The sequence below is a fragment of the Citrobacter telavivensis genome, assembly GCA_009363175.1.
GTDB classification, from domain to species: domain Bacteria; phylum Pseudomonadota; class Gammaproteobacteria; order Enterobacterales; family Enterobacteriaceae; genus Citrobacter_A; species Citrobacter_A telavivensis.
On the sequence record CP045205.1, the window covers coordinates 4891240 to 5005560 of the forward strand.

Here is a 114321-nt window from a genome sequence, read left to right on the forward strand (position 1 = left end):
CAGAGACAGCGGGGTAACGTCCAGCAGCAGTACGTCTTTCACATCACCGGTCAATACACCACCCTGGACAGCAGCACCAATTGCCACGGCTTCGTCCGGGTTCACGTCTTTACGCGGTTCTTTACCAAAGAATTCAGCCACTTTCTTCTGCACCATTGGCATACGCGTCTGACCACCAACGAGGATAACGTCGTTGATATCAGATACGGACAGGCCAGCGTCCTGCAGAGCGACTTTCAGCGGCTCGATGGAACGGTTCACCAGATCTTCGACCAGGCTTTCCAGTTTCGCGCGAGTCACTTTGATGTTCATGTGTTTCGGACCGGTGGCATCTGCAGTGATGTACGGCAGGTTCACGTCGGTCTGCTGTGCAGAAGAAAGCTCAATTTTCGCTTTTTCTGCCGCTTCTTTCAGGCGCTGCATTGCCAGCGGGTCGTTACGCAGGTCAATGCCCTGATCTTTCTTAAACTCTTCAACCAGATAGTTGATCATACGGCTGTCGAAGTCTTCACCACCCAGGTGGGTATCACCGTTGGTTGCCAGAACTTCGAAGGTTTTTTCGCCATCAACTTCGTCGATTTCGATAATAGAGATATCGAACGTACCACCACCGAGGTCATAAACCGCGATAGTACGGTTACCAACTTCTTTATCCAGACCATACGCCAGTGCAGCGGCAGTCGGTTCGTTGATGATACGTTTCACTTCCAGACCTGCGATACGGCCAGCGTCTTTGGTTGCCTGACGCTGAGCATCGTTAAAGTAAGCCGGTACGGTGATAACCGCTTCAGTTACCGGTTCACCCAGGTAATCTTCAGCCGTTTTCTTCATTTTCTTCAGCACTTCAGCCGAAATTTGCGGCGGTGCCATTTTCTGACCTTTCACATCCAGCCATGCGTCGCCGTTGTCAGCGCCGATGATTTTGTACGGCATGATGGAAACATCACGTTGAACTTCTTCGTCCTGGAAGCGGCGGCCAATCAGGCGTTTAATCGCAAACAGGGTGTTTTGCGGGTTTGTCACTGCCTGACGTTTAGCCGGCTGACCAACCAGAGTTTCACCATCCTGGGTATAAGCAATGATAGAAGGCGTGGTGCGATCGCCCTCGGCGTTCTCCAGCACGCGTGCAGTGGTGCCATCCATAATCGCTACACAAGAGTTGGTAGTACCCAGGTCGATACCAATAATTTTACCCATCTAAACGTCTCCACTAAAAATTCGGTCAACATGTGGTTGTGAGTCTGTAATAAGGGCGAAACGTGCGGTTTCAACTACCTTGATTCGTTTTTTTTCAGACTCACCACTGCGGTTGACTACTAAGTGGGGTCGCAACCCACTTCATCAAGGGGGGAATGAAAAAAAAATATTTATTCCCGCAGTCATAAAGGGTCATTAAAACCGGGACAGGTGGCCGACGACAGCATTTCTATGGGCTAAAACATTCACTGAAACCATAAAAATAAAGCAACAATTCACGAAAAAATTGTAATAAAAAGAAAAGATTACGTCCATGAATCAGCACAAGGAGAGGGGTAAGATAAAGAACATTTTGCTGACCTTCTAAAAGAGAAAGACCATGAAATCTGTTCTGACGATCTCCGCCAGCTTGCTTGTGGGCGTTTTGTTCACCACAAGCGCTCAGGCTAACGATCACAAAGTATTGGGGGTCATTGCAATGCCCCGTAATGAAACCAACGATCTGGCGCTGAAAATTCCCGTCTGCCGCCCGGTCAAACGGATTCAGTTAGCCACCGATCACGGCGACGTTCAGCTCAGCGGCGCCTCCGTCTATTTCAAAACATCACGCAGCGCCAACCAGAGCCTGAATGTTCCGCACTTGATTAAAGAAGGGCAGACCACTGCGTGGATAAACATCAATAGCGATAACGACAACAAACGCTGCGTATCAAAAATCACCTTCTCTGGCCACACGGTGAACTCTTCTGATATGGCAACGTTGAAAATTATCGGCGACGATTAAGCCGCTGCTTTTCAGGAATAATGATAAAAGTTGGACCTAAGATGAATGTCACTTATTTAAATGACGAGGATTTAGATTTTCTTCAACATTGTAGCGAAGAGCAACTGGCCGAATTTACCCGCCTGCTGACGCATAATGAAAAGGGGAAAACCCGTCTGTCGAGCGTGTTAAACCACAGCGAACGTTTTAAAGCGATGGAAGGACACCCGGAGCAGCACCGCCAGAACTGGCAACTGATCGCCGGCGAATTTCAGCATTTCGGCGGCGACAGCATCGTCAATAAGCTACGGGGGCACGGAAAACGGTATCGTACCATTTTGCTTGATGTCTCCGGTCGGTTGTCGCTCAAGGCGGATAAAGAGATGTCCACTTTCGACATCGAGCAACAGCTACTGGAGCATTTTCTACGCAACACCTGGAAAAAAATGGACGTGGAGCAGCGGCAAACGTTCCTGCAAGCCGTCAATGCAAAAGTCTCTGAGCTGGAGGAGTTACTGCCGCTCCTCCTGAAAGATCATCAATTAGCAAAAGGGGTTTCACACCTCCTTTCTGGTCAGCTCACCCGTATTCTGCGCACCCATGCCGCGATGAGCGTACTGGGTCACGGTTTGCTTCGCGGCGCAGGTCTCGGCGGCCCGGTGGGCGCAGCGCTAAACGGCGTGAAAGCGGTAAGCGGCAGCGCCTATCGCGTCACGATCCCGGCAGTACTGCAAATCGCCTGTTTGCGCCGGATGATCAACGCGACAAGAGCGTGATGTCGGTCACAGGGGAAAATAATTCATTTTCCCCTCCTCAGATCATAGACAGCCCCTTCTCTCCTGATTATTATGCCGCGCCCCGAACGGTGTCATGTTTTAACGGGGATAACTATTTCACCATTCAATTAATGATGATTTTGAGGATTTATGGGCAACACTAAGTTGGCTAACCCGGCACCGCTGGGCCTGATGGGCTTCGGCATGACCACCATTCTGCTTAACCTGCATAACGCGGGTTTCTTCGCCCTTGACGGTATTATTCTCGCGATGGGAATTTTCTACGGCGGTATTGCGCAAATTTTTGCCGGCCTGCTGGAATACAAAAAAGGGAATACCTTCGGTTTGACCGCATTCACCTCTTACGGCTCGTTCTGGCTGACGCTGGTTGCGATCCTGCTGATGCCGAAAATGGGTCTGACAGAAGCGCCTAATGCGCAGTTCCTCGGTGCCTACCTGGGCCTGTGGGGCGTATTCACTCTGTTTATGTTCTTCGGCACGCTGACTGGCGCACGCGCGCTTCAGTTCGTGTTCCTGAGCCTGACCGTTCTGTTCGCCCTGCTGGCCGTGGGTAACATTGCGGGTAATGAAGCGGTGATCCACTTTGCCGGCTGGGTTGGCTTAGTGTGTGGTGCCAGCGCGATTTATCTGGCGATGGGTGAAGTGCTGAACGAACAGTTCGGCCGTACCATTCTGCCGATTGGTGATGCGCACTAATCATCAGTATCCCCCCGTTAAGGGGGGATTATTATTACGGCTGTTGTAGCTCAGCCTGCATTTCCGTATCGCGATAATACATATCCTGTCGCAGCCAAACACCCAGTCCCAATCCCACCAGCGACAACGCCAGCACATACCAGGCCGGAGCCATCGGCGAAACGCTCATTAGCAGTGTCACGGCAATCGGCGTCAGTCCACCGAAAATGGCGTAAGAAACATTGTAGGAAAATGAAATGCCGGTAAAGCGGACTTCCGCAGGAAACGCGCGCACCATCACGTATGGCACCGCGCCCACCACACCCACGCACAATCCCACCAGCCCATAGAGCAGGAATAAGTACTGCGAATGTGTGCCCGACAGGTGATAGAACAACCCGCTCGAACAGGCTAACAATATGCTGCCAACAATAAAGGTTTTGCTGGCACCAACACGGTCGACGATAAAGCCCGCTAACAGACAACCCAGGCAAAGCATAATGGTCGCCACGCTGTTTGCCTGCAACGTCAGGGCCGGTGACAGGCCGTACTGCTTTTGCAGCCAGACCGGCGACATTAAAATCACCACCACAATCCCTGCAGAAAGCAGCCAGGTCAGAAGCATGGAGATCACCACCGCCTTCTGGTGATTCACCACCACCGACTTCACCGGCAGTTCCTGAGCCAACGTCTTGCGCTGTTGCATCTCCAGAAAGATAGGCGTTTCCTGTAACCAGCGGCGTAAATACATCGCCACCAGCCCAAAAACTCCCCCCAGCAGGAACGGAATTCGCCAGCCATAGTCATGTACAGCCTGCTGCGTCAGGTGTGTGTTAATCTGCGTCGCCACCACCGAGCCTAACAGGATCCCCACCGTCAAACCTGCCGTCAGCGTGCCGCAAGCCATCCCAATTCGACGTTCAGGGACGTGCTCGGCGACGAACACCCATGCGCCCGGCACTTCGCCGCCAATCGCAGCGCCCTGCAGAATGCGCATCAACAGCAACAACAAGGGCGCGGCAATCCCAACAGCGGCATAGGTCGGCAACAACCCCATCGCCAGCGTCGGCACGGCCATCAGCAGAATGCTCAAGGTGAACATCTTTTTGCGCCCGACCAAATCGCCAAAATGCGCCATGATAATGCCGCCTAACGGACGCGCCAGATACCCGGCTGCGAAGATGCCAAAGGTTTGTACCTGACGAAGCCATTCGGGAATATCAGCGGGGAAAAACAACGCCCCCACCACGGCTGCGAAAAAGACGAAGATAATGAAGTCGTAAAATTCAAGCGCACCGCCAAGAGCGGCCAACGTCAGCGTTTTGTAATCCTGGCGATTCAGGGGGCGTGTATGTTGTGACATAGTGAACCATAAGTCTGTGGAGCGTTGGATGTTATGAACGACACATGTAAAGTAAAACTTACTATACCGTAAACAAATCAACACTCCACTTTCACCATCACTTATCTTACGAAAAGACTAACTTCAGGCATTTGTATCGCGCCTGGCACTTTTCGGGCGAAAAGATGCTACGATTTCCGGTGCGGTCTCCACATACGGCCCGTCAAGGAGCTGTATACAATACGGTACACTTGCAAAGATACCCGCCACGACGACCTTACCTTCTGCATCCTTCACCCCTTCCAGGGTCTCTTTGATGGATTTCGGCTGACCCGGTAAGTTGAGGATTAACGCCTGCTTGCGAATCACCCCGACCTGACGTGACAAAATCGCCGTCGGCACAAAGTGCAGACTAATCTGCCGCATCTGTTCGCCAAAGCCAGGCATCTGGCGATCGGCAACCGCGAGGGTAGCATCCGGCGTTACATCACGACGTGCAGGACCGGTGCCCCCGGTGGTCAGCACCAGATGACAACTCATCTCGTCTACCAGTTCACACAGCGTTTGTTCGATGATGACCTGTTCGTCAGGAATCAAGCGCGTCAGCACCTCGAAAGGCGTGGTCAGCGCCGTCGATAGCCACTCTTCCAGTGCCGGAATGCCTTTATCCTGATAGACACCGCTGGAGGCGCGGTCAGAAATGGAAACTAAGCCAATACGTAAGGTGTTCATGATTATTCCGTTTAAACAGTCTCGTTAAACAGAATGATACACTGCGAAGGGAAGGACAGACAGGGTTCAGAAGAGGTAGCGTGACCGGTGTACCGACCACGCTACATAGGGCAAAAATGATTACAGCAGATCGCCGATCATTTTCTCCAGTTTTTCCTGATCGACAGCAAACTTACGGATACCGTCCGCCAGTTTATCTACCGCCATCGGATCCTGGTTGTGCTGCCACAGGAACTCAGACTCGGTGATACGTTCCGGACGCGCTTTCACTTCGCCAGAGAAGGACAGTTTACGCTCGATAGCCCCTTCGCTTTCCGCCAGCTCTTTCAGCAGTGCCGGTGCGATGGTCAGGCGGTCGCAGCCAGCCAGCTCAAGAATTTCGCCGATGTTACGGAAGCTTGCGCCCATCACAACCGTCTCGTAGCCGTGCTGTTTGTAGTATTCGTAGATCTCCGTAACGGAAACTACGCCCGGATCTTCAGCCGGGGCATACTCTTTCTTGTCGGTATTGGATTTATACCAGTCAAGAATACGACCCACGAACGGGGAGATCAGGAACACGCCAGCTTCGGCGCAGGCGCGCGCCTGCGCGAAGGAGAACAGCAGCGTCAGGTTACAGTTGATGCCTTCTTTTTCCAGCTGCTCTGCAGCGCGGATGCCCTGCCAGGTTGAAGCCAGTTTAATCAGAATGCGATCGTTGCTGATGCCTGCATCGTTGTACAGTTTGATGATGCGTTTCGCTTTGGCAATAGACGCGTCAGTGTCATAGGACAGGCGAGCATCCACTTCAGTGGAGATACGACCCGGGACCAGTTTCAGGATCTCCAGACCGATGTTCACTGCCAGTTTGTCGGTTGCGTCAACAATCTGCTGCGCGCGGTCGCTACTCTGCTGCTTAGCCCAGGCAACAGCGTCATCGATCAGCTTACGGTATTCCGGGATCTGCGCTGCGTTAAGAATGAGAGAAGGGTTGGTTGTGGCATCCTGCGGCTGATACAGCTTCATTGCCGCGATGTCTCCGGTGTCGGCCACCACGGTGGTGAACTGACGAAGGGAGGTCAATTTGTCCGTCATGATAGTGTTTCTCTTTAAACAGCTTGTTAGGGGGATGTAACCGGTCTGCCCTGATGATAACACGACGTTGTGACAGCGCAACCGCAGACAATGCGCTTATCCCCTTGAGGGCACCTGCGGACAATTTCTGATCCGGCATTGATGTAGCGCGCCATTCAGGCACTCAACCTCATGTACACTACGCGGTCGCTATCAATTGCCTGGCGGTGTCTACACAAAAGCGTTCGGGTTGCCTCGAGACGGCAAACGATAAAATCCCAGGACCAGGAACAGAGAAAACGATGTGACTGAGGTTTTAGCGTGCAGCCAACAAAGAGGCAGCCTGAAGGATGAAGTGTATATATACTATTCAACAATTGGTAACGCTTACACAGGGTTGTTACAGCGTACCGGCAGCAACAAGAGGGATGTTAATGCCTGATTTTTTCGCGTTTATTAATGATGTGCTCTGGGGGTCAGTGATGATCTACCTGCTCTTTGGGGCAGGGTGTTGGTTTACCTGGCGCACAGGCTTCGTACAATTTCGCTATATCCGCCAGGTTGGCAAAAGTCTGAGAAACAGCATTAACCCACAGCCGGGAGGGTTAACCTCGTTTCAGTCACTCTGTACCAGCCTTGCCGCCCGTATCGGTAGCGGCAACCTGGCGGGCGTGGCGCTAGCCATTACCGCAGGCGGGCCTGGCGCAGTGTTCTGGATGTGGGTCGCCGCCATCATTGGTATGGCAACCTCATTTGCCGAATGCGCCCTCGCACAGCTCTACAAAGAGCGCGATCGCCACGGTCAGTTTCGCGGTGGCCCCGCCTGGTATATGGCGCGTGGGTTAGGCATGCGCTGGATGGGCGTGTTATTCGCCATCTTTTTGCTGATCGCCTACGGACTGGTGTTCAACAGCGTACAGGCCAATTCCGTATCCCGCGCCCTCAAATTCGCGTTTGATTTCCCGCCGATCGCCACCGGTATTGTCATGGCGATTACCGCCCTGTTGGTCATCGTTCGGGGGATCAAGGGCGTGGCACGGATGATGCAGTGGTTCGTCCCTGTGATGGCGCTGATGTGGGTGGTCACCAGCCTGGTGGTTTGTCTGATCAATATCGGCCAGTTGCCTGACATCATCATTTCTATCATCAAAAGCGCGTTTGGCTGGCAAGAAGCCGCGGGCGGCGTGGCGGGATATACGCTGAGCCAGGCGATCACCAGCGGTTTTCAACGCAGTATGTTTTCCAATGAAGCCGGGATGGGCTCAACGCCTAACGCCGCTGCCGCCGCATCATCCTGGCCGCCGCACCCTGCAGCGCAGGGGATTGTGCAGATGATCGGTATTTTTATCGATACGCTGGTCGTCTGTAGTGCAACGGCAATGCTGGTTTTACTGGCTGGCAACGGCACGACCTATGCGTCGATGGAAGGGATCCAACTGGTGCAGAAAGCAATGAACGCGCTGGTCGGTGACTGGGGGGCTGCGTTCGTCGCGGTTATCGTGATTCTTTTTGCCTTCAGCTCCATTGTGGTCAACTACATCTATGCGGAAAACAACCTGTACTTTCTGAACCTGGACAACAAACGCACCATCTGGATTTTACGTATTGTCACCTGCCTGACGGTGGTGGCCGGAACGTTGCTCAGCTTCCCGCTGCTATGGCAGTTGGCAGATGTCATCATGGCCTGCATGGCGATCACTAACCTGACGGCAATATTGCTGCTCTCTCCGGTGGTGCATACTCTGGCCAGCGACTACTTACGTCAGCGAAAACTGGGGGTTCGTCCGGTCTTTGATCCGCTGCGCTACCCGGATATTGAACAGCAACTGGCGCCAGATGCCTGGGACGACATACCGCGAGACTAATCGCAACTATCGATCAACTCAGTCGTGTTTTTTGCTACAGTCGCAGTAAATTTCCTGCAAGGACTGGATATGCTGATTCTGATTTCACCTGCAAAAACGCTCGACTACCAGAGCCCGCTGGCGACAACGCGCCATACGTTGCCTGAGCTGCTGGACCACTCCCAGCAACTGATTCATGTGGCACGCAAGCTCTCGGCCCCGCAGATCGGTAAACTGATGCACATCAGCGATAAGCTTGCTGACCTGAATGCCACCCGCTTTCACGACTGGCAGCCGGACTTCACGCCGGAAAACGCACGCCAGGCTATTCTGGCCTTCAAAGGTGATGTCTATACCGGATTGCAGGCCGAAACCTTCAACGAAGCCGATTTCGATTTTGCTCAGCAGCATTTGCGTATGCTCTCAGGCCTGTACGGTGTACTGCGCCCGCTGGATCTGATGCAGCCTTATCGTCTGGAAATGGGCATTCGTCTGGAGAACGCCAAAGGAAAAGATCTGTATCAATTCTGGGGCGATATCATCACGGATAAGCTCAATGAAGCGCTCGCCGCACAGGGCGACCAGGTGGTGATTAACCTTGCATCGGATGAATACTTCCGTTCCGTGAAGCCGAAGAAACTGAACGCTGAGCTGATTAAACCCGTCTTCCTCGACGAGAAAAACGGTAAGTTCAAAGTCATCAGTTTCTACGCCAAAAAGGCACGCGGCCTGATGAGCCGCTACATCATTGAAAACCGTCTGACGAAGCCTGAACAACTCACCGACTTCAACAGCGAAGGTTACTTCTTTGATGAAGCCGCCTCCGGGAATGGCGAACTGGTGTTTAAGCGTCACGAACCGTAATGCGCTGCCGGGGGACGCGCGTCTGCCCGGCATAAGCATTAATGGTGTTTCCCGCCAGGACCTTGACGATGATCGCCATGACGACGGTCATAGTGCGGTTGCGGACGCGGTCCGTGCGACTGCCAGCGATTTCCGCGCCACTCATAGTGTTTATTCCACCAGCCATGGTCGCGCCAGTTTCCGCCATCCCAGTAGTTACCGTGATTATCGCGATCGCCAATCTGTAATTTAACGGCAGGAACCAGAGTGATTTCAGCCGCCTGTACTGCGAGTGGAGTCACCAGCATCATGGAGAGTGCCAGAAGCACAGGTTTCAGTTTGTTCATGAGGTACTCCTTTCTGTCATTGCCCGTTTCGGGTCGATGAAAGGAGATTACGTGATGGGAACGTGAGTTGTTATTCTCCGCAATCCTAATCTCTAAGTGTCCGCATTTATTGAGAATTTCTGCTTTTTCTCTGCGTAATTTCTCCTTATTTTCTCCATAAAAAAGCCGGGTATCCCCGGCGTTTTCAACACGGCGACAAACTTAACCGCGCGTCATCATCAGCTTACGCAGAGCAGCGAAATCTGCCGGCAGATGTTGCGAAAGCAGCGGCAGATCCGCACGATCCGCCAGTTCTTTCGGCAGCTCCAGCGTTTCATTCAGGACAGCTTCCACGCTCTCTTTAAACTTCGCCGGGTGTGCGGTACCAAGGAACAGGCCGTATTCGCCCGGATTAAGCTGGTCACGCAGAGCACGGTACGCCACTGCCGCGTGCGGCTCAGAGGTGTAGCCCTTCGCTTTTAGCTCACGCATCGTTTCCTGCGTTGTCTCATCATCCACGGCAGCATAACCAAGCTCATTCAGACGCCAGATTTTACGGCGGAACAGCTCCTCTACGCGCGGCCAGTTGTTCGGCTGACTCACGTCCATCGCGTTAGACAACGTCGCCTGGGTCGCTTTTGGCGCCCACTGCCCGTCCTGCAGGAAGCGGGGTACCGTGTCGTTAACGTTGGTGGCGGCGATAAAACGCTTCACCGGCAGGCCGAGGGATTTCGCCAGCAGGCCCGCTGTCAGGTCGCCAAAGTTGCCGCTTGGAACAGAAACAACCAGTTGATTCCGCGCTTCCTGCGGCAATTGTGCAACGGCTTCAAAGTAGTAACAAATCTGCGCCAGCAGGCGGCTGATATTAATAGAGTTAGCCGAGTTCAGCCCCAGCGCCACTTTCAGCTCTTCATCATCAAAGGCCTGTTTGACCAGCGCCTGGCAGGCATCAAAATCACCGTCGATGGCGACAGTTTCAATGTTGCCGCCCAGCGTGCAGAACAGTTTTTCCTGCAACGGACTGATTTTGCCGTTCGGGTAGAGGATCACCACGCGCACGTTCGGCAGGTCATAAAACGCATGTGCCACAGCCGCGCCGGTATCACCGGAGGTTGCCGTCAGAATGGTCACCGGCTTGTCGCCGCTGATGTGGGTCAGCATCTGCGCCATAAAACGGCCGCCGAAATCTTTAAACGCCAGCGTCGGGCCGTGGAACAGTTCCAGACAACCGACGTCGCCCTCCACCTGGACAACCGGTGCCGGAAAAGCAAAGGCGGCGCGCACGCGCGCTTCGAGGATCTCTTGCGGGATTTCATCGCCGATAAACGCGGACAGGATCTTCGCGCTGCGGCTGACGAAGTCCTGGTTCAGCATCTCATCCACTTCTGTCAGGTTGAATTCCGGCAGATCGTGCGGGAAAAACAGCCCCTGATTTTTGCCCAGCCCCTGCGTGACGGCCTGCGCAAAACTAACCTGTTCGTTGTGATCTTTTAGATTGTAGAGTTTCATCAATTATCCCAGTACTCGTGCGCCCGCCGTGTCCAGCCGGCAAATATGAACAAAGCCTTCCTGATTTTGCAGGTAGTGACTACCCAGCCAGTCCGCCACGCGCTGCGCCGTATCCGGTTTATCGCAGAGCGCAAACAGCGTCGGCCCTGAACCGGAAATACCGCTCGCCAGCGCGCCAATTTCTGCGACGGCCTGACGCGCCTGGGCAAAACCTGGCAACAGACGTTCGCGATACGGTTCGGCAATCACATCCTTCATCAGTTTCGCCGCAAGCCCTGGCTGGCGGGAATAGCAGGCGTGAATAAACCCGGCCAGGTGTCGCCCGTGGGCAATGCAATCCTGGCGACGATATTGCGCAGGTAAAATGGCCCGCGCTTCCGCGGTGGAAACCTTAATGCCTGGATAGGCCAGCACCCACAGCCACTCATCAAAGCCTGGCACCTGCTGACTGATAATGCCGTTTTCTTCAATCATCAACTGCATACCGCCGAGGAAGCACGGCGCGACGTTATCGTAATGAATGCTGCCGGAGATACGCCCTTCCAGCTCCCCCATAATCGCCAGCAGACGCGTGTCATTCAGCGGCTTGCCGCAGTGCTCATTCATCGCCACCAGTGCCGCCACCACCGAGCAGGCGCTGGAGCCTAATCCGGAGCCGATTGGCATATTTTTTTCCAGCGTCATCGTCACCGGGATTTGCTTACCCAGCTCCTGACAAAAACGCTCCCAACACTGGTAGACAATATTTTCACGCGGTTTTGACGGCAGTTTGTCAGCAAAGCGGCCCAGATTGTTCAGACTGAAACTGTCTGCCGCCTCGACCGTTACCACGTCGCCCAGCAGTGAGCCATCAACGGGGGTCACCGCCGCCCCAAGCACATCAAATCCAACGCTCATATTGGCACTGGAAGCCGGGGCATAAACTTTAACCATGTTAAACTCCTAGCTTCCATGAGAGGGTGCGCAACAGGTCAGCAAACACCCCTGCCGCCGTGACGTCATTGCCCGCGCCATAACCGCGCAGAACCAATGGCAGAGGCTGATAGTAGTGACTGTAGAAAGCCAGCGCGTTTTCACCGTTTTTCACTTTGTACAACGGATCGTTACCGTCCACTTCAGAAATTTTCACCCGACACACGCCGTCTTCTTCGATGTTGCCAACATAGCGCAATACTTTGCCCTCATCACGGGCTTTTGCCACGCGAGCGGCGAACGCGTCATCAAGCTGCGACAGATTCGCCATGAACGCGTCAACGTCACCGGAGTCATCAAACGCTTTCGGCAGCACCGGTTCAATGACGATGTCAGACAGTTCCAGCTCGCGTCCGGTTTCACGGACAAGGATCAGCAGCTTACGCGCCACATCCATTCCGGAAAGATCGTCACGCGGGTCTGGCTCGGTATAGCCCATTTCACGCGCGATGCGGGTCGCTTCAGAGAGGCTCATGCCTTCGTCGAGCTTACCGAAAATAAACGACAACGAACCAGACAGAATGCCGGAGAATTTCAGTAACTCATCGCCCGCGTTCAACAGGTTTTGCAGGTTTTCGATCACCGGCAGACCGGCACCCACGTTGGTGTCATAGAGGAATTTACGCCGTGATTTCGCGGCAGCGAAACGCAACTGATGGTAGTAATCCATTGACGAGGTATTCGCCTTTTTGTTCGGCGTGACCACGTGGAAACCTTCGCGCAGGAAGTCAGCGTATTGATCGGCCACCGCCTGACTGGAGGTGCAGTCAACAATCACCGGGTTCAGCAGATGATATTCCTTCACCAGGCGAATTAAGCGACCGAGATTGAACGGCTCTTTCGCTTCAGCCAGCTCGGCCTGCCAGTTCTCCAGGTTCAGGCCATGCACATGAGTCAGCAGCGCTCTGGAGTTCGCCACGCCGCACACGCGCAGGTCGATATGTTTTTTCTTCAGCCAGGTCTGCTGACGCTTAAGCTGCTCCAGTAACGCGCCGCCTACCCCACCGACGCCAATGACAAACACTTCAATCACCTGGTCGGTGTTGAACAGCATCTGATGGGTGACGCGTACGCCTGTCGTGGCGTCGTCATTGTTGACCACCACCGAAATGGAACGCTCGGAGGAGCCCTGAGCGATGGCCACGATATTGATATTGGCGCGCGCCAGTGCGGCAAAGAATTTTGCTGAAATACCGCGCAGCGTCCGCATGCCATCCCCGACGACGGAGATAATAGCCAGCCGTTCAGTGACCGCCAGAGGTTCCAGTACGCCCTCTTTCAGCTCGAGATAGAACTCATCCTGTAAAGCGCGCTGAGCACGTGCGCAGTCCGCCTGCGGCACGCAAAAGCTGATGCTGTACTCAGAAGAAGACTGGGTAATCAATACGACGGAAATTCCCGCGCGGGACATCACCGCAAACACGCGCGCCGCCATCCCCACCATCCCTTTCATACCGGGACCAGAGACGTTGAACATCGCCATATTATTGAGGTTTGAAATCCCCTTCACCGGCAGTTCGTCTTCATCGCGACTGGCGCCGATCAGCGTGCCTGCCGCCTGCGGATTACCGGTATTTTTGATAAGGCAAGGGATCTGGAACTGCGCGATGGGGGTAATGGTACGAGGGTGAAGCACTTTCGCGCCGAAATAGGAGAGCTCCATCGCTTCCTGATAAGACATCGACTTCAGCAACCTGGCGTCGGGCACCTGGCGCGGATCGCAGGTATACACACCGTCGACGTCCGTCCAGATCTCGCAGCAGTCGGCACGTAAGCAGGCAGCCAGAACCGCAGCAGAGTAATCAGAGCCGTTACGTCCCAGTACCACCAGTTCGCCCTTCTCATTACCGGCGGTGAAACCGGCCATCAGCACCATGTGGTCAGCGGGAATTCGCCCGGCGGCGATGCGACGCGTTGATTCAGCAATATCGACAGTGGATTCAAGGTAGTGCCCCACCGCCAGCAGTTTTTCGACCGGATCAATAACGGTAACATGGTGACCACGCGCTTCCAGTAACCCCGCCATGATGGCGATCGACATCTTTTCGCCACGGCAGATGAGCGCGGCGTTAATGCTGTCCGGGCACTGTCCGAGCAGGCTAATCCCATGCAGCACATGCTTAATTTGGGCAAATTCTTGTTCAACAAACACTTTCAACTGCGCCAGCGGAAAGCCAGGCTGGGCGTCGGCGAGGCCTGTCAGAAGTTCGGCGAAAATACGTTCGGCATCGCTGATATTGGGCAATGCGTCCTGACCTCCGATGGTTTTTTCAATCATCGCCACCAGATGGTTGGTAATTTTAGCGGGGGCAGAAAGAACGGTCGCTACCTGCCCCTGCCTGGCATTGCTTTCCAGAATATCGGCAACCCGCAGAAAACGTTCTGCATTTGCCACTGATGTACCGCCGAACTTCAACACTCGCATGGTTGTTACCTCGTTACCTTTGGTCGAAAAAAAAGCCCGCACTGTTCGGTGCGGGCTTTTTTCTGTGTTTCCTGTACGCGTCAGCCCGCACCGTTACCTGTGGTAATGGTGATGGTTGTGGTAATGGTGATGCTGATGCGTTTCATGGATGTTGTGTACTCTGTAATTTTTATCTGTCTGTGCCGTATGTCTATATTGGTTAAAGTATCTGGTGACCTAAGTCAATAAATATTTGATTTACTCACCTGACGAAACTTGTTCATGTGCTGCTGGCGAAGGGTTTATTTTCAACCAATACAGCAGGAACACCCCTCTTGAAATTAGCACTTATCACCAAAAATAAGACTAAAGGCGAACTATTATTTCGTGATATTTTTTTCGATATCATGGACTAACCGGTGCAACATTACCGTGTCTCGCTGCCCTAATTGTCCCAGACGCTGTTGCAGCCAGTCGACCAGTTTGATGTCATCCGCAACCTCCAGAGAGGTCAGTAATGTCATTATGCGAGATCGTAATGCCTGTAACTGAAATTCATCAGATGAATCGACTTCTTTAGCAGGTTGTTGCATTAAATTTGCTAATTGATAGCAGTAGACCATTACCGCCTGGCCCAGATTTAATGAAGGATAATCTGCAACCATCGGTACGCCAGTCAGAATATCTGCCAGCGCCAGTTCATCGTTGGTCAGTCCGGAATCTTCACGACCAAAAACCAGCGCGGTATGATTCATCCAGGCCGATTTTTCTTCCAGGAGCGGTACCAGCTCCGCTGGCGTCGCGTAGTAATGAAATTTGGCCCGACTGCGCGCCGTGGTGGCGACGGTAAAATCAACATCGGTAAGCGCATCCGCGAGAGTTGGGAAAACGGCAATATTATCAATAAGATCGCCGGAGCCATGCGCCACCCAGCGCGTAGCGGGTTCAAGATGAACCTGACTGTCGACAATACGCAACTGTGTAAACCCCATGGTCTTCATGGCGCGCGCTGCCGCGCCGATATTTTCCGCTCTGGCAGGAGCGACGAGGATAATTGTTATGCGCATTTTTCTTCTCTATATGCCTGTCCGCAGACACTTGTGTGACCTGTGTCAAGATATTACGCGGAGCGAATTTACAAAATTTTAACGAAAATCACTGAAAAAGCGTTTCATCGTTGATAAAAGACGCTAAACTATTTCCTTACTTTACTAATGTTTTTTATGTTAACAGAAACAGTATATCCTTCTGTTTATCAGAGATAATTTGATTTAAAATGAATCTCATTCATAGGATTCGCCGTGTTAATTAGTTATCTTGTGCAACTAGTTGGATTATTGCAATTTTGTGATGAAAGCTAGCATTTGGATACGATGATTTCATCAAACTGTTAACGTGCTACAATTGAACTTGATATATGTCAACGAAGCGTAGTTTTATTGGGTGTCCGGTACGTCTTAGCCTGTTATGTTGCTGTTAAAATGGTTAGGATGACAGCCGTTTTTGACACTGTCGGGTCCAGAGGGAAACTACCCACGACCAAGCTAATGATGTTGTTGACGTTGATGGAAAGTGCATCAAGAACGCAATTACGTACTTTAGTCATGTTACGCCGATCATGTTAATTTGCGACATGCATCAGGCAGGTCAGGGACTTTTGTACTTCCTGTTTCGATTTAGTTGGCAATTTAGGTAGCAAACATGCAGACCCCGCACATTCTTATCGTTGAAGACGAGTTGGTAACACGCAACACGTTAAAAAGTATTTTCGAAGCGGAAGGCTATGATGTATTCGAAGCGACAGATGGCGCGGAAATGCATCAAATCCTCTCTGAATATGACATCAACCTGGTGATCATGGATATCAACCTGCCAGGCAAAAACGGTCTTTTGCTGGCGCGTGAACTGCGCGAGCAGGCTAACGTTGCGCTGATGTTCCTGACGGGTCGCGATAACGAAGTCGATAAAATCCTCGGCCTCGAAATCGGTGCAGATGATTACATCACCAAACCGTTTAACCCGCGCGAACTGACTATCCGTGCCCGCAACCTTCTGTCGCGTACCATGAACCTGGGCACCGTCAGTGAAGAACGTCGTAGCGTTGAAAGCTACAAGTTCAACGGTTGGGAACTGGACATCAACAGCCGTTCTCTGATCGGGCCTGATGGCGAACAGTACAAACTGCCGCGCAGCGAGTTCCGTGCCATGCTTCACTTCTGCGAGAACCCGGGTAAGATCCAGTCTCGTGCTGAACTGCTGAAGAAAATGACCGGTCGTGAGCTGAAGCCGCATGACCGCACCGTTGACGTGACCATCCGTCGTATTCGTAAGCATTTCGAATCGACGCCGGATACGCCGGAAATTATCGCGACAATTCACGGTGAAGGTTACCGTTTCTGTGGCGATCTGCAGGATTAATCAAGTTATTACCGTCAAAAAAACGGCGCTCAATGCGCCGTTTTTCTTGTCTGCCGTTAACTGAATTTACTTCCACACGCGTAGCGCATCGTCCACTGGCGCTGTCGGTTTCGGCGTTGTTGTCGGTTTCGTACGCGAGAACGCATACCAGTCCAGATGCCGTGTCAGGAACATCACGCTCCCCAGCGCCAGCAGCAGTACGCTCGTTCCCAGCAGAAGCGCGCTGTCTTCCGAGCGCAGCAGAACCCACATCACGCCATCCAGCGCCAGCAATGCCAGGGTGAAGACCACACTGCTACGCCAGCCCTGCAATACCGCCTGGAGATAAACCCCGTTCATCAGCGCGCCCACCAGACTGGCGACAACCCACGCCAGGGTGAAGCCAATGTGTTCTGAGAGCGCCAGCAGCAGCAGATAAAACATCACCAGCGACAGCCCCACCAGCAGATACTGCATCGGGTGTAACCTTTTGCCGGTTAAGGTTTCGAACACAAAGAAAGCCATAAAGGTCAACGTAATTAGCAGAATGGCATACTTAGTTGCCCGATCCGTCAGCTGGTACTGATCGGCAGGAGTGGCAACTGCGACGCTAAATGACGGCAGGTTATACCACCCGTCTTTTTGCGCATCCACAAACCGCTCGCCGAGGTTATTGGCAAACCAACTGCTTTGCCACTGCGCCTGAAACCCTGACTCACTGATTTCGCGCTTTTCGGGCAGAAAATCACCAAGGAAGTTGGGGTGCGGCCAGTTACTGGTGAGCGTCATTTGACTGCTGCGCCCCACCGGAACCACGGAGAAAGATCCGGTTCCGCTTAAGTTGAGTGACATCGCCAGGTTCACATCGCGCATCGCCCATTGTTCGTCGGGAAGCGGGATGTGAAGCCCCTCTCCACGTCCCGTTAATCCTGTCCCCGGCTCGACGGCAAGCGCCACGCCATTCGCCGTCGGCGCTTTCACTACGCCAATGCCCCGCGCATCGCCCACGCCAACCACAATAAACGGTTTTCCGAGGGTCACGTTGGGCCTGTTAAGTTCACTCAGCCGCGCGACATCAAACTCCGCCTTCAACGTGACATCGGTATGCCAGACCTGCCCCTCGTAGATGCCCACTTTTCGTGGCTCGACATTCTGGTTACCCTCAACCATGAGCGACTCCGGCAGCCAGAAGTGGATAAAGCTGCGCGTGTGCTGCACCTCTTTCTCGTTTTCCAGCACCGTGTATAACTCGGTCACGGGCACGGCAATCAACGGGCCGACCACTTTTTGCGGTCCGCTGGTACTCTGCCGAATGGCATCCTCTACCGCATCGCGATAATCAGCGCGTTCCACAATGATCTGCCGGACCATCATCAGTGGGATCAGCAGCAACACAATCGCGCCACCTAAAGTGACGATTTTCCAGAACAGGGGGGATTTCAACATAGCGTTCTCCTTATGCAATACCGGCAGAGTACGCACGCTGTGTGGGGGGAATTTGAAGCTATGTGAAGTGACGGTGAAGTATGAGCATGGCCTCGACGCCACCTTCCGGTCGGTTACGCAATTCCACACTTCCCTTCAGCAGTCGCGCGACTTCGCGCACGAACGCCAGGCCCAGACCGCTGCTTTTGAAGCCATTTTCACGCGGCAGTGAGTAAAAACGGTCAAATATCCGCGGTAAGGCAAAATCGGGAATACCGGTGCCGGTATCGGCCACCGTCAGCGTCACTTTCTCTGCATGCGCCTGCGCGCTGAGGGTGATCGTCCCACCAGCCGGGGTGAAATCAATGGCGTTGTCCAGCAGGTTGCCCAACGCCTGCTCCAGCAGCGCTGGCTCTGCACAGACGCTTAACGTTGAAGGAACCCTCTCCAGCGATATTGCATTCGACGCCAGTTGAATGGCGCGTGCGTCGCTGATTTGCGCAAACAGTTTATCGACGGCAACCGCAGAGAGCGCAATATCCTGACGATTCTCCAGCCGCGCCTGACGCAGCAGTGTTTCAACCAGCGCCTGCATTCGCGCGTTTTGGCTGAGAATATTGTCGGTAAAGCGCTTAACAATGTCCGGAGGCGGATTTTCCCGCAGGATTTCCGCCGCGCCGCGAATGGCCGCCAGCGGACTCTTCAGCTCGTGGGTAAGCGCGTACACGTACTGTTCAATGTAATTCTTACCTTCCAGCTTCAGGCGCATGCTCTCCAGCGCCTGCGCCAGCTTGCGCAACTCGCTGCTGCCCAGTTCTGGCAGCGGCATCGGCTGGTTTTCAGTCACTGAATCCGCATAGCGCGTCAGACGGGCGATCGAGCGGTTAATCCACCAGACCATCCCGGCACCAATCACCAGCGCGATGCCAAGCAGAACCGCGCTGGCCCAGAGGATCCGTCGCTCGCTGCGTTTAATCACCGGCGCCATAGCGGCATTAGGCTTCCCCACGCTGAGCACGCCGACGATCTTTCCATTATCGACAATCGGCGCGGCAACATACATGACCGAGCTTTCCGGGTCTGCGGGGTTCTGTGGCGTACTGCGTGCGCCATACTGTCCACGCAGCGTTAGCCAGACATCGTTCCAGCGGGAGTAATCCTGCCCGACCGCTTTGCTGACGGAATCAAACACCACTTTGCCCTGCGCGTCCGTCATGTAGACATGGTACTCGTTGCGGACTTTATTGATTCCGCTGATATTGGCGCGAAAGGGACGATTGTGCAGTTGCGTAAACGCCTGCGCCAGTTGGCCATGCTCCGGATTGCCGGACAGCAGATCGTCACGGGCCAGCGCCGCCAGCAGCGTGGCGGTATCGATCAGCGTCCCTTCCGTTGCACGCCGTACGCCAGGTTTAATCTCCTGCACAAAGATAGAGAGAACAAACCACGCGGCAACGGCGACAATCAGGAAATAGCCCAACAGCAAACGCATGCCAATGCGCATCAGAGGCTCCTCAGGCTGTAACCCATTCCACGATGCGTGTTGATAGGCGAGAGCGTCGGATTGACGGCACGCAGTTTGGCACGCAGCGTTTTGATGTGCGTATCGACCGTCCGGTCGAAAGTATCCTGCGCATCAGCCCAGACGATATCCATCAGTTGCTGGCGAGAATAGACGCGACCAGGAGATAACAGCAGCGTTTTCAGCAGCAAAAACTCATAGCGCGTGAGTGGCAGGGGCGTGCCGAACCAGGCCACTTCGGCAGCGGGCTCATTCAGCTCAAAATGACCGGTTTTGACAATGGGCGACGGCGTAGAAAACTTCTTCACACGGCGTAACAGCGTGCGTACCCTGGCGCACACTTCCCGGGGTGAAAACGGTTTAGCGACGTAATCGTCAGCGCCAATTTCCAGCCCCAGCAGGCGATCCACCTCGTCACTACGCGCCGTAAGAAAGAGGATCGGTAACGCCGGATGCTGCTCCAGCAATCGTCGGCACAGTTCAAAGCCGCTGATATCCGGCAACCCGACATCGAGAATCGCCACATCCGGGCACTGATGACGCGCTTTATCCAGCGCAGGCAGACCGCGCTCAAAGGCTTCCACACTAAACCCTTCCTGCTGGAGCATATAAATCAGGGTATCCGCGATACCCTGCTCATCTTCCACCAGCCAGACCGATACCTGCTGCATTATGCTTCCCTGTTATTCGCGCCACGGCATGATGGGTACCGCGCTAATGGCATTTTTCGGCGACCCGTCGACAACCTTGTCGGAATAGGCCAGATAGGCCAGCGCGTTGCGTTTAGCATCATAAAAACGCACGACCTGTAAAGATTTGAAGACCAGCGAAGTGCGTTTCTTAAAGACCACTTCCCCCTGAGCTTTGCCGTTCTTGATTCTGTCGCTCAGTTCTACCGGTCCCACCTGCTGACAGGAGATGGCGGCATCGGAGGTGTCTTCAGCCAGCCCCAGCCCGCCTTTAATGCCCCCGGTCTTGGCACGGCTGACGTAGCAGGTCACGTTTTTGACATCGGGATCGTCAAACGCCTCCACGACGATTTTATGATCCGGTCCAAAGATTTTGAACACCGTATCGACAGAGCCGATCTGTTCGGCGGACGCCAGCGGCGCCAGCATAAACAACAGAGTGGAAAGAACTAAACTCTTGTATTTCATATTGTTACCATTCTTTAAAATTACGCTGGGCAATTATTCGACATTGTAAAAGAAACTGTTTACAGATCACAGGATTACAATAATCACGTTTTATTTGATCCAAAAAAAGCATTAATGCGCAAAAAAAACACTGAATGCTAAAACAACAAAAAATGCTATTATCCAATAATCTGATGTCAGGTGTTTGTAGTTGAAAGGATGAGGATATTTTATGGATCAGGCCGGCATTATTCGCGACCTATTAATCTGGCTGGAAGGTCATCTGGATCAGCCCCTGTCGCTTGACAATGTGGCGGCAAAAGCGGGTTATTCCAAGTGGCATCTGCAGAGAATGTTTAAGGACGTGACGGGCCACGCGATTGGCGCGTATATTCGCGCACGCCGCTTATCGAAATCCGCTGTTGCGCTTCGCCTGACGGCTCGCCCGATTCTGGATATTGCCCTACAGTACCGCTTTGACTCTCAACAAACATTCACCCGCGCCTTTAAGAAACAGTTTTCCCAAACGCCTGCGCTGTATCGTCGTTCACCGGAATGGAGCGCGTTCGGTATCCGTCCGCCTCTGCGTCTGGGCGAATTTGCCATACCTGAGCATAAGTTTGTCACTCTGGAAGATACGCCACTGCTTGGCATCACCCAGAGCTACTCATGTTCGCTGGAGCAAATCTCCGATTTCCACCACGAAATGCGCGTGCAGTTCTGGCACAATTTCCTCGCGCATGCCCCCGCGATCCCGCCCGTACTGTATGGCCTGAACGAAACGCGTCCGAGTCTTGAGAAAGATGACGAACAGGAAGTGTTCTACACTACCGCGCTACCTCAGGAGCAAGCCAACGGCTACGTGCAGTCAGCTCAACCGGTGCTGTTGCAGGGCGGCGAATATGTCATGTTTACCTACGAGGGGCTGGGAACGGGCGTCCAGGAGTTCATCCTGACCGTCTACGGAACCTGCATGCCAATGCTGAACCTGACGCGCCGCAAAGGGCAGGATATCGAACGGTACTACCCGGCTGAAGATGCCAAAGCCGGTGACCGCCCGATTAACCTGCGCTGCGAATTCCTGATACCGATTCGCCGTTAACGCTGTAGCTCATCCAGCGCAGGGGCGTCCAGATGCGAGATGTCCCCTGCCGTTTCCACGACCCATCCCGGCGCCAGCCACAAACTTTCCTGATAATCCACCCGCGAAATCGAGCAGTTACGCAGACGTAAGCGGCGTTCCGCATACGCAGGAAGTCCCAGAATCGTACTGACCAGACAGCCCAGCGCGATGCCATGGCTGACCAACAGCGGACGACTCCCCTGCGGCAAATTCAGGCACGCGGCGAGCGCACCATGAACACGATCGTTCAGTTCCTGCATCGACTCCCCTTCGGGGATACGCCCGTCGACGGTGCCGTTGACTAACTGGCGACGCCAGTTTTCTTCTTCGGCGGTCAGGGTATCAATATGACGTTTTTCCAGCACTCCCATGTGCAGCTCGCGCAGGCGGGCGTCTAAGGTGATATCACAACCACAGGCCTGGGCGATGATGTCAGCAGTGCGGCGGGTACGTCCCAAATCACTACTGATGACGTGGGTGATGCCGAGGCTTTTCGCGCGTTCACCTACCTGCACTGCTTGTTGCTCACCTTTAGCGGTCAGCGGACTGTCGGACTGGCCTTGAATACGTCGCTCGGCGTTCCACTGCGTTTCACCGTGGCGAACAAGGTATACCTGTAACATGCTATTTTTCCGTATACTGCGATGAGTTTTTTAAAATCGAGCTTAATTATGCACCATGTTGTCTCAGCAACCACCAATCCCGCCAAAATTCAGGCAATTCTGCAGGCATTTAACGAGATCTTCGGTGAAGGATCCTGCCATATAGAGTCTGTTGACGTCGATAGTGGCGTACCGGAGCAACCCTTCGGAAGTTCTGAAACGCGTGCTGGCGCACGTAATCGGGTCGAAAATGCCCGTCGTGCGCGACCAGATGCCGACTTCTGGGTGGCTATCGAAGCGGGTATTGATGAAGACGCGACCTTCAGTTGGGTGGTTGTCGAGAATGCAACCCAACGCGGTGAAGCCCGTTCCGCGACGCTGCCGCTACCTGCAGTGATCCTTGAAAAAGTGCGTGAGGGTGAAGCGCTTGGCCCGGTGATGTCTCACTACACGGGCATTGATAAGATTGGTCGAAAAGAAGGCGCGATTGGCGTGTTTACCGCCGGGAAACTGACGCGTGCCAGCGTCTACCACCAGGCGGTGATTCTGGCGCTCAGCCCGTTTCATAACGCGATTTATCAGTGAGATTGTAGGCCGGATAAGACGAAGTCGTCATCCGGCGATGGTGCAGTTGCGAGCCTGATGGCGCTACGCTTATCAGGCCTACGAAAACGCTTTTCAGGCGTTTTTCAACAATACGACTTCAAGCCACTGACGCAGTTCGACAGGGGCAGATTTCAGGCTGTTAGAGCCGCGAGTGATGGTAGCAATCCCCGCGCCCAGTTCGTTTTTCAGCTCACGCTGACTCATTTCGCCGCGTAATAACTCTTCGATAATGCGTACACGCGTCCCTAACGCTTCGCGCTCGTCCGGGGTCAGCATCAACTGCAACAGCGGTAAGTGCAGATCCTCTGCGTAAGACTGGCGGAGCAACTCCACAAAACGAAGCCACTCCTGATTGCGTTGTTCGGCTATCGCCGATGAATAAGGGGAATGCTGGGTCATGTTATGTCGCCCTGTTGTACTCATACACGAGTACAAATCATAACATAACCCATCGGATTAATAACGTCTCTGCCACTCAGAATCGCTCATCAGGGTGTCTTTCTGTCCCATGAAATAGCGATAGTAAGCATCGTAGGCCAGCACGTTCTTCACGTAGCCGCGCGTTTCCGAGAAGGGAATACTCTCGACAAACGCCACGGCATCAATCCGTCCCGCACTGTTGCCAAGCCAGGTACGCACACGCCCCGGTCCGGCGTTGTAGGCTGCAGAGGAGAAGATCCGGTTATTGCCGAACTGCTGGTAGACGTACTGCAGGTAACTGGTACCGATGTTGATATTCATTTCTGGATCCAGTAACTGGTTCTGGCTGCTGTAACCCGGAATAGAGAACATCTTCACCGTGTGTGTCGCCGTGCCGGGCATAATCTGCATTAGCCCACTGGCACCGACCGGAGATTTCACCTTCGGATTCCAGGCGCTCTCCTGACGCGCTATCGCCATTGCATAGCTTTGCGGGATGTCTTTGCCGCGGGTATAGCGAGTAAAGATATCCTGATACGCCAGCGGGAAACGCTCCTCCAGATGATCCCAGAGTTTACCGGCGATCGTCGCCTGCACGCTCAGATCCCACCACTGATTGTTGAAGGCATAACGCGCCAGTTGCGCCTGTTCCGTCTTCGTGCGACTGGTGACCAGGTTCGCCCATTCGCTGCGGGCGGTGTTATCCAGATTCCAGTACATCAGTTCGCGAACACGAGCCATTTCCGGCCCCTGAGTCAGTGCGTTATCCACATTGCCCGGCGCTTTATCAATTTTCAGGACGTACTCTTCCCCCAGACGCTGCGCCGCCACCATCGGGTAGAAACCGCGCTGCTGCATCAGCGCATGCAGGATCTCTTTTGCTTCGTTTTCCCGTCCCCGCTCCAGCAGCAAATCGGCCTGCCAGTAGCGCCATTCGTCCTTCTCTTTCGCTTCCATCGGCAGACGCGCCAGCCAGGTGTTCAGGCCACGACGATCGCCGGTCCCGAGCGCCATCCGCACCCGACGCTCCACAAGCGTCGTGGATTGCGAGCGCATGATCGCATCATCGCGCCATTTCGCCTGCTCGTCGGTGACGTCGTTACCCATTAATCGCCAGGCGACGATATCGCGTAACTCCTGGGTTTGATCCTCATTCAGTTGCTGCGCCTGCACCAGTGACGGGATCATCAGACGCGCGTTTTCCGCATCCTGACGCGCGACGCTGGCAAAGGCCACGGCGGCCATCTGACGGGTAAAATCGGTAGCGCCGGTGGTGCGCGCAAAGTTCATGACGCTGTTCGGATCGTTCGCCAGTGAGATAATCGCTGACGCGATAGTCTGGTACTCCGCTGGCATCTGCCCGGCCAGTACCGTCACCAGTCCGGTATTTCCCGCTTTCATCGCCAGGCGGATGCGCTCCAGGTAAGAGAGCGGGTCCTGAGTACCGGAAGCGCGCCAGACGCTGAACAGTTTGTCACAGGCATTGGGCTGACTCTTACCGGTCAACCACAGCTCTTTCGCCCCCTGCCAGGCCTCTTCCGCTTGTCCGGTATTCCACTTCGCGTAGTAGTAATTGCACTGCGCCTCGGTGGTTCTCGGTTTCTCCGGACTAAACGCTAATAACCCGCGCCAGTCTTCACGCCGCGCCAGTTCATTCACAAAACGCGATTCCAGCGTGCGTGCTGGCGGCAGAGTCGGGTTGGCACGGACAAAGTTGGTCACCGTGACAGTCGGTTGATTCATCAGATCATCGGTGATCTGCCGATATTCCAGGTAGGGATACAGAGGGTAATTCTTCAGGCCCGGCATCATCTGTTCCACGACATCCATCTGTCGGTTATCCCAGGCCTGCTTAATTTGTGCGTAACGGTTACGCTGTTCATCCAGTGAATCGGCTCGCGCAGCCTGACTTAGCGTCAGCAGGCACACACCGGCGGCAATAAGACGCCAGGTAAATCGTTGGGCTTTGTCCACAAGCTCTTCCTCTAAAAATGATACGTCGTTGCAGCCTCATGCCGCCTAATGATTTCATGCTAACCAGTCATTGGCATTTACGCCACGTCGAGGACACTTTTTTACTTTTACGGCGAGTGAGATCTGCTGGCTGGGATTGAGAGGGGAAAAAGGCTACACTTCGCCTTTGAAAACATCTATACCCTAAATAATTCGAGTTGCAGGACAAAGCCCAAAGGGCTTTGAACAGCGCTAGCGCTGGCCCCGGAGGGGCGAAGCCGAAGGCTGAGTCACGCGGCAAGGGAGTGACAAATTCGTCGGGAACGAATTTGACCAGCCGCAGACTGGCCTTCGGTGAGAGACAGGATGTCTCTCATTAATCCCCCAGGAGCTTACATAAGTAAGTGACTGGGGTGAACGAGTGCAGCCAACGCGCATGCAACTTGAAGTATGACGGGTATATTCATCACGATAAATACAGAGGCGAGTCCAACGTGGCCCAATTCGTTTATACCATGCATCGTGTCGGCAAGGTCGTTCCGCCGAAACGTCATATTCTTAAAAACATCTCTCTGAGCTTCTTCCCTGGCGCAAAAATCGGCGTACTGGGCCTTAACGGTGCCGGTAAGTCCACCCTGCTGCGCATCATGGCGGGCATCGATACCGATATCGAAGGCGAAGCCCGCCCGCAGCCAGGCATCAAAATTGGTTACCTGCCGCAGGAACCCAAGCTCAATCCTGAGCACACCGTTCGCGAATCTGTTGAAGAAGCGGTGGCGGAAGTGGTTAATGCGCTGAAAGGTCTGGATGAAGTTTACGCGAAGTACGCCGAGCCGGATGCCGACTTCGATAAACTGGCCGCGCAACAGGGCAAGTTTGAAGAGATCATTCAGGCGCACGACGGTCATAACCTGAACGTGCAACTGGAGCGCGCTGCCGACGCCCTGCGTCTGCCGGACTGGGACGCCAAAATCGCGACCCTCTCCGGGGGTGAACGTCGCCGTGTCGCACTGTGCCGTCTGCTGTTAGAAAAACCAGACATGCTGCTGCTCGACGAACCCACCAACCACCTGGATGCGGAATCCGTGGCCTGGCTGGAACGCTTCCTGCACGACTTCGAAGGGACCGTGGTGGCGATTACCCACGACCGTTACTTCCTCGACAACGTCGCAGGCTGGATCCTCGAACTTGACCGCGGCGAAGGGATTCCGTGGGAAGGCAACTACTCCTCGTGGCTGGAGCAGAAAGATCAGCGTCTGGCGCAGGAAGCTTCTCAGGAAGCGGCGCGTCGTAAATCTATCGAGAAAGAGCTGGAGTGGGTACGTCAGGGCGCGAAAGGCCGTCAGTCTAAGGGTAAAGCCCGTCTGGCACGCTTTGAAGAACTGAACAGCACCGAATACCAGAAGCGTAACGAAACCAACGAACTGTTTATTCCACCTGGACCGCGTCTGGGCGATAAAGTCGTTGAAGTCAGCCATCTGCGTAAATCCTACGGTGACCGCCTGCTAATTGACGATCTGAGCTTCTCCGTACCGAAAGGCGCGATTGTCGGTATCATCGGTCCGAACGGCGCGGGTAAATCGACGCTGTTCCGCATGATGTCCGGTCAGGAACAGCCTGACAGCGGTACTATCACGCTGGGTGAAACCGTCAAGCTGGCCTCTGTTGACCAGTTCCGTGACGCCATGGATAACAGCAAAACCGTGTGGGAAGAAGTGTCCGGCGGGCTGGATATCATGAAGATCGGCAACACCGAGATGCCAAGCCGCGCCTACGTTGGCCGCTTTAACTTTAAGGGTGTTGATCAGGGGAAACGCGTGGGCGAACTGTCCGGCGGCGAGCGTGGTCGTCTGCACCTGGCAAAACTGTTACAGGTTGGCGGCAACATGCTGCTGCTCGATGAACCGACCAACGACCTGGATATCGAAACCCTGCGCGCGCTGGAAAACGCCCTGCTGGAGTTCCCGGGTTGCGCGATGGTTATCTCGCACGACCGCTGGTTCCTCGACCGTATCGCCACCCACATTCTGGACTACCAGGATGAAGGCAAAGTGGAGTTCTTCGAAGGTAACTTCACCGAATACGAAGAGTATAAGAAACGCACGCTGGGCGCAGACGCGCTGGAGCCAAAGCGTATCAAGTACAAACGTATTGCGAAGTAATTGTTAGTCATGCCGGATGGCGGCGAAAACGCCTTATCCGGCCTACAGGATGCATATCTGTAGGCCGGATAAGCGCAGCGCCATCCGGTATTTTCGATTATTGCGCTTTAGCCGTTGCCGGTTGCTGGCCCGCCGCAGGTTCCAGTTGGAACACCACATCGACCTGATCATCAAACTGAATCGCTGCCTGCTCGTAGGTTTCCTGAGCAGATACCGGTGCCGCATCCGCTTTCATCATCCGCACCACCGGGCTTGGCTGATAGTTCGAGACATGATAACGCACGCTGTAAACCGGCCCCAGCTTGCTGTTAAAGCCTGCCGCCAGTTCTTGCGCCTGATGTATCGCATCATCAATCGCCGCTTTACGCGCTTTGTCTTTGTAAGCATCCGGTTGTGCCACGCCTAACGACACGGAACGAATTTCGTTCAGCCCCGCCTTCAACGCGCCGTCCAGCAGCGGGTTGAGTTTATCGAGCTGACGCAGCGTCACTTCGACAGTGCGCACCGCCCGATAGCCTTTCAGAATGCTTTTCCCGTTCTGGTAGTCGTAATCCGGCTGCGTGCGCAGGTTCGCCGAGCTGATGTCTTTTTTCGCGACCTGATTTTGCTCAAGGAAGGAAAGATATTGCGCAACGCGCTCATCTGCCTGTTTCTTCGCCGTCGCCGCGTCTTTTGCCGCCACATTAACCTCAATTGCCAGAGTGGCAATATCAGGTGCAGCGTCCACGCTTGCCGTCCCGGAAGTCACGATGTGCGGTCCATCAGGCAATTCGCCTGCCTGTACCGACATTGCACTGAATCCCACTAATGCCGCCAGGGCCATCACTTTGAACTTCACTGTCGCTCCTCCATGTTACGTGAGTTGCCCAAATTTCAGGGCGCATGCAGGCAAGCTTAGCGTGAAATAGTGTGTTGTCCATCAGACAACGCTTAGTTGAACAAGGCGTGAACATGCGCAACGCCTTCTTTTGCCAGTTGAAAAGCAATAAACCACATCACCAGACCGACCAGCGAATTGATGATCCGCTGCGCTTTTGCGGTGCGCAGTCGCGGCGCGAGCCACGCCGCCAACAGCGCCAGACCGAAGAACCACAGGAAAGAGGCGCTGACGGTGCCAAGCGCGAACCAGCGTTTCGGCTCCACGTCCAGTTGTCCGCCCAGACTGCCCAGCACCACGAAGGTATCGAGATAGACGTGTGGATTCAGCCATGTCACTGCCAGCATCGTGGCGATAATCTTCCAGCGCCCCTGCTTCATCACTTCCGCGCTGGCCAGTTCCAGATTGCTGCTCATCGCCGTCTTTAACGCACCAAAGCCGTACCACAGCAAAAATGCCACACCGCCCCATGTGACCAGCGCCAGCAGCCAGGGAGATTGCATCAGTAATGCGCTGCCACCAAAAATTCCGGCGCAAATCAGCAACAGATCGCTGACGGCGCACAGCAGCGCAATCATGATGTGATACTGGCGGCGTATCCCCTGATTCATCACAAAAGCATTCTGTGGGCCGAGCGGAAGTATCATGGCTGCGCCGAGTGCAAGACCTTGAAAATAATACGATATCACGGTAATCATCCTGAGCGTTGTCTCTATAGCGCAGACTATAACGCGGGATGATTATTAGCGGAAATGGATAATATTAATCGCAGATTAGAGAAATTAATGCCGAAGGAATTTTGCCGGATGGCGCGATGCTCATCCGGCACACCATTACTCTGCCGCGCCTTCTTTCACGCGTTTAAAATTGATGTCCATCTGCGGATACGGGAAGCGAATACCTGCGGCATCAAACTCACGCTTAATCCGTTCCAGCACGTCCCAGTACACGTTTTGCAGATCGCCACTGTTGCTCCAGACACGCACCACGAAGTTGAGCGATGACGCGCCCAGTTCATTCAGACGTACCGTCATTTCGCGATCTTTGAGAATGCGGTCTTCCGACTCGATAATCCCGGTGAGGATCTGTTTCACCTTATCGATGTCAGAGTCGTAGGCGACGCTGATAGTGAATTCATTACGGCGTACCGGCTCGCGGGAAAAGTTGATGATATTGCCGGCAATGATTTTACCGTTTGGGATCACGACAATTTTACCGTCCACGGTACGCATGGTGGTGGAGAAAATCTGCACATTCAGCACCGTCCCGGCGACACCGCCCAGATCAACATACTCACCGGCACGGAACGGACGGAACATGACCAGCAGAACCCCTGCGGCCAGGTTAGACAACGACCCCTGCAACGCCAGACCGACCGCTAAACCGGCGGCACCGAGAACAGCGATGACAGATGCCGTTTGCACGCCCACCCGACCCAGCGCGGCGATCAGCGTGAAGGCAACAATCCCGTAGCGCACCAGCGCGGAGAGAAAGTCTGCCACGGTGGCATCAATATGACGCGCCACCATCAGACGGTTAACCGTATTCGACACCAGACGCGCCACAATCATCCCGACAATAACAATGGCAACTGCCGCCACGATGTTGACGGCATAGCTCAACAGCAATTCCTGGTTGCGGACCAGCCAGGTCCCCGCACCGTTGATGCTGTCGACAACATTCAAATCTTCCATTACATGTTCCTTGGTCATAACAAATCAGAGCAAATGAGATCAATCTCACGAAAACACCCCGTTAAAGGTAAACAATAATGGGTGAATAAGCCATTTTCGTTACGTTCCAGTTCCGGATGACGCTATTTTTTCTGTTCTGCGGGACGATCCACCATCCGCAAAAATCCTCCTACCAGCGCATTTTTTTGTTTAAAAATGTCGGCAATCTCGCTGACCACTTTTCCACTGCCGGCATTCTTCCAGGCGATAGAGAGCGGTGACGGCTGGCGAGGATTCACTACCGAACGAGCCACCAGTGCGCCCGACTCAACGTAAGGACGGCACAGACGTTCCGGTAAAAAACCCACGCCCAGGCCGCTTAAGTGACAGGCCAGCTTGGTGCTGAGATCCGGAACCTTAATCTCCTTTTGTCCACTCAGCAGCCAGGCCACGCGGCGGGTGAGCGTGCGCGAAGTATCTTCAATATTAATCGCGGGGTAGCGACGCAGCATGTCGTCCGATAACACCGTTGCCGGATGGCTGGCCAGCGGGTGATTCTGCGCCACCACAAACTGCCAGCTAATATCCCCCAGCGGCAGCAACGAAATGTTGTTCGACAGTGATTCGGAACCGGTCACGCCAATCGCCAGTTGATAGTCGTCATACAACAGCGAATCCCACACGCCCATATAAACCTGGCGGGAGATCTGAAAGCGGGTGAAGGGAAATTGTTGATGCAGCCACGTCAGTAAATCAGCGGTCGTCTGCGGCTGATACAGCAAATTATTGATGACGATATTGACCTGACGCTCAACGCCCGCATTGATCTGCTGTAACTCATCCGGCATGGCGTCCAGCCAGTTGAGCCACTGGCGGCAATGTTCGAGCAGATGCTGACCGGCCAGGGTCAGGCTGACGGAGCGCGTGGTACGTAAAAAAAGCTGCGTCCCCACCTGTTCTTCCAGCGTTTTAATCCGATAACTTATCGCCGCGGGCGTTTTATGCAGCGAGCTGGCGGCACGGGAAAAACTCTCGGTCTCAGCCACCCGAATAAATGTGCGTATTGTTTCCTGATCGAGCATGCATTCCCCTTGAATCAGCCATCTGTAACCAGTGTTGCGCCAACGCGATACCCAATACCGTGTCAGCGCCGGAAGTATGTCCTACCGCAAGCAGACGGCCAAGCGCACGGTCTGTATTACGTCCGGTTTGTAAACTGCGCATGACGCCCAACACGGGCGTCGAAAATTCGCCCAGCCTGGCGCTATTAAGATAGCTACAGCTTACCGACGTTGTCAGCAATGCCAGTAGATCAATCGAGGGTAAAAAAAGGTGAACCGGTATCCCTGCAGCAATAAAGACCGCCAGCATTCCTGTCAGCATATCATCACCGCTGGGCGTGAGTCCTGGGCCTCGCCCGATAAGCCAACGCCAGTCCGGTTCCCCTCCGTGATGCCAGCATGCAAGAGCAGCCATGATTTCTGAATAAAATGGTATGTCATTAAGGGGTTGATTCAATGCCCCACACAGGCCGCTTTGTTGCCCACAACGGGAGAGCCCGACAGGGGCGCTATCAGCAGGATTGAGTTGCAGTCTGAGCTGGCGCTGAGAGCGAAGGGTCACTCCCTGCCCGCTCAGCAGATTCCCGGTTTTGTACAGGTGCGAAACCGCAGTCAGGCGGGAAAACTGCTTATGACTCAACAGCATGCCGGTTGGTCCCATGCCTTTACCGTAGCGGTATAACGTCAGTAACTCACCGTTTGCATGACTGAAATTGATCGCCTGAGAGAAGCGACTGTGCAGCGTCCATTCACCATCAGGAAGTCGATAAAGCCCGGCGCAGGCCAGAGCATTGAGTATGAGCATAGGTTGCTCCGAAATGCCGGATCGCGGCTTCAGCGTATCCGGCCCACGATTGACACAGATTCGTAGGCCCGGTAAGCGTTAGCGCCACCGGGCATTGCTGTTACGCCGTGATGTGATGCTCTTCCGCCAGCGCTTCCAGCGCTTTTTCAAAGCAGAGCAGCGGAGCGCGAACAGTACCCGCGCCAACCTGCCCAATCCCTGCTTCGCGGTGAGCGATACCGGTGTTGATAAGCGGCGTAATCCCCGTTTCCACAACGCGGCGGATATCCAGCCCCAGACACGCGCCTTTGAAATCCCAGGACGGGATCTGGAACAGCGGGTTGTTAGCGAGGTAGATTTCCGCCATCTCTTCGGAGGTTTCCAGCGCGGCGCCCATACCGCCCGCGCCAACGAAACGCGTCACGCCGGGGGCGGCAATCATTGCCGCGCCGCCGATGCCCAGCGTTTCGGTAATGGCGCTGTCACCGATATCCGGGTTGGCGTCAGCCTGGCTGTAGCCGGTAAAAAACAGGCCCTGCGGCGTATTCACGGGTGCAGTAAACCATCGGTCGCCGGTGCCGCTGACACGAATCCCGAACTCACGGCCGTTGCGCGTCATTGCTGTCACCACCGAACCGGCTTTAATCACTGCCGCCGCATCCATCACCGCTTTGCTGTAGGCCATCGCCAGATTCAGGAAGAACTGATCGGTCACGCTCAGGAATTGCAGCACCTCAATGATTTCAGCTTTCGGCCGGTCCAGACCCGCAATCACAGGGGACAGTGCGCGCAGCAGCAGCGACGAGGCCGCGATATTACGCTGATGGAATTCGTCACCCATCGTAATCGCCTGGGCCATCATTGCCGTCAAATCAACGCCGTTCTCCATACGCGATAACGCCTCCTGCAACACCGGCGCCAACGTATCGCGCATCCAGCGCAGGCGTGTCTGCACATCTTCACCGTAGGCCCCGAAGCGCATGACCTTACCGATCCCTTCGTTCAGGTTGCAACAGGACTGATTGCCGTGCACTACGTCTCGCACCACCAGCACTGGCATGTTCGCAGAGGTGATTCCGCCCATCGGGCCGACGGCGCCAACGTGATGACAGGGAATAAATTCCACTTCACCCCGACTCAACAGCGCCACCGCTTCTTCCTCACTGGCGGCCCAGCCTTCGAACAGCGATGCGCCGATACACGCGCCGCGCATTGGCCCCGTCATCTCTTCCCAGGCAATCGGCGGACCGGCGTGCAGTAACTTACGTCCTGAGGACAATTCCACCACCGCCTCTTTCGCAGGACGGACGGCAACCCAGTGCGGGCGCGCGGTTTTAATGCGTTCAATAATGGCGTCGTTGGCCTGTGCAATTGATGAATACATATCGGTACCTCTGAATTAATGTAACTGCTTGAGTAAACTGGCGAGACGCGCATTGCCACCAGCAATCGGCGCCCACTGATAATGCACAACCGGCGTGCCGCTGCTTTGCAGATCCAGCGCGAAGCTGCGTAATCCGGCATTGATCACCTGTACGCCATCCAGCAAAGTGCCTGGTTCGGCTGATGGGCGGGCGTCCTGATGATGTGTCAGGCTGATGGCGAGCAACACGGCCTCCTCCAGGGTTTCCACCACGGCGATGCCCGCTTCGCGTAGGATGTCAATTTGTCCGCTGCGCCCCTGCGGGTCAGCATCGGTTCCGGTCATGGTGGCAATGGTTACCAGCGGCGCGCTCCGCGCCGCACGAACCTTTTCGACCGCCTCTACAACCGCGCCAGCCGGGTCGGCGCAGGCGCCATAGCCCAGCACCACATCCAGCAACAGCACGCCGACGTCCGGCATTGCGGCCAGCTTTTCGATTTCAATGCTGCGGGTGGTTGGGTCAATCATCGGGTGCGGTCGGCCCAGCGTGTAGCTGTCATCCCCCAGATCGACAATGCGGTGGCCCTGCGCGTCGAGCATGACGCCAGCATCGTGGCTTTCGCTAACCGGAACGCCAAGCCCGGATGAGAGCAGCATCGCCGCTTCTGCCGCGAGGGTGCCGCCGGCGTACAGACCGTAAATACCTTTTCCAGCCACCTCGGGTTGAATCAGGCGCTGCTGCGCCACGCGCATCAGTAAGACGGCCAGTTGGGCGGCATCCGAGAGCGAATCCGCCAGCCAGACGTTCCCCTCACGACGCTGTTCCGGTTTATTGCCGAGAAAGAGCGCTACCACCGGTTTACCGACGTTCTGCATCGCGTTGATAATGCGCGTTCTGACCTGCGGCGACGGCGGTTTGGAGACAAACGCAATCACTCGAGTCGCATCATCGGCAGCCAGCATCTCCAGCGCCGTTAGCGCACTGATCCCCCCCACTTCCGCGCTCAGATCGCGCCCACCCAAACCGATGGCATGGCTGATGCCCTGTTGGTGTAGCGCAATCTGCGAGGTGACCTCCTGAATACCGGTCCCGGACGCCCCTATCACGCCAATTCCACCTTCTGGTAACACGTTAGCGAATGCCAGTGGGCTACCGGCAATCATCGCCGTCCCGCAGTCCGGCCCCATCACGATAAGCCCCTTTTCGCGCGCCAGCGTTTTCAGCGCCACTTCCTGCGCCAGCGGTACGTTATCGGAGAACATCATCACGTTCTTACCCGCCAACAGCCCCTCTTTAGCCACGGAGGCTGCATACTCCCCGGCAACCGAAACCAGCAGCAAATTGGCCTGCGGTAGTTTCTGGCAGGCGCTCTCCCAGCGACGCGCCTTCAGCAGTTGCTGTGAACTGCCCGAGGCGCTGGCAATCGCACTCAACTCTTTTTCCAGCTGTTCGCGAATTAATTCGAGAATCTCGGGTTGCTCGTCATGCGTTCGTACCGCCACACAAATATCGTTCGGCGTGGCCTCGGCAAAATCGGCATGCCAGAAGCCTGTGGAATCCAGCATCGCTTTATTCGCAGGCGTTCCCATCATGACGGAAACCTGGTCGACTTCCGGTCGCTCACTTAATTTACGGGAAATGATCATCAGGCTGACGGAGTCCTGAAAGCTTCCCTTTTTAATAAAGGCGTAAATCATTACCGCTACCTCTTATGTACGTTTTTCTTTCAAAAACAGCATGGCAACCAATCCGACAACTAACAGAATGGCTGACACATAAAAACTGGATGCCAGGCTGCCCGTTATATCGCGCGCCGCACCGGCAATAATCGGAGCAAGAATGGAGGAACTCATGCCGATAAAATTAAATAAGCCAAACGCGGTGCTGTAATTATTTTCATCGACGCTATCGGCAACCAGTGCAACCAGCACGGGATCTAACGCCAGTTTGCCGACAAGGCCGTAAACACACAGGGCGACAATCACGCCGGTCATATTTGGCATCCAGACAATGGACAGCATGCTGAGGATCGCCACCGGCACGAGGAACATAATTAACGGTTTACGCTTACCTAATTTGTCAGACAGGCTGGAGAATAACAGCGCGCCGGGTATTGAAATCCAGGCCACCAGCGAAGAGATAAACCCGGTTTCGCTACCGGCAATACCGCGCTCATTTTGCAGATAATAGGGAAGCCAGGTCAGAATAACGAAGAAACCAAACAGGCTACAGAACACCATAATATAGGTCAGAACGAGGTTGCGGTTTTTCAAGAGATCGCTGAATTTCCCTTTTTTTAACGGCTGACCATCGGTATCTACGGTGCGTTTCTTTTCTTTCACAAACAGCCAGATCGCTACCCCCACCAGCACCGAAGGGATCGCCATCACGTAGAACGGCATCCGCCATGAATGCCCCTGATCGTACACCAGCCAGCTTGAGGTCATCAGCCCCAGCGCGATACCAAAAGCCATGCCGCTATTGATAATTGCACTGCCCAGCGAGCGATACTTTTTAGGGATTTGCTCAGAAGAAAGGCCGTACTGAGGACCGTAATAGGTCCCTTCTCCCGCACCGGTTACCACGCGGGCAAACAGCAACGTGTACCAGCTTTTTGCCCAGCCGGTCACCGCGGTGAAAACGCCAAAGAGAATAAACCCTGGCACCAGCACTTTTTTCTTACCGATTTTGTCACCCAGTATTCCGGCCGGAACCTGTAATAACGCATAAGAAAAATAAAATACAGAATTAAGAATGCCTAATTGTGTTCCACTTAAGCCAAACTCTTTCTCCAGTTCGCCCATCACCGGGTTCAATACCGTCCGGTCGGCATACATAAAAATCCATCCCAACCAGAACAGGAAAATGGTAACCCACCAGGCCGGTATTCCTTTTTTCTTCGTGACCTCAGTCACTTCACATGATTCAGACATAAGTAATCTCCCGGTAATATTTACCGTTGAACACCTCAGGTTATCTGACGATTGATGAGGCTTGATGTTTTAACTATACCCACCATATCGGGCCGTGAGGTCATTTCGTTTGAGCAAAGTCACACAAAATCCATTGTTATAAATTCCTGGGAACTGACCGCAGCATTATTAAAAAAAGTCTAACAATCATTTTTTAAATATTTTAAACAAAGTAATTAAAAACAATCCGAATTAACGCGTTATTTTTATCAGTCAATAAGCTGTCGAATAAGTCACATTATAAAAAGCCAGGAACGTTATTTTGACCACGAGATATTTTGCACATTGAGGTCATAATGAAAAAGAAACTGGTCATTGCGCTGGGCGGTAATGCGTTATTACAGCGCGGAGAAGTATTGAGCGCGGAAAACCAACAGCGCAGCATTCAGGTTTTTGCACAAATGGTGACAATGCTGGCCCGCGATTACCAACTGGTGATTGTGCATGGCAATGGGCCTCAGGTGGGATTGCTGGCGTTACAGAACGCGGCATACACGGAAGCGCCCGCCTGGCCGCTGGATATTCTGGTAGCCGAAAGCCAGGGAATGATTGGCGTCGCTATCGCCCAGGCGCTGACACAAAACGCAGGGGCCGCGCCGGTGACAACCCTGATGACACGTGTGGAAGTGGATCCACAGGATGAGGCATTTTGCGCACCGGGCAAATACATCGGGCCCGTGTATCAACCCGATCAGCAGGCTGAACTGGAACAACGTTATGGCTGGACAATGAAGGCTGACGGGCAGTACATCCGTCGGGTCGTTCCCTCACCGATACCGCAAGCTATCCTCGACAGCGATGCCATCCAGATGTTGATGGAAGCGGGACATACGGTGATTTGCTGTGGTGGCGGCGGTGTTCCGGTGGTGGCTCAGGGCGACGGCTACCAGGGAACCGAAGCGGTAATCGATAAAGATCTGACAGCGGCAGTGCTGGCCAATGCCATCAACGCCGATCACCTGCTGATCCTGACCGATGCCGATGCCGTTTATGAACACTGGGGAACGCCGCAGGCGCGCGCATTGCGACATGTCACGACAGAAGAGCTGGCGCCGTTTGCTGCACCAGACGGTGCGATGGGTCCAAAGGCGGCGGCAGTTATCCAGTTTGTTAAGCAAACCGGAAGCTCGGCGTTTATTGGCGCCCTGAGAGATGCGCCGCAGATATTAATGGGCGAGAAAGGCACCTGCGTGACACAGTAAACGCCCTGCCGTTTGTCATTGCCGGATGGCGACGCTCAAGCGTCTTATCCGGCCTACAACATCCTCCGGCAACAAAGCAAAAAAAAGGCTTCCCGAAGGAAGCCATTTTTACAATCAGCTGACTACATTACAGAACGTCGATCGCGTTCAGTTCTTTGAAAGCCTGTTCCAGACGGGTGATCATCGTTGCCTGACCAGCACGCAGCCATACGCGCGGATCGTAGTATTTCTTGTTCGGCTGATCTTCACCTTTCGGGTTGCCCAACTGACCCTGCAGATACGCTTCGTTCGCTTTGTAGTAGTTCAGAACACCTTCCCAGGTCGCCCATTGGGTATCGGTATCAATGTTCATTTTCACTACGCCGTAGCTTACGGAGTCTTTGATTTCCTGAGCGGTAGAACCGGAACCACCGTGGAAGACGAAGTTCAGGCTGTTGTGCGGCAGGTTGTGTTTCTTAGAAACATAGTCCTGAGAGTCGCGCAGGATGGTCGGGGTCAGAACCACGTTACCCGGCTTGTAAACGCCGTGTACGTTACCGAAGGAAGCCGCGATGGTAAAACGCGGGCTGATTTTGCTCAGCTCGGTGTACGCGTAATCAACGTCTTCCGGCTGGGTGTACAGAGCAGAAGCGTCCATGTGGCTGTTATCCACACCATCTTCTTCACCACCGGTGCAACCCAGTTCGATTTCCAGGGTCATGCCCATTTTGGACATGCGCGCCAGGTATTTGGAGCAGATTTCAATGTTCTCTTCCAGTGACTCTTCAGACAGGTCGATCATGTGAGAAGAGAACAGTGGTTTACCGGTTGCCGCGAAGTGTTTTTCACCCGCGTCCAGCAGACCGTCGATCCACGGCAGCAGTTTCTTCGCGCAGTGGTCAGTGTGCAGGATAACCGGAACACCATAGTGCTCAGCCATCTGATGTACGTGGTGCGCACCAGAGATAGCGCCCAGGATTGCCGCACCCTGAGGAACGTCAGTTTTCACGCCTTTACCCGCGATGAACGCAGCGCCACCGTTGGAGAACTGTACGATGACCGGTGCTTTAACTTTTGCAGCGGTTTCCAGAACGGCGTTGATAGAGTCGGTACCCACGCAGTTAACGGCTGGCAGAGCGAAGTTGTTTTCTTTTGCTACCTGGAAAACTTTCTGTACGTCATCACCGGTGATAACGCCAGGTTTTACGAAATCAAAAATTTTAGACATGTTACGAGTCCTGTATCTTCGGCCTTGGAAAGGGGTGCGTGCTACTAAAGCGCGCTGAAAATTGGGCAGGTTTCCCTGCCCATGAATGTCTTACTTCTTAGCGCGCTCTTCGAGCATCGCTACTGCAGGCAGAACTTTACCTTCCACGAATTCGAGGAATGCGCCGCCGCCAGTGGAGATGTAGGAAATTTTGTCAGCAATACCGAACAGGTCGATAGCAGCCAGAGTGTCGCCGCCGCCTGCGATAGAGAATGCGTCGCTGTCTGCAATCGCGTTAGCCACGATTTCAGTCCCTTTACGGAAGTTCGGGAATTCAAACACGCCAACCGGACCGTTCCACAGAATGGTTTTTGCATTCTTCAGAATTTCAGCAAGTTGGTGTGCAGAAGCGTCGCCGATATCCAGGATCTGCTCGTCTTCTTTTACGTCGTTGACGGATTTCAGCGTGGCTGCAGCGCTTTCAGAGAACTCGGTCGCGACGCGAACGTCAGTCGGAACCGGGATATCGCAAGTGGTCAGCAGACGTTTGGCTTCATCAACCAGATCGGCTTCGTACAGGGATTTGCCCACATTGTGGCCCTGAGCGGCAACGAAGGTGTTCGCAATGCCGCCGCCAACGATCAGCTGGTCAGCGATTTTAGACAGGGAGTCCAGAACGGTCAGCTTGGTAGATACTTTAGAACCACCTACGATAGCAACCATCGGACGAGCCGGTTCTTTCAGCGCTTTACCCAGCGCGTCAAGTTCGGCTGCCAGCAGCGGACCGGCACACGCGACGTCTGCAAATTTGCCGATACCGTGAGTAGAAGCCTGCGCACGGTGAGCCGTACCAAAGGCGTCCATCACGAACACGTCGCACAGTGCAGCGTATTTTTTGGACAGCGCTTCGTCGTCTTTCTTCTCGCCTTTGTTAAAGCGAACGTTTTCCAGAACCACCAGTTCACCGGCAGCCACTTCAACGCCGTCGAGGTAATCTTTTACCAGGCGAACCGGATTAGACAGTTTGTCTTTCAGGTAATTAACAACCGGCAGCAGAGAGAATTCTTCGTTGTACTCGCCTTCGGTAGGACGACCCAGGTGGGAAGTTACCATGACTTTAGCACCCTGTTTCAGGGCCAGTTCAATGGTCGGCAGAGAAGCACGGATACGCGCATCGCTGGTCACTTTCCCTTCTTTAACTGGTACGTTCAGATCCGCACGGATAAAAACACGTTTACCAGCAAGATCCAAATCGGTCATCTTGATTACAGACATGGTGAATCCTCTCGTTGATTCTTGATAAAGTTTTGCAGGCGCCTTCGCGCCCTACCTGAAACCTTTTGCAGCCATCGCTAACGTGGTGTCGAGCATTCTGTTAGCGAAGCCCCATTCATTGTCACACCAGACCAGTGTCTTAATAAGGTGCGCGCCACTGACCCGCGTTTGCGTACCATCAACAATGGCGCTATGCGGGTCATGATTAAAATCGACTGAGACCAACGGTAATTCCGTATAGTCAACTATATCATGAAATGCACCTTGTGCCGCTTTTTGCAGCAACTGGTTGACTTCATTAGCTTTTACTGGCTTCATCACCGTCACGCTTAAGTCGATTGCCGTGACGTTTATCGTCGGTACCCGCACCGCTATCGCTTCGAAACGATCGTTAAACTGCGGGAAAATACGCGTGATGCCAGCCGCCAGTTTGGTATCCACCGGAATGATCGACTGACTCGCCGCGCGCGTACGGCGCAGGTCAGGATGGTATGCATCAATAACCTGCTGATCGTGCATCGCGGAGTGAATAGTCGTCACCGTACCGGATTCGATGCCATAGGCATCATCCAATAATTTGATAATGGGAATAATACAATTCGTGGTGCAGGAAGCATTGGAGACGATGCGGTGTTCCGCACGGAGTTGATCCTGATTGACGCCAAATACCACGGTGGCGTCGAGATCGTTACTGCCAGGATGTGAAAAGAGCACTTTCTTCGCGCCTGCGGCGATATGCGCCTCACCGTGTTCACGGTTTCCGTAGACGCCCGTACAGTCCAGCACGATATCAACGCCCAGTTCGCGCCAGGGCAGCGCGTCAAGCGAGGGCTCATGCAGAATGCGAATCGCGTCGTCGCCCACCATGAGCTGCTCGCGCTCCTGGCGAACGTCCCATGCAAAACGCCCATGGCTGGTGTCATATTTCAACAAATGCGCCATGCCAGAGGCATCCGCCAGTTCATTGATTGCCACCACGGTGATTTCCGCCCGACGTCCGGATTCATATAAAGCACGAACCACATTACGTCCGATGCGACCGAAGCCATTAATCGCTACGCGTACGGTCATAGATCTCCTGCAAGGCTATCCCGAATCAGATGTGGCTGACAGAGTAATCCAGCGCATCGTTCAGGGAAACCTTACCTGTCGCAAACTGCGACTGATTGATTATTTGTCGAACATTTAATCGACTGAAACGCTTCAGCTAGAATAAGCGAAACGGGGAATAAAAGGAATGATTGTCCAGTCGAAGAAGACAGTTATCTGACCTACATCACATTTCAGGACTCACTGTCGCGGAATTTATTCCAGAATCGCGAATAAGCGTAGCAAGATCTTTTCGTTGCCGTGTCGAAAATCCTGATTTATATCAGAGAGCACATTCGTCAGCGTCTATATGATCGGCGTTACGTCCGAGTCTCGGAGACCCGCAAATGATGACCACACCGATTCCCCCTTCATCAGAAGCGCGTTTTTACGCCCTTCGCCTGCAACCCGGCCAGGAAATCTTTTCCCAACTTCATGAATTTATTCAGCAACACTCGCTGCGCGCCGGCTGGATCGCCGGGTGCACTGGCAGCCTGACGAATGTCGCTCTGCGCTATGCCGGACAAGAAGCAACAACATTGCTGACGGGAACATGGGAGGTCATTGCGCTGAATGGCACGCTGGAGTTGACCGGCGAGCATCTGCATCTGAGCGTCTCGGATCCGCAAGGCGCGATGCTTGGAGGGCATATGATGCCAGGTTGTACCGTGCGTACAACGCTTGAACTGGTGATTGGCGAACTCACAGGACTGGCGTTTAGCCGTCAGCCATGCCCCCTTTCCGGTTATGACGAACTGCATATCTCACCCCGTGTTTTAACGACTCAATAAGAGGTTACTTATGGCGCGTCGCCCGTTTTCCAGCCAGTCTTTAGTGCTCATTGTCATTGCCATCGCGATTAATATGGTTGGCGGTCAGCTTATTAGCATGCTTAAACTCCCCATTTTTCTCGACTCTATTGGCACGTTGATCAGCGCCGTTCTGCTTGGCCCGGTCATCGGCATGTTGACTGGCCTGCTGACTAATTTACTTTGGGGGCTGTTAACCGACCCGATCGCCGCGGCCTTTGCGCCTGTGGCGATGGTCATCGGCCTCGTCGCCGGGTGGCTGGCGCGGGCCGGTTGGTTTCGCACGTTGCCAAAAGTGGTCGTCAGCGGCGTGGTCATTACCCTGGCCGTCACGCTGGTCGCGGTGCCAATACGCACCACACTCTTTGGTGGCGTAACCGGCAGCGGTGCCGATTTATTTGTCGCCTGGATGCACTCTGTTGGTCAGAATCTGGTGGAGTCTGTTGCTATTACCGTACTGGGAGCAAATTTAGTCGATAAAATTCTGACCGCTATTATCGTCTGGACCCTTTTGCGCCAGCTGCCGTTACGTACAACACGCCACTTCCCAACAATGTCAGCCGTGCGTTAAATGCACCCGTTTACCTCGTTGACATTGTGGGCGCTGGCTGCCTGCTCCACCTTGCTTCTTCCCGCGCAGACCGTTCTGCCGGTATACAGCGCAGCCACCTTTCTCAGTCTGTTGGTGTGGAAGTCGACACGGCGACGGGCAAAATACGTGGCCTGGCTAATGTGCTCTTTGGGGGTGGGACTGTGGCTGGTACATGGTGGCTGGCTGACGGAGTGGATCAGCGGTCGTCCACGGGATCCGCAGCGCTGGGCAGACGCCGTTACGCTGTGGCTGCGCATTATGGCCATTGTTTCGACGTCTCAACTCTGGATGCAGTACGTGCCGGTTCAACGCGTTATTCGGGCGCTGTTCGCATCACGTCTGCCTCCGGGCATCGCTTATCTGCTCGCCGGTCCGTTGCTGGTCGTTGAACAACTCAAACGGCAACTGGCGATTATTTATGAGGCGCAGCGGGCTCGCGGCGTCCCGCTGGATGAAGCGTGGCATCGGCGCTTACGCGCAATGCCTGCCCTGATCGTTCCCCTCACCCATAATGCACTCAACGATTTGGCCGTACGCGGCGCGGCGCTGGATATGCGGGGATTTCGCCTGCATCGCACGCGAACGACGCTGTGGGCGCCGAAAGACAGCACCTTCCAGCGCCTGGCACGTTACGGCATGTTGGTATTGATACTGGCAGAGACAGGAGTCTGGATATGGTTACGCTAGAACAGTTTCGCTATCTTCCTGTCCATGCCACGCGTCCACCGTCATGCTTTACGTTCCACCATTCAGCGCCCGGAATGGTGGCAATATTAGGGGATAACGGCAGCGGGAAAAGCACGCTGGCACAGCTTATGGCCGGCTGGTATCCGGACTTCCTGCCTGGCGAAATTCAGGGCAAAGGAACGCTACTGGGTAATCCTGTCGGTAAATTGCCGCTGGTAGAGCAGGCTTCCACCATCCAGTTGGTGCAACAATCCCCTTATCTGCAGCTTTCAGGTTGTACTTTCAGCGTTGAAGAAGAGGTTGCTTTTGGCCCGGAAAATCTCTGCCTGGACGAGGCGGAGATTATGCGCCGGATTGATGATGTGCTGGCCCTGACAGCGTGTGAGCCGCTGCGCCATCGCCATCCCGGGACGCTCTCCGGTGGAGAAACTCAGCGCGTAGTGATTGCCAGTGCGCTCGCGATGATGCCGAAATTACTCATACTGGATGAAGCGTTCAGCCGCCTGACATTGCAGGCCACCGATATGCTACTGGCGCGGTTGCAACAATGGGCGCTGGAGCAACATTCTCTTATCGTGCTTTTCGAACGTCATCACTTCACATTTCTTACTCGCTGCCAACGGGCATGGCAACTGCGTGACGGAGCGCTAATACCATTATGCTGACGTTAAATCAGATGACTTATCGCTGGCCGAATGCAACCGATGACTGCTTGCGTGACATTTCACTGGAACTCAGAGAGGGGGAATGGCTGGCGTTAACGGGCGATAATGGCGCCGGGAAATCCACACTCCTGCGAATTATGGCCGGATTGCTTTCCCCCTGTTCCGGCGAGGTCATCTTTCAGCAAATGCCCCTTGCGCAGCTCAAAAACCGTCAGCGCGCCCGACACTTTGGGGTCCTGTTTCAGGAAGCGGAAAATCAGATCTTTCACAGTAACGTTGCCGATGAAGTGGCTTTTGGTTTAACGCTACAGCAATTGCCTGCCGACGACATTAACCGCCGCACTCAGGCCGCGTTACGGCTGTGCCATCTACAGGACGTTGCCGACGCGCATCCGCTGGATCTCCATACCGCGCAACGACGCATGGTTGCCGTCGCCAGTCTGGAAGCGATGGCTCCGACCGTTTTGCTACTTGATGAACCCAGCCGGGATTTCGACCACCACTGGCAAGCCGTGTTTGAAAACTGGCTTGCCGTCTGCCGCGAACGAGGAACCTGCGTTGTCGCCATAAGCCATGACGCTGCTTTTATCCAACGTCATTTCTCGCGGGTTGTTCGACTTCATCATAAAGCGCTCACGCAATCCGATACGCTCCTGACGCCGTCATCTCCAGAGTAAGATCGGCTGACCGACTGTTCTCCAGAACCCGACAAACATTCGGCCCATCCGTACGCAGATAAAACGCTTCGGCATCGGCTGGCGATAATCCTCCAGCCAGTTTGCGCCCTACCAGCCGTGCATGCAGGGCTTCCGCTGGCGCGCGAATGAACAGAGAAAAATCGCAGAACGCCGCCAGCGCCCGCCATCTTTCGTCATCCCGTAGCAGCCAGTTGCCTTCTACAATGACAATCGGCGCGCTCACCACAATCGCGTCTTCAACCGGATCGTGCTTTTGCCGGTCATACTGTGGCCAGGTCCCTTCACCTTCTCTAATCTGGCGCAGATTCTGCGCCAGTTTATCAACGTCAAACGTCTCAGGTGCTCCTTTGTAAGCACGCAGGTTGTGGGCATTCAGCCAGTCGTTGTAATGATGAAAACCATCCATCGGCAGCGTCTGGATCTCCGGCAGAGAGGGATCCTGACGAGAGAGAGATTCCCAGAACGTGGTCAGTGTGGATTTCCCGGTACCGGGCGGCGCACTCAGAAAAACAATCGTGCGTTGTCTGGCATTCATGGAATGGACGTTTGCCAGTCGTCGTAATAACGGTTTATGAACGTTCTCTATTTCATCATCATGATAATGGGCTTCAACCCGTAACCCGTTGACCATCAGTCCGATTTTCACGGTGTTAATTCCTTCAAAATTGTCGTCACCGCCAGCGTCATTGCCGTCTTGACCATTCCGGTAAAACGCACCTCAGACCACGCCGCAAAGTCGGCAAATTTCATCGACTCCAGCGCGCTATATAAGGTCGTATTTCGGGTGATACTGTTGACGTTGCTGATAAAATCCCAGGTGATATCATCGGCAAATTGCGGGCTCTCATCCCGTTCGCTGACATACTGATAAAACTGAGAAAAATGCGTAATGTCGGCATAAAGCCATTTGTCCATTTTTCCCAGCGCGTAAATCAGGCGTAGCGCAACGTCAATATCATCAAGCGGCCCACTCTGGGCAAGTAACGGCTTTACGGCATATTCCACAATCTCTTCATCGTTATCGACAAATAGCGACGGCAGAAAGCGCTTAATGCCCTGTAGCAAAATGTTATGTGCCGTCGTCATAAACGAAAGTAAGTCATGTTGAGCATCCAGTTGCTCCAGCACATCGTCTTCTGTCAGCGTCGTCATTCGTTTCTCGATAAATCACCATGAATGCAGAGAGTCTATTATATTACACGTTCGATCCGCGCCACCGATCAGTAAAGTTTGCGTGCGCACCCCTTTCGCGACCTGCTGGATCCCATTCACAAGATCGCCGCCGGTCACTCCGGTCGCGCTAAAGAGGACGTTATTTCCCGCCACCAGCTCATCAAGCGTATAGACCCGATTGACCCCGACGCCCATTTCCGCGCATCGCTGGCGCTCCTGGGTGGCAATCAGACGATGCGCTGCGCTGTCGCCTTTCGCTTCACAAAAATCGATCAGCTCGGCCTGCATATCGCCTCCCAACGCTTTCACCGCGCAGGCAGAAATTACGCCTTCTGGCGCACCGCCAATGGTATACATCAGGTCATAAGGGTTATCCTGCAAACAGGCCAGAACGCTAGCCGCCACATCGCCATCAGGCAGGGCAAAGACTTTCACCCCTAACTGCGTGGCTTCGGCAATCGCCGGCTGAAGTCGCGGTTTATCAAGCGTAGCCATGCGCAGTCGATCCAGCGGTTTGCCCAGCGCTTTCGCCACATGACGCAGATTGTCCGCTAGCGGTCGCGCCAGATTAATCACCCCTTTCGCCTGCCGGTTAACAACCAGCTTTTTCATGTACATATCAGGGGCATGTAACAAACTTTCCCGCGGCGCAAACGCCATGACCGCCAGCGCATTGCTCTGTCCCATCGCGACCATTCGGGTACCTTCAATGGGATCGACGGCGATATCAACCTCCGGTCCGCTGCCGCTGCCGACCTCTTCGCCAATCCACAACATGGGGGCGTTATCGATCTCGCCCTCGCCAATGACAATGCGCCCGCGAATGGCAATATCATTCAGGGCCGAGCGCATCGCGCTAACCGCCAGGCCATCGATTTTGTTCTTATCACCACAGCCGGTTTGCGGCCAGGCAGCCAGCGCTGCCTGCTCCGTGATGCGAAATAGCGGCCATGCCAGAGACTTCATGCCGCCGCCTCCCCAATATCCACGCCAAACTGCGCCAGCAGGTATCTTTCCGCCTTCTCGTTCCAGATACCGTGCGTCTGTGCCACTAACCGCGCCAGTTCCCGGAACAACGGATCGGTTTTGCCTTTCTCGGCGAAATCAGCAATGGCCGTCAGCGGCATCGTCACACCGTTATAGATAAGCTTCTTGCCGCCCGGAATATCCGGCAAGTTCAGCACGGTATCTGGCACTGCATTGAGACCGCCAATATGGGTCACCATAAACGACGGCTGAAGCTGGCCCGTTGCGCTCAGTGCAATCGCCTCTTTCATATCATCAGTAGAACCGCCGGAGGTTCCGACCACATGTGTACTGTTGTAATGCACGTTGTAAAAATTAAAGGGCACTTTAAAGCGACTCTCCGTCGGACCGGCGAAGAAGTTCAGGCAACCGTCTTCTGCCAGAATATCGTCAGCCATCTCCACGACGGCCGGCACGGCGGCATAGACAAAAACGTCATCAAACCCGACTCCGCCCGTTAATTCACGCAGTTGCATCGCAGGGTCAGCCATACCAGACGAATTCACATAGATGAGTTCGATTCCCTTACCCGCGGCCCGTTCGACCGGGAGCAGCTTTTTAGCCTGCTCCAGACGCGTTTCATCGATATCCACGACCACCACGCGCGACGGTTTGAGCCCACCGTTAATGGCATAATCAATCGCCCCAATCCCCATTGGCCCGGCGCAGGCTAAAAGAGCAATATTGCCGCCGGGCTTAATTCCCATTCGATGCTCATAAACATAAGGCGTTGTATGATAATTCGCATTATAGGCACCAATAATGCAGCACATCGGTTCCGCCAGCGACGCGGCCGCAAAATAAGAACCGTGGTACGGCAATACGCAACCCAGATTTACCGCGACCTCAGGAATAATCATATACGTGGCGTTACCACCGAAATATTCGTAGCTGTATCCCGCAGAATAACCGCTCGGCAATCCCATTGCGGGTTGTAAAACAAAGCGCTGCCCTTTTTTATATTTCCCGGTCAGTTTTTTTCCGACATCGACAATGACTCCGGCACATTCATGACCGGTAATCACCGGGTGATTTTCCAGGTCATCAGGAACTCGCTTATGTTCACTGCCTAATGTCGCGGCCTTCCAGGTGGATAAACATACGCTGTCAGAAATCACGCTGACTAACAGTTCATTTTCCGTAATTTCAGGTAATTCAAATTCACGGATACGGACATCCTGTTTGCCATATATTGCAGCAACTTTCGTTTTCATATTTACTCCAGGAACCAGAAATGCTAATTCGACGTTAAGTGATTAAATAAATCGTCAAGGAGCGGGTCGCCAATATAGTTTTTTATCAACACTAAGGGCTTATTACTGACTCGCTTAACGCGCCCCTCAAGGCTGGCGTGCGTCACGATAATATCGGCATCATCAGGGACATTTTCGATAGCGTAATGTTTGACATCGATAGACAACCCGGCTTTTTCCAGACGCTTACGAAACGTCGTTGCCCCCATCGCGCTGGACCCCATGCCGGCATCACACACAAAGGCGATACGTTTGACATTGCGATATGAAAAGTTGCCTTCCTGCTTCATGGCTTTGACGGCATTAGCGGACTCGCTGAAGGCATCTTTGCTTTCAACTTCGCTATTTTTCTCCATTTTGAGAATGAAGGAGGTAATGACAAAGGTCACCACCGTTCCCGCCGTGACGCCCGCAATCGTGGCAAGGAAAGCGCCTTTTGGCGTCAATGCCAGGTAAGCGAAAATCGATCCAGGACTGGGCCCCGCCACCAGGCCGCCACCTAACAGATTGAAGACCCATGTTCCGCTCATTCCCCCGGCAATCATGCCGATCAGGGTCAGGGGCTTCATCAGCACATACGGGAAGTAGAGTTCGTGGATACCGCCGAGAAAATGGATAATCATGGCGCCAGGTGCAGATTTCTTCGCCATCCCTTTACCAAAGAAGGCAAACGCCAGCAGTAAACCTAAACCGGGGCCAGGGTTCGAGGCCACCATGAAGAAGATGGATTTTCCCGTTTCCGAGGCCTGCTGCATTCCCAGCGGATAATAAACGCCCTGGTCGATCGCATTATTCAGAAAGAGAATTTTCGCGGGTTCGTTAATCAATGAGAGCAGTGGCAGATAACCGGCATGCACCAGTGACTCAATACACTCTTTCACAAAATTATTGGCAATGAGTACCGCCGGGCCAATGACTTCAAACCCCAGCAGGCACAATAACATCCCGGCAATGCCTAAAGAGAAGTTATTAATCACCATCTCAAAACCCGCAGGAATACGCTGGTCCAGCAGGCGATCGATGTATTTAATCACCAGACCACCCAGCGGCCCCATGATCATTGAACCGAGGAACATCGGGATATCCGCGCCAATAATCACGCCGATGGTACCGATTCCCCCCATCACTGCCCCACGCTTCCCGCCCACCAGATGTCCGCCGGTGGAACCAATCATCACGGGTAGCAAATAGGTAATCATCGGGCCGACTATTTTGGCGAAATGCTCATTGGGCATCCACCCGGTCGGAATAAATAATGCAGTAATAAAACCCCAGGCAATAAAAGCACCGATATTAGGGATGACCATTGCAGTCAAAAATCCCCCAAAAGCCTGGACCTTTGCACGAGCAGACTTGTGTTCCATGATAATATCCTGTCGAGGAGAAAATGATTATGCGCGAGCGATAATATCCGCCAGCTGTTTTTCTGATTTAGCAGCGAATAATGCTGCCAGATTTTCCTCTTCACATAATAGTTCGCTTAACGCCTGGATAGCGCCGATATGTGAATCGGCATTCGCCGCTGATAATCCAATGAGTAATTTTATGGGTTCATCATCTTCGGCAAACTGTACTTCTTGTTTAAGTAGCGTTAATGACATACCTGTTTTTAACGCACCACATTCCGGGCGAGCATGAGGCATAGCCACACCGGGAGCCAGAATATAATAAGGACCATTGTTTATCGTCGAATCTTTTATAGCCTGAATATAGTTTGCATTGACATAATGATTCGCCAACAGCGATGACATAGAAAAATCAATGGCTTCCTGCCAGTTCTTTGCCGCCGATTTTATTGAGATAGAGGCGTCAGGAAAATAGTCAATCAACCGCATAAATTATCCTTATTTTATTTTTAGGGTACAACTTATCGCTAAAAACAAAATACGCGTGCGGCAAAATGAAATCAATCAAGGGGAAAACAGAGGCAGAGAAAAGGGGCAATAATGCAAATCATTAGAAAACAGAGCGTTATGAATTAAAACTAAAATAGCAAGAGCAATTACGTGATGCGCATTGCAAATATACAAACACACTAAATATCATTTTTGTGAATTAGATCTACAATAAGCACTTGCCTGAGAGAAAATAATTAACTTTTGAGATGATAACGGGCCGCCGAAGCGACCCGTTAGAGGCTGTTGTAATGATTACAGCAGTGCTTTTGCTTTCGCGACAACGTTATCGACGGTGAAGCCAAACTCTTCGAACAGCAGCTCTGCCGGAGCAGATTCACCGAAGGTGGTCATGCCAACGATCGCGCCGTTCAGGCCCACGTATTTGAACCAGTAGTCAGCGATACCGGCTTCCACTGCTACGCGAGCGGTAACCGCTTTCGGCAGAACGGATTCACGGTAAGCGGCATCCTGCTTGTCGAACGCGTCGGTAGACGGCATGGAGACCACGCGCGCTTTCACGCCTTCAGCGGTCAGTTTGTCCCATGCGGCAACCGCCAGTTCAACTTCAGAACCGGTCGCGATGAAGATAAGCTCTGGCTGGCCTGCGCAATCTTTCAGTACGTAGCCACCGCGAGCAATGTTTGCCAGTTGCTCTGCAGTACGTTCCTGCTGCGCCAGGTTCTGACGGGAGAGGATCAGCGCGGTCGGACCGTCCTGACGCTCAACGCCGTACTTCCACGCCACCGCGGATTCCACCTGGTCACACGGACGCCACGTGCTCATGTTCGGCGTTACGCGCAGTGAAGCTACCTGCTCTACCGGCTGGTGAGTCGGGCCATCTTCGCCCAGGCCGATGGAGTCGTGGGTGTAGACCATCACCTGACGCTGTTTCATCAGCGCAGCCATACGCACCGCGTTACGGGCATATTCCACGAACATCAGGAAGGTGGAAGTGTACGGCAGGAAACCGCCGTGCAGGGAGATACCGTTGGCAATCGCGGTCATACCGAATTCACGCACACCGTAATGAATGTAGTTACCAGCGGTATCTTCGTTAATGGCCTTCGAACCAGACCAGATAGTCAGGTTAGACGGCGCGAGGTCAGCGGAGCCGCCGAGGAACTCAGGAAGCAGCGGGCCGAAGGCTTCGATCGCATTCTGAGAGGCTTTACGGCTGGCGATTTTCGCCGGGTTGGCCTGCAATTTCGCGATGAATTCGTTCGCTTTCGCGTCGAAATCAGACGGCATTTCGCCTTTCATACGACGGGTGAATTCAGCCGCTTCCTGCGGGAAGGCTTTGGCGTAGGCCGCGAATTTTTCGTTCCAGGCAGACTCTTTCGCCTGGCCTGCTTCTTTTGCATCCCACTGGGCATAGATTTCAGACGGGATTTCGAACGGCGCATATTTCCAGCCCAGCTGTTCGCGGGTCAGAGCGATTTCTGCGTCGCCCAGCGGCGCGCCGTGGGAATCGTGGGTACCGGCTTTGTTCGGGGAACCAAAACCGATGATGGTTTTGCACATCAGCAGGGACGGTTTGTCGGTAACGGCGCGAGCTTCTTCAACTGCGCGTTTGATAGCGTCCGCATCGTGTCCATCAACGCCACGAACGACGTGCCAGCCGTAGGCTTCGAAACGCTTCGCGGTGTCATCAGTGAACCAGCCTTCAACGTGACCATCGATAGAGATACCGTTGTCATCATAGAACGCCACCAGCTTGCCCAGTTTCAGGGTACCGGCCAGAGAACATACCTCGTGAGAGATACCTTCCATCATGCAGCCGTCGCCCATGAACGCATAGGTGTAGTGGTCAACGATGTCATGGCCCGGACGGTTGAACTGTGCCGCCAGTGTTTTTTCAGCGATAGCCATACCGACTGCGTTAGCAATCCCCTGCCCCAGCGGACCCGTGGTGGTTTCCACACCGGCGGTGTAACCCACTTCCGGGTGACCCGGGGTTTTGGAATGCAGCTGGCGGAAGTTCTGCAGCTCAGACATCGGCAGATCGTAACCGGTGAGGTGCAGCAGGCTGTAAATCAACATGGAGCCGTGACCGTTGGACAGGACGAAGCGGTCACGATCGGCCCAGGACGGGTTGCCCGGATTGTGGTTCAGGAAATCACGCCACAGGACTTCGGCAATGTCAGCCATACCCATCGGGGCACCCGGGTGACCGGATTTGGCTTTCTGTACTGCGTCCATGCTCAGCGCACGAATAGCATTGGCAAGCTCTTTACGTGAGGACATTTTGACTCCAGATCGGATGATGAAGGCCATACCCGCAACGACTTGACGACAGCGCGTTTTGGGCTACGCCGGAAAAAAGTGCCAACAATGTAACCCAAGCCGCCTGTCATGTACATGGAGCATCCTTTTGCCGCTTCAGAAATCTCCGGATCACGCTCGCATGTTGCGCAATCTGCTCGCCCGCTTGTTGTTCTTTTCTTTATACTTAGCGTGAGCGCTAATTCATCTGCAAATAGCGCATTTTTAGAACAATCCTCATTTCGTGTGGAAGAAAAAACATGAAGATTCGCGCGTTACTGCTTGTTATGGGCATGGCGACGGTGCTGACCGGCTGCCAGAATATGAACTCCAACGGACTGCTCTCTTCGGGGGCTGAGGCTTTTCAGGCCTACAGTCTGAGCGACGCGCAGGTTATTGCGTTAAGCAACCAGGCCTGTACGGAAATGGATGGTAAAGCAACCATCGCACCAGCCGGCAGCGAGTACGCGAAGCGCCTGAGTAAAATCGCCACGGCGCTCGGTGATAACATCAACGGACAAGCGGTAAACTATAAGGTCTACATGGCGAAAGACGTGAACGCCTTCGCGATGGCGAATGGCTGTATTCGCGTGTATAGCGGCCTGATGGACATGATGACGGATAACGAAGTCGAAGCGGTGATTGGCCATGAAATGGGGCACGTTGCGCTCGGACACGTGAAGAAAGGCATGCAAGTGGCGCTGGGCACCAACGCCGTTCGCGCCGCCGCGGCTTCTGCAGGCGGGATTGTCGGCAGCCTGTCGCAGTCACAGCTCGGCGATCTGGGGGAAAAACTGGTGAACTCGCAGTTCTCCCAGCGTCAGGAGTCGGAAGCAGACGACTACTCGTACGATCTGTTGTGCAAGCGCGGTATCAACCCGGCGGGTCTTGCCACCAGCTTTGAAAAACTGGCGAAACTGGAAGAAGGTCGTCAGAGTTCCATGTTTGACGATCACCCGGCCTCCGCAGAACGTGCGCAACATATTCGCGATCGCATGAAAGCGGACGGGATTAAGTAACCATTGAGCAGTGCCGGATGGCGGCGTAAACGCCTTATCCGGCCTACATTATGGCAAATATGTGTGGTAGGCCGGATAAGATGCGTTAGCATCGCCATCCGGCACTTAGCCCGTTACTCGCCTTTCTTCGCCGCCTGAATGTACAGCATCTCCAGCGCCAGCGTTGCCGCTGCCAGGGCGGTGATTTCGGACTGGTCGTAAGCCGGAGCCACTTCCACCACGTCCATCCCCACGATGTTCAGATCTTTCAGACCGCGGACCAGCTTGATGGCGCGATCGGAGGTCAGGCCGCCAATCACCGGCGTACCGGTCCCCGGCGCGAATGCCGGATCCAGGCAGTCGATATCAAAGGTCAGATAAACCGGCATGTCGCCAACAATCTGCTTCACCTGAGCGATGATGTCATCAACACCGCGATCGTTCACCTGGCAGGCGTCCAGCACGGTAAAGCCGTTGTCTTTGTCAAACTCCGTACGAATACCGATCTGCACAGAGTGATGCGGGTCGATCAGACCTTCGTTCGGCGCGGTGTAGAACATCGTGCCGTGGTCAAACTCACAGCCGTTCGCATAGGTATCGGTGTGGGCATCGAAATGCACCAGCGCCATTTTGCCAAAGTGTTTTGCGTGCGCGCGCAGCAGCGGCAGCGTCACAAAGTGGTCACCGCCAAAAGAGAGCATACGTTTACCGGCGGCCAGCAGTTTCTCTGCATGTGCCTGCAGTTTTTCGCTCATTTCACGCGCGTCGCCAAAGGCGTAAACCAGATCGCCGCAGTCCACAACGTTCAGACGCTCACGCATGTCGAAGTTCCACGGGAAGCGGTTGTGTTCCCAGGCCAGATTCGTTGACACCTGACGGATTGCCGCGGGGCCATGACGTCCACCTGCGCGACCGGACGTTGCCATGTCAAACGGCACGCCAGTGATCACCCAGTCCGCATCGCTGTCATACGGCTGGAAATTCAGCGGCAGACGCAGGAAGCCAAAGGCGTTAGAAACCAGGGAGTTATCGTACTGATGACCTAAGGTGCTCATGGCAAAAACCTCATATTCGTCGATATAAAAAAACCCTCCCGCGTCGTTAGGCCCGACGAGAAAGGGTTTGATTCGTAAACACAGTAATTCGCTAAATTATCGCTGCTTAATTGCCCAGGTTCAAGTCACCCGGGCATCAGCCATTATTCGTCTTCGAGATACGTGTAGCCGTACAGACCTGCCTCGAACTCTTCGAGGAACTGTTGCTGTAACGCGTCATCCAGATCGGTTTGTTTCACCTGATCGCGGAAATGCGTCAGCAGCGTTTTCGGATCCAACTGTACGTATTGCAGCATGTCCGCCACGGTATCCCCTTCATCCGACAGCTCAACTTCCACGCTGCCGTCCGGGAAGACAAACACGTCAACCGCTTCGGTATCACCGAACAGGTTGTGCATATTGCCGAGGATTTCCTGATACGCACCGACCATGAAGAAACCGAGCATCGGCGGATTATCCGGATCGTACTCCGGCATCGGCATGGTTGTCGCAATACCGTCACCGTCGATGTAGTGATCGATGGCGCCATCAGAATCACAGGTGATGTCCAGTAGCACCGCACGGCGTTCAGGCACCTGATCCAGTCCTTCCAGCGGCAAGACCGGGAACAGTTGATCGATACCCCACGCATCCGGCATCGACTGGAACAGCGAGAAGTTGACGTACATTTTGTCCGCCATACGCTCCTGCAGTTCGTCGATGATAGGACGGTGCGCGCGGTTTTGCGGATCCAGTTGTTTCTGGACTTCGTGGCACATGCTTAAGTAAAGCTGTTCCGCCCACGCACGCTCCTGCAGGCTGAAGGTGCCGGAAGAGTAGCCGATGTGGATATCGTGCAGATCCATCTGGCTGTCGTGCAGCCATTCACGCAGCGAGCGACGGGTGCCCGGCTCGTGCATCTCCTGCCAGGTTTCCCACATGCTTTGCAGCGCGCGCGGCGCATCGTCAGCCGGGGCGACAGGCACGGTATATTCGTTACGTTCAACGCCGATGATGTTGGACACCAGCACCGTGTGGTGCGCGGTAACCGCACGACCAGACTCAGTGATTACCGTCGGATGCGGCAGGCCATTTTCCTCACAGGCATCGCCAATCGCCCAGATGATATTGTTGGCGTACTCATTCAGGCCGTAGTTCACCGAGCAATCAGACTGTGAACGGGTACCTTCGTAATCCACGCCCAGACCGCCGCCGACGTCGAAACACTGAATATCGACGCCCAGCTTATGCAGCTCAACATAGAACCGCGCGGACTCACGCACGCCGGTAGCGATGTCGCGGATATTCGCCATCTGCGAACCGAGGTGGAAATGCAGCAGTTGCAGGCTATCGAGACGCCCGGCTTCGCGCAGGGTTTCCACCAGTTGTAGTACCTGCGTTGCCGCCAGACCGAATTTGGATTTTTCGCCGCCGGAGGACTGCCATTTACCGGAACCCTGCGATGCCAGACGCGCACGCACGCCCAGACGCGGAATGACGTTCAGACGTTCGGCTTCATCCAGCACAATCGCAATTTCAGACATCTTTTCGATGACCAGATAGACCTTGTGGCCCATCTTCTCGCCGATCAGCGCCAGACGAATGTATTCACGGTCTTTATAGCCGTTACACACGATCACGGAACGGGTCATCCCGGCATGCGCCAGAACCGCCATCAGTTCAGCTTTAGAGCCGGCTTCCAGCCCCAGCGGTTCGCCAGAGTGGATGAGAGATTCGATCACACGACGATGCTGGTTAACCTTGATCGGGTAGACCAGAAAATAGTCACCGTTATAGCCGTACGACTCACGCGCGCGTTTGAACGCGGCGTTAATAGAGCGCAGGCGGTGTTGCAGGATCTGCGGGAAGCAGAACAGCGCTGGCAGGCGTTGCCCCTGCGCTTCGCGCGCTTTCACCAGCTTAGCGAGATCGACGCGCGCGTGCGGTACGTCCGGGTCCGGGCACACGCTAATGTGACCCAACTCATTGACGTCATAGTAGTTATTGCCCCACCAGGCAATATTGTAAGTACGCAGCATCTTGCTGGCTTCCTGGGAGCTCATTGCAACCTCCTGCATGGAGCGTAGTACACCCTGTTCGCCTGCTGACGAAGGCGAACCCAAAGACATGTCGTCAGACATAGCGAACCTCAAATTTTAGTAACAAGTGTAAAACAGTTGACTACTATCGCAATCCGAAGAGGCGATAACAACCCATAAACAGTCGGATTTCCCAGCAGAAAGTGCTGGCAGTCCGCCTGCGCGACCGGTTTCTTTTTCATATCATTGTAAAACACGTAACCGAACTTACGTATGACGGTTCGGCGAAACCACGAGAAAACTCTTGTTTGCACAAGAGCGCCCTTGTTCAGTCCTTAGTGCCAGTTACCGGCTCTGGAGTCCTGAGAAGCGCCGAGATGGGTATAACATCGGCAGGTATGCAAAGCAGAGATGCAGATTGCGGGAGACATACGCACACCAGAACGGTGCAACAGATTCAGCAGAATACAACGGTTCATTATCTCTTATCACCTCCACGGTCGCTCCATCAGGAACGAACCCACAAGCCAAAGCTACGTTTTAACCCGGCTGGAAGTGGCGACACGAAGAAAACGTCGTGTGCTTTTTGTCTATCCAAAATAATTCGAGTTGCAGGAAGGCGGCAACGCAGTGAGTCCCCGGGAGCTTACATGAGTAAGTGACTGGGGCGAACGAGGAAGCCAACGCACATGCAACTTGAAGTATGACGGATATGAGCCGCGCGCCGCGTTTTATACCGGGATGAAGGCCAAAAAGCAAAACATAAATGCGCACATTGCCAGCAGTGTCTGTAAAAATTTCCACCAGGGTTTTCAACACAGTGAGACCTGATTCAAAAAATAGTGGAAATCGGGTGAAGAAGTGACCTAAAATAGCCATCCAGATGTTAATCCATCCATACTGATTAACACTCAGACTGCCAGTGTCACTAACCTGCAGGCCTTGGTAGAATCTTCTGCTTTGGCTTTTCCGCACAACAGTTTGAGCTAACCAAATTCTCCTTAGGTGAAACAAAAAATGGCAAAACACCTTTTTACGTCCGAGTCCGTATCAGAAGGGCATCCTGACAAAATCGCTGACCAAATCTCTGATGCCGTGCTGGATGCTATCCTGGAACAGGATCCGAAAGCGCGCGTCGCGTGTGAAACCTACGTGAAAACCGGCATGGTTTTAGTCGGCGGTGAAATCACCACCAGCGCATGGGTCGATATCGAAGAGATCACACGTAACACCGTGCGCGAAATTGGCTATGTGCATTCCGACATGGGCTTTGATGCCAACTCGTGTGCCGTCCTGAGCGCCATTGGTAAGCAGTCCCCGGATATCAACCAGGGCGTTGACCGTGCCGATCCGCTGGAACAGGGCGCGGGCGACCAGGGCCTGATGTTTGGCTATGCCACCAACGAAACCGACGTGCTGATGCCCGCGCCGATCACCTACGCACACCGTCTGGTGCAGCGTCAGGCCGAAGTGCGTAAAAACGGCACTCTGCCGTGGCTGCGCCCGGATGCGAAAAGCCAGGTTACCTTCCAGTACGACGACGGCAAAATTGTCGGCATCGATGCCGTCGTGCTCTCCACCCAGCATGCGGAAGATATCGATCAGGCGTCGCTGAAAGAAGCGGTAATGGAAGAAATCATCAAGCCAGTTCTGCCGACCGAATGGCTGAACTCTGCCACCAAATTCTTCATCAACCCGACCGGCCGTTTTGTTATCGGCGGCCCAATGGGTGACTGCGGTCTGACCGGTCGTAAGATTATCGTTGATACCTACGGCGGCATGGCGCGTCACGGTGGCGGCGCATTCTCCGGTAAAGATCCGTCGAAAGTTGACCGTTCTGCGGCTTACGCCGGGCGTTATGTCGCGAAAAACATCGTTGCCGCAGGCCTGGCTGACCGTTGTGAAATTCAGGTTTCCTACGCGATCGGCGTGGCTGAACCGACGTCCATCATGGTGGAAACCTTCGGTACCGAGAAAGTGCCTACTGAGCAACTGACGCTGCTGGTTCGCGAGTTCTTCGACCTGCGTCCGTACGGTCTGATTCAGATGCTGGATCTGCTGCACCCGATCTACAAAGAGACCGCCGCTTACGGTCACTTTGGTCGCGAACATTTCCCGTGGGAAAAAACCGACAAAGCGCAGGTACTGCGCGAGGCTGCCGGTCTGAAATAAGCGACCGACATCCGTGACTTAAGGCCAGCTTCGCGCTGGCCTTTTTTATTTACGCCCCGCCTGAAACGCCCCCGCACGTCATCAATTGAAACCGCTTACACCCTGGAGTGAAAGCACCCATTTCAGAATAATCACTTTGCATGTTCTGGCTTTCTCTGCTGTTACATTTAATTTCAGGTAAGTCTGAAATGCCAGCAAGCACATCCAATATCAATCAAATTAATCTATAATTTTCAAATCGTTAAATAATGTCTTAATAAGGAACTAGTGTAAGCGATTACACTTACGTGATAACAATCACATATTTTTGCGATGTACTCCCCTACCCTAATTATCAACAAAACTGATAACCCAACCGGAGGGCATAATGCCTGACAATAAAAAACAGGGGCGTTCCAATAAGGCGATGACTTTTTTTGTCTGCTTTCTTGCAGCCCTGGCAGGATTACTTTTTGGCCTGGATATCGGCGTTATCGCTGGCGCATTACCGTTTATCACGGATGAATTCCAGATATCTGCCCACACCCAGGAGTGGGTCGTTAGCTCCATGATGTTCGGCGCAGCGGTCGGTGCCGTCGGCAGCGGCTGGCTCTCCTTCAGGCTCGGGCGCAAGAAAAGCCTGATGATCGGCGCGATTTTGTTTGTCGCCGGGTCCCTGTTCTCCGCTGCGGCGCCGAATGTTGAAGTGCTGATCCTCTCCCGCGTACTGTTGGGGCTGGCCGTCGGCGTGGCCTCCTACACCGCCCCGCTGTACCTGTCTGAGATCGCGCCGGAAAAAATTCGCGGCAGCATGATCTCCATGTACCAGTTGATGATCACTATCGGGATCCTCGGCGCCTATCTGTCGGATACCGCCTTCAGCTACAGCGGCGCATGGCGCTGGATGCTGGGCGTGATTATCATCCCGGCGATTTTGCTGCTGATCGGCGTCTTCTTCCTGCCGGACAGCCCGCGCTGGTTTGCCGCGAAACGTCGCTTTGTCGATGCCGAACGCGTACTGCTGCGTCTGCGTGATACCAGCGCGGAAGCCAAACGCGAGTTAGATGAGATCCGCGAAAGCCTGCAGGTGAAACAAAGCGGTTGGGCGCTGTTCAAAGAGAACAGCAACTTCCGCCGCGCAGTGTTTCTTGGCGTGCTGTTGCAGGTAATGCAGCAGTTCACCGGGATGAACGTCATCATGTATTACGCGCCAAAAATCTTTGAAATGGCAGGTTACACCAATACGTCCGAGCAGATGTGGGGCACCGTGATTGTCGGTCTGACCAACGTGCTGGCCACCTTTATCGCGATTGGCCTGGTTGACCGCTGGGGTCGTAAACCGACGCTGACGCTGGGCTTCCTGGTGATGGCGGCCGGAATGGGGATCCTCGGGACGATGATGCATGTCGGCATCCACTCGCCGTCCGCGCAGTACTTCGCTATCGCGATGCTGCTGATGTTCATCATTGGTTTCGCCATGAGCGCCGGTCCGCTGATTTGGGTGCTGTGTTCTGAAATCCAGCCGCTGAAAGGCCGAGACTTCGGTATCACCTGCTCGACCGCCACCAACTGGATTGCCAACATGATTGTCGGCGCGACGTTCCTGACCATGCTGCAAAACCTCGGTAACGCGAATACCTTCTGGGTTTACGCGGGTCTGAATGTGCTGTTTATCCTGCTGACGCTGTGGCTGGTTCCGGAAACCAAACACGTCTCGCTGGAACACATCGAACGTAACCTGATGAAAGGTCGTAAGCTGCGTGAAATCGGCGCGCACGATTAATCCGCCTTTTGCGTCCTCCCCCGCGGGAGGGCGCCTTCCTCTTGCAGTCCCGTCTCTGTCGCACTATTCTCTGCCGTTATGAAAACCGCCCGTCTCCCTATCGCCGTCCAGCAAGCCGTTATGCGCAGCCTGCGGGAAAATCTCGCTCAGGCTAACCTGAAGCTTGGACGCAACTATCCCGAACCAAAGCTGGTGTATCAGCAACGTGGCACCTCTGCCGGCACCGCCTGGCTGGAGAGTTACGAAATTCGCCTCAATCCGGTGCTATTGATGGAAAACGTCGAAGCGTTTATCAACGAAGTGGTGCCGCACGAACTGTCGCATTTACTGGTGTGGAAACGGTTTGGCCGGGTTGCGCCGCACGGTAAAGAGTGGAAGTGGATGATGGAAAGCGTGCTCGGCGTCCCCGCACGCCGCACGCACCAGTTCGAACTCGAATCGGTACGTCGCAATACCTTCCCTTACCGCTGCCAGTGTCAGGAGCATCAATTGACCATCCGTCGTCACAATCGCGTCGTGCGCGGCGAAGCCACCTACCGCTGCGTTCACTGCGGCGAACCGTTGGTGCCGCTTAAATAACCAGAACTATCAGGAACTTTCCTGATCTGGCTGATTGCATCACACATCAACTTTCGTTACGTTGCGGGCTCGTTTTGATACGGAGTTCATGATGTACCGTCATCTTTCTTTGGCTACCACCCTTTTTACGGTAGCCCTTTCAGGCCAGACGTTGGCCGCTGGCATTAACAGTTTTTCACAGGCAAAGACCGCAGGCGTCAAGGTCAACGCCGATGTCCCTGGCGACTTCTATTGCGGATGCAAAATCAACTGGCAGGGAAAAAAGGGGGTCGTTGATCTCGACTCCTGCGGCTATAAAGTGCGAAAGAACGAGAATCGCGCCAGCCGAATCGAATGGGAACACGTGGTTCCGGCATGGCAGTTTGGCCATCAGCGCCAGTGCTGGCAGGACGGTGGACGAAAAAACTGCGCCAAGGATCCGGTTTATCGCAAAATGGAAAGCGACATGCACAACCTACAACCCGCCGTGGGTGAGGTGAATGGCGATCGCGGTAACTTCATGTACAGCCAGTGGAACGGCGGCGAAGGTCAGTACGGGCAGTGCGCCATGAAGGTCGATTTCAAAGAAAAGATCGCCGAGCCGCCAGCCCGCGCGCGCGGCGCGATTGCGCGGACCTATTTTTATATGCGCGACCAGTACAACCTGACGCTTTCCCGCCAGCAAACCCAGCTTTTCAACGCCTGGAACAAGATGTACCCGGTCACCGACTGGGAATGTGAGCGCGACGACCGGATAGCGAAGATTCAGGGAAACCACAACCCTTACGTGCAACGCGCTTGCCAGGCGCAAAAGAGCTAACCTACACTAGCGGGATGATTGATTAACCCCTTACCCCGCGCGGCGAGCCTGCGTGGGGAGATGACGCGGATTTTTAACTATGCGCATTCCCCGCATTTATCACCCTGAGCCCATCACCGCCGGCAGCCAGATTTCCCTGTGCGAAGATGCCGCTAACCATATCGGACGCGTCCTGCGGATGGGACCGGGTCAGGAACTGCAACTGTTTGATGGCAGCAACCAGATTTTCGCTGCCGAAATCACCCACGCCAGCAAGAAAAGCGTGGACGTGAACGTGTTGAGTAGCGAGATTGACGATCGTGAATCACCGCTGCATATCCATCTTGGTCAGGTCATGTCGCGCGGCGAAAAGATGGAGTTCACTATCCAGAAATCGATCGAACTGGGTGTAAGCCTCATTACGCCACTTTTTTCTGAACGCTGCGGCGTTAAACTGGACAGTGAACGTCTGAACAAGAAGCTCCAGCAGTGGCAGAAAATTGCCATTGCCGCCTGCGAACAGTGTGGTCGCAACCGGGTACCGGAAATTCGTCCGGCCATGGATCTGGAAGCCTGGTGCGCGGAACAGGACGAAGGGCTGAAGTTGAACCTTCACCCTCGCGCCAGCGACAGCATTAACACATTGCCGCTGCCGGTTGAGCGTGTTCGTCTGTTGATTGGCCCGGAAGGCGGACTATCGGCAGAGGAAATTGCCATGACCGCACGCTATCAGTTTACTGATATCCTGTTAGGACCTCGCGTTCTGCGTACTGAGACAACTGCGCTCACCGCCATTACCGCGCTTCAGGTGCGATTTGGCGATCTGGGCTAACGGAGAAGAATAATGATCAAGCTCGGCATCGTGATGGACCCCATCGCAAGCATCAATATCAAGAAAGACTCCAGCTTCGCTATGCTGCTGGAAGCGCAACGTCGTGGTTACGAACTTCATTATATGGAGATGGCCGATCTTTATCTGATTAACGGTGAAGCCCGCGCCCGCACGCGTACTCTGAGCGTTGAGCAGAACTACGACAAATGGTATGAGTTTACCGGCGAACAGGATCTGCCGCTGGACGCTCTCGACGTCATTCTGATGCGTAAAGACCCGCCGTTTGATACCGAGTTTATCTACGCCACCTATATTCTGGAACGCGCGGAAGAGAAAGGAACGCTTATCGTCAACAAGCCGCAGAGCCTGCGCGACTGTAACGAAAAACTGTTCACCGCCTGGTTCTCTGACCTGACGCCGGAAACGCTGGTCACCCGCAACAAAGCGCAGTTGAAGGCGTTCTGGCAAAAGCACAATGATATTATTCTCAAGCCGCTGGACGGTATGGGCGGCGCGTCGATCTTCCGCGTTAAAGAAGGCGATCCGAACCTCGGCGTGATTACGGAAACCCTGACCGAGCATGGCACCCGCTACTGTATGGCGCAGAACTATCTGCCGGCGATTAAAGATGGCGACAAGCGCGTGCTGGTCGTTGATGGCGAACCGGTTCCGTACTGCCTGGCGCGTATTCCGCAGGGTGGCGAAACCCGTGGCAACCTGGCCGCTGGCGGCCGTGGCGAACCGCGTCCGTTAACCGACAGCGACTGGGAAATCGCTCGCCGTATCGGGCCAACGCTGAAAGCGAAAGGGCTGATTTTTGTCGGTCTGGACATCATTGGCGATCGTCTGACCGAGATTAACGTCACCAGCCCGACCTGCATCCGTGAGATTGAAGCCGAATTCCCTGTCTCCATCACCGGGATGCTGATGGACGCTTTCGAAGCACGTTTGCAGAAATAAGTCATTTGCTGGATGACAACATCCAGCATGCCGTTGTAGGCCTGATAAGCGCAGCGCCATCAGGCATTAAGACACCGATGCCGGATGGCGACGCGAACGTCTTATCCGGCCTACGGTAGTGACATCCGTGCGCTTTACCCACATACTGACCCCTGTTGCTTTTTTGAACCAGGAAACAGAACCTCTGACAATGAATTTACAGCATCACTTTCTTATTGCCATGCCTGCTCTCCAGGATCCGATTTTCCGCCGTTCAGTAGTGTACATTTGCGAACATAACGAAGATGGCGCAATGGGGATTATTGTGAATAAGCCTCTGGAAAATCTTCAGATTGAAGGGATTCTGGAAAAACTGAAAATCGCGCCGGAACCGCGCGATCCGGCGATCCGTCTGGATAAAGCAGTGATGCTTGGCGGCCCGTTAGCGGAAGATCGCGGGTTTATCCTGCACACGCCGCCGTCGCGCTTTGCCTCCAGTATTCGCATCTCGGATAACACCGTGATCACCACGTCACGCGACGTGCTCGAAACCTTAGGCACGGGCGAACAGCCTGCCGACGTGCTGGTCGCACTCGGCTACTCCTCCTGGGAGAAAGGCCAGCTTGAACAAGAACTGCTGGATAACGCCTGGCTGACCGCCCCTGCCGATCTCAATATCCTGTTCAAAACACCGATTGCCGATCGCTGGCGTGACGCTGCCCGGCTGATTGGCATCGACATCCTGACGATGCCCGGCGTGGCAGGGCATGCCTGATGAGCGAAACATTACTGGCCTTTGATTTTGGCACTAAAAGTATCGGCGTGGCGATTGGTCAGCGGGTAACCGGCACGGCGCGCGCGCTGCCCGCGATTAAAGCGCAGGACGGTACGCCGGACTGGAACCTGATCGAACGTCTGCTCAAAGAGTGGCAGCCGGATGAAATCATTGTTGGTCTGCCACTGAATATGGACGGCACCGAGCAACCGCTCACCGCCCGCGCACGTAAATTCGCCAACCGCATTCACGGACGTTTCGGCGTCACGGTCACCTTGCACGATGAACGACTCAGCACCGTGGAAGCGCGCTCCGGCCTGTTCGAGCAGGGCGGCTATCGCGCGTTGAACAAAGGGAAGATCGACTCCGCCTCCGCCGTCATCATTCTCGAAAGTTACTTCGAGCAGGGCTACTGAAGCCACGCGTTTCTCAAAGCCTTCCCTGCGCCTGTCGCTGTTGCAGGCTCTGAGCAAAAGTCATCATCCCCACCTGCTGCCCGGTCTGAATGACGTGGGGCAACTGGTGGGACTTCCCTTCCCGAATCAAATTCCCCGCCGCCGGGGTGTTAATCAGCAGTTCAAATAGCGCAACGCGTCCCTCCTGCTTGTCGGACTCCAGTTTTTGCGACAGTACGGCGCGCAGGCTGCCTGCCAGTTGGCTGCGTACCGGGTCTTTTTCCTGCGCCGGGAAAGAGTCGATCAACCGCTCGATCGCCTGCGCGGCGCCACGCGTATGCAGTGTCGCCAGTACCAGATGCCCCGTTTCCGCCGCCGTCAGCGCCAGACGGATGGTTTCGCTGTCGCGTAACTCCCCCAGCAGGATAACGTCCGGATCTTCACGCAGCGCCGCACGCAACCCCGCGGCAAACGAGGCGCAATGTAATCCCACCTCACGCTGTTGAATCAGACAGCGCTGGCTGGTGTAGACATACTCGATGGGGTCTTCCAGCGTCAGAATGTGCCCATCGACATGCTGATTCAACCACGCCACCATCGCCGCCAGGGTGGTCGATTTCCCGCTGCCCGTTGCCCCCGTCACCAGAATTAAGCCGTTCTCGCTGCTGAGCAGTTCAGGCAGCACGGAGGGGGTCTCCAGCGTTTCCAGCGTCGGGCACTGTGTCGGCAGCAGTCGCAGCGCCAGCGACGTCCCCTGTCGCTGCTGAAATGCGCTGGCCCGCAACCGCAGGTTTCCCGCAAGCGAAACGGCGAAATCCAGTTGCCCATTTTGCTGTAACGTCGCCTGTTGCCCTTCATCCAGCCAGTCCGTCAGCAGTCCGGTAATGTCGGCTGCGGTGAAGGGCGCGCGTTCCATGTGCCCTCGTTTTCGCCAACGCGCAGGCCACGCATTGCTTAGGTGTAGATCCGAGACGTTATGCTTTACACTAAGGGCCACAATTTCTTCCATATTCATACACAGATCCTCGGAAAATGAACGATATCGCGCATAACCTGGCACAGGTCCGGGACAAAATCTCAGCCGCCGCATTGCGTTGCGGGCGTGCTTCAGAGGAAGTTACGCTACTTGCAGTGAGCAAAACCAAACCTGCGAGCGCCATCGAAGAAGCCATCGCTGCTGGTCAGCAGGCCTTTGGTGAGAATTACGTGCAGGAAGGGGTAGAGAAAATTCGCCACTTTCGCGAGAAAGGAATCGCAGGCCTGCAATGGCACTTTATTGGCCCGTTACAGTCCAACAAAAGCCGTCTGGTGGCTGAGCATTTTGACTGGTGTCATACCCTCGATCGCCTGCGCATTGCTACCCGCCTGAGCGAACAGCGTCCGGCAGAACTGGCACCGCTGAACGTGCTGATTCAAATCAACATCAGCGATGAGAACAGTAAGTCTGGCATTCCGCTGGAGGAACTGAATGCACTTGCCGCAGAGGTCGCCGAATTACCTCACCTTCGTCTGCGTGGTCTGATGGCGATCCCCGCCCCAGAGTCAGATTATGTAAGGCAGTTTGAAGTTGCCCGCCAAATGGCTGTAGCATTTGCCGGGCTGAAAACGCGCTATCCTGACGTCGATACCCTGTCGCTGGGTATGTCGGGCGATATGGAAGCCGCCATTGCGGCAGGTAGCACGATGGTACGTATCGGCACCGCCATTTTTGGTGCACGTGATTACACAAAAAATTAAGGAAATCTGAGGAACGCCATGAATACGTTGACCTTCTTGCTCTCAACGGTAATTGAGCTGTACACCATGGTGCTGTTATTGCGCGTGTGGATGCAATGGGCTCGCTGTGACTTTTACAATCCTTTCTCCCAGTTTGTGGTGAAAGTGACGCAACCGATTATTGGGCCGCTGCGCCGTATTATTCCCCCGATGGGACCGGTCGACAGCGCATCGCTGTTGGTTGCGTTTATCCTCAGCTTTATCAAAGCGATAGTGCTGTTTAAAGTGGTGACCTTCCTGCCGATCGTCTGGATCGCCGCCGTGCTGATCGTGCTCAAAACCATTGGCCTGCTGATCTTCTGGGTGCTGCTGGTGATGGCCATTATGAGCTGGGTAAGCCAGGGTCGTAGCCCGATTGAGTATGTGCTGATTCAACTGGCCGATCCGCTGCTGCGCCCGATTCGTCGTATTCTCCCGGGGATGGGCGGCATCGATTTCTCGCCAATGGTTCTCGTCCTGCTGTTGTATGTCATCAACATGGGGATTGGTGAGGTTCTGCAGGCAACCGGTAACATGTTGCTGCCGGGGCTGTGGATGGCGCTATGAGTGCGGTGACACGCTGTGATGATGGACTGGTCTTACGGCTCTATATTCAGCCGAAAGCCAGCCGCGACAGCATTGTTGGTTTACATGGCGACGAACTGAAAGTCGCCATTACCGCCCAGCCGGTGGACGGCCAGGCAAACAGTCATCTGGTGAAGTTTCTCGGCAAGCAGTTCCGCGTGGCAAAGAGCCAGGTTGTCATTGAAAAGGGCGAACTTGGCCGCCATAAACAGGTTAAAATCATTCATCCGCAACAGATCCCGCCAGAAGTCGCGGCGTTAACTGATTAGGTATCCTATGCAAAAAGTTGTCCTCGCAACCGGCAATGCCGGTAAAGTGCGTGAGCTCGCGTCGCTGCTCAGCGATTTCGGGCTTGATGTGGTGGCGCAAACCGATCTTGGCGTTGATTCTGCCGAAGAGACCGGGCTGACCTTTATTGAAAATGCGATCCTGAAAGCGCGTCACGCCGCGCAGATAACCGGGTTGCCAGCAATTGCCGACGACTCAGGTCTGGCCGTTGACGCGCTGGGCGGCGCGCCAGGCATCTACTCCGCGCGCTATGCCGGCGAAGACGCGACCGATCAACAGAACCTGGAAAAACTGTTGCTTACTCTGAAGGATGTACCGGACGATCGACGTCAGGCACGCTTTCACTGCGTGCTGGTCTATCTGCGTCACGCCGACGATCCTACGCCGCTGGTGTGCCACGGCAGTTGGCCGGGCACGATCGCCCATACGGCAGCAGGCAACGGCGGCTTTGGCTATGACCCTGTCTTCTTCGTGCCTTCAGAAGGCAAAACCGCCGCCGAACTGACGCGCGAAGAGAAAAGCGCGATCTCCCACCGTGGGCAGGCGCTGAAACTGCTGCTGGAAGCCTTACGTAATGGTTAAGTTGCCACCGCTGAGTCTCTACATTCACATCCCGTGGTGCGTGCAAAAATGCCCGTACTGTGATTTCAATTCGCATGCGTTAAAAGGTGAAGTCCCGCACGATGATTACGTCCGGCATCTGCTGAACGATCTCGACACGGACGTTGCGTATGCACAGGACCGTGAAGTAAAGACCATTTTTATCGGTGGCGGTACGCCGAGCCTGCTTTCTGGCCCGGCGATGCAAACGCTGCTGGATGGCGTGCGTGCGCGCCTGAATCTGGCAGCGGATGCGGAAATTACGATGGAAGCGAATCCGGGCACGGTCGAAGCCGATCGCTTTGTCGATTATCAGCATGCCGGGGTGAACCGAATCTCCATCGGTGTGCAGAGCTTTAGTGAACCGAAACTGAAGCGTCTGGGACGCATTCACGGTCCACAGGAAGCCTGTCGCGCGGCGAACCTCGCCAGCGGGTTAGGTCTGCGCAGCTTTAACCTCGACCTGATGCACGGCCTGCCGGATCAGTCGCTGGACGACGCGCTGGATGACCTGCGCCAGGCGATTGCGCTGGATCCGCCGCACCTCTCGTGGTATCAACTGACGATTGAACCAAACACGCTGTTTGGTTCTCGTCCACCGGTGTTACCCGATGATGATGCGCTGTGGGATATCTTCGAACAGGGCCACCAATTGTTAACCGCTGCCGGTTATCAGCAGTATGAAACCTCTGCCTATGCCAGGCCGGGCTACCAGTGTCAGCACAACCTGAACTACTGGCGCTTTGGTGATTATCTGGGCATTGGTTGCGGGGCACACGGTAAAGTCACGTTCCCCGATGGGCGTATTCTGCGCACCACCAAAACGCGCCATCCGCGCGGTTATATGCAGGGACGTTATCTCGAAAGCCAGCGCGACGTGGAGCAGGCTGATAAGCCGTTTGAATTCTTTATGAACCGCTTCCGTCTGCTGGAAGCCGCGCCGCGCGCAGAGTTTACGCTGTATACGGGGCTGTCTGAAGCGGTGATTCGTCAGCCGCTTGATGAGGCCATTGCCCAGGGATATCTGACGGAGTGCGAGACGTCCTGGCAAATCACCCAGCACGGCAAGCTGTTCTTAAACTCGCTGCTTGAGCTTTTTCTCGCCGAGTGATGCAAAAAATCAGGCCGGGCGATGACCCGGCCTGTGAGATTAATACTGATTAAACATTGTCTGGATCTGTTTCGGATCTTTGGTCTGGGTCAATGCCAGTTGCAGCAGTACGCGGGCCTTCTGCGGGTTCAGAGAACCTGAGGCAACGAAACCGTACTTCGCATCATCGATTTCAGCATCCTGAGTGGTTGAGCCGGTCGGTACGCGGGAAGAACGCACCACAACCGTCCCTTTATGCGCGGCGGTCGCCAGCGTATCGAAGACGGTTTTGTACAGGTTGCCGTTACCCACACCGGCGCTCACAATCCCATCATAACCCGCATCCACCAGCGCTTTTGCCGGAAGATCTGACGCATTCGCGTAGTTATAGATGATACCGACTTTCGGCAGCGCGTTCAGTTTAGAAACATCGAATGGCGTGGAGGTGGTGTGCTTACGCGCAGGCGTACGCTGGTAGTCGATTTTGCCGTTATGAATGTAGCCCAACGGTCCGTAGTTCACAGATTTAAAGGTGGCCACATCCGTCGTATTGGTCTTGGTCACGTCGCGACCGTCAAGCACGGTGTCGTTCATCACCACCAGCACACCGCGATTGGCAGAGGCTTTATCCGCCGCTGTTACCACGGCGTTATAAAGGTTGAACGGACCATCCGCGCTCATTCCGGTAGACGGGCGCATCGCGCCAACCAGCACCACCGGCTTGTTGCATTTAACGGTCAGGTCGAGGAAGTAAGCCGTCTCTTCCATCGTGTCTGTACCATGGGTAATCACGAAACCGTCGGTGCTGTCACACTCGGTATTGATTTTTTTCGCCAGGGTTAGCCAGACGTCGTCGTTCATATCCTGTGAACCAATATTGACGACCTGCTCGCCTTTAACGTTGGCAATATCCTTAAGCTGCGGTACGGCTCTGACCAGATTCTCTACGCCGACCTTACCCGCCGTATAGTTGGATTTGGTTGCAGAGTCACCGCCGCCGGCAATGGTCCCGCCGGTCGCTAAAATAGTAACGTTCGGTAAGGCGAGCGCAGCACCGCTGAAGCCCATCACCAGTGCAGCGAGTACCGTTTTCCTGAAAAACTCCATGTTATTTCTCCAGTTACGTGAATTTGCCGCATTATCCCAATGCCAGAGACGAATAATGTGATTTCATCCAATTAACCAGATAAATGTATCTGCCAGATTGTTAAATTTAGAGGTGGATATCAAAACGAAGCAGAAAGGCAAAAGAAAATGGCACAGAGACGATCTGTACCATTGTTTTATATAAAAAAATTATTTAAGGGTGCTGACCAGCGCCTTGCGGTTATCTTCCAGCGTCACCACGCGGCTGCACACGTCTTTACCGAACTGCTGGAAATCTTTTTCCTGATTCTTCCATTCGTCCTGAATCGCCGTCTGTAGTCCGCCGAGGCTGCCAAGCACGCCCTGCAGCGGATTACCGCCGCCTTTCAGGACGGCTTTCGCACCCATTTCGTTGATGCTGTCCTGTAAAATGCCGCCCATCGCCTGGTTCACCAACTGCTGACCATCAGCACGAACCTGATCGATAGCCTTGTAGTGGAAGGTCAAACCGTCGGTACGATGCTCGATAATCCGGTTCATCTGCGCTTTCAACTGGGCATCCAGTTTCGTCAGACGACCCCGCATGTTGCTGCTCTCGCCGACTTCTTTGGCAATAATTTTATCCAGTGCCGCGCGCCCTTTTTCGACACGATTTCTGGCACCTTCATCAATCCACGGCAGCGCGCTGCGCAGTTCAGCCTGGTAATCTTTCGCCTGCTCGCGCTGTGCGGCGCTCAGCGTGTATTGCTTACCGTTAAACATCACGTTGCCATCCGGCGTGATCACCAGGTTGCCGTTTTCACCCTTCACCTGCACCGTCTGTGGGCTCAGAATCACATCGTCACGCGGCGTGACGCTGCACTGGTAGTCTGCATGAGCGGTCATCGCCGTTACAGAAAGAGCTGCCGCCAGCAGCGTTTTGCGCATCATAACTTTCCCTCAAGACAAATCGGGCCAGCAAATGCTGGCCCCGTATGCGTTGTTAGTCCCACCAAACGTCGAAAAGTTCGCTGGTACGCACTTCTTCAAGTTTTTGCTCTTCCAGCCACTTACGCACAATCGCCTGATGCTCTTCAGTGCATTTGCCGATTTCCTGCATGCAGATCAGACCTTCCCAGGCCAGATAACCGCTGCCGTCAAAAGCCAGCTTGTTCGGTTCAATAACGTCATTGATAAAATCATCAACGGTTTTATCAACCTGCTCTTCAGATGTGCCTTCCGGAAAACGCCATGCCACCGAAAACCCTAATTCCTGGAATTCGTCGATGTGCATTTTTTTACGCAGACGACGGCTACGGTTCTTTGCCATTATTTCACCCTCTCGAACATTAAGTCCCATACGCCGTGGCCAAGACGATGGCCACGTTGTTCAAATTTGGTTACCGGGCGCGATGGTGGGCGCGGTACATAATCGTTACTCTCTGACAGGTTTTTATACCCGTCAATGGAGGACATCACTTCAAGCATGTGCTCTGCATAAGCTTCCCAGTCAGTCGCCATGTGGAACACGCCGCCCAGCTTCAGTTTGCTTTTGACCAACTCAGCAAACGGCACCTGAACGATACGGCGTTTATTATGACGCGCTTTGTGCCACGGGTCAGGGAAAAAGAGCTGAACCATCGTTAAAGAATTGTCAGGAATCATTTTATGCAGTACTTCGACCGCGTCATGACACATCACGCGCAGGTTCTCAACGCCCTCTTCATGGGCCGACGCCAGACAGGCGCCCACGCCCGGTGAATGAACTTCAATACCGAGGAAATTTTGCTCCGCACGCGCTTTCGCCATCGCCACCAGAGAAGCCCCCATACCGAAGCCAATCTCAAGCGTGACCGGCGCTTCACGGCCAAACAACGTCGCGAAATCCACAGGTTCTTCGCTGAACTCAACGCCCATCACCGGCCAGTAGTTTTCCAGCGCGTGTTCCTGCCCTTTGGTCAGTCGCCCCTGGCGACGAACAAAACTACGAATCCGGCGCAGTGGACGGCCGTTTTCATCAAATTCCGGTGAGATGACGTCGTTTTTCATAAAAGTTAAGTCTGCTTGTGATTAAGGTCTGAAAACGGGCATTATCCAAAGTTAGTTGCCGGATGCAAGTAAAGGAAGCGGTCACGCTGCGGAAAGTTCCGGTTTACAGCCTGTTGCCTCTGTGCTGCAATCTTGCCCCCAACAATAATGAATTCGGTGTCCATGCAAGCGTCTCAATTTTCAGCCCAGGTTCTGGACTGGTACGATAAATACGGGCGAAAAACCCTGCCCTGGCAAATTGATAAGACGCCTTACAAAGTATGGCTCTCAGAAGTGATGCTGCAACAGACTCAGGTTACGACGGTTATCCCTTATTTTGAACGGTTTATGGCCCATTTCCCGACGGTGACCGATCTTGCCAACGCGCCGCTGGATGAAGTGCTCCACCTGTGGACGGGGCTCGGCTACTACGCCCGGGCGCGCAACCTGCACAAAGCGGCGCAACAGGTTGCCACACTGCATAAGGGCGTTTTCCCGGAAACCTTTGAAGAGGTGGCGGCGCTCCCCGGCGTCGGACGTTCAACCGCAGGCGCCGTGCTGTCGCTCTCGCTGGGTAAACCTTTTCCGATTCTTGACGGCAACGTTAAGCGCGTGCTGGCGCGCTGCTATGCTGTTAGCGGCTGGCCAGGCAAAAAAGAGGTTGAGAAAACGCTCTGGGATCTGAGCGAACAGGTAACGCCGGTGAAGGGCGTGGAACGTTTTAACCAGGCGATGATGGATTTAGGCGCGATGGTGTGCACGCGCTCAAAACCGAAATGCTCGCTGTGCCCGTTGCAGAACGGCTGTATCGCCTATGCGAACGACAGCTGGTCGCACTATCCCGGCAAGAAGCCAAAGCAGACGCTGCCAGAGCGGACAAGTTATTTTCTGCTGTTGCAACATCAGGATGACATCCTGCTGGCACAGCGCCCGCCGAGCGGACTATGGGGTGGCTTATTCTGTTTCCCGCAGTTTGCCAGTGAAGAGGAATTACGGGAATGGCTGGCACAACGGCATGTTAACGCTGATAATTTGACCCAACTTAACGCGTTTCGCCATACCTTCAGCCATTTCCATCTGGATATTGTGCCTATGTGGCTTACTGTGTCCTCATGCGGTTCATGCATGGATGAAGGCAACGCGCTCTGGTATAACTTAGCGCAACCGCCATCCGTTGGCCTGGCGGCTCCGGTGGAGCGTTTATTACAGCAGTTACGTACCGGTGCCCCCGTTTAACGCACCGGACGATGAAGAGGATGAGTTATGAGCAGAACGATTTTTTGCACTTTCCTGCAGCGTGAAGCAGAAGGACAGGATTTTCAGCTGTACCCGGGCGAACTGGGAAAACGCATTTATAACGAGATTTCAAAAGAAGCATGGGCGCAGTGGCAGCACAAGCAGACCATGCTGATCAACGAAAAGAAACTCAGTATGATGAACGTCGAGCACCGCAAACTGCTGGAACAGGAGATGATCAACTTCCTGTTTGAAGGTAAAGACGTGCATATCGAAGGTTATACGCCGGAAGGTAAATAACGCCTATAGCGCTAATTTTCCAGGCCCGATAAGCGCAGCGCCATCGGGCAATGCAAAGAAGCCGGAGGCGGCGTAAACAGCCTTGTCCGGCCTACGCGGGCACGATTCGTAGGTCGCTCAATGATGACGCTATCCGGTAAAATGGCACAACGACAAACACAACACGCACTCCCGGAATGATGAAAAAATTTCTCGCGCTTGCCGTTATTGCGCCGTTGCTCATCTCCTGTTCCAGCTCGACCAAAAAAGGCGATTCTTATAACGAAGCCTGGGTCAAGGATACCAACGGTTTTGACATTCTCATGGGGCAGTTTGCCCACAACATTGAGAATCTGTGGGGTTATCAGGAAGTGCTGATCGCCGGTCCGAAGGACTACGTGAAGTACACCGATCAATATCAGACCCGCAGCCATATCAACTTTGACGACGGGACCATAACCGTTGAGACCATCGCCGGGACGGAGCCTGCGGCGCATTTACGTCGCGCCATTATTAAAACGCTGCTGATGGGTGACGATCCCACCTCTGTCGACCTCTACTCTGACGTCGATGACATTCAGATCTCCAGAGAACCGTTCTTGTACGGTCAGGTGCTCGATCACACGGGACAACCCATCCGCTGGGAAGGCCGGGCCACGAACTTCGCCGATTACCTGCTGCAAACGCGGATGAAAAGCCGCAGCAACGGGATCCGTATGATTTTCAGCGTGACGATTAACCTGGTGCCGAACCACCTGGATAAACGTGCGCATAAGTACCTCGGCATGGTGCGCAAGGCGTCCCATAAATATGGCATTGATGAGTCGCTGATTCTGGCGATTATGCAGACGGAGTCGTCCTTCAACCCGTACGCCGTGAGCCGTTCCGATGCGCTGGGTCTGATGCAGGTGGTTCAGCATACCGCCGGGAAAGACGTTTATCGCTCGCAGGGCCGCTCCGGTACGCCGAGCCGCAGTGAACTGTTCGATCCGGCCAGCAATATTGATACCGGCACCGCATATCTGGCGATGCTCAATAATGTCTATCTGGGCGGAATCGATAATCCCACCTCGCGACGCTATGCGGTAATCACCGCCTACAACGGCGGGGCGGGCAGCGTACTGCGCGTCTTCTCCAGTGATAAAGTGCAGGCCGCGACGATCATCAACAGCATGACGCCAGGGGATGTGTACCAGACGTTAACCACGCGTCATCCCTCTTCTGAATCGCGCCGCTACCTGTATAAAGTCAATTCCGCGCAAAAAACCTATCGGCGGAACTGATTCCCCTCTTCCCCCGCTCCCGATAAAACGGTGAGCGGGTGAGTCAAGAAATCGTGACGACCATCACCCTTTAGCATTGCAAAAGGGAATTGTTTTGCAATTATTTGTCACAGGTAACAAAAAATCGCCCACAGTCATTGATAGAATCACATCATACAGCAACGGCATTTGTGCCAATCGAAACATCCATTCGCCTTATGGTGTGAGGAAATTAACATGAATCTTAAGCTGCAGCTGAAAATACTCTCTTTTCTGCAGTTCTGCCTGTGGGGAAGTTGGCTGACAACCCTCGGATCCTATATGTTTGTCACCCTCAAATTTGACGGTGCTTCTATTGGTGCAGTCTACAGTTCACTGGGGATCGCGGCGGTTCTGATGCCGACGCTTTTGGGTATTGTGGCGGACAAGTGGCTCAGTGCAAAATGGGTCTACGCCATCTGTCACGTGGTGGGCGCGATAACGCTGTTCATCGCCGCCGAAGTCACCACGCCGGGAGCGATGTTCTTCGTCATCCTGCTTAACTCGCTGGCGTATATGCCAACGCTTGGGCTTATCAACACCATTTCCTATTATCGCTTGCAGAACGCAGGCATGGACATTATCACCGACTTCCCGCCGATTCGTATCTGGGGCACCATCGGTTTTATCGTCGCCATGTGGGCCGTGAGTTTCTCCGGCTTCGAACTGAGCCATATGCAACTGTATATTGGCGCCGCGCTCTCTGTGGTACTGGTGCTGTTTACGTTGACCCTGCCGCACATCCCGGTGGCGAATCAGCAGAAGAATCAAAGCTGGACCTCAATGCTGGGTCTGGATGCTTTCGCGCTGTTTAAGAACAAGCGCATGGCGATCTTCTTCATCTTCTCGATGATGCTCGGCGCAGAACTGCAAATTACCAACATGTTCGGGAACACCTTCCTGCACAGCTTCGATAACAACCCGCTGTTCTCTGGAAGCTTTATCGTTGAGCACGCGTCGGTGATGATGTCGATCTCGCAGATCTCCGAAACGCTGTTCATCCTGACCATTCCGTTCTTCCTGAGCCGTTACGGTATCAAGAACGTGATGCTGATCAGTATCGTAGCGTGGATGTTGCGCTTCGGCCTGTTCGCCTACGGTGACCCGAGCCCGTTTGGTACCGTACTGCTGGTTCTGTCGATGATTGTCTATGGCTGCGCCTTCGACTTCTTCAACATCTCCGGTTCGGTGTTCGTTGAGAAAGAAGTTCGCCCCGAAATTCGCGCCAGTGCGCAGGGCATGTTCCTGATGATGACCAACGGCTTCGGCTGTATCCTCGGCGGCGTGGTGAGCGGGAAAGTGGTGGAGTATTACACTCTGAACGGCATTACCGACTGGCAAACCGTGTGGCTGATTTTTGCCGGCTACTCGCTGGTTCTGGCCTTTGCCTTCGTGGCGCTGTTTAAGTACAAACACGTTCGCGTACCGACCGGCACGCAGACCGTCGCACATTAATCTCTCTGCCGGATGGCGACGCTTTCGCGTCTTATCCGGCCTACAGCGAATACCAGGCCGGATAAGCGCAAACGCCATCCGGCATTCTCCTTCGATTACTTCAAAACATACCCATACAACCGCTTAATTCCGTCAGCATCGGTTTCACTGTAAACGCCCTGCAACTCCGGCGAGAACCCCGGCAGCATATTGACCCCTTCTTCCAGCGCCAGGAAATAACGCTGTACCGCCCCGCCCCACACTTCGCCCGGCACCACGCACAGCACACCAGGAGGATATGGCAGCGCCCCTTCCGCCGCGATACGGCCTTCGGCATCACGAATGCGCACCAGTTCAACATCACCGCGAATAAAAGCACTGTGCGCATCCTGCGGATTCAGCGCCACCGCCGGGAAGCTCTCCTGACGGAACATCGCTTTTTGCAGATCCTTCACGTCAAAGCTAACGTACAGATCGTGCATCTCCTGGCACAGTTCGCGCAGGGTGTAGTCGCGGTAGCGCACCGGATATTTATTGAAGATGGTCGGAAGTACCTCTGCAAGCGGGGTATCGTCTTCAATATGTTGTTCGAATTGCGCCAGCATCGCCGTCAAATGCGCCATCTTTTCCGGACTCTCGGCGGGCGTCAGCAGGAACAGAATCGAGTTGAGATCGCATTTCTCCGGCACAATACCGTTTTCGCGCAGGTAATGAGCCAGAATGGTCGCCGGAATACCAAAATCAGTATAACGCCCTGTCTGTGCATCAATGCCCGGCGTGGTGAGCAGCAGCTTGCACGGATCGACAAAATACTGGTCGTCGGCATACCCTTCAAAACCATGCCATTTTGCGCCCGGTGCAAAGCTGAAGAAGCGCCGCTCACGGGCAATTACCTCGGTGGGATACGACTGCCACGCCTGACCGTCAACGACCGGGGGAATGAACGGCTGAAGCAGCTTACAGCGATCAAGGATTGCCTTACGCGCCTCAATTCCCAACGTCACACATTCTGCCCACAGGCGTCGGCCGCTCTCTCCTTCGTGGATTTTGGCATTGACGTCCAGCGCGGCAAACAGCGGGTAGAACGGACTGGTTGAGGCGTGCAGCATAAACGCATTGTTCAGCCGCTTATGCGGGCAGAAACGCGCCTGGCCGCGAATGTGATTATCTTTCTTGTGGATCTGCGAAGTCTGCGAGAACCCGGCCTGCTGCTTATGCACCGACTGGGTGACGAAGATACCCGGATCGTTTTCATTCAATTCCAGCAGCAGCGGCGAACCGTCGGCCATCATCGGGATAAACTGCTCATAGCCAACCCAGGCTGAGTCGAACAGGATGTAGTCACAGAGATGACCGATTTTGTCGATCACCTGACGCGCGTTATAGATAGTTCCGTCGTAGGTTCCCAACTGGATGATTGCCAGTCTGAAGGGGCGTGGCAGCTCCGCCTTATCCTCTGCCACTTCACGGATCTGTTCGCGCAGATACGCTTCATCGAAGCAGTGTTCATCGATCCCGCCGATAAAACCAAACGGGTTACGGGCGGCTTCCAGATACACCGGGGTCGCCCCCGCCTGAATCAGCGCTCCGTGATGATTCGATTTGTGGTTGTTGCGATCGAACAGCACCAGATCGCCACGCGTCAGCAGCGCATTGGTGACCACTTTATTCGCTGCCGACGTGCCGTTCAGAACGAAATAGGTTTTATCGGCGTGAAAGACTTTTGCGGCAAACTTCTGCGCATGTTTGGCCGAACCTTCGTGAATCAACAGATCGCCGAGCTTCACGTCGGCATTGCACATATCCGCGCGAAAGACATTTTCGCCAAAGAAGTCATAGAAGTGACGTCCGGCCGGGTGTTTTTTAAAGAACGCACCGTGCTGATGCCCCGGACAGGCAAACGTGCTGTTCTTCATTTCCACATACTGCGTCAGCGTGTCGTAAAACGGCGGCAGAAGGTCTTCCTCATACAGACAGGCGGCTGATTCCAGCTCCAGCCACTCCTGCGCATTTCCGCTAATGAGCGCCGTCGCGCCTGCGGGTAGATCCATTTTCTCTTCAGTGAGAATAAAGACCGGCAGATGAAAGCCCGTACGTGTGAGCAGAGCAAGAATGCCGCTACGGCTATCGGCAACGGTCATGACGACCGCCGCGACATCGGTGAAGTCGGTACTGTCCAGCGCCACAACGCCGCGATGAGTAGATAAACGAGAGACCAGTTCACTACTGGCGGCAATGTTCATTGATTTCATAAGCGCAAAAACCCGTTTCGGGAGAATAAGAGTCCCGGACAAGGCTCAATGCCCTGCCCCACGAGATGTTTGGGTCAAACTGGTCACCAGCTCCGACCGCCAGACATCAGTAAAAGCAGACCGCTTCTGATTTTACTGTTGTCCTGCAGTGAGCATACGTTGCCCTCACCGCATGGTGAGTAAAAGGGAGGGAATAACGAGAAGGGGCAGCCATCGCGCTAAGCGGCGATGCGAAAGGTGATGTGAAGGTGTAGCGTTCATCCCGTGCGGCCCCAAACGGACTGGAGAAAATTCGCGCAATCATGGCACCTTTAACCAGGAGGGGCAAGATTTAATTCTTATGCACACTTGTTGCGGTTAAACAACACTGAAAATGAGAATCGGGTCATAATAATGCAATCTGACATAATAATTAACAGGAGCTAACGTGGTAATCGGACCTTTTATTAACGCCAGCGCCGTTTTGGTGGGTGGCGTTATTGGTGCCCTTCTTAGCCAACGTTTACCGGAACGGATTCGCGTCTCAATGACCTCTATTTTCGGTCTCGCGTCACTTGGCATTGGTATTTTACTGGTGGTCAAATGCGCCAATCTTCCGGTTATGGTGTTGGCAACGCTGGTCGGTGCGTTAATTGGTGAGTTTTGCTATCTGGAAAAGGGGATCAACAACGCCGTCGCGAAAGCGCAGACGCTCTTTATGCGCCCGGGTAAAAAGCAGCCCCATGAATCGTTTATCCAGAATTATGTCGCCATCATTGTTCTTTTCTGCGCCAGCGGTACGGGGATTTTTGGGGCGATGCGCGAAGGGATGACAGGCGATCCGAGTATCCTGATTGCTAAATCCTTCCTCGATTTCTTTACCGCCATGATTTTCGCCTGTTCGCTCGGTATCGCCGTTTCGGTTATCTCTGCCCCGATGCTGCTCATCCAGCTTTCACTGGCTACCTGCGCGGCGCTCATTTTGCCGCTCACCACCCCCGCGATGATGGCCGATTTCAGCTCGGTCGGGGGATTGCTGCTGGTCGCCACCGGTTTACGCATCTGCGGAATCAAAATGTTTGCCGTGGTCAATATGCTTCCGGCGCTGATCCTCGCCATGCCGATCTCCGCCGCCTGGACCGCGTATTTCGCTTGAGAATGCGTGCAATAACAGCAAAGTGGTGATAGATTGTGCAGTCTGCGTTGAATTGAAGAAATTTCGTTGACGAAATGAGGCGGATCGGTTTTAATGCGCCCCGTTGCCCGGATAGCTCAGTCGGTAGAGCAGGGGATTGAAAATCCCCGTGTCCTTGGTTCGATTCCGAGTCCGGGCACCACTTCTTCAGAGCCTGTTCGTTAAGAGATGAGATCCTTAACGGGCAAGACAGTAGTCCCCAGACGGCATGATGATGGTACTTGTGTTACCGCATCAGTTGAACACGGGACTTAAATCCAGAGGATGTTCGAACCATCCTCTGGATTTCTCACGTCCACAATTTACTTCACGAACGTATTTACCCTCAGATCTTCCCTGTGTCAATCTTTTGTAAAGCAAACATCCCTTTTTTTTCCATTTTTAATTTCATCAACTTAGATTTAACTTAAGATTAGTCTTATGCCGCATCCAGCTCCTCCAGCATGTCCCGGACCTTATCCAGGTCACTTTCAACATACTCCAGCGTGACCGCCGGCGTTGAATGACCCAGCAGGTCCTGTGCCATCTTCAGATTACGATCCGGCAAACGCATCAGGTTAGTCGCGATGGTGTGTCGGAATCTGTGCGGGCTGACTGTAAAACCGCATTCTCGTGAAAGTCGTCTGAAAAACGCGCGCAACGGCGGATAATCCATGTTGCTGCTGATTTCATTCTTCCGGCCATCAAAGCGAGAAAGATTAAACAACTGATCCTGCATCTTCGCGCCACGCTCAAGGGAAAGGTTATAGAGCCTTTCAAGTCTGGGTCGTAGGTTTTCAGTAATCGGAACCCGGTGTTCCTTATGGTTCTTGGAACCCTCAGGCCGGAGATTAATCCATCGGTGCTCAAAATTTACATCCTCCAGGCGAATGTGCAGCAGCTGGTTCTGGCGCATCCCTGTTCTCCGCAATGCATCCAGTACCGTTAACCAGAACCATGCTGGCCGTAAGGCGCTTTTTCTTAACTCCATCATACCAGTCCGTTCATCCTCTTCCCTCGCCTGCATGTGCAGATAAATTTTATTCATCTGCACATCAGTCAGTGTTTTTTTGCGTTTGACATCGGGTCGGGTAATTACCCCGTTGAAAGGATTTTCCCTCATCGTTACAAGCCCATTAACGATGGCGTGATTAAATATAGCGCGCATATGAGTCACTTTATTATTCCAGGTCGTTCTGCTCAGTCCTTCCTCATGGATAATTTTTCGGCGCCACGTTAAAACCAGCGTTTTATCAACCTGCTCAGGTGAAATACCTTCACCGCTAAAGGAAATGAATGATCTGACTACCTTCCTGTAGCTCCACTCCGTAGCCGGGCGCAAAGATTTACTGAAAAAATAATCATCCAGCACTTGTTCAAATGCATTGTTCATATTCACCTCGTATATTGTTATTCTGACTTAAGCAATAGTATTAATTTCTTCGTGCAAGCCATACGCTGTCCGGTGGACAGGTTCCTTTTCTGTAAATAATGTCAGCGCTCAGCATGTATCCTGACATTTTGGTGTAACGACCGCTTTTGTCCGGCGTATCGTATTTATGGTAATGCCAGAGGCCTTTACCATTTCGTGAATAATGAACGTTCAGAGCTTCAAAGCTTTTTTGTAACGCTGATTTATCCAGTGACTCGTTTGTATTCAGCGATAAATATTTAAAAAAACACTCAGGTGAAACAATGAATACAAACTGAGCAAGAATATGTGCAAAACTCTCGCCCTCATTGACACTAACCGTACCGTCATGGATTGAGGATTTCAGCCAGTCCAGAAACTTTTCTCCTGGAGTGCCAGATTCCATCCCGACTAGCGAAAACTCTTCAGAAGAAGTAGTTTCAACCTTCGCTTCAACAACAGGTGCACCAGAGCCCGACATCTGGTCAAGCACGCTAAGAAGTTCTGCGGTTGATACCGACTCATCCGGGACAGTGTCATCACCTGTTCGTTCATCGGATGACTGCGTATCATGATTATCAAATGCCGAAAGCAACGTAACCTGACCGGTAACATCCTTGGCAGCATAATCACCTGTCTGGTTAGTATCGTAACCTATTGATGCATTGTTAATTGGCTCTGGAACCGGTGTTATATTTTTGTGACTGGACGTTTGATGCATATCGTCGTCTATTAAATTTGGGATATTGTTTGTTCTGGATTCTTCCTCCCCTTCCTCCCCTGTGGTGATCACCTTATCGCTTTCAGAGGGGCTTGCTGTACCAGAAACGGTTCCTGATTTATTGGCAACGCTGGCAAGCGCATCGCTGATGATGCTGTTGAGAATTCCAGACTGAGCTTTTTGTCCGCTGAGGTACAAAAATAGCGCACCTGAAATCGCCGGCCAGCGTTGAAGCCAGATAGCCGCAGCATCCGGGATGAGTTTACTGGCAATGTACATTCCGTTCATTGAAGCCGTTCTCCCCTGCCGGGGACGCACCCGCCAGTTTGCACCGGGTATTTCCATCCCCGGACACCAGGCTTTTCCGTTCGCCAGGCTCCCTTCAATCTGCGACAACCAGTCAAGATGATGAAAAAGCCCAGCCCAGAACACTGCGCATATCCAGGCTGGCCCCTGCTCTGCCTGCTCCTCAGGCGTCGCTCCCGGAGGTAACATCATACCGCGTACCAGCCTCACGGCACTTGCGGCCACGGATAAACTGAGGTCAGTAAAGCCCCCTGGAGTGGCGAACGGCCCCGCCCAGGCTGCCGGTACTTCCTGAACGCGAGCGGCCATTTGCTCTAAGGGTTTTAGCCAGAATTCGTCAAAGGCAGACTGTGACAGTGGGCAATTTTCCCGCAACATCCGGACGAACTTCTGTCGCTCCGCAGTTCCCAGTAACAACTGACCGGACAGTACGTTCCGGAACCCTCCCGCTTGCGCCGGCTGCACGGATGGCCTTACTGAGTGTTCCGTTCCGACTGCCAGCCCAAGGCCTGTTAACCATTTCAGTCCACGCATAACCACCCCATAACCAGATTCCGAATTGACGCTACGCTATGGAGACGGTTGTATTTTGCAAGTCAAAAGCCTTAGTTCCTGATTAAACAAAACGAACTTGCATTAATCCTTAAAGGCCGGTTCACAGTTTTCAGATGAAGAGAATTAATCAGCATGCTTCCTTAAGCGCCATCAGAAATCTGAGGGAAGCGACAGAAATGCAAAGATTAGTAGTCTCTGGAATTATCCTCTGCTGGGGTCTTGTGAGTTACGGGCTCATCGCTCTGATTACGGGGTATCAGGATGGGATGGTGTATCTCTGGGGGCTTGTTTTGCTATCCCCTTTTTCTCTGAGAGTGGTGAACTGGATGCAGCGCAGACTCATCAACCAGCCCTGCATCCTGAGCTACCATAAGCGCAGCTCAAGGATATTCGTGCATCTGTCGCCAAACCAGCCAACCGTCAGTATTTCATCCGAACGTGTGGCCTGGTTCTGGAATGGAGTGCTAACCAGTATAGAGGACGCTCTCAGTGGCAGAGAAAACACCATCGTGATTGCCTCCCATCTCCTCACCTCTTATCGAATTAAACGTATCAGAAGGCATCTTCAGATTCAGGCCGGACATTACCGAAGCCATGTCATACATGTCCCCTTCACACCCGCTGCGCGTGCAGTTATGCAACTGGAAATTCTTCTTGCACAGTGGCGCTGGCGTGTACCGTCCAGAACGTTATGGCCCGTTCTTGTCATACGAAAAACTTTCAATCCGGAAAAATAATTTCCCCTGTTTTGATTTTTCACCTGTTGTCACACTGGCTACATCAATGTAGTCGATCTGAACGATCGATTTTCATCGTTATACATCCACTCTGGTGCGCGGTAACGTATCCACAGTGGATACAATAATTAATAACTTAAGTCGAATTAATGTATTAGCCAACACCGGGAAATGATATGAACCGTCTGAACATCACCTCCATCCTTGCCAGTATCATCACTGAACGGGATGAAAATATGCAGCAGCTGGTAGCCCAGCTTTCGGACGGAAAGAAAACGTCTGGCAGCCCTATTGCAATACGTTTTAAACCAGCTGTCAGGGATTTCGTCACACTGGTATCAGGACGCCTGGGTATTTCATCAGCTGAACTGGTCAATATTCTCGTCGAGGGTATCATGCGCGAGACGCTTATCCCCCGACAGGCTGTGATCACACATATCCACGAACGGTTCTGGCTGCTGATGGATGAGCACCGCCTGTCGGTACTGGACGTGGCTCGCCTGCTCTCGGACTGGAATATCGGTCTGAGCGTTCTGGAAAGCCGTGAAAGAACGATGGATTACTTAACTGCACCTTTGCTGAAACAGCTATCTGACTGGTTCTGTGTAAGTACCAGATGGCTGGAAGGAAGTGATCCCCGGCCAGTGTACCTGACCGCTTTCAGCGAATGGATGCAGGTTGCCATGATAATTAAAAAAAGAATTCAGGAATATACATCTGACGACAACCTGACCCGTCCTGACATATTCCTGGTCAGAGAGAATCAATACACCTCAGGAGATATCAAAGACGAATCCGGACATGTTTTCATTTTTATTCGGCGCTATAAAACCGTTAATAACACAACAATTCGTGTAGTTGAATGTATCGGGCACTGTCCATCTTCAGGTGCTTATAAAACACAACTTAATTCATTTCTGAGCATGAGCAACATTCTCTTCAGAGCGCATATTCTCAACAGTTTCGACACATTTTATGCATCCGGTTATTTACTGGATGCGCTGAGAGAAGGAAAGATACTTCCGGCCGCTGCACTGTGGGAGATTCAGAAACTTCAACGAACAGAGTCAGGTAAGTTTTCTCAAAATATTTGGACCGAAGAGGAAAGAGAACCTTTTCTTTTCCCTGAGGAATTTATAACACCAGAATGGAGTAAATTTGTTAGCCAAATAACAGCCCTCAATATTAAGTGAAATAACCAGTCAGACACATTGTTTTATTGGTGCGCCAGCGCCAGGGGTTTTTTTTGCCTTAAACACCATAAACGACAAAGGATATAAATGATGAAAGCTTCAATTTCAATGATTACACGCTGCGTTTCCCTTGCTCTTCTGGTTTCCGCAGTGCCATCGGTTAATGCTGCGACGAACTGGATGGAGGCACGCGGTGATGCTATGGGTGGCACCGGCGTGGCATCCGCGCACTACGGTACAGCTGCTCTGTCTAACCCTGCTCTGTTAACTACGTCCGGACCAACCGATGATTTCAGCCTGGTGCTGCCATCGATGGGCGCCCAGGTCTCTGACCCGGATAAAACCGTGGATAAAGCGGATGATGTTAAGGACCTCTGGGATCGTTTCGACAGCGCCGTCGCTAATCAGTCCGGTGTCAGCGAAAGCGCCGCGGCACTCAAGAGTAAGCTTCAGGATTTGAAAAACACACATGCGAACGGCCAGGTCGGGGCTTCAGTTATTGCAACTGTGCCGAACCAGACACTACCGTTCGCCGTTGTGGTGAAATCATGGGGTACTGTCTCTGTCGATGGTAAGGTCAGCGATCACGACCTGGAATACCTCGACAAGGTCGCCGATGGCACAATCCCCCCTTCTGCAGTGGATACTGACTCACTTACGTCAAGAGCCTACGGTCGTGCGGCTGTGATCACCGATGTCGGCGTGGCCATGGCGCATGAGTTCGAAACTGCAGGACATGCCTGGTCCTTTGGTATCACACCAAAATACCAGCGCGTTGACCTGTTTAACTACAACGTTTCCGTCAGTAATTTTGACAAAAACGACATTGACTCCAGCGAGTACCGCAATACCAAAACCGGTTTTAACGCCGACGTCGGTCTGTCCACAAACCTGAACGATAACTGGACTCTCGGTCTGGCCGTACAAAATATCATCCCCCGCTCAATCGATACCAAAGAAGTAAATGGTGAAAAGGGAACGTTCAAGATTAAACCGCAGGCCACTGCCGGCGCCTCATGGCACAACAGCTTCATCACAACCGCGCTCGATGTCGACCTGACTGAAGCGAGTGGTTTCACCAGTGATAATAAGCGTCAGTTTGCAAGTCTGGGTGCCGAGATTAATGCCTGGAACTGGATGCAGGTGCGTGCGGGTTACCGCCAGAACATGGCTTCCGGAGAAGGCAATGCTTTCACTGCCGGCCTGGGGTTCTCTCCGTTTGATGTGGTTCACCTGGATATCACGGGCATCGCAGGCACTGATCGTACCTACGGGGCGGTTGCACAACTTCAATTCACTTTCTGATCCAGCAAAATGAAGGGGCTGTTTACTGACAGCCCTGGAAGTCCTCAGGAGAACACTATGAAAAAACTCATTCTTTGCTCAGGTATCTCTTTTGTACTTATGGCTCTTGCGGGGTGTAGCCAGAACCAGCTCAATCAGTTTCAGCAGCAACTGTCAGATGTCAGCACAATGATATCACCTGGAGAGCAGCATACTTCTGACAAACAGGCTGAACGTAATGAGATTACCCAGGCATTCAGCCTGCCAGTCGGCGTAGATACTGCTGCACTACGCCTGAAGCAACATTATGGTTTTCCCTCAGATGAAGATGTTTCAGCAGCAAGAAACAATGGCCAGGGAAATGCTGGCTGGTCAGCATCGGCAATTTCAGAAGGTGCCAGTTGGTCAGCCCAACCTGGGTCTTATTATCGCATGAGCCGGAACTGGGCAGCTAATGATCGCCTGACAATAGAAGTCACAGGCGATGCTAAACGCAGCAACGTGACCGCAATTTATCGTTCCTCCAATCCGGAGCATCTTAAACCTGAATGGACCGCGCGCCTGTGGAAACAAATTCCGGAAGTCGCACGCGGTACGAAGGTTAGTCGGGAGGTCGGGCAATGAGCAAGTCACCTTCTCCACGGCCGCAGGAGACTGATATGTCCAGTTTACCAACTGGTGAAAATATCAAAGCCATTGAAAAGCTAATTAGCGATGCCTCAGAGGTTATTGCAAAACGCGAGCGCTCAGTCAGACGTGCAGAACGAAATCTGGAAATAGCCGAAGACCACCTTGCAGACCTGGAAAATCAGAGAGATGAACTCGTCATAGCGAGCTGGGGAGATGTTCCTAATTGGCATGGAATATTTAGTATGAGTGAGGATGCCTCAACTACCATGCGAGCATACCGTGATAAATGGGTCGGTACGATCGCAGGTCTGCGTCTAACTGCCTTCGGCAATATTTATACCGGACAGTCAGTTTACGGGATCGGTTTCACAACAAAGTCTGAAGAAGAACTGGAGCAAACTGAATCGCCACGGGTTTAACAGACACCTCAGAGTCATTTAAGATGGCTTAAAGAGAGGTGCCCATGAGCGGTAAGCGTTATCCCGAAGAGTTTAAAATTGAAGCAGTCAAACAGGTTGTTGATCGCGGTTATTCTGTTGCCAGCGTTGCAACACGTCTCGATATCACCACCCACAGCCTTTACGCCTGGATAAAGAAGTACGGTCCGGATTCTTCCACTAATAAAGAACAGTCAGATGCTCAGGCCGAGATCCGCCGTCTTCAGAAAGAGCTGAAGCGGGTTACCGACGAACGGGACATATTAAAAAAAGCCGCGGCGTACTTCGCAAAGCTGTCCGACTGAGGTACGCCTTTATCCGTGACAACACCTGTTGCTGGCCTGTTCGCCTGCTCTGTCGGGTGCTGGATGTTCATCCCAGTGGTTTTTACGCCTGGCTTCAGCAGCCGCATTCACAACGCCATCAGGCAGACCTGAGACTGACAGGACAGATTAAACAGTTCTGGCTGGAATCGGGATGCGTCTATGGTTATCGCAAAATCCATTTGGATCTGCGGGACAGCGGGCAACAGTGCGGAGTGAACAGAGTCTGGCGACTGATGAAACGTGTCGGGATAAAGGCTCAGGTCGGATACCGGAGCCCGCGGGCACGTAAAGGCGAGGCCAGTATCGTGTCGCCCAACAGGCTCCAGCGACAGTTCAATCCGGATGCTCCGGATGAGCGTTGGGTAACGGACATAACCTACATCAGGACCCACGAAGGCTGGCTGTATCTTGCCGTGGTTGTTGATCTGTTCTCACGCAAAATTATCGGCTGGTCCATGCAATCCCGGATGACAAAGGACATTGTCCTGAACGCACTGCTGATGGCTGTATGGCGGCGTAATCCCCAAAAACAGGTGCTGGTTCATTCGGATCAGGGCAGTCAGTACACAAGCCATGAGTGGCAGTCGTTCCTGAAATCACACGGCCTGGAGGGCAGCATGAGCCGTCGCGGTAACTGCCATGATAATGCGGTTGCAGAAAGCTTTTTCCAGTTGTTGAAACGCGAACGGATAAAGAAAAAGATCTACGGAACGCGGGAAGAAGCCCGCAGCGATATTTTTGATTACATCGAAATGTTTTATAACAGTAAGCGTCGGCATGGTTCTAGCGATCAGATGTCACCGACAGAATATGAAAACCAGTATTATCAACGGCTCGGAAGTGTCTAGATTATCCGTGGCGATTCAAACAGTCCAGATGGTGGAGTTTGTTCTGCCGTACCTTATTGCTGATGAGCGAAAAGAAAAATCATTAATGATTTATAACTACCCCGCGGTGGACTGCTACCACAGCTTCGTTTTTAATATCGAAACAGGTACATATGGCATCGCCACAGATCGCTTTATGTCACGTCAGGAAACGATGGAGTTTCCCTCACTGGAATTCGCACTTCGTCATCTCCAGGCAAACACCTTAATAGACGATGTAGATAAACGGAAAAGCCTGAACGATGAGGTGACGGAATGAAAGATGTGTACTGGGTAGTCGAAGCCAACGGGAAGGAAATTGGCGCTATGACACTGGATGAGTTTGAAGACATCCAAAAGTCCGTGAAGGCAAACTGGTTGAACAGGATCGTTGCCGTTATCAGGTTTTTCTTTTTCCCTGCATATAAGAAAACAGGCCTGTATTTGCCTGAAATTGAAGAGGAAGTAAAAGCACTTTTGCAGGTCAGAACTGATGCTCCGCTAACCATTAAATTCGTTCGCGGAGAAATGCCATCTCAGATAAGACTACTATAACGGCCAGTAGCAAGATGCTGCCTCATCAACCATTCAATCTCTATACCCAATAAAAAAGCCCCCGGGAGGGAGCTTTTTATTATTCAGGCGGCCTGATTCAGGACATGACGTAAACGACCGGGCCAGTTGCCCTGGTAATGCGCAAACGTATGCAACACACGACGGCGTTCATCGCAAAGAGAGTTGCCAATAACCACTTCACCTGGCACTCCACACAGCGTTAACTGAATATAAGCCATCCCCGCAGCCAGCGGATCGATATCAGTAGCTGAAACCCACAAATACCGGTGTGGTGAATAACCGGCATCGCGCAGCACAGTGGCAAATGCGAGCACCATACATCCTGCGCCACAGGCTGGCTCCGCCAGGGTAATAAAAGGCTTGTCCGCAAAATTATCAGCAACGTTGCCGAGTTGCATGCGCGCCATCATGATGCCCACATCCCATGGGGTAAAAAACTGACCACGATATTTATCACCCAGTTCGAGCTGCATGAAAACCTGTCCAAGAAAATCCCCCGGTGAATCATCCAGCCCATTGACAACATGGGCCAGCAATTCTGCCATACGGACTACATCCTTCTTTTCATAACGTGCAACTATGTGTAGATATTTCTGCTCCCGCTTTTCGCAGAAACTGAGGGCATTCTGAAGAGCAATAACGCTGCAACTGATGAAGTCTTCAAAAACCTGATGTCGATGGTGATAACGAGCAGTCTGGTTGAAAAGCGAAATGAACGCCTTTTCATGGTTTATAAGATTTTTCATGCATGTCTCCTTTAACGGGAAACACGCCCCTGACGGGGAAACAGTGTTTCCCGTCAGGGTGAAAAAAAGCCACAACAAGTGTTGTGGCCAGTATGTTGAACCGGTTAGCCCGGGTTATCCTGGTTTAGTGTCAGGCCCGAATGCTCCCGTATTGTGCCGCTGGCGCCGCATATGGCGTTACCGCTGTGGTTTCCGTAGAGACAAGGTACATTCTTGCTGTTTCACCGTTGCTCAGTTGCTGCATTTCTTCCGGCCAGGGGCCACTGTCAACGTGATCACCGCGGTCAAAACAGTTATATCCGGAAAAACCTTCATCCACTGATTTCCAGTAATGACGGATCTCACAGTCAAACAGCTCTGACATCTCACCCATAACCTCTCCAGATGGCGGGTACCAGGGGGTATCGAACGTCAGTAATATCGTGCCCAGTGATTCACGGCTCCAGTTGGCTTTATGACCAGCCGGGAACTCCACACCATACAGCTGCGTGTAAAGATCTGCAGTTGTGTTAAGCCCCCGGAACAAACCACTGTTACCGTTCAACTCAGTTGCAAGACGTGACGGCATTATCATCAGCATATCGCAGGGACAACTCGCGGCCGGCATTATACTGAGCCATTCCCAACGCTCCTGCGGATCGAACTGTTCCCCGAAGCTGGCAACACCAAACCAGTCAGCATAGTGAACAGCCATCAACTGGGACATTATCTGGCGCGATGAAACTGGAATACTCTCCCATTTAAGTGTTTCCAGGCCGGACTGAACCCAGATCTTCTCCATACGTGCAATAGTAGCGCTGTCGAGCCACGCATCCTTTTCCATTAATTCCAGGAAATGCTGGAACGCCTGGTTTGCCGAAGTAGAAGCCCCCGTACCGGCGGCCGTAAGCATCGGATAAGCAGTAAACTCTGTCGCTTTTGTTGGCTTAAGTATCCCGGCACATCCAGCAAGAAACAGCTTTATGGCCTGCCGTATGGCATGTCGATAACGCGGAGTTTCAGTGCCGGCAATCCAGGACTGCATCACGTCAATACAAACAGATTTCGCAGTGATTTCCAGACGGTTTTTGCACCATGAAAACATAGTTATTACTCCTCTTTAGTTTAGACAGAGGGCATCTCCCTGAGGAGATACCCTCAGGGGATGCTGATGACCAGGGCCATCAAGTTTATTGTTAAGCAGCCTTGTTCTGTTCCGGTTGTCGGTTCAGTGGCTGCAGTAAAAATTCCGACGCTTCCCGGGCAAACCGGCAGGCGCGGAAAAAGGCTTTTTTATCGTCACGAAGTACCTTCAGCCAACTGGCCAGATAGCTTTCATGTTGAACATCACCGTAAATACCCAGCTCTGCACAAAGAAAAGCACTGCCGGTTTCGGCAATAAGCTCCTCAAAGGCGTAAACCGGATCACCGAATTTTCGCGAAGAAGATGTTATCCCTTCACGGCTAAGGCGGCGGCTGTGGCCGGTTGCATGAACCAGTTCATGCAGTAGCGTGGACCAGTAATCAGCTTCAGAATTAAACTGCGAAGTCGTAGGCATCACAATTCGATCGGTTGATGGCTGATAATACGCCCGGTTTTGTCGGTACGATGTGCAAACCACACCGGTTGCATTCAGTACTGACAGTACCTGCCCCTGTTGTTGTTCACTGAGTATGGAATGCCGCTCCTCTTCTGCCTCTGTTGGCGGCATGCCGGCAACAGCATCCGGCAGTCCATCACACTGGGCGACATTGAAAAGTTGCAGCGGCTTCAGCATCGCAAGCGACTCCATGACGGGATTACCGTCTTTATCGAACAGCTTGTTATCGTTGCCATCCGTCGCCTGTTTCTCAAACGGTTTGTAGATAATGGCCATCGAGCTGGTTTCACCCTTGCGCACCTGACCACCCACGGCTTTCGCCTGCTGGTATGTCAGCCATCGATCGGATGGAAATCCCCGCTCTTCAGCAGACATCCACAGCAAGGGTATATTCACTCCGCTGTAATGGCGGCCGGTTGTGGCATTCACCGGTAACGCGCTGCCATGTACGTTCTGTGCAGAACGCCACGGCCGGCGCCACGGTGGAACCCCTTTTCCCAGGGCAGCAATGATTTTGTCGGTGACCTGCTGGTAAAGATCGGCTTTCTGAGCCGGCGCGGCCTTACGGCCGCGAATGGATTTGTTCATAAGGATGCAACCTGTAAAAAAGGGCGCATCCTCCCCGGGGGCGGAAGAATGCGCCACCGGGAGTGGAAAAAAGTCAGAGATAGTCAGTAATACAACCTAACGGCGGGTTGCCGCGTAACGGAAAGAGCCATCAGACATCACCTCGCTGACGCTGCTGCGCACGCTGCGAACCGCACTCTCAAATATCGCGCGATCAGCAGGTTTTGCCCGTTTACAGTCGAGACGGATTACCCTGTCAAGCACATACAGCGCCTGCGAGCGCCAGCTCAGACGTTCCGCATTCCCCACACAGGCAGGTAAATGCCGGAGAGACTGATCGTAGAGCCAACGAATATTGCTGCGATATTCCTCCACCAGGACATACACCTTTTCTGGCGGACGGGTCTCTTTACGAATTGTCATACCAGTCCCCAGTGGACCGGCCGATGGCATCATAAAAAGATCGTGGTGTTCGGTCAGAACGGCGTCGAATTTGCTCTGCTCCATAAAGGTCTGAAAAGCGTATTCCTTCCCGGGAATTAACAGGTCTGCATTTTCCGACCAGTTTGCATCTTTCGAGGGATTACAACCTTCCGCCCATGCCCTGAGCCATTCGCCGGGGTTTCGGTCATCCGGAACCCGGATGTATATACCAAGGTTCTTTTCAAGCAGCAGTGGCCTTTGCATACCGCCCTGCTGTGATAAAAGAGGGCGTAATTCGGTTGAGGTAAAGCGAATCATCAGGACTCCTTAAATTAATAAGGAGGAGACTTCCCCTGGAGGGAAGGTCCCTCCGGGAAGTGTTAATCAGTCAGAACTGATTCAGTCGAAACGGTAACGCAGCCAGGCCATCTGCTGCGCCATCTGCCGTCCCGCCCGTAAAGCCTTACGTGCGGAGGCAAACTGACCGGCGCTGGCCAGTTGCTGATACTGCCAGTCACGCGAACTGTAGCCCGTTCTGCGTGAAATGATGGCGGTAAAACCCCCTTCAGACTGAACGACCTCGGCGCGGAAACTGCTGTGACCGCTACGGTTGGTGAACCATTCGGCCTGCTGCTGCCGCATTGCTTCTGAAATGCGGCTGAGGACGCGCGTGGTATGGGTGATAAACAACAGTATTATACTGCTCATGGTTTTCTCCTTAGTTAATGCGGAGAAAACCATCACCGCAGATGCAGGGAGGTTGTCCCCGCATGGGTTGGTACATCAGTTATAAGCTGGCTTCATTCAGAAAACACAACCACCTCCGTATGGAGAAAGTCCCCATAGGGTTCAGTGCATCACGTCAGAAATCAGCATCGCTGCGTTCCATAGACAGAAAGGCCTCTTCGTCTTTGACTGCGCTTTTGTAGAAATATATCCAGGCTTCTTTATCAATACCTTCTGCCATGCGGCAGAGGTCGTTAAAGAATGCCTCCCATGATCCCGGTATAAGTTTTCGAACATACAGTTCAGCCAGTTCCCGGGCAACAGAAGCCATATCCCAGACATAATACGGAAAGCCGTCTTCATCTGTCCCGGTATTTAGGTCAAGGCGGCGAAGCGCTGCGATACTCAGCAGCTCGCCTTCCGCTTTAGCCAGTGCAACTTTGTGAGCATTACGCTCGCTGGCACGGATGTGAAAATCTTCGGTGAGAATTAACTCGTTCATAAAGGATTCCTTAAAGAGTTGTGGAATCCTGTCCCTGACCGGGACAGAAGTCCCGTTAGGGTGAGAAAATCTTCGACTAATAAGGCCGTCAGGCGATGTCTGAGAAATGGGCGCTCTGATAAAACATTTCGCGCAATTGCTCTGTAGCTTCGTCCAGCTCTTTTTCCTCGCGAGACCTGGTAACGCCCTGAAGAAAAGCTGTACTCCAGTGAAAACTGTGAACATCTGTCCCCAGAAGCGTAAGCTCGCTCACTGCTTCTTCGACAAAGGTATGTTTTATGAAGCCATGCTCAGTTGCAAAACCAACTGTATGCGCGACATGTCTGAGAAAAGTCAGGTAATCAGGAAGGCCGTCAGCAGGAACCTGAGGATCTGCGTCGACCATGAGTTTGTTATCCAGACGAACGTTAAGCTGAGTTTTTACGTAATCCACAATGATTTTTGCAGAAGCGGGTGAGTCACAACTCAGTAACGCGAGCGGATTGATCATTCTGGTGTAATGCATGGGTACGATTCCTTATGAAAAAAGGGAACCGTCCCAAAGGGAAAGTATCCCTCAGGGTGAGAATCAGGCCAAAAATGCCGGATGAGTAAATCAGGTGTTTGGTAGTGTGAAGTGATGTAGAAAAGGACCTTAACCTGTAATCAGGTTCCTGTTTGCAAAGGTTAAACAGGTTTGAACCGCCCGAAAGCGCCATCTCTCAGGTTATGATGGCATTGGCATGTGATTACCCGAAGGCGCCTGTCTCAAATCACTCAGGCATTGGCAGTTGTCAGAGACAACGTTAGCAAATTAAGCGTACACAATTCCCGCACCTCAGGCAATAGTGTCAACGCAAAGATCTTCCCACATTGTGGTTTGAACCAGGACGATGAAGCCCTTAACGGAAAGTCACTACTGCTGAGAATATCCTGAGAAAATGTGTCATGTTTAAATTGACCAGAAAAAAGGATCATATTTTTACATTTCATGAGCGTTTTCTTTTTCTCTCAGTGATTTCCTGAAAGTTTCAGACAGTGCGCCACGGATGAAATACAGACAGGCATCAGTACGGGTAAATTTGTCTCCGTAATGCGCATGAACCTCCTGTGAACAAGCCACCTCGTAATGCCCCCTATCGATAATACGTGAAATCCTTTCCTTCCATCCCAAAAACACACGACCAATAACCAAATCCTCACCAGAAACAAAAATGCTTTTACTCATTACCCTCTACCTTATTATAAACACGAGCCACGTATTGTCCCCTGCCATCGCCATGTCCCAAATCCATTGATGCCAGAGCCTGTGCCTCTTCTTTAGTGAAACCTCTTTTCATATGATAATTCATGACATCAACAGAGTAGGCATAGCGTAAACTATGAGGCGCATATTTTCCTGTTAATCCGGACTCACGGACAACATTGCGATAACGTTCAATAGCCGTATGTAATGATGGCTTATCAATCAACTTTCCATTATTTTCATTCAAGTGTTTAAGGGACGCATTGATTGCAGCCAGAGTTGATTCACGATCTAATACCGTTGTATCTCTTGGTCGTCCTCCTTTTGTCCCAAATACAACACGTATTTTTTCGTCACCATTGAGTAAAGCTTTTTTCCAGGTACGCAACGATTTAGCAGACTGTACTGTTTCTTCTGTTCTTAACCCGAGTAATCTGGATAATCTCATTGCACATGCAACGCCATCATCCTTTTGCTCTACACTCGTCAATACCTGCCGAAAATAAGCATCGGGAATAGCAACCTTAGTTCCATCCCGGCTCGTTTCCGAAATACCCAGAGCCTGATTGCTCAGTTTATCATGAGAAGGATTTGCCATGAATGTTTTCCCCGCAACACGTAACAAAGCCCGGATAGCTGCCATTTCGTTCTGAAGTGTGCGTCTGGAAATATCTTCAGAAAGGCGGCTCTTCATATACAACTCGATATGCCCCGTCTTGATATTTTTAATATCTCTGATTTGAACATTAAGTTTTAATAAACGTTCGGCAAACCTGTCCGCAATTTTCATTCGGTCAGAAACGGTTTTAAAACTTCCCCCTGCCTGCCTGGCAAGCGTTTTAAGATTTTTATTCAGTTTTGCCATAAACAACCCTCCATTTAAACAGGTGTCAGTGCTTTTCCGTCTGCGTGAACGGAAAAGCACTGACACCGGCTGCGCCACAGCTACAGACGATGAATTTCACCCCGACGGCACGGTTTATGGTTGTGCTTCCTGCGTCTCGACAGATATCTGTGCATCGGGGCGGCGAAATGTTGAGTTATTGCGAAGCTCCCCAGGTCTCTGACCTGTTCGCGGTTTGCACCGGGCTGAAATTAATCAGTCTGCTTCCACACACCAGTATGTTGACTGGTGTCGCCATCGATATCGTGTCGATTTTCTCCTTTCAGAATGAAGTCCTTACCCGTTTTTACGAGAAAGACGTTTGGTTGATAAATGAACAAGAAGTGAATGAAGTACGTTTTTAAGGCCCTTAAAACCTTTAAGTACGTGTTGGTCAGTTGGTAAAAAAGTTGTCGAAATGGCAGTGCGTCAGCTCTGCCTGTTATGCGCTGCGCGCGTCACTTGGTACTCGTTTCACTCGTGCACAAGTGACGCCGCGCTCCTCTGCTCTCAATGCAGTCGTGGAAGATGCCCAAATGTTCCAAATGGTCATACCCACGCCGCAAAGTTCGCAACGGCCAGCAGCGTCATAAAGAGTGAAAACGATAAGAAAATTGCGGCCAGACAACGGCTGCAAGACGTATCTGAAAAACAGATACAGAAGTGAAAGGGACCTTCATCGCCAGATTCAAACTGTATGCGATCTTCGTTTTCAAAGGGTAAACGAAGTTACCGCCCGAAGGCGCCACCTCTCAGGTCACGGTGGCATTGGCATGGCGATCACCCGAAGGCGCCTCTCTCAGATCGCCGAGGCATTGGCATGTTGCATACAACGCAACGGTACAACGAGCAAGATATTAGATCGGAGCGTGATCCTTTATCAAGTTTTTATCTGTGACATGGAAGACGAGTCTGCAGGAAACCCTCCAAAATTTGAAGGGTACCTTTAATGATTTACATGTAATCAATAGTCACCTTTATGATGGATTCTCGACGATGAACTTATCATAAATATCGTCCAGACCAGTGGCCAGACTATGGTAAAACTCCGTATGATATTCCCCATTACATGAGTACTTTATAATCCATCCATATGAAAAGTCTTTCGTTGTATATTCAATATCTAAAATTGTCACAGAACTACCGAAACACAATAAACGTATAAGTCTGTTAAATCTGTTTAAATACTCAACTGAATTTATCTCTACATCGTAATTACTTTCTATATGACCTATTCGATCAGCAATAAACCAAGTTTCTGATAACATGCCTTTAATTGTTGATGGAAATAACCTACATGCCATCAAACCATCAATAATATCCTCATTGAATGATACGCCCTGGCAGTTTATTTTCGTTCTGACAGAACCCAGAAAATAAAAAATGAATCTTAAATAACCACGACATTTATCATAATTCCATCTCTGAAACTCGCAAACTTCGTATTTTGTAAAAGATACACCATTAACCGTAGATGTATAGCTTAATATAAATCCGACATACAACCTGGAATGTTTTTCTTCAAGTTTCTCAGCGTTCTCAAAAGATACATTATTTGCCTTAACTACAGAAACCTTAAGATCAGAATGTCGGAATGATTTATCCAATATCAATATACTGATTGGCTCAGGCGCTTCAGCACTTGTTCCAGACACTGCCCCTAACCATTAAGGATTGAATCGCCACAGAATACCAAGTAATGCGCCAACCTGGTAAGCACTGAGAGCCAGATTAATATTTTAATCTGGCTCTGTTTCTGAGAATATCTATGTAGTTACATTTTGGTTCAAGAATCAATCGAAAGTAAATAATCAAGTCCTGACAAGCACTCCTCCAGACATTCAGCTACGACTTTAATATAGGGTTCAGTTTGGCTGCCTAATAAATGGGTATACCCCTGTAGAGCAGGTAAGTGTGCACATATAAATCCCTTTAAAATACTCCAGGTCTCGGGGGTGTTTAAATTTTTATTTGTCAGCACACAACTTATAAAAAGCAATTCCACACCAAAATGGTCACCAGGAACATGTTTATGTACCATCGGCAATTTGATGTTAAGCATAGAGGGAGCAAAATTGAATTTTTGATAGAAATCCTCTTCTTCTGCTCCCCCATCAAAGCTTGCTGCAGGAAATTGCCAGATGTCTCCATGACGTAAGCCATTACTAAAGACATGATTATAGGGTGGACAAAACAAACCAGATTGTGGGAAGCAGAAATAGTCATAAAACGCCTGCTGACATTCTTTAATCGCAAGGTTTTGCCCTGTACATTGCTTTATCCAGTCAATAAGCTCTTGTTCAGGGCTTTTGAGTAGTAAGGATCCAGCAATATCACAGGTTCTTCTCAACTCTTCCACTTCACACATACTTGCCCCCTACGCTTTGATAATTTTAGCTCGTGTATTAAAGAAACTGCTACTGCCACCAATTGGATCCATAAGCGGCATCCCCCATACATCTGGATCCAGTCGCATTATTGGATTTAAATTTATCCCCGCAGCCCGGATTTTACTGCCTTTAATTCGCTTCCCACCAATATCAATATCGGTTGCTCCGTAACCCCAATGGCCATAGCCAACGATAAAGCTGATCACTCCGGGTGCAACCCCATCTCTGAGTTTTACTTCACAACGCCTACGCCCTTCAACAGTTTCGACCCATACACTATCACCGGTTTTCAAACCGAGAGCTTTCCCATCCTCGGTATTAATTTCAGCCCAGTTTGTCGGCTGTATCTCTCGGATAAAACTGTTGGAAGACAGTCGGGACTGGGTCTGAAGTGCACTTTTTCGGGTCAATATTGTAAAATCCATACCTTTGCCCTGATCGAGCTCATCCACTTTTTTCCCCATCATAGTGAGAGATGGTTGCCAAAGTGCAGTTCCTGAAAAACGTTCACCGGTAAAACTATTTAGACCCTGAGCAATTTTTTCATTGTACATTCTGATACGATTATTGAATTGATTTTTCAATTGCGTACCATTCCGTCTGGTAGTAACTGGCTCAAAACGACCACCGCGTGACATTAAAAAAAGTACTTTTCTCCATTCATCAGACTTAAGACTACTGAAATACTTCTTCTGGTAATCTTCAAGACCGGCAATTTTTATATCATCATCAGTAGCATCCGATACTGGTGTTCCACTATAAGCAACGTTTGCAGTACCTTTCAGATAGTAATCCTCCATTTTTTCGAGAGGCCATAGAGTTCCATTACTGTCAGGGATAGCATTTTTCCCAAACCCAGCCATGTTTAATTTCGAAGCTATATCAATAAAGAAAGTCTCAAGACAAAAATGTTGTCCCGCCTGGTTTTTTCCAGTCAGCGGCTCGATAACGGGATAACGTACAGCAGTCCCCTTGACCATAGTTGCTTCAAGCATCGGATGCTGGACATAACGTTCCAGATATGTAATGTCAGGGATAATATAATCTGCATACATGCTGGTATCACTAACGACAATATCACTGGCAATAATTAATGGTATTTTTGTTGGATCACAAACCCCTCGAATAATATCTTCTTTACCCATGCCTGGAGCGCTGTATAAAGGCGTACACATATGCCACAACAGAATGTCGGCTGTATACGGATAACCTTCCAGTGCTGAAGGCAAGATATCACTGAAAATATCTTTAGTGAAAGGGAACCACGGCCTTTTAGCTGGGTAGGGGGCTTCGCCACGAGCAACCTTTGTCTTAAATTCAGTAGAATCTTCATAGCGAAAGCCATCTTCACGGGTAATTTTAATACCAAATTGAGCTGGCACCAGAGAAGGAATAGCAGTCAGGTCATATACCCCTTTGTCATAAGGGAATCCACCTCCCCCGAGGGAACCACCACCACTCCAGTTCAAATTACCGATTAAGACGTTCAACTGATTTATTGCAAAACCTGTATAATAACCGTTCGGGTGCTGTGCAATTCCACGATAAAACTCTGTGGATGCTTTTCGTCCATGCTTAGTGAACTCGTCAGCTAAATTGACAATATCGTCAATGCGAACACCACTGATATCGGCATAATACTCTAGAGAATAATCATTCGCTGATGTCTTTAATAAATGAAATGCTGTAGCAACCCCTATACCATTAACACTCCCGCTATAATCCAGTATTGCTTTAACACATTTTTCCGCTAATTCTGGAATACCAGTGAGATTAATTACGACACTGTCGTTACTGTCCCCCAAGGCAGCTTCACTAGAAGTAATAAATTTCCCAAAATTAGGATGTGTTTCATCGGTAATAATCAGATAACTGGCATCCGTGAAACAAGTTTCACCAGCATTTTTGGCAGAAGACTGATTAGGGTAACTTAAAAAATCCGTATTATGGCGATTATGATCTATAATCCAGCTTATCATCCCCATTGCGATAGCACCATCAGTACCTGGTCGCGGAGCAAGCCAGAACATATTTGGGTCATCCGTTATAGTTCGGGGTAATACTGGATCAATAACAGCAATTTTACAGCCCTTTGAACGCGCCTCTGCTGAGTATTTCCCTAATGTCTGCATAGGGAAATTAGCTTCTCCAGGCGCGGTTCCCCAATATAAAACAAACTCTGACTCACAAAGATCTGCTTTAAAATTATTATGCTCAGTATATACAGCACTCGTAGCAATGTGATGGCTTAATTCGCATATATTAGTGTGTTCGTAATTATTAACTGTGCCAAAGGATTTCGCGAAACGAGTCTGAAAATCTTTTCGCGTTTTAACAATACGTCCGCTTTGTATAACAAGCTTATTAGATACTCGCCCTAAGTCATGATTGTTATCATCAATCCATTCATCACGTTTTTCATATAATGCCCGGAATCCTTTTATCTCAAGGTTTTGACTAGCCTCATCACCTGTATCAGCGAAAATCTTTCCACCATTGACCACTTCATCGATCAGTTTTTCCCACTCAATAGGCACCCATTTATTACTTCCTCTCGGGCCAGAGCGCTTCAGGGGAACTGTCAGTCGATATGGGTCGTAAGCAGTTTGTAGACCCGCGTTCCCTCGGGCACATAGTGTACCCGGAGTATTGGCAGTGTCCACCACCGGGATATTCATATCCTTATAATCAATCAATGTGTTCGGATGATATGGATTACCCTGTAAGCGTTCCAGTTTTCCGGTTTTACGGTTCACTTTGGCTCTCAGTCCACACTCTCCATGACACTGAAGACATACAGAATGACGTACCATATAATTGGGATTTATAACATGCTGGCCAGTTTCTTTATCAAGCAGCCATTCAGGTTCAGTTGACTGACCATAAAAGGTTGATTTTGCTTGCTCTCCTGCATCTAAGAATGTACCTGCACGGTAAAATACTTTTCCATAAATACTGGCACCAACACCTACACCTAGCGCGGCACAACCTGTAAGAAAATGACGTCTGTTCATTTAATTTCTCCTCCTGTATGTGCCGGATATTTGTGTTGGAAATTCTCATAAAACAATATGACTAAAGCAAGAATACCTGCCATGAAAAATATACTACCAAAAGAATATAAATATTCTTTTGGTTCAGGGTGATAAGTAAAGACTCCGGCGCTGCTACGACTCGTTCCCTGCCCCCCAACCAACAAAAGAAAACGAACACCCCAGGCAGAGATAGCAGATAGAATAATGATAATTATGTAGTGGATTTTATTTTTAGATCTAATTACAGCAATCATAACGCAAGCTAAAACCAACGCTCCCACAGTAATTATCTGCGTTGCTAAATAGTTAGAATCAAGTAAACCAAAGGAGGTGCTGATAGTTTCTCCCGCAAAGACATGCCCCCACCATGTGAATAGCAATAAAATAAACATAGTAATAAGCATCACACCAAGCCCGCAATAAGATGAAATTACTGCCGGTTGTTCATTAGTATGTTTAGAAACTAAACTGTAGGCTATGAATCCAGTATAAAGTCCACTAAGTAACATTAAGACTGCAGACAGTGGGGTATTCCAGAGTGCAATACCATGCTCATTAGTCATGAATATTCCAGAGTACATCCCTAAAAATATTCCAGTTCCTATAAGAAGGATTTTCGTTAATTTATCAACGAAAACAGACAGCTTTAATGGCGTGAGTTGCAGGATTAGTAACAGGCAAAACAGGGGTAAAATCAGTACACCATATTTTATTATTGAACCGTACCAGTGTTCCCAACCATATATAAATCCATAAATTAACCGGCCGGGTTGCTGTACCTCTGCTAATACATTTAATATGCCTCCAAATGCTAATGCAAAAGCCAATGCCACAGGTAAAAGGTTAGTCTTTGACTGACTCCCCCAGTTAAGGAAGGACCAGATAACAGCGAGACCTCCTGATGCACCTAACAATAGCGAGTAATTAATAAAAAGCAAGCCAAATGGAGATTGATGTGCAATATTTAAAATGGTCGTCATCATGATTTACTCCTGATTTACCCAGGGGAGTTCCTGATCGAAAACATCAGAAAACTCTTTCGTCCAAGTCTTACTTTTTATTTCTTCTCCTACAGTCATTTCATTGTTTAACCCAATATAAAATACCTGAGGCTTGTTACCCGTTGCTGGATTCAAAACATTTGTTATATGCTCTGAATATAATTTATGCACTTCACTTTCTTTGTCATTCAGATCACCAAAAACCCTTGCTGCACCGACACAAGTTTCGACACAGGCTGGGACGAGCCCCTGTTCTATGCGATGCGCGCAAAAGGTACATTTATCAGCTGTTTTGGTTTCAGTATTAATAAAACGAGCATCATAAGGGCAGGCAGTAACACAGGCACCACAGCCCCAACAAATATCCTGATTGATAAGAACAATGCCATCATTGCGTTTAAACGTAGCACCTGTTGGACAAACAGGGACACAGCTAGGGTTTTCACAATGGTTACATAGACGCGGAAGAAACTGTCTTTTGGTTTTTGGATATTGACCAACTTCAATATCGGCGACCCAGGTTCTGAATTGCCCCGGCGGTGCGTGATTCTCGATTTTGCAACTGACAGTACATGCCTGACAACCCACGCATTTACGCAGATCTATGACCATACACCAGTGCTGTTTTTTTTCAGTAAGTCTGGGGGCTGCCTGAGTAGGAGCTATAACAAGCGCAGCTCCAGTCGCAATGGCTAATGTAGATATAAGTTTCCGTTTTTGGGAATCTTTTGGATAGTCGTCATCATCGGTATTCATAGTTACCCTTCAATTTATTGTTTACATAAATATGAATAAAAAGACATAACAAAAGAAAACAGAGGTAGTATGGGTGTACGAACTTGTCATTGTTTTGACATTTATCAAATACATTCGCTTATGCGTATATGTTGTTGATTTTCATCTCCGCTGGAGATATCGTTACCCAAACGAACAGGAGGAATGATGTCGCTTACTTCCCTACAACTCTTTAAGAATCTGTCTGATGAAACACGTCTGGGTATTGTTCTCATACTCAGAACCATGGGGGAGTTGTGCGTCTGTGATCTTTGCACTGCACTTGATCAATCACAGCCTAAGATCTCCCGGCATCTGGCAATGTTGCGGGAAAGCGGGATTTTGCTTGATAGTAAGCACGGAAAATGGGTTCATTACCGCTTATCCCCACACATTCCTTCATGGGCTGCGCAGATTATTGAGCAGGCCAGGTTAAGCCAACAGGACGATCTTCAGGCCATCGCCCGTAAACTGGCTTCAGTCAACTGCACTAACAGCAGTAAGGCTATTTGTATTTAAAAATTTGCCTGAATATATATGATTTTCCACATGTGAGGTGTTAAGGATGAAAACGCTAACGGTATTCGACCCAGCGATGTGTTGTAGCACCGGTGTCTGCGGTACTGATGTCGATCAGGCTCTGGTTGATTTTTCTGCGGATGTACAATGGCTTAAACAACGAGGTGTTCAGGTAGATCGTTACAATCTGGCACAGCAACCGATGAGCTTTGTCCAGAACGAGAAAGTTAAAGCATTCATTGAGGCTTCCGGTGCGGAAGGACTGCCACTACTGTTACTGGATGGCGAAACAGTGATGGCCGGACGTTATCCGAAACGGGCTGAACTTGCACGGTGGTTTGGGATTCCGCTGGAGAAAGTAGGATTAGCGCCTTCAGGCTGCTGCGGTGGTAATACTTCTTGTTGTTAAGTATGCCAGGAGGACAAATGAAATTTTTAGAAAATATACCCCCTTATCTGTTTTTTACTGGTAAAGGTGGTGTAGGTAAAACCTCTATTTCCTGCGCCACAGCGATCCGTCTTGCAGAACAGGGTAAACGAGTATTGCTGGTCAGTACCGACCCGGCCTCAAACGTTGGCCAGGTGTTTGGCCAGACGATAGGCAACACCATTCAACCAATAGCCTCTGTTCCGGGATTATCGGCTCTTGAGATTGATCCTCAGGCAGCTGCACAGCAGTACCGGGCCAGAATCGTTGACCCAATTAAAGGCGTCCTGCCTGATGACGTCGTTAGCAGCATCAACGAACAACTGTCGGGTGCATGCACAACCGAGATTGCTGCATTTGATGAGTTTACTGGATTGCTGACTGACGCCTCTCTGCTGACCCGCTTTGATCATATCATTTTTGATACAGCACCTACTGGCCATACTATCCGCCTTCTCCAGTTGCCTGGTGCATGGAGCAGTTTTATAGAGAGTAATCCAGATGGCGCATCTTGTCTGGGCCCAATGGCGGGACTGGAAAAACAGCGTGAACAATATGCTCATGCCGTTGAAGCGTTGTCTGACCCAACACGCACCCGACTGGTTTTAGTCGCGCGGTTGCAGAAATCAACGCTACTGGAAGTCGCCAGAACTCATCTGGAACTTGCCGCCATCGGTCTTAAAAATCAGTATCTGGTCATTAATGGCGTTCTTCCAAAAACTGAAGCCGCTACCGATACACTGGCTGCAGCAATATGGGAACGTGAACAGGAAGCGCTAGCTCATCTTCCCTCTGATCTTTCTGGCCTTCCAACTGACACGCTATTCCTTCAACCGGTTAATATGGTCGGTGTATCTGCACTCAGCGGGCTTCTCTCCACTCAGCCAGAAGCAGTATTATCTTCTGCAGACTACATTCAGCAACGTCCTGATATTCCATCGCTCTCTGCGCTAGTTGATGACATTGCCCGTAATGAACATGGTTTGATCATGCTGATGGGCAAAGGTGGCGTGGGGAAAACCACGATGGCTGCTGCCATTGCCGTCAGACTGGCCGAAATGGGATTTGATGTCCATCTGACAACGTCTGATCCTGCGGCGCATCTCAGCACAACCCTCAATGGCAGCCTTAAGAATCTGCAGGTCAGCAGGATCGATCCTCACGAGGAAACGGAACGCTACCGTCAGCATGTTCTTGACACTAAGGGAGGCGAACTGGACGAAGCAGGAAAACGCCTGCTGGAAGAAGATTTACGCTCTCCTTGCACCGAAGAGATTGCGGTCTTCCAGGCCTTTTCACGGGTGATTCGTGAAGCGGGTAAGCGCTTCGTGGTCATGGATACGGCACCCACCGGGCATACGCTACTACTGCTGGATGCCACCGGGGCGTATCACCGCGAAATTGCTAAGAAAATGGGCGATAAAGGCCATTTCACCACGCCAATGATGCAGCTTCAGGACCCGGAGCGAACCAAAGTGTTACTGGTCACGCTGCCGGAAACCACGCCTGTGCTTGAGGCGGCAAATTTGCAGGCCGACCTTGAACGCGCAGGGATTCATCCCTGGGGCTGGATTATCAATAACAGCCTTTCCATTGCCGATACCCGTTCACCGCTGCTTCGTCTGCGGGCACAACAGGAACTTCCGCAGATCGAGAGCGTTAAATTCCAGCATGCCAGTCGCGTAGCTCTTGTTCCTGTACTGGCGTCAGAACCGACCGGCATCGACAAACTCAAACAACTCGCTGGTTAATTATTGTCATTATTCGGGGCAGCTTTGCTGCCCTTTCGGGAGGTTATATGTTACTGGCAGGAGCCATTTTTATCCTGACCATCGTGTTGGTTATCTGGCAGCCAAAGGGATTAGGCATTGGCTGGAGCGCCACGCTGGGTGCCGTACTGGCTCTGGCATCGGGTGTGATTCATATCGCCGATATTCCGGTGGTGTGGAATATCGTCTGGAACGCCACGGCCACCTTTATTGCCGTCATTATCATCAGTCTGTTGCTGGATGAGTCCGGCTTTTTTGAATGGGCTGCCCTGCACGTTTCCCGCTGGGGCAATGGGCGTGGACGTCTGCTATTTACCTATATTGTTCTGCTCGGCGCGGCGGTGGCGGCATTGTTTGCCAACGATGGCGCGGCGTTAATTCTGACGCCGATCGTTATCGCCATGTTACTAGCGCTGGGGTTCAGTAAAAGCACCACGCTGGCGTTTGTAATGGCCGCAGGGTTTATTGCCGATACCGCCAGCTTGCCACTTATCGTATCGAACCTGGTCAATATCGTTTCGGCTGATTTCTTCCGTCTGGGATTCACAGAATATGCGTCGGTGATGGTGCCAGTGGATATCGCCGCCATTGTCGCCACGCTGGTGATGCTGCATCTTTTTTTCCGCAAAGATATCCCGCCCACTTATGAGCTGGCGCGACTGAAAGAACCCGCAAAAGCCATCAAAGATCCAGCAACATTCAAAACGGGCTGGATTGTTTTAGTCCTTTTGTTAGTCGGTTTTTTTGTACTCGAGCCACTCGGAATTCCTGTGAGTGCAATCGCGGCAGTGGGAGCCGCAATCCTGTTTGCGGTGGCCAAAAAAGGTCATGGGATTAACACCGGTAAAGTGCTGCGCGGTGCGCCCTGGCAGATCGTGATCTTCTCACTGGGGATGTATCTGGTGGTCTACGGATTACGCAACGCAGGGCTGACAGAATACTTGTCTAACGTGCTGAACGTACTTGCTGATAAAGGTCTTTGGGCTGCTACCTTAGGTACTGGCTTCCTGACTGCATTCCTGTCTTCCATCATGAATAACATGCCTACCGTGCTGGTTGGCGCTCTCTCTATTGATGGCAGCACCGCAACAGGCGTTATCAAAGAGGCGATGATTTATGCCAACGTGATTGGCTGCGATCTGGGACCGAAAATAACACCTATCGGCAGCCTGGCAACGCTACTCTGGCTGCATGTGCTTTCACAGAAGAATATGACCATCACCTGGGGATACTATTTCCGCACCGGGATCGTCATGACTCTGCCTGTGCTGTTTGTAACGCTGGCCGCGCTGGCGCTACGTCTCTCTTTCACTTTGTAATGAGATACTGATATGAGCAACATCACCATTTATCACAACCCGGCCTGCGGCACATCGCGTAATACGCTGGAGATGATCCGAAACAGCGGTACTGAGCCGACCGTAATTCTCTATCTTGAGAATCCACCTTCACGCGATGAGCTGGTCAAACTCATTGCAGATATGGGTATTTCAGTACGAGCCCTGCTTCGTAAAAACGTTGAGCCTTATGAAGAATTGGGACTCGCCGAAGATAAATTTACTGATGATCAGTTAATCGACTTTATGTTGCAGCATCCGATCCTGATTAACCGACCCATTGTTGTATCACCACTGGGAACCCGACTGTGCCGCCCATCGGAAGTGGTACTGGATATTTTGCCTGATGCACAGAGAGGTGAATTTACTAAAGAAGACGGTGAAAAGGTGATCGACGCACATGGGCAGCGTGTAATCAAGTAGTTCCATTTCACCAGGCAGCTCTATTTATTGCTGCCTGGTGACAGAGCTTATGCGATTTTTACTCAGAGGCTGAAATGATGGATAAAACGTACCATGTCCTTTTCCTGTGCACAGGCAACTCTGCCAGAAGTATTTTTGCTGAGGCTTTAATGAATCAGCTCGGTGGTGGGATTTTCAAGGCGTTTAGCGCCGGCAGCCATCCCGCTTCATCACCGCACCCTTTGACGCTAAAAGTATTGAAAAGTCAGGGGTTTGACATCTCCAGCCTTTCAAGTAAAAGTCTCCTGCAGTATCAGCAAGTCGACTCACCAAAAATGGATTTCATTTTCACCTTGTGTGACAAAATGGCTGGAGAAGGATGCCCGGTATTTCCAGGCCAACCGCTGACGGCCCATTGGGGATTCAAAGATCCCGCACTCGCAGAGGGCGATTCGGAAGCAATGTACCAGGCATTTGTGGACGTCGAGAAGCAAATAGCCAGTCGCATCAGACTGTTTCTGAGTTTGCCGTTTGAGAAGCTAGATCGCCTTTCTTTACAACAGCAACTGGAACAACTGGATAAAGGCGTGTAGTGCAGTTGTGAGACTCGTACGCGCTTGCCTACTCATTAACGTTCGATGTTATATCAACAGGCACTCTTTGTAGTGCCTGTTTATCTTTTCCAATCAAATAGATCCATATGGCTATGATTGCTGCCACACACGCAAATACCAGTGAAATGATCAGCATGCCAGTATCCCCAAATCGTTCGCGAAAGCTGGCATAGAGTGAAGGGGCCAGTGCCGACAGAAAAAAACTCGGCATGAGCAATGTTCCCATGCGACTGGCGTACAGGCGCGGGTCAAACAGAGTTAATGGTAATGTTGCTCTCACCAGAGTAGATAGACCGTTGACGGCACCATATCCAAGAACGAACAAGCCGGTCCCCACGATGGATGTCTGTCCCAGCAGGCTGATCATGAAACAACAAGGAAGCAAAATCCCCACTATCAGGTTCAGCCCCAGAGCAGATCCTCGACTCCCCATCGCTATATCGCCAAGACGTGCACTGACCTGTCCCACCCCCCATAAGGAACCAACAAGTACCGGGACACCAGCACTGGCCAGAATCAGAGGTAAATGGGTTGAAATTCCTGTGGACAGGAAACTGAGCAATGCCATCAATGCTGCATACAACCCGCATTTCAGATAGTCCCGCTCAAGATGCTGGATGCCCTGTTCCGTCGATTCGCGGGGGGCTACACCTCGTTCTCTTTTGTTATCTGGCAAAGAAATACAAAGCAAAATGCTTATCAGGGCGAACAGGCTGTAACAGCCAACACCCCATCGCCAGCCCAGCAGGCTCAGTAAGCCCTCGCCAATTGGCCAAAAGGCAACAGAAGCCAGACCTCCGAGCAGGGTCACCTGTGTAATAGATTTTCTGGCTGTCGGCCCTGCAAGATTTACGAGAACAGCGAAAGCTGCATCATAAAGTGAAAGGCGCATACCTATGCCCATCACCAGCCAGGCCATTAAGTAAATGTATAGGGAGTGACTCGTTGCCAGGAGCAGGCATCCAAGGCCGTTCAGGAGAGCACCAAGCTGCAGGACTTTTCTTCCCCCCATCGATGCTAATAATCGCCCGGATATCGGTGAAATGAGCCCCATGATGCCCATAGCCAGCGTCAACCCTGAGAAGATAAGAGGTTGCCCCCACGACGTGTCATTAGCAATGGCGCTACCAAAAGCACCCAACAGGTAGTAGGTAATCCCCCAGTTAATTAACTGGGCCAAACCAACGCACCAGGTAATCTTGCTGCTAAGTAGAAGTGGAGGTGTGTTCACCGTTTTTGCATCTCCTCAGGTTCCGGTATCCCGGTTGCAAACGTCACAATTTAGTTCGGGGAGACGGGATTTATTCCCCTCCAGCAACCTATGTGCTCGAATACAAACTTACCTTTCAACTGTTAAGCATTGGTTTCAGAAAGAGAAAAACGGATGATATTTCCGGTAGGTAGAAGAAAACTCTCTCAATATCGGCGTCAGAAATAGTTAAAGACGGAAATAAATATGAAGGAGGGCGAATGCCCCCTTTTTCCTGTTTCAGAGCATAAGGCCTGAATCTTATGGCAGCGAGCTGTTCCCTTCCCCCAGATTTCGTTGCAGCAAAACCGTGTCCAGCCAGCGACCATGCTTGAAACCAATGTCTTTCAGCGTGCCTTTTTCTGTAAATCCGACCTGCTGATGGACTTTCAGCGAACCCTCATTATTGCTGTCGCCGATAATGGCTATCATCTGCCGGTAGCCGTGTGTTTCTGCCCAGGCAATGACGTGGCGCAGCAACGCTTTTCCTGTCCCCTGACGCTGCGCATCCGGGTGAATATAAATTGAATCTTCGAGGGTGTGGCGATAGGCGTAGCGTTCACGGTAACGAGTGAGATAACAATACCCGATGACCTTTTCTTCCTCTAACGCGACAACCCACGGCAGCGCCTGATTGCGGATCTTTTTCAGGCGGGCAAGCATCTCATGGGTATCCGGTGGTTCAGTTTCAAAGCTGGCGGTACCATGAATAACATGATGGGCGTAGATATCGCATATGGCGGGGATGTGCTTTTCTTCTGCGTTAACGATTTTCATTGCTCTGTTCCCGTTGGCATCTTTTTTAAGGTTACTTGAAAAGCTAAAGGAAAGGTAAATACAAAAGCTTATGACCCAACAAGCAGGCTAATCTTCCATACCATCTTTTGTTTTCATTCATGCAGGGAGACAAATATGTGCTTCCTGTACCCATATTTTTTATATGACCAGGCTGAGGCCCATCTCAATGAGCAATCTCAGCAACAGTTAATCGAACTCGAAAAGATTCTTTTTGGAAAATGACAGAGGACTTTGTTATCCATCGGGGAAATAGAACGACAGCAAAGCATGAAGGGGGCAAACGCCCCCTTCATTGTTACTTCGCCATTTCTTCCAGCAGGTCAATACCAACCGGCTCTTCGCTCTGTAGCGCTGTTAATGCAATACGCTCTGCATACTGCTCTTCCACATCAGAGATGAGAGGCAGCTCGCGGTTAGCCCTGGTCTTCAGGAAAGGTGAAGACGGTTCAGCAGCTGCCAGGCTGTTATTAACAACCCATGCCCACGGCTCGATCCCGGCCCGGCGCAGATCGGACTGCAGGTTTGCAGCTTCCAGTACAGGTGTCGTTTCGGCAAGCGTCACGATAATCACCTTCGTCTTCTCCGGATCCTGCAATTGCATCATTGGAGTGATGACGTGGTCATGTGTTTGCCCCATCTGACGCACCATTTCCCGGTGATAGGCTCCAGTCGCATCCAGTAGCAGGAGCGTATGGCCCGTTGGCGCGGTGTCCATAATGACAAAATGGTCGTCTGCCTCTTTGATGATTCGGGAGAATGCCTGGAAGACGGCGATCTCTTCAGTGCATGGCGAGCGGAGGTCTTCCTCCAGCACCGCCAGCCCTTCTGCATCTAATCCTTTGCCCTGATTTTCCAGGACAAAGCGGCGATAACGTTCTGTCTCTACCTTCGGGTCGATACGGCTGACCTGAAGATTGGGCAGCGAGCCATCCAACGTGTAAGACAGATGTGCTGCCGGATCGGATGTGGTCAGGTGGACTTTGTGGCCACGTTTCGCCAGCGATACCGCGACTGATGCCGCAACGGTCGTTTTGCCCACGCCGCCTTTCCCCATCGTCATGACCAGCCCTTTGCCAGTCTGGCTCAGTTCATCAACTAGTGAAGCAAGTTTCGGCAAATCCAGAGTATTCAGCGTAGTAGCAGGGAGAGCCGGTGCGGCTTTGCTCTCTGTAAATAACTCCCGCAATGCTTCCAGACCGACCAGGTTAAATGGCTTCAGATACAGCTGTGAGCGGGGAAGATTAGCCAGATTATCAGGCATTGCCTGTAATGCTTTTTCTTCCCGAGCCAGAATACTTTGCGCCAGTGGATCATCCTCACCCGCAAACGGCGGTAGTACACCATTAATGGCAAGGTGCTGATGTTGCAAACCGATAGCAGACAGCTCATCGTGGGTATGGGAAACCTCTTTCAGTGTCGAAGCCTGGGCGCGGGCAACCAGCACTAATCGTGTGAGAGCTGCATCAGACAGCGCTTTAACCGCATCTGAGTACTGGTGCTGTTGTTTCTCAAGCCCCACCAGAGGCCCGAGGTTTGCAGCGGCATCGGGGTTCGCTTCCAGATAACCGCTCCAGGCTCCCGGTAGCTCAAGCATGCGGATAGTGTGACCGGTTGGCGCGGTATCAAATACGATATGGTCATATTTTTCCCGCAACTGATGATTGGTCAGAAGACCGGTAAACTCATCAAACGCAGCAATTTCCGTGGTGCATGAACCTGAAAGCTGCTCTTCAATGCTGCTGACCACATCGGCTGGCATCAGCTCACGAACGGGGTCAAGCACACGGTCACGATAAGCCTGTGCCGCAGCCATAGGGTCAACTTCCATCGCAGCAAGATTTTGTACGGTACTGATATCTGTAATTCGGTGGCCGATAGTCTGGCTAAATACCTGGCCGACATTGGAAGCCGGATCGGTACTCACCAGAAGCGTTCTCTTACCCTGATCGGCCAGCCATACCGCAGTAGCACAAGCGAGGGATGTTTTACCCACTCCACCTTTACCGGTGAAGAAGATGAACGGGGGGATGTCTTTTAAAAATGGCATATTCATCAGCAATAGCTCCTCTGGAATTAAGGCATACGTGGAATGCTGCAGCAACGTGGTTGGGTGCTGTCTTCACTCCAGTCCTGAGTAAGCGGAATACCGGCCCAACGGGCGATATCTTCACGAGTCGGCAGTTTGCCTGCCATCACCAGCTTGCCGTCGAGCAAGGTAACAGGGAGGGACTCCATCCCTGAAGTGTTCAGAAACTCTTTGATCACAGGTGTATTCAGGAACTGCTGCGGGTTTTTCGCAAGGCTGTAGCGCTGAATATCAACACCATTCTTTTTCGCCCATTCGGCGCTGGCGTTCCATTTGACGGCTTCGTCGCTGACCACAACGCTGCTGGTTGCACAGCAACCTGCTGCTTCAAAGATCTCAATTTTTGACATGGACTGTTTACCTCAGTGTTTAGTCATTTGGCTTTACACTGAGGTAAACGAAGATGGTGGGAAAAAGATGCGCGATTAATTCATTTTTTTGTGGCAGCAGACGGGAGAAGTGTCATCTGCCTCAATCTGGCAAAGTTCTGTCATCGCTTCTTTCAGGTGCTTTCTGGCCCGTAGTAAACGGGATTTAAACGCCGTAAGCGTGATTCCCAGTTCATCGGCCAGGGACTGCTGGGGACGCCGGTTAAGATCGGACTCTTCAATCAGCCACCGCTCATCTTCGGGTAACGCCTGTAATGTTTCAGGCAGGCAAATATCCAGCGTTGAGATCGCATCATGGGATACATCAGGCAGTGGGGCCTCTTCTTCCAGCTCAACGAATTCCCTGGTGGTGCGGTACTCATCAATCAGCAGATTCCTCGCCGCCCGATACAGCCAGGCTCGCGGATTCTCCATTTCGCAGAAATTGTCTGAATGAGCACGGGCACGCAGGAATAGCTCTTGCAGAAGATCTGCTGCTTTTTCGCTATCACCTGTCTTCGATGTCAGAAAGCGAGAGAGTTCGGCTTCATGTTGCCGCCAGAACACACTCATGCAGTTGTTGAATGCCGTTACATCACTCATACCAGCCCTCAAATTTTGCTCTGATTTACTCGGCGAGAAAGTTCTTCTGCTGACTCTTTTCGTTCGCTGTAGCGATCAACGAGATAGGCTGAATTACCTCTTGTCAGCAGCGTGAATTTCACCAGCTCTTCCATCACATCCACAATGCGGTCGTAATAAGACGACTGTTTCATCCGTCCATCTTCATCAAACTCCTGCCAGGCTTTTGCCACGGAGGACTGATTTGGGATGGTGATCATCCGCATCCAGCGGCCAAGAATGCGCATCTGGTTTACGGCATTGAAAGACTGAGAGCCACCGCAGACCTGCATGACGGCAAGCGTCTTCCCCTGCGACGGGCGAACTGCCCCTTCCGATAGAGGTATCCAGTCGATTTGAGCCTTCATTATGCCGGTCATTGCACCATGGCGTTCAGGTGAACACCACACCATCCCTTCGGACCAACGAACCAGCTCACGCAATTCCATGACTTTGGGATGCGAATCAGGCGCATCATCAGGAAGAGGCAAGCCAGAAGGATTGAAGATCCGAACTTCTGCGCCCATGGCAGTCAACAACCTTGCCGCTTCTTCAGTTGCCAGTCTGCTGTATGAACGTTCACGTACAGAGCCGTACAGCATGAGGATACGGGGAGGGTGTGGAACAGAAGGAATGCCGAATCTTGCCTCTGTAATTGAGGTATCGAACAGGCTTGCATTAACATTCTTAAGTTCAGTGCTCATTTTTTCCTCCAAGATCGCCATTGGTATCGTACAGTCCATCTGCCCCTGAGCAGCATTCTTCTGTCAGAAAAGCAATCAGCGCGCCAAGGTTTTCATAGCAGGCGTGACAGTACAGTATTCTTCCTTGCCGCTCCTGACGAACCAGAGATACAGATATCAGAGATGAAAGATGGTGACTCAGTGTGGATGCAGGGATTTCGAGTTGCTTCTGTAGATCACCCACGGCCACGCCCTGAGGTCCGGCTTTGATTAGTCTTTTATAAATCCCGAGCCTTGTCACATGGCCAAGCTCTTTCAGCACCGACGCCGCAAAGTTCAGTTCCATATTCGTTCTCATGATTGTTATTTCTATATTTCTAGAATAATAGAAATGAATTTTACATTCAATATTCAATGTATCTGGTTGGGAATGAAGTGAAGAACAGCCAAGAAATTGTTGTGGCCTAGTCGATAGCCACAGGAAGCTGCTGTGACTGGGCAACATATTCGCCCGGCAGACCAGGAAGAGACATCTTCATCAGCATTCCTTTCAACTAAGTAGATGGAACTCGTGTAACAGTTGCTCAGGAATCCAGGACTTTCCGCCCCTGAACTATGGCATGCAGATGCTTGAGAACTTTCTGGCCATCTGTTTCCATCATGAAGGGATTTAGGTTAACCAGAGTCAGCATCATCACAATTAACCCAGCAATGACCGTTAGTGGCTGAATACCGGTAAGAGTAAAAACTGGTACTGACAGAATCACGGGCAATAATGGACCGGCCAGCGCCGCCGCCATAACTTTCCACCTGGGGGCATCATTCGCATAGTGGTA

Annotated in this window: 117 protein-coding genes, 1 tRNA gene, 2 pseudogenes and 1 other annotated feature (2 of these 121 cut by a window edge); of the genes and pseudogenes, 51 read left to right on the top strand and 69 right to left on the bottom strand. The window is 52.2% G+C overall.

The window, feature by feature from the left end:
- Window positions 1–1197 carry the 5' portion of a molecular chaperone DnaK gene (gene dnaK / locus GBC03_25785; protein ID QFS73379.1) on the bottom strand. It extends 720 nt beyond the left edge of the window, so the window shows 1197 of its 1917 coding nt (coding positions 1–1197); the start codon lies at window positions 1195–1197; the stop codon falls past the left edge of the window.
- A gap of 379 nt (window positions 1198–1576) precedes the next feature.
- On the opposite strand from dnaK, the gene GBC03_25790 reads away from it, so the two are divergent.
- The 3 genes from GBC03_25790 (at window position 1577) to satP (ending at window position 3453) form a co-directional block, all read left to right on the top strand.
- Complete coding sequence (locus GBC03_25790) at window positions 1577–1981, top strand: DUF2541 family protein (GenBank protein ID QFS73380.1); 405 nt, start codon at window positions 1577–1579, stop codon at window positions 1979–1981.
- 41 nt (window positions 1982–2022) lie between these two features.
- Window positions 2023–2736, top strand: coding sequence for an acidic protein MsyB (gene msyB, locus GBC03_25795; GenBank protein QFS73381.1), 714 nt, complete (start codon window positions 2023–2025; stop codon window positions 2734–2736).
- A gap of 150 nt (window positions 2737–2886) precedes the next feature.
- Complete coding sequence (satP, locus tag GBC03_25800; GenBank protein QFS73382.1) at window positions 2887–3453, top strand: acetate uptake transporter; 567 nt, start codon at window positions 2887–2889, stop codon at window positions 3451–3453.
- A gap of 34 nt (window positions 3454–3487) precedes the next feature.
- Here satP and GBC03_25805 read toward each other — a convergent pair whose 3' ends face one another.
- The 3 genes from GBC03_25805 to tal form a co-directional block, all read right to left on the bottom strand.
- The gene (locus GBC03_25805) at window positions 3488–4795 is read right to left on the bottom strand and encodes an MFS transporter (protein QFS73383.1); all 1308 of its coding nucleotides are present in this window, start codon (window positions 4793–4795) and stop codon (window positions 3488–3490) included.
- Between the two features lie 123 nt (window positions 4796–4918).
- Entirely contained in the window at window positions 4919–5506 is a 588-nt protein-coding gene (locus tag GBC03_25810) for a molybdopterin adenylyltransferase (protein ID QFS73384.1), read from the bottom strand.
- Window positions 5507–5626: 120 nt separating this feature from the next.
- Window positions 5627–6580 (bottom strand): transaldolase, encoded by a 954-nt coding sequence (gene tal / locus GBC03_25815; protein ID QFS73385.1) that lies wholly within the window; start codon window positions 6578–6580, stop codon window positions 5627–5629.
- Between the two features lie 413 nt (window positions 6581–6993).
- Between tal and GBC03_25820 the strand changes: the two genes are divergently transcribed.
- Window positions 6994–8424, top strand: a complete 1431-nt coding sequence (locus GBC03_25820; GenBank protein ID QFS73386.1) for an amino acid carrier protein — start codon at window positions 6994–6996, stop codon at window positions 8422–8424.
- A 69-nt stretch (window positions 8425–8493) separates the two neighbouring features.
- Complete coding sequence (yaaA, locus tag GBC03_25825; GenBank protein QFS73387.1) at window positions 8494–9267, top strand: peroxide stress protein YaaA; 774 nt, start codon at window positions 8494–8496, stop codon at window positions 9265–9267.
- 38 nt (window positions 9268–9305) lie between these two features.
- Here the strand turns inward: yaaA and GBC03_25830 are convergent, their stop codons facing one another.
- From GBC03_25830 to GBC03_25860, 7 genes are all read right to left on the bottom strand, one after another.
- A complete protein-coding gene (locus GBC03_25830; protein QFS73388.1) occupies window positions 9306–9593 on the bottom strand; it encodes a DUF2502 domain-containing protein in 288 nt (95 codons plus the stop codon).
- A 201-nt stretch (window positions 9594–9794) separates the two neighbouring features.
- Window positions 9795–11081 carry a threonine synthase gene (thrC, locus tag GBC03_25835; GenBank protein ID QFS73389.1) on the bottom strand — a complete coding sequence of 429 codons (1287 nt, stop codon included), beginning with the start codon at window positions 11079–11081 and terminating at the stop codon, window positions 9795–9797.
- A 3-nt stretch (window positions 11082–11084) separates the two neighbouring features.
- Complete coding sequence (gene thrB, locus GBC03_25840) at window positions 11085–12014, bottom strand: homoserine kinase (protein ID QFS73390.1); 930 nt, start codon at window positions 12012–12014, stop codon at window positions 11085–11087.
- Between the two features lies 1 nt (window position 12015).
- Entirely contained in the window at window positions 12016–14478 is a 2463-nt protein-coding gene (gene thrA / locus GBC03_25845) for a bifunctional aspartate kinase/homoserine dehydrogenase I (protein QFS73391.1), read from the bottom strand.
- Window positions 14479–14503: 25 nt separating this feature from the next.
- Window positions 14504–14623 (bottom strand) — a sequence feature (Thr leader region).
- The gene (thrL, locus tag GBC03_25850) at window positions 14559–14624 is read right to left on the bottom strand and encodes a thr operon leader peptide (GenBank protein QFS74130.1); all 66 of its coding nucleotides are present in this window, start codon (window positions 14622–14624) and stop codon (window positions 14559–14561) included. Its footprint overlaps the feature before it by 65 nt.
- A 213-nt stretch (window positions 14625–14837) precedes the next feature.
- Window positions 14838–15524, bottom strand: coding sequence for a tRNA/rRNA methyltransferase (locus GBC03_25855; GenBank protein QFS73392.1), 687 nt, complete (start codon window positions 15522–15524; stop codon window positions 14838–14840).
- A gap of 398 nt (window positions 15525–15922) precedes the next feature.
- Window positions 15923–16063, bottom strand: coding sequence for a hypothetical protein (locus GBC03_25860; protein ID QFS73393.1), 141 nt, complete (start codon window positions 16061–16063; stop codon window positions 15923–15925).
- A 95-nt stretch (window positions 16064–16158) separates the two neighbouring features.
- Here GBC03_25860 and arcA point away from each other — a divergent pair, with 95 nt between their 5' ends.
- Window positions 16159–16875, top strand: a complete 717-nt coding sequence (arcA, locus tag GBC03_25865; protein QFS73394.1) for a two-component system response regulator ArcA — start codon at window positions 16159–16161, stop codon at window positions 16873–16875.
- A gap of 66 nt (window positions 16876–16941) precedes the next feature.
- Here arcA and creD read toward each other — a convergent pair whose 3' ends face one another.
- From creD to creA, 4 genes are read right to left on the bottom strand one after another with little or no spacing between them, the layout of a single operon-like run.
- The gene (gene creD, locus GBC03_25870; protein ID QFS73395.1) at window positions 16942–18300 is read right to left on the bottom strand and encodes a cell envelope integrity protein CreD; all 1359 of its coding nucleotides are present in this window, start codon (window positions 18298–18300) and stop codon (window positions 16942–16944) included.
- A 58-nt stretch (window positions 18301–18358) separates the two neighbouring features.
- Window positions 18359–19783 carry a two-component system sensor histidine kinase CreC gene (gene creC / locus GBC03_25875; protein QFS73396.1) on the bottom strand — a complete coding sequence of 475 codons (1425 nt, stop codon included), beginning with the start codon at window positions 19781–19783 and terminating at the stop codon, window positions 18359–18361.
- Window positions 19783–20472, bottom strand: a complete 690-nt coding sequence (creB, locus tag GBC03_25880) for a two-component system response regulator CreB (GenBank protein ID QFS73397.1) — start codon at window positions 20470–20472, stop codon at window positions 19783–19785. Before creB ends, creC begins: the two co-directional genes overlap by 1 nt.
- 12 nt (window positions 20473–20484) lie before the next feature.
- Window positions 20485–20958 carry a protein CreA gene (gene creA / locus GBC03_25885; GenBank protein ID QFS73398.1) on the bottom strand — a complete coding sequence of 158 codons (474 nt, stop codon included), beginning with the start codon at window positions 20956–20958 and terminating at the stop codon, window positions 20485–20487.
- A 211-nt stretch (window positions 20959–21169) separates the two neighbouring features.
- Here creA and robA point away from each other — a divergent pair, with 211 nt between their 5' ends.
- The gene (gene robA / locus GBC03_25890) at window positions 21170–22039 is read left to right on the top strand and encodes an MDR efflux pump AcrAB transcriptional activator RobA (protein ID QFS73399.1); all 870 of its coding nucleotides are present in this window, start codon (window positions 21170–21172) and stop codon (window positions 22037–22039) included.
- On the opposite strand, the gene gpmB is transcribed toward robA, so the two are convergent.
- Window positions 22036–22683, bottom strand: coding sequence for a phosphoglycerate mutase GpmB (gene gpmB, locus GBC03_25895; protein QFS73400.1), 648 nt, complete (start codon window positions 22681–22683; stop codon window positions 22036–22038). The two genes, robA and gpmB, sit on opposite strands and share 4 nt — an antisense overlap.
- 48 nt (window positions 22684–22731) lie before the next feature.
- On the opposite strand from gpmB, the gene yjjX reads away from it, so the two are divergent.
- On the top strand, window positions 22732–23247 hold the full coding sequence (yjjX, locus tag GBC03_25900) for a non-canonical purine NTP phosphatase (protein ID QFS73401.1): 516 nt from the start codon (window positions 22732–22734) through the stop codon (window positions 23245–23247).
- A 93-nt stretch (window positions 23248–23340) separates the two neighbouring features.
- On the opposite strand, the gene trpR is transcribed toward yjjX, so the two are convergent.
- On the bottom strand, window positions 23341–23667 hold the full coding sequence (trpR, locus tag GBC03_25905; protein ID QFS73402.1) for a trp operon repressor: 327 nt from the start codon (window positions 23665–23667) through the stop codon (window positions 23341–23343).
- A 57-nt stretch (window positions 23668–23724) separates the two neighbouring features.
- Window positions 23725–25662, bottom strand: a complete 1938-nt coding sequence (gene sltY / locus GBC03_25910; protein QFS73403.1) for a murein transglycosylase — start codon at window positions 25660–25662, stop codon at window positions 23725–23727.
- A gap of 473 nt (window positions 25663–26135) precedes the next feature.
- Here sltY and ettA point away from each other — a divergent pair, with 473 nt between their 5' ends.
- The gene (gene ettA / locus GBC03_25915) at window positions 26136–27803 is read left to right on the top strand and encodes an energy-dependent translational throttle protein EttA (GenBank protein ID QFS73404.1); all 1668 of its coding nucleotides are present in this window, start codon (window positions 26136–26138) and stop codon (window positions 27801–27803) included.
- A 97-nt stretch (window positions 27804–27900) separates the two neighbouring features.
- On the opposite strand, the gene GBC03_25920 is transcribed toward ettA, so the two are convergent.
- The 8 genes from GBC03_25920 to GBC03_25955 all read right to left on the bottom strand — a co-directional run bounded on the left by GBC03_25920 (window position 27901) and on the right by GBC03_25955 (window position 36495).
- Window positions 27901–28641: an oxidative stress defense protein gene (locus GBC03_25920; GenBank protein ID QFS73405.1), complete on the bottom strand. Its 741-nt coding sequence runs from the start codon at window positions 28639–28641 to the stop codon at window positions 27901–27903.
- 92 nt (window positions 28642–28733) lie between these two features.
- Window positions 28734–29369: an arginine exporter ArgO gene (argO, locus tag GBC03_25925; protein ID QFS73406.1), complete on the bottom strand. Its 636-nt coding sequence runs from the start codon at window positions 29367–29369 to the stop codon at window positions 28734–28736.
- A 144-nt stretch (window positions 29370–29513) separates the two neighbouring features.
- On the bottom strand, window positions 29514–30374 hold the full coding sequence (gene mscS, locus GBC03_25930; protein ID QFS73407.1) for a small-conductance mechanosensitive channel MscS: 861 nt from the start codon (window positions 30372–30374) through the stop codon (window positions 29514–29516).
- Window positions 30375–30496: 122 nt separating this feature from the next.
- The gene (gene allS, locus GBC03_25935; GenBank protein QFS73408.1) at window positions 30497–31435 is read right to left on the bottom strand and encodes an HTH-type transcriptional activator AllS; all 939 of its coding nucleotides are present in this window, start codon (window positions 31433–31435) and stop codon (window positions 30497–30499) included.
- Complete coding sequence (locus GBC03_25940; GenBank protein ID QFS73409.1) at window positions 31392–32219, bottom strand: DUF2877 domain-containing protein; 828 nt, start codon at window positions 32217–32219, stop codon at window positions 31392–31394. The genes allS and GBC03_25940 overlap by 44 nt, the downstream gene beginning before the upstream one ends.
- Before the next feature lie 100 nt (window positions 32220–32319).
- Window positions 32320–33582 carry a DUF1116 domain-containing protein gene (locus tag GBC03_25945; GenBank protein ID QFS73410.1) on the bottom strand — a complete coding sequence of 421 codons (1263 nt, stop codon included), beginning with the start codon at window positions 33580–33582 and terminating at the stop codon, window positions 32320–32322.
- A 15-nt stretch (window positions 33583–33597) separates the two neighbouring features.
- Window positions 33598–35259: an acyl-CoA synthetase FdrA gene (gene fdrA / locus GBC03_25950; GenBank protein ID QFS73411.1), complete on the bottom strand. Its 1662-nt coding sequence runs from the start codon at window positions 35257–35259 to the stop codon at window positions 33598–33600.
- Window positions 35260–35271: 12 nt separating this feature from the next.
- Window positions 35272–36495 (bottom strand): MFS transporter, encoded by a 1224-nt coding sequence (locus tag GBC03_25955; GenBank protein ID QFS73412.1) that lies wholly within the window; start codon window positions 36493–36495, stop codon window positions 35272–35274.
- 335 nt (window positions 36496–36830) lie between these two features.
- On the opposite strand from GBC03_25955, the gene GBC03_25960 reads away from it, so the two are divergent.
- On the top strand, window positions 36831–37736 hold the full coding sequence (locus GBC03_25960) for a carbamate kinase (protein QFS73413.1): 906 nt from the start codon (window positions 36831–36833) through the stop codon (window positions 37734–37736).
- A 127-nt stretch (window positions 37737–37863) separates the two neighbouring features.
- Here the strand turns inward: GBC03_25960 and fbaA are convergent, their stop codons facing one another.
- The 3 genes from fbaA to GBC03_25975 all read right to left on the bottom strand — a co-directional run bounded on the left by fbaA (window position 37864) and on the right by GBC03_25975 (window position 41268).
- Window positions 37864–38943, bottom strand: coding sequence for a class II fructose-bisphosphate aldolase (fbaA, locus tag GBC03_25965; GenBank protein QFS73414.1), 1080 nt, complete (start codon window positions 38941–38943; stop codon window positions 37864–37866).
- A 90-nt stretch (window positions 38944–39033) separates the two neighbouring features.
- Window positions 39034–40197, bottom strand: a complete 1164-nt coding sequence (locus GBC03_25970) for a phosphoglycerate kinase (protein QFS73415.1) — start codon at window positions 40195–40197, stop codon at window positions 39034–39036.
- Between the two features lie 51 nt (window positions 40198–40248).
- Window positions 40249–41268, bottom strand: coding sequence for an erythrose-4-phosphate dehydrogenase (locus GBC03_25975; GenBank protein QFS73416.1), 1020 nt, complete (start codon window positions 41266–41268; stop codon window positions 40249–40251).
- A gap of 365 nt (window positions 41269–41633) precedes the next feature.
- On the opposite strand from GBC03_25975, the gene GBC03_25980 reads away from it, so the two are divergent.
- The 5 genes from GBC03_25980 to GBC03_26000 are packed head-to-tail and all read left to right on the top strand — an operon-like array spanning window position 41634 to window position 44716.
- Window positions 41634–42077: a DUF296 domain-containing protein gene (locus GBC03_25980; protein QFS73417.1), complete on the top strand. Its 444-nt coding sequence runs from the start codon at window positions 41634–41636 to the stop codon at window positions 42075–42077.
- 10 nt (window positions 42078–42087) lie between these two features.
- Window positions 42088–42666 (top strand): ECF transporter S component, encoded by a 579-nt coding sequence (locus GBC03_25985; protein QFS73418.1) that lies wholly within the window; start codon window positions 42088–42090, stop codon window positions 42664–42666.
- Window positions 42667–43374 carry an energy-coupling factor transporter transmembrane protein EcfT gene (locus GBC03_25990; GenBank protein QFS73419.1) on the top strand — a complete coding sequence of 236 codons (708 nt, stop codon included), beginning with the start codon at window positions 42667–42669 and terminating at the stop codon, window positions 43372–43374.
- Window positions 43362–44039 (top strand): ATP-binding cassette domain-containing protein, encoded by a 678-nt coding sequence (locus GBC03_25995; protein QFS73420.1) that lies wholly within the window; start codon window positions 43362–43364, stop codon window positions 44037–44039. Before GBC03_25990 ends, GBC03_25995 begins: the two co-directional genes overlap by 13 nt.
- Complete coding sequence (locus tag GBC03_26000) at window positions 44033–44716, top strand: ATP-binding cassette domain-containing protein (GenBank protein QFS73421.1); 684 nt, start codon at window positions 44033–44035, stop codon at window positions 44714–44716. The genes GBC03_25995 and GBC03_26000 overlap by 7 nt, the downstream gene beginning before the upstream one ends.
- Here the strand turns inward: GBC03_26000 and GBC03_26005 are convergent.
- The 7 genes from GBC03_26005 to tkt all read right to left on the bottom strand — a co-directional run bounded on the left by GBC03_26005 (window position 44673) and on the right by tkt (window position 52331).
- Window positions 44673–45383: a nucleoside/nucleotide kinase family protein gene (locus tag GBC03_26005; GenBank protein ID QFS73422.1), complete on the bottom strand. Its 711-nt coding sequence runs from the start codon at window positions 45381–45383 to the stop codon at window positions 44673–44675. The two genes, GBC03_26000 and GBC03_26005, sit on opposite strands and share 44 nt — an antisense overlap.
- Complete coding sequence (locus GBC03_26010) at window positions 45380–45889, bottom strand: transcriptional regulator (protein QFS73423.1); 510 nt, start codon at window positions 45887–45889, stop codon at window positions 45380–45382. Before GBC03_26010 ends, GBC03_26005 begins: the two co-directional genes overlap by 4 nt.
- Window positions 45890–45904: 15 nt before the next feature.
- Window positions 45905–46876 (bottom strand): class II fructose-bisphosphatase, encoded by a 972-nt coding sequence (locus GBC03_26015; GenBank protein ID QFS73424.1) that lies wholly within the window; start codon window positions 46874–46876, stop codon window positions 45905–45907.
- A complete protein-coding gene (locus tag GBC03_26020) occupies window positions 46873–48150 on the bottom strand; it encodes a zinc-binding dehydrogenase (GenBank protein ID QFS73425.1) in 1278 nt (425 codons plus the stop codon). The genes GBC03_26015 and GBC03_26020 overlap by 4 nt, the downstream gene beginning before the upstream one ends.
- A 23-nt stretch (window positions 48151–48173) precedes the next feature.
- Window positions 48174–49553 (bottom strand): PTS mannitol transporter subunit IICBA, encoded by a 1380-nt coding sequence (locus GBC03_26025; GenBank protein QFS73426.1) that lies wholly within the window; start codon window positions 49551–49553, stop codon window positions 48174–48176.
- Between the two features lie 27 nt (window positions 49554–49580).
- Window positions 49581–50024: a PTS mannitol transporter subunit IIA gene (gene cmtB / locus GBC03_26030; protein QFS73427.1), complete on the bottom strand. Its 444-nt coding sequence runs from the start codon at window positions 50022–50024 to the stop codon at window positions 49581–49583.
- 315 nt (window positions 50025–50339) lie between these two features.
- Window positions 50340–52331, bottom strand: a complete 1992-nt coding sequence (tkt, locus tag GBC03_26035; GenBank protein QFS73428.1) for a transketolase — start codon at window positions 52329–52331, stop codon at window positions 50340–50342.
- A 278-nt stretch (window positions 52332–52609) separates the two neighbouring features.
- On the opposite strand from tkt, the gene GBC03_26040 reads away from it, so the two are divergent.
- Window positions 52610–53368, top strand: coding sequence for a M48 family metalloprotease (locus GBC03_26040; protein ID QFS73429.1), 759 nt, complete (start codon window positions 52610–52612; stop codon window positions 53366–53368).
- A gap of 113 nt (window positions 53369–53481) precedes the next feature.
- Here GBC03_26040 and speB read toward each other — a convergent pair whose 3' ends face one another.
- The 3 genes from speB to yqgB form a co-directional block, all read right to left on the bottom strand.
- Complete coding sequence (gene speB / locus GBC03_26045; GenBank protein ID QFS73430.1) at window positions 53482–54402, bottom strand: agmatinase; 921 nt, start codon at window positions 54400–54402, stop codon at window positions 53482–53484.
- Between the two features lie 143 nt (window positions 54403–54545).
- Window positions 54546–56522 (bottom strand): biosynthetic arginine decarboxylase, encoded by a 1977-nt coding sequence (speA, locus tag GBC03_26050; protein ID QFS73431.1) that lies wholly within the window; start codon window positions 56520–56522, stop codon window positions 54546–54548.
- 8 nt (window positions 56523–56530) lie between these two features.
- A complete protein-coding gene (gene yqgB / locus GBC03_26055) occupies window positions 56531–56662 on the bottom strand; it encodes an acid stress response protein YqgB (protein ID QFS73432.1) in 132 nt (43 codons plus the stop codon).
- 775 nt (window positions 56663–57437) lie between these two features.
- Here yqgB and metK point away from each other — a divergent pair.
- From metK to ruvX, 8 genes are all read left to right on the top strand, one after another.
- Complete coding sequence (gene metK / locus GBC03_26060; GenBank protein ID QFS73433.1) at window positions 57438–58592, top strand: methionine adenosyltransferase; 1155 nt, start codon at window positions 57438–57440, stop codon at window positions 58590–58592.
- 367 nt (window positions 58593–58959) lie between these two features.
- Entirely contained in the window at window positions 58960–60354 is a 1395-nt protein-coding gene (locus tag GBC03_26065; protein ID QFS73434.1) for a sugar porter family MFS transporter, read from the top strand.
- Between the two features lie 78 nt (window positions 60355–60432).
- Complete coding sequence (locus GBC03_26070) at window positions 60433–60933, top strand: SprT family zinc-dependent metalloprotease (protein ID QFS73435.1); 501 nt, start codon at window positions 60433–60435, stop codon at window positions 60931–60933.
- A 91-nt stretch (window positions 60934–61024) separates the two neighbouring features.
- The gene (endA, locus tag GBC03_26075; protein ID QFS74131.1) at window positions 61025–61732 is read left to right on the top strand and encodes a deoxyribonuclease I; all 708 of its coding nucleotides are present in this window, start codon (window positions 61025–61027) and stop codon (window positions 61730–61732) included.
- Between the two features lie 79 nt (window positions 61733–61811).
- Window positions 61812–62543, top strand: a complete 732-nt coding sequence (gene rsmE / locus GBC03_26080; GenBank protein ID QFS73436.1) for a 16S rRNA (uracil(1498)-N(3))-methyltransferase — start codon at window positions 61812–61814, stop codon at window positions 62541–62543.
- A 12-nt stretch (window positions 62544–62555) separates the two neighbouring features.
- Window positions 62556–63503, top strand: coding sequence for a glutathione synthase (gene gshB, locus GBC03_26085; GenBank protein QFS73437.1), 948 nt, complete (start codon window positions 62556–62558; stop codon window positions 63501–63503).
- Window positions 63504–63693: 190 nt separating this feature from the next.
- Window positions 63694–64257, top strand: a complete 564-nt coding sequence (locus tag GBC03_26090) for a YqgE/AlgH family protein (protein ID QFS73438.1) — start codon at window positions 63694–63696, stop codon at window positions 64255–64257.
- The gene (ruvX, locus tag GBC03_26095) at window positions 64257–64673 is read left to right on the top strand and encodes a Holliday junction resolvase RuvX (protein QFS73439.1); all 417 of its coding nucleotides are present in this window, start codon (window positions 64257–64259) and stop codon (window positions 64671–64673) included. The genes GBC03_26090 and ruvX overlap by 1 nt, the downstream gene beginning before the upstream one ends.
- A 13-nt stretch (window positions 64674–64686) precedes the next feature.
- On the opposite strand, the gene GBC03_26100 is transcribed toward ruvX, so the two are convergent.
- Window positions 64687–65667: a PilT/PilU family type 4a pilus ATPase gene (locus tag GBC03_26100; protein ID QFS73440.1), complete on the bottom strand. Its 981-nt coding sequence runs from the start codon at window positions 65665–65667 to the stop codon at window positions 64687–64689.
- A 17-nt stretch (window positions 65668–65684) separates the two neighbouring features.
- Here GBC03_26100 and GBC03_26105 point away from each other — a divergent pair, with 17 nt between their 5' ends.
- The 5 genes from GBC03_26105 to hemW are packed head-to-tail and all read left to right on the top strand — an operon-like array spanning window position 65685 to window position 68991.
- On the top strand, window positions 65685–66389 hold the full coding sequence (locus GBC03_26105; protein QFS73441.1) for a YggS family pyridoxal phosphate-dependent enzyme: 705 nt from the start codon (window positions 65685–65687) through the stop codon (window positions 66387–66389).
- Window positions 66390–66407: 18 nt separating this feature from the next.
- On the top strand, window positions 66408–66974 hold the full coding sequence (locus tag GBC03_26110) for a YggT family protein (GenBank protein QFS73442.1): 567 nt from the start codon (window positions 66408–66410) through the stop codon (window positions 66972–66974).
- Window positions 66971–67261, top strand: a complete 291-nt coding sequence (locus tag GBC03_26115; GenBank protein QFS73443.1) for a YggU family protein — start codon at window positions 66971–66973, stop codon at window positions 67259–67261. Before GBC03_26110 ends, GBC03_26115 begins: the two co-directional genes overlap by 4 nt.
- A gap of 7 nt (window positions 67262–67268) precedes the next feature.
- On the top strand, window positions 67269–67862 hold the full coding sequence (locus GBC03_26120; protein QFS73444.1) for an XTP/dITP diphosphatase: 594 nt from the start codon (window positions 67269–67271) through the stop codon (window positions 67860–67862).
- Window positions 67855–68991, top strand: a complete 1137-nt coding sequence (gene hemW, locus GBC03_26125; GenBank protein QFS73445.1) for a radical SAM family heme chaperone HemW — start codon at window positions 67855–67857, stop codon at window positions 68989–68991. Before GBC03_26120 ends, hemW begins: the two co-directional genes overlap by 8 nt.
- Before the next feature lie 39 nt (window positions 68992–69030).
- Here hemW and ansB read toward each other — a convergent pair whose 3' ends face one another.
- The 4 genes from ansB to trmB all read right to left on the bottom strand — a co-directional run bounded on the left by ansB (window position 69031) and on the right by trmB (window position 72084).
- The gene (gene ansB, locus GBC03_26130; GenBank protein QFS73446.1) at window positions 69031–70077 is read right to left on the bottom strand and encodes an L-asparaginase 2; all 1047 of its coding nucleotides are present in this window, start codon (window positions 70075–70077) and stop codon (window positions 69031–69033) included.
- A 189-nt stretch (window positions 70078–70266) separates the two neighbouring features.
- Window positions 70267–70986, bottom strand: coding sequence for a DUF2884 family protein (locus tag GBC03_26135; GenBank protein ID QFS73447.1), 720 nt, complete (start codon window positions 70984–70986; stop codon window positions 70267–70269).
- Between the two features lie 52 nt (window positions 70987–71038).
- Window positions 71039–71365 (bottom strand): DUF469 family protein, encoded by a 327-nt coding sequence (locus GBC03_26140; GenBank protein QFS73448.1) that lies wholly within the window; start codon window positions 71363–71365, stop codon window positions 71039–71041.
- The gene (trmB, locus tag GBC03_26145) at window positions 71365–72084 is read right to left on the bottom strand and encodes a tRNA (guanosine(46)-N7)-methyltransferase TrmB (protein ID QFS73449.1); all 720 of its coding nucleotides are present in this window, start codon (window positions 72082–72084) and stop codon (window positions 71365–71367) included. Before trmB ends, GBC03_26140 begins: the two co-directional genes overlap by 1 nt.
- A 162-nt stretch (window positions 72085–72246) precedes the next feature.
- Between trmB and mutY the strand changes: the two genes are divergently transcribed.
- The 4 genes from mutY (at window position 72247) to GBC03_26165 (ending at window position 76334) form a co-directional block, all read left to right on the top strand.
- Window positions 72247–73299, top strand: a complete 1053-nt coding sequence (mutY, locus tag GBC03_26150) for an A/G-specific adenine glycosylase (protein ID QFS73450.1) — start codon at window positions 72247–72249, stop codon at window positions 73297–73299.
- Window positions 73300–73326: 27 nt separating this feature from the next.
- The gene (locus GBC03_26155) at window positions 73327–73599 is read left to right on the top strand and encodes an oxidative damage protection protein (GenBank protein QFS73451.1); all 273 of its coding nucleotides are present in this window, start codon (window positions 73327–73329) and stop codon (window positions 73597–73599) included.
- A 179-nt stretch (window positions 73600–73778) separates the two neighbouring features.
- Complete coding sequence (mltC, locus tag GBC03_26160) at window positions 73779–74861, top strand: membrane-bound lytic murein transglycosylase MltC (protein QFS74132.1); 1083 nt, start codon at window positions 73779–73781, stop codon at window positions 74859–74861.
- A 216-nt stretch (window positions 74862–75077) separates the two neighbouring features.
- Window positions 75078–76334: an MFS transporter gene (locus GBC03_26165; GenBank protein ID QFS73452.1), complete on the top strand. Its 1257-nt coding sequence runs from the start codon at window positions 75078–75080 to the stop codon at window positions 76332–76334.
- 95 nt (window positions 76335–76429) lie between these two features.
- Here GBC03_26165 and speC read toward each other — a convergent pair whose 3' ends face one another.
- Window positions 76430–78565 carry an ornithine decarboxylase gene (gene speC, locus GBC03_26170; protein QFS73453.1) on the bottom strand — a complete coding sequence of 712 codons (2136 nt, stop codon included), beginning with the start codon at window positions 78563–78565 and terminating at the stop codon, window positions 76430–76432.
- A 427-nt stretch (window positions 78566–78992) separates the two neighbouring features.
- Here speC and GBC03_26175 point away from each other — a divergent pair, with 427 nt between their 5' ends.
- Complete coding sequence (locus GBC03_26175) at window positions 78993–79700, top strand: DUF554 family protein (protein ID QFS73454.1); 708 nt, start codon at window positions 78993–78995, stop codon at window positions 79698–79700.
- Window positions 79701–79805: 105 nt separating this feature from the next.
- Window positions 79806–79881, top strand: a tRNA-Phe gene (locus tag GBC03_26180).
- 276 nt (window positions 79882–80157) lie between these two features.
- Here the strand turns inward: GBC03_26180 and GBC03_26185 are convergent.
- Window positions 80158–81111 (bottom strand): tyrosine-type recombinase/integrase, encoded by a 954-nt coding sequence (locus GBC03_26185; protein ID QFS73455.1) that lies wholly within the window; start codon window positions 81109–81111, stop codon window positions 80158–80160.
- Window positions 81112–81151: 40 nt separating this feature from the next.
- A complete protein-coding gene (locus tag GBC03_26190) occupies window positions 81152–82690 on the bottom strand; it encodes a hypothetical protein (protein ID QFS73456.1) in 1539 nt (512 codons plus the stop codon).
- 290 nt (window positions 82691–82980) lie between these two features.
- Between GBC03_26190 and GBC03_26195 the strand changes: the two genes are divergently transcribed.
- From GBC03_26195 to GBC03_26230, 8 genes and pseudogenes are all read left to right on the top strand, one after another.
- Complete coding sequence (locus tag GBC03_26195; protein QFS74133.1) at window positions 82981–83448, top strand: pili assembly chaperone; 468 nt, start codon at window positions 82981–82983, stop codon at window positions 83446–83448.
- Window positions 83449–83624: 176 nt separating this feature from the next.
- Window positions 83625–84641 carry a hypothetical protein gene (locus GBC03_26200; GenBank protein QFS73457.1) on the top strand — a complete coding sequence of 339 codons (1017 nt, stop codon included), beginning with the start codon at window positions 83625–83627 and terminating at the stop codon, window positions 84639–84641.
- Window positions 84642–84728: 87 nt separating this feature from the next.
- Window positions 84729–85946 carry a type IX secretion system membrane protein PorP/SprF gene (locus tag GBC03_26205; GenBank protein QFS73458.1) on the top strand — a complete coding sequence of 406 codons (1218 nt, stop codon included), beginning with the start codon at window positions 84729–84731 and terminating at the stop codon, window positions 85944–85946.
- A gap of 57 nt (window positions 85947–86003) precedes the next feature.
- Window positions 86004–86549, top strand: coding sequence for a hypothetical protein (locus tag GBC03_26210; GenBank protein QFS73459.1), 546 nt, complete (start codon window positions 86004–86006; stop codon window positions 86547–86549).
- A 35-nt stretch (window positions 86550–86584) separates the two neighbouring features.
- Window positions 86585–86956, top strand: a pseudogene (locus tag GBC03_26215) (hypothetical protein).
- 62 nt (window positions 86957–87018) lie between these two features.
- Window positions 87019–88166, top strand: a protein-coding gene (locus tag GBC03_26220; protein ID QFS73460.1) for an IS3 family transposase whose coding sequence is annotated in 2 segments (ribosomal slippage) — window positions 87019–87256 and window positions 87256–88166 — 1149 coding nt in all. Because the reading frame shifts where the segments join, the coding sequence is not laid out codon by codon here.
- Between the two features lie 16 nt (window positions 88167–88182).
- Window positions 88183–88464: pseudogene (locus GBC03_26225) on the top strand (hypothetical protein).
- Entirely contained in the window at window positions 88461–88739 is a 279-nt protein-coding gene (locus tag GBC03_26230) for a hypothetical protein (GenBank protein QFS73461.1), read from the top strand. The pseudogene GBC03_26225 and the gene GBC03_26230 overlap by 4 nt, the downstream one beginning before the upstream one ends.
- Window positions 88740–88822: 83 nt before the next feature.
- On the opposite strand, the gene GBC03_26235 is transcribed toward GBC03_26230, so the two are convergent.
- The 9 genes from GBC03_26235 to GBC03_26275 form a co-directional block, all read right to left on the bottom strand.
- Window positions 88823–89506, bottom strand: coding sequence for an SAM-dependent DNA methyltransferase (locus GBC03_26235; protein QFS73462.1), 684 nt, complete (start codon window positions 89504–89506; stop codon window positions 88823–88825).
- Between the two features lie 130 nt (window positions 89507–89636).
- The gene (locus tag GBC03_26240) at window positions 89637–90590 is read right to left on the bottom strand and encodes a DUF1281 domain-containing protein (GenBank protein QFS73463.1); all 954 of its coding nucleotides are present in this window, start codon (window positions 90588–90590) and stop codon (window positions 89637–89639) included.
- A 91-nt stretch (window positions 90591–90681) separates the two neighbouring features.
- Complete coding sequence (locus tag GBC03_26245; GenBank protein QFS73464.1) at window positions 90682–91674, bottom strand: DUF1738 domain-containing protein; 993 nt, start codon at window positions 91672–91674, stop codon at window positions 90682–90684.
- A gap of 96 nt (window positions 91675–91770) precedes the next feature.
- Entirely contained in the window at window positions 91771–92394 is a 624-nt protein-coding gene (locus tag GBC03_26250; GenBank protein ID QFS73465.1) for a hypothetical protein, read from the bottom strand.
- A gap of 81 nt (window positions 92395–92475) precedes the next feature.
- Window positions 92476–92784, bottom strand: coding sequence for a hypothetical protein (locus GBC03_26255; GenBank protein ID QFS73466.1), 309 nt, complete (start codon window positions 92782–92784; stop codon window positions 92476–92478).
- Window positions 92785–92938: 154 nt separating this feature from the next.
- Window positions 92939–93304 carry a hypothetical protein gene (locus GBC03_26260; protein ID QFS73467.1) on the bottom strand — a complete coding sequence of 122 codons (366 nt, stop codon included), beginning with the start codon at window positions 93302–93304 and terminating at the stop codon, window positions 92939–92941.
- 88 nt (window positions 93305–93392) lie between these two features.
- A complete protein-coding gene (locus GBC03_26265; protein QFS73468.1) occupies window positions 93393–93809 on the bottom strand; it encodes a hypothetical protein in 417 nt (138 codons plus the stop codon).
- Between the two features lie 456 nt (window positions 93810–94265).
- Complete coding sequence (locus GBC03_26270) at window positions 94266–94511, bottom strand: hypothetical protein (GenBank protein ID QFS73469.1); 246 nt, start codon at window positions 94509–94511, stop codon at window positions 94266–94268.
- Entirely contained in the window at window positions 94504–95394 is an 891-nt protein-coding gene (locus tag GBC03_26275) for a DNA-binding protein (GenBank protein QFS73470.1), read from the bottom strand. The genes GBC03_26270 and GBC03_26275 overlap by 8 nt, the downstream gene beginning before the upstream one ends.
- 167 nt (window positions 95395–95561) lie before the next feature.
- On the opposite strand from GBC03_26275, the gene GBC03_26280 reads away from it, so the two are divergent.
- Together GBC03_26280 and GBC03_26285 are read left to right on the top strand one after the other, a co-directional pair.
- Entirely contained in the window at window positions 95562–95777 is a 216-nt protein-coding gene (locus tag GBC03_26280; GenBank protein QFS73471.1) for a hypothetical protein, read from the top strand.
- A 45-nt stretch (window positions 95778–95822) separates the two neighbouring features.
- Window positions 95823–96005 (top strand): hypothetical protein, encoded by a 183-nt coding sequence (locus GBC03_26285; protein QFS73472.1) that lies wholly within the window; start codon window positions 95823–95825, stop codon window positions 96003–96005.
- A 384-nt stretch (window positions 96006–96389) separates the two neighbouring features.
- Here GBC03_26285 and GBC03_26290 read toward each other — a convergent pair whose 3' ends face one another.
- From GBC03_26290 to GBC03_26310, 5 genes are all read right to left on the bottom strand, one after another.
- Window positions 96390–97067 (bottom strand): hypothetical protein, encoded by a 678-nt coding sequence (locus GBC03_26290; GenBank protein ID QFS73473.1) that lies wholly within the window; start codon window positions 97065–97067, stop codon window positions 96390–96392.
- Between the two features lie 131 nt (window positions 97068–97198).
- A complete protein-coding gene (locus tag GBC03_26295) occupies window positions 97199–97780 on the bottom strand; it encodes a hypothetical protein (GenBank protein ID QFS73474.1) in 582 nt (193 codons plus the stop codon).
- A gap of 9 nt (window positions 97781–97789) precedes the next feature.
- Window positions 97790–100816: a molybdopterin-dependent oxidoreductase gene (locus GBC03_26300; GenBank protein ID QFS73475.1), complete on the bottom strand. Its 3027-nt coding sequence runs from the start codon at window positions 100814–100816 to the stop codon at window positions 97790–97792.
- Window positions 100813–101820, bottom strand: a complete 1008-nt coding sequence (locus GBC03_26305; protein QFS73476.1) for a hypothetical protein — start codon at window positions 101818–101820, stop codon at window positions 100813–100815. The genes GBC03_26300 and GBC03_26305 overlap by 4 nt, the downstream gene beginning before the upstream one ends.
- 3 nt (window positions 101821–101823) lie before the next feature.
- Window positions 101824–102594, bottom strand: coding sequence for a 4Fe-4S dicluster domain-containing protein (locus tag GBC03_26310; GenBank protein QFS73477.1), 771 nt, complete (start codon window positions 102592–102594; stop codon window positions 101824–101826).
- 183 nt (window positions 102595–102777) lie between these two features.
- Here GBC03_26310 and GBC03_26315 point away from each other — a divergent pair, with 183 nt between their 5' ends.
- From GBC03_26315 to GBC03_26340, 6 genes are all read left to right on the top strand, one after another.
- Window positions 102778–103131, top strand: a complete 354-nt coding sequence (locus GBC03_26315; GenBank protein QFS73478.1) for a metalloregulator ArsR/SmtB family transcription factor — start codon at window positions 102778–102780, stop codon at window positions 103129–103131.
- A gap of 46 nt (window positions 103132–103177) precedes the next feature.
- Window positions 103178–103540: an arsenite efflux transporter metallochaperone ArsD gene (gene arsD / locus GBC03_26320; GenBank protein ID QFS73479.1), complete on the top strand. Its 363-nt coding sequence runs from the start codon at window positions 103178–103180 to the stop codon at window positions 103538–103540.
- A gap of 17 nt (window positions 103541–103557) precedes the next feature.
- Window positions 103558–105309 (top strand): arsenite efflux transporter ATPase subunit ArsA, encoded by a 1752-nt coding sequence (gene arsA / locus GBC03_26325; protein ID QFS73480.1) that lies wholly within the window; start codon window positions 103558–103560, stop codon window positions 105307–105309.
- A gap of 47 nt (window positions 105310–105356) precedes the next feature.
- On the top strand, window positions 105357–106646 hold the full coding sequence (gene arsB / locus GBC03_26330; GenBank protein QFS73481.1) for an arsenite efflux transporter membrane subunit ArsB: 1290 nt from the start codon (window positions 105357–105359) through the stop codon (window positions 106644–106646).
- Window positions 106647–106658: 12 nt separating this feature from the next.
- Window positions 106659–107087 (top strand): arsenate reductase (glutaredoxin), encoded by a 429-nt coding sequence (arsC, locus tag GBC03_26335; protein ID QFS73482.1) that lies wholly within the window; start codon window positions 106659–106661, stop codon window positions 107085–107087.
- A gap of 74 nt (window positions 107088–107161) precedes the next feature.
- Entirely contained in the window at window positions 107162–107659 is a 498-nt protein-coding gene (locus tag GBC03_26340) for an arsenate reductase ArsC (GenBank protein ID QFS73483.1), read from the top strand.
- Between the two features lie 28 nt (window positions 107660–107687).
- On the opposite strand, the gene GBC03_26345 is transcribed toward GBC03_26340, so the two are convergent.
- From GBC03_26345 to GBC03_26380, 8 genes are all read right to left on the bottom strand, one after another.
- Complete coding sequence (locus GBC03_26345) at window positions 107688–108911, bottom strand: MFS transporter (protein ID QFS73484.1); 1224 nt, start codon at window positions 108909–108911, stop codon at window positions 107688–107690.
- 279 nt (window positions 108912–109190) lie between these two features.
- The gene (locus GBC03_26350) at window positions 109191–109706 is read right to left on the bottom strand and encodes a GNAT family N-acetyltransferase (protein ID QFS73485.1); all 516 of its coding nucleotides are present in this window, start codon (window positions 109704–109706) and stop codon (window positions 109191–109193) included.
- A gap of 316 nt (window positions 109707–110022) precedes the next feature.
- Window positions 110023–111780, bottom strand: a complete 1758-nt coding sequence (gene arsA, locus GBC03_26355; GenBank protein ID QFS73486.1) for an arsenical pump-driving ATPase — start codon at window positions 111778–111780, stop codon at window positions 110023–110025.
- A 20-nt stretch (window positions 111781–111800) separates the two neighbouring features.
- Window positions 111801–112163, bottom strand: a complete 363-nt coding sequence (locus tag GBC03_26360; GenBank protein ID QFS73487.1) for an arsenic metallochaperone ArsD family protein — start codon at window positions 112161–112163, stop codon at window positions 111801–111803.
- A 75-nt stretch (window positions 112164–112238) separates the two neighbouring features.
- A complete protein-coding gene (locus tag GBC03_26365) occupies window positions 112239–112784 on the bottom strand; it encodes a sigma-70 family RNA polymerase sigma factor (GenBank protein ID QFS73488.1) in 546 nt (181 codons plus the stop codon).
- 8 nt (window positions 112785–112792) lie between these two features.
- The gene (gene arsH / locus GBC03_26370; GenBank protein ID QFS73489.1) at window positions 112793–113506 is read right to left on the bottom strand and encodes an arsenical resistance protein ArsH; all 714 of its coding nucleotides are present in this window, start codon (window positions 113504–113506) and stop codon (window positions 112793–112795) included.
- Window positions 113496–113831, bottom strand: a complete 336-nt coding sequence (locus tag GBC03_26375; protein ID QFS73490.1) for a metalloregulator ArsR/SmtB family transcription factor — start codon at window positions 113829–113831, stop codon at window positions 113496–113498. Before GBC03_26375 ends, arsH begins: the two co-directional genes overlap by 11 nt.
- 238 nt (window positions 113832–114069) lie before the next feature.
- On the bottom strand, window positions 114070–114321 hold the 3' portion of the coding sequence (locus GBC03_26380) for a hypothetical protein (GenBank protein ID QFS73491.1). The gene runs 258 nt beyond the window's last position; 252 of the gene's 510 nt are visible here — the last part of the coding sequence; the start codon falls outside the window, past its right edge; the stop codon is at window positions 114070–114072.

What these genes read in the sequence shown, in the direction of transcription:
- GBC03_25790 (QFS73380.1), top strand. Translation starts at nt 1,577, where the DNA reads ATGAAATCTGTTCTGACGATCTCCGCCAGCTTGCTTGTGGGCGTTTTG.
- msyB (QFS73381.1), top strand. Translation starts at nt 2,023, where the DNA reads ATGAATGTCACTTATTTAAATGACGAGGATTTAGATTTTCTTCAACAT.
- satP (QFS73382.1), top strand. Translation starts at nt 2,887, where the DNA reads ATGGGCAACACTAAGTTGGCTAACCCGGCACCGCTGGGCCTGATGGGC.
- GBC03_25805 (QFS73383.1), bottom strand. Translation starts at nt 4,795, where the DNA reads ATGTCACAACATACACGCCCCCTGAATCGCCAGGATTACAAAACGCTG.
- GBC03_25810 (QFS73384.1), bottom strand. Translation starts at nt 5,506, where the DNA reads ATGAACACCTTACGTATTGGCTTAGTTTCCATTTCTGACCGCGCCTCC.
- tal (QFS73385.1), bottom strand. Translation starts at nt 6,580, where the DNA reads ATGACGGACAAATTGACCTCCCTTCGTCAGTTCACCACCGTGGTGGCC.
- GBC03_25820 (QFS73386.1), top strand. Translation starts at nt 6,994, where the DNA reads ATGCCTGATTTTTTCGCGTTTATTAATGATGTGCTCTGGGGGTCAGTG.
- yaaA (QFS73387.1), top strand. Translation starts at nt 8,494, where the DNA reads ATGCTGATTCTGATTTCACCTGCAAAAACGCTCGACTACCAGAGCCCG.
- GBC03_25830 (QFS73388.1), bottom strand. Translation starts at nt 9,593, where the DNA reads ATGAACAAACTGAAACCTGTGCTTCTGGCACTCTCCATGATGCTGGTG.
- thrC (QFS73389.1), bottom strand. Translation starts at nt 11,081, where the DNA reads ATGAAACTCTACAATCTAAAAGATCACAACGAACAGGTTAGTTTTGCG.
- thrB (QFS73390.1), bottom strand. Translation starts at nt 12,014, where the DNA reads ATGGTTAAAGTTTATGCCCCGGCTTCCAGTGCCAATATGAGCGTTGGA.
- thrA (QFS73391.1), bottom strand. Translation starts at nt 14,478, where the DNA reads ATGCGAGTGTTGAAGTTCGGCGGTACATCAGTGGCAAATGCAGAACGT.
- GBC03_25855 (QFS73392.1), bottom strand. Translation starts at nt 15,524, where the DNA reads ATGCGCATAACAATTATCCTCGTCGCTCCTGCCAGAGCGGAAAATATC.
- GBC03_25860 (QFS73393.1), bottom strand. Translation starts at nt 16,063, where the DNA reads ATGACTAAAGTACGTAATTGCGTTCTTGATGCACTTTCCATCAACGTC.
- arcA (QFS73394.1), top strand. Translation starts at nt 16,159, where the DNA reads ATGCAGACCCCGCACATTCTTATCGTTGAAGACGAGTTGGTAACACGC.
- creD (QFS73395.1), bottom strand. Translation starts at nt 18,300, where the DNA reads ATGTTGAAATCCCCCCTGTTCTGGAAAATCGTCACTTTAGGTGGCGCG.
- creC (QFS73396.1), bottom strand. Translation starts at nt 19,783, where the DNA reads ATGCGCATTGGCATGCGTTTGCTGTTGGGCTATTTCCTGATTGTCGCC.
- creB (QFS73397.1), bottom strand. Translation starts at nt 20,472, where the DNA reads ATGCAGCAGGTATCGGTCTGGCTGGTGGAAGATGAGCAGGGTATCGCG.
- creA (QFS73398.1), bottom strand. Translation starts at nt 20,958, where the DNA reads ATGAAATACAAGAGTTTAGTTCTTTCCACTCTGTTGTTTATGCTGGCG.
- robA (QFS73399.1), top strand. Translation starts at nt 21,170, where the DNA reads ATGGATCAGGCCGGCATTATTCGCGACCTATTAATCTGGCTGGAAGGT.
- gpmB (QFS73400.1), bottom strand. Translation starts at nt 22,683, where the DNA reads ATGTTACAGGTATACCTTGTTCGCCACGGTGAAACGCAGTGGAACGCC.
- yjjX (QFS73401.1), top strand. Translation starts at nt 22,732, where the DNA reads ATGCACCATGTTGTCTCAGCAACCACCAATCCCGCCAAAATTCAGGCA.
- trpR (QFS73402.1), bottom strand. Translation starts at nt 23,667, where the DNA reads ATGACCCAGCATTCCCCTTATTCATCGGCGATAGCCGAACAACGCAAT.
- mscS (QFS73407.1), bottom strand. Translation starts at nt 30,374, where the DNA reads ATGGAAGATTTGAATGTTGTCGACAGCATCAACGGTGCGGGGACCTGG.
- allS (QFS73408.1), bottom strand. Translation starts at nt 31,435, where the DNA reads ATGCTCGATCAGGAAACAATACGCACATTTATTCGGGTGGCTGAGACC.
- GBC03_25940 (QFS73409.1), bottom strand. Translation starts at nt 32,219, where the DNA reads ATGCTCATACTCAATGCTCTGGCCTGCGCCGGGCTTTATCGACTTCCT.
- GBC03_25945 (QFS73410.1), bottom strand. Translation starts at nt 33,582, where the DNA reads ATGTATTCATCAATTGCACAGGCCAACGACGCCATTATTGAACGCATT.
- fdrA (QFS73411.1), bottom strand. Translation starts at nt 35,259, where the DNA reads ATGATTTACGCCTTTATTAAAAAGGGAAGCTTTCAGGACTCCGTCAGC.
- GBC03_25955 (QFS73412.1), bottom strand. Translation starts at nt 36,495, where the DNA reads ATGTCTGAATCATGTGAAGTGACTGAGGTCACGAAGAAAAAAGGAATA.
- GBC03_25960 (QFS73413.1), top strand. Translation starts at nt 36,831, where the DNA reads ATGAAAAAGAAACTGGTCATTGCGCTGGGCGGTAATGCGTTATTACAG.
- fbaA (QFS73414.1), bottom strand. Translation starts at nt 38,943, where the DNA reads ATGTCTAAAATTTTTGATTTCGTAAAACCTGGCGTTATCACCGGTGAT.
- GBC03_25970 (QFS73415.1), bottom strand. Translation starts at nt 40,197, where the DNA reads ATGTCTGTAATCAAGATGACCGATTTGGATCTTGCTGGTAAACGTGTT.
- GBC03_25975 (QFS73416.1), bottom strand. Translation starts at nt 41,268, where the DNA reads ATGACCGTACGCGTAGCGATTAATGGCTTCGGTCGCATCGGACGTAAT.
- GBC03_25980 (QFS73417.1), top strand. Translation starts at nt 41,634, where the DNA reads ATGATGACCACACCGATTCCCCCTTCATCAGAAGCGCGTTTTTACGCC.
- GBC03_25985 (QFS73418.1), top strand. Translation starts at nt 42,088, where the DNA reads ATGGCGCGTCGCCCGTTTTCCAGCCAGTCTTTAGTGCTCATTGTCATT.
- GBC03_25990 (QFS73419.1), top strand. Translation starts at nt 42,667, where the DNA reads ATGCACCCGTTTACCTCGTTGACATTGTGGGCGCTGGCTGCCTGCTCC.
- GBC03_25995 (QFS73420.1), top strand. Translation starts at nt 43,362, where the DNA reads ATGGTTACGCTAGAACAGTTTCGCTATCTTCCTGTCCATGCCACGCGT.
- GBC03_26000 (QFS73421.1), top strand. Translation starts at nt 44,033, where the DNA reads ATGCTGACGTTAAATCAGATGACTTATCGCTGGCCGAATGCAACCGAT.
- GBC03_26010 (QFS73423.1), bottom strand. Translation starts at nt 45,889, where the DNA reads ATGACGACGCTGACAGAAGACGATGTGCTGGAGCAACTGGATGCTCAA.
- GBC03_26015 (QFS73424.1), bottom strand. Translation starts at nt 46,876, where the DNA reads ATGAAGTCTCTGGCATGGCCGCTATTTCGCATCACGGAGCAGGCAGCG.
- GBC03_26020 (QFS73425.1), bottom strand. Translation starts at nt 48,150, where the DNA reads ATGAAAACGAAAGTTGCTGCAATATATGGCAAACAGGATGTCCGTATC.
- GBC03_26025 (QFS73426.1), bottom strand. Translation starts at nt 49,553, where the DNA reads ATGGAACACAAGTCTGCTCGTGCAAAGGTCCAGGCTTTTGGGGGATTT.
- cmtB (QFS73427.1), bottom strand. Translation starts at nt 50,024, where the DNA reads ATGCGGTTGATTGACTATTTTCCTGACGCCTCTATCTCAATAAAATCG.
- tkt (QFS73428.1), bottom strand. Translation starts at nt 52,331, where the DNA reads ATGTCCTCACGTAAAGAGCTTGCCAATGCTATTCGTGCGCTGAGCATG.
- GBC03_26040 (QFS73429.1), top strand. Translation starts at nt 52,610, where the DNA reads ATGAAGATTCGCGCGTTACTGCTTGTTATGGGCATGGCGACGGTGCTG.
- speB (QFS73430.1), bottom strand. Translation starts at nt 54,402, where the DNA reads ATGAGCACCTTAGGTCATCAGTACGATAACTCCCTGGTTTCTAACGCC.
- speA (QFS73431.1), bottom strand. Translation starts at nt 56,522, where the DNA reads ATGTCTGACGACATGTCTTTGGGTTCGCCTTCGTCAGCAGGCGAACAG.
- yqgB (QFS73432.1), bottom strand. Translation starts at nt 56,662, where the DNA reads ATGAAAAAGAAACCGGTCGCGCAGGCGGACTGCCAGCACTTTCTGCTG.
- metK (QFS73433.1), top strand. Translation starts at nt 57,438, where the DNA reads ATGGCAAAACACCTTTTTACGTCCGAGTCCGTATCAGAAGGGCATCCT.
- GBC03_26065 (QFS73434.1), top strand. Translation starts at nt 58,960, where the DNA reads ATGCCTGACAATAAAAAACAGGGGCGTTCCAATAAGGCGATGACTTTT.
- GBC03_26070 (QFS73435.1), top strand. Translation starts at nt 60,433, where the DNA reads ATGAAAACCGCCCGTCTCCCTATCGCCGTCCAGCAAGCCGTTATGCGC.
- endA (QFS74131.1), top strand. Translation starts at nt 61,025, where the DNA reads ATGTACCGTCATCTTTCTTTGGCTACCACCCTTTTTACGGTAGCCCTT.
- rsmE (QFS73436.1), top strand. Translation starts at nt 61,812, where the DNA reads ATGCGCATTCCCCGCATTTATCACCCTGAGCCCATCACCGCCGGCAGC.
- gshB (QFS73437.1), top strand. Translation starts at nt 62,556, where the DNA reads ATGATCAAGCTCGGCATCGTGATGGACCCCATCGCAAGCATCAATATC.
- GBC03_26090 (QFS73438.1), top strand. Translation starts at nt 63,694, where the DNA reads ATGAATTTACAGCATCACTTTCTTATTGCCATGCCTGCTCTCCAGGAT.
- ruvX (QFS73439.1), top strand. Translation starts at nt 64,257, where the DNA reads ATGAGCGAAACATTACTGGCCTTTGATTTTGGCACTAAAAGTATCGGC.
- GBC03_26100 (QFS73440.1), bottom strand. Translation starts at nt 65,667, where the DNA reads ATGAATATGGAAGAAATTGTGGCCCTTAGTGTAAAGCATAACGTCTCG.
- GBC03_26105 (QFS73441.1), top strand. Translation starts at nt 65,685, where the DNA reads ATGAACGATATCGCGCATAACCTGGCACAGGTCCGGGACAAAATCTCA.
- GBC03_26110 (QFS73442.1), top strand. Translation starts at nt 66,408, where the DNA reads ATGAATACGTTGACCTTCTTGCTCTCAACGGTAATTGAGCTGTACACC.
- GBC03_26115 (QFS73443.1), top strand. Translation starts at nt 66,971, where the DNA reads ATGAGTGCGGTGACACGCTGTGATGATGGACTGGTCTTACGGCTCTAT.
- GBC03_26120 (QFS73444.1), top strand. Translation starts at nt 67,269, where the DNA reads ATGCAAAAAGTTGTCCTCGCAACCGGCAATGCCGGTAAAGTGCGTGAG.
- hemW (QFS73445.1), top strand. Translation starts at nt 67,855, where the DNA reads ATGGTTAAGTTGCCACCGCTGAGTCTCTACATTCACATCCCGTGGTGC.
- ansB (QFS73446.1), bottom strand. Translation starts at nt 70,077, where the DNA reads ATGGAGTTTTTCAGGAAAACGGTACTCGCTGCACTGGTGATGGGCTTC.
- GBC03_26135 (QFS73447.1), bottom strand. Translation starts at nt 70,986, where the DNA reads ATGATGCGCAAAACGCTGCTGGCGGCAGCTCTTTCTGTAACGGCGATG.
- GBC03_26140 (QFS73448.1), bottom strand. Translation starts at nt 71,365, where the DNA reads ATGGCAAAGAACCGTAGCCGTCGTCTGCGTAAAAAAATGCACATCGAC.
- trmB (QFS73449.1), bottom strand. Translation starts at nt 72,084, where the DNA reads ATGAAAAACGACGTCATCTCACCGGAATTTGATGAAAACGGCCGTCCA.
- mutY (QFS73450.1), top strand. Translation starts at nt 72,247, where the DNA reads ATGCAAGCGTCTCAATTTTCAGCCCAGGTTCTGGACTGGTACGATAAA.
- GBC03_26155 (QFS73451.1), top strand. Translation starts at nt 73,327, where the DNA reads ATGAGCAGAACGATTTTTTGCACTTTCCTGCAGCGTGAAGCAGAAGGA.
- mltC (QFS74132.1), top strand. Translation starts at nt 73,779, where the DNA reads ATGAAAAAATTTCTCGCGCTTGCCGTTATTGCGCCGTTGCTCATCTCC.
- GBC03_26165 (QFS73452.1), top strand. Translation starts at nt 75,078, where the DNA reads ATGAATCTTAAGCTGCAGCTGAAAATACTCTCTTTTCTGCAGTTCTGC.
- speC (QFS73453.1), bottom strand. Translation starts at nt 78,565, where the DNA reads ATGAAATCAATGAACATTGCCGCCAGTAGTGAACTGGTCTCTCGTTTA.
- GBC03_26185 (QFS73455.1), bottom strand. Translation starts at nt 81,111, where the DNA reads ATGAACAATGCATTTGAACAAGTGCTGGATGATTATTTTTTCAGTAAA.
- GBC03_26190 (QFS73456.1), bottom strand. Translation starts at nt 82,690, where the DNA reads ATGCGTGGACTGAAATGGTTAACAGGCCTTGGGCTGGCAGTCGGAACG.
- GBC03_26200 (QFS73457.1), top strand. Translation starts at nt 83,625, where the DNA reads ATGAACCGTCTGAACATCACCTCCATCCTTGCCAGTATCATCACTGAA.
- GBC03_26205 (QFS73458.1), top strand. Translation starts at nt 84,729, where the DNA reads ATGATGAAAGCTTCAATTTCAATGATTACACGCTGCGTTTCCCTTGCT.
- GBC03_26210 (QFS73459.1), top strand. Translation starts at nt 86,004, where the DNA reads ATGAAAAAACTCATTCTTTGCTCAGGTATCTCTTTTGTACTTATGGCT.
- GBC03_26230 (QFS73461.1), top strand. Translation starts at nt 88,461, where the DNA reads ATGAAAGATGTGTACTGGGTAGTCGAAGCCAACGGGAAGGAAATTGGC.
- GBC03_26235 (QFS73462.1), bottom strand. Translation starts at nt 89,506, where the DNA reads ATGAAAAATCTTATAAACCATGAAAAGGCGTTCATTTCGCTTTTCAAC.
- GBC03_26240 (QFS73463.1), bottom strand. Translation starts at nt 90,590, where the DNA reads ATGTTTTCATGGTGCAAAAACCGTCTGGAAATCACTGCGAAATCTGTT.
- GBC03_26245 (QFS73464.1), bottom strand. Translation starts at nt 91,674, where the DNA reads ATGAACAAATCCATTCGCGGCCGTAAGGCCGCGCCGGCTCAGAAAGCC.
- GBC03_26250 (QFS73465.1), bottom strand. Translation starts at nt 92,394, where the DNA reads ATGATTCGCTTTACCTCAACCGAATTACGCCCTCTTTTATCACAGCAG.
- GBC03_26255 (QFS73466.1), bottom strand. Translation starts at nt 92,784, where the DNA reads ATGAGCAGTATAATACTGTTGTTTATCACCCATACCACGCGCGTCCTC.
- GBC03_26260 (QFS73467.1), bottom strand. Translation starts at nt 93,304, where the DNA reads ATGAACGAGTTAATTCTCACCGAAGATTTTCACATCCGTGCCAGCGAG.
- GBC03_26265 (QFS73468.1), bottom strand. Translation starts at nt 93,809, where the DNA reads ATGCATTACACCAGAATGATCAATCCGCTCGCGTTACTGAGTTGTGAC.
- GBC03_26270 (QFS73469.1), bottom strand. Translation starts at nt 94,511, where the DNA reads ATGAGTAAAAGCATTTTTGTTTCTGGTGAGGATTTGGTTATTGGTCGT.
- GBC03_26275 (QFS73470.1), bottom strand. Translation starts at nt 95,394, where the DNA reads ATGGCAAAACTGAATAAAAATCTTAAAACGCTTGCCAGGCAGGCAGGG.
- GBC03_26280 (QFS73471.1), top strand. Translation starts at nt 95,562, where the DNA reads ATGTTGAGTTATTGCGAAGCTCCCCAGGTCTCTGACCTGTTCGCGGTT.
- GBC03_26295 (QFS73474.1), bottom strand. Translation starts at nt 97,780, where the DNA reads ATGTGTGAAGTGGAAGAGTTGAGAAGAACCTGTGATATTGCTGGATCC.
- GBC03_26300 (QFS73475.1), bottom strand. Translation starts at nt 100,816, where the DNA reads ATGAACAGACGTCATTTTCTTACAGGTTGTGCCGCGCTAGGTGTAGGT.
- GBC03_26305 (QFS73476.1), bottom strand. Translation starts at nt 101,820, where the DNA reads ATGATGACGACCATTTTAAATATTGCACATCAATCTCCATTTGGCTTG.
- GBC03_26310 (QFS73477.1), bottom strand. Translation starts at nt 102,594, where the DNA reads ATGAATACCGATGATGACGACTATCCAAAAGATTCCCAAAAACGGAAA.
- GBC03_26315 (QFS73478.1), top strand. Translation starts at nt 102,778, where the DNA reads ATGATGTCGCTTACTTCCCTACAACTCTTTAAGAATCTGTCTGATGAA.
- arsD (QFS73479.1), top strand. Translation starts at nt 103,178, where the DNA reads ATGAAAACGCTAACGGTATTCGACCCAGCGATGTGTTGTAGCACCGGT.
- arsA (QFS73480.1), top strand. Translation starts at nt 103,558, where the DNA reads ATGAAATTTTTAGAAAATATACCCCCTTATCTGTTTTTTACTGGTAAA.
- arsB (QFS73481.1), top strand. Translation starts at nt 105,357, where the DNA reads ATGTTACTGGCAGGAGCCATTTTTATCCTGACCATCGTGTTGGTTATC.
- arsC (QFS73482.1), top strand. Translation starts at nt 106,659, where the DNA reads ATGAGCAACATCACCATTTATCACAACCCGGCCTGCGGCACATCGCGT.
- GBC03_26340 (QFS73483.1), top strand. Translation starts at nt 107,162, where the DNA reads ATGATGGATAAAACGTACCATGTCCTTTTCCTGTGCACAGGCAACTCT.
- GBC03_26350 (QFS73485.1), bottom strand. Translation starts at nt 109,706, where the DNA reads ATGAAAATCGTTAACGCAGAAGAAAAGCACATCCCCGCCATATGCGAT.
- arsA (QFS73486.1), bottom strand. Translation starts at nt 111,780, where the DNA reads ATGAATATGCCATTTTTAAAAGACATCCCCCCGTTCATCTTCTTCACC.
- GBC03_26360 (QFS73487.1), bottom strand. Translation starts at nt 112,163, where the DNA reads ATGTCAAAAATTGAGATCTTTGAAGCAGCAGGTTGCTGTGCAACCAGC.
- GBC03_26365 (QFS73488.1), bottom strand. Translation starts at nt 112,784, where the DNA reads ATGAGTGATGTAACGGCATTCAACAACTGCATGAGTGTGTTCTGGCGG.
- arsH (QFS73489.1), bottom strand. Translation starts at nt 113,506, where the DNA reads ATGAGCACTGAACTTAAGAATGTTAATGCAAGCCTGTTCGATACCTCA.
- GBC03_26375 (QFS73490.1), bottom strand. Translation starts at nt 113,831, where the DNA reads ATGGAACTGAACTTTGCGGCGTCGGTGCTGAAAGAGCTTGGCCATGTG.